At 63.0% G+C, this 101870-nt stretch carries 92 protein-coding genes, 4 tRNA genes and 1 pseudogene (1 of these 97 cut by a window edge); 41 read left to right on the top strand and 56 right to left on the bottom strand.

All coding sequences use genetic code 11. The features are described from left to right. Nucleotides 1–317: 317 nt before the first annotated feature. Together CKW13_RS15575 and CKW13_RS15570 are read right to left on the bottom strand one after the other, a co-directional pair. Entirely contained in the window at nt 318–1811 is a 1494-nt protein-coding gene (locus CKW13_RS15575) for a CoA-acylating methylmalonate-semialdehyde dehydrogenase (RefSeq protein ID WP_095109513.1), read from the bottom strand. A 40-nt stretch (nt 1812–1851) separates the two neighbouring features. Next, nucleotides 1852–3201, bottom strand: coding sequence for an aspartate aminotransferase family protein (locus CKW13_RS15570; protein WP_095109512.1), 1350 nt, complete (start codon nt 3199–3201; stop codon nt 1852–1854). A 122-nt stretch (nt 3202–3323) separates the two neighbouring features. Here CKW13_RS15570 and CKW13_RS15565 point away from each other — a divergent pair, with 122 nt between their 5' ends. The 3 genes from CKW13_RS15565 to CKW13_RS15555 all read left to right on the top strand — a co-directional run bounded on the left by CKW13_RS15565 (nt 3324) and on the right by CKW13_RS15555 (nt 5586). Further along, a complete protein-coding gene (locus CKW13_RS15565; protein WP_095109511.1) occupies nt 3324–4244 on the top strand; it encodes a LysR family transcriptional regulator in 921 nt (306 codons plus the stop codon). Nucleotides 4245–4331: 87 nt separating this feature from the next. Further along, complete coding sequence (locus CKW13_RS15560; RefSeq protein WP_095109510.1) at nt 4332–4994, top strand: TetR/AcrR family transcriptional regulator; 663 nt, start codon at nt 4332–4334, stop codon at nt 4992–4994. Between the two features lie 10 nt (nt 4995–5004). Continuing rightward, a complete protein-coding gene (locus CKW13_RS15555) occupies nt 5005–5586 on the top strand; it encodes a YigZ family protein (RefSeq protein ID WP_095109509.1) in 582 nt (193 codons plus the stop codon). Between the two features lie 373 nt (nt 5587–5959). On the opposite strand, the gene CKW13_RS15550 is transcribed toward CKW13_RS15555, so the two are convergent. Then, nucleotides 5960–6418 carry a hypothetical protein gene (locus CKW13_RS15550; RefSeq protein ID WP_095109508.1) on the bottom strand — a complete coding sequence of 153 codons (459 nt, stop codon included), beginning with the start codon at nt 6416–6418 and terminating at the stop codon, nt 5960–5962. Nucleotides 6419–6499: 81 nt separating this feature from the next. On the opposite strand from CKW13_RS15550, the gene CKW13_RS15545 reads away from it, so the two are divergent. From CKW13_RS15545 to CKW13_RS15535, 3 genes are all read left to right on the top strand, one after another. After that, nucleotides 6500–6850 (top strand): MerR family transcriptional regulator, encoded by a 351-nt coding sequence (locus CKW13_RS15545; protein WP_095109507.1) that lies wholly within the window; start codon nt 6500–6502, stop codon nt 6848–6850. 16 nt (nt 6851–6866) lie between these two features. Then, nucleotides 6867–7553 carry an SDR family oxidoreductase gene (locus tag CKW13_RS15540; RefSeq protein WP_095109506.1) on the top strand — a complete coding sequence of 229 codons (687 nt, stop codon included), beginning with the start codon at nt 6867–6869 and terminating at the stop codon, nt 7551–7553. Between the two features lie 142 nt (nt 7554–7695). Then, on the top strand, nt 7696–9051 hold the full coding sequence (locus CKW13_RS15535) for an 8-oxoguanine deaminase (protein ID WP_095109505.1): 1356 nt from the start codon (nt 7696–7698) through the stop codon (nt 9049–9051). 130 nt (nt 9052–9181) lie between these two features. On the opposite strand, the gene CKW13_RS15530 is transcribed toward CKW13_RS15535, so the two are convergent. Beyond that, on the bottom strand, nt 9182–10270 hold the full coding sequence (locus CKW13_RS15530; protein WP_095109504.1) for a calcium:proton antiporter: 1089 nt from the start codon (nt 10268–10270) through the stop codon (nt 9182–9184). Nucleotides 10271–10541: 271 nt separating this feature from the next. Between CKW13_RS15530 and CKW13_RS15525 the strand changes: the two genes are divergently transcribed. Further along, nucleotides 10542–11495 carry an adenosine deaminase gene (locus tag CKW13_RS15525; RefSeq protein WP_095109503.1) on the top strand — a complete coding sequence of 318 codons (954 nt, stop codon included), beginning with the start codon at nt 10542–10544 and terminating at the stop codon, nt 11493–11495. Between the two features lie 76 nt (nt 11496–11571). Here the strand turns inward: CKW13_RS15525 and CKW13_RS15520 are convergent, their stop codons facing one another. From CKW13_RS15520 to CKW13_RS15510, 3 genes are all read right to left on the bottom strand, one after another. Continuing rightward, the gene (locus tag CKW13_RS15520; RefSeq protein WP_095109502.1) at nt 11572–12948 is read right to left on the bottom strand and encodes an MFS transporter; all 1377 of its coding nucleotides are present in this window, start codon (nt 12946–12948) and stop codon (nt 11572–11574) included. Between the two features lie 136 nt (nt 12949–13084). After that, nucleotides 13085–13819, bottom strand: coding sequence for a helix-turn-helix transcriptional regulator (locus CKW13_RS15515; RefSeq protein ID WP_095109501.1), 735 nt, complete (start codon nt 13817–13819; stop codon nt 13085–13087). Nucleotides 13820–14135: 316 nt separating this feature from the next. Next, nucleotides 14136–15065 (bottom strand): LysR family transcriptional regulator, encoded by a 930-nt coding sequence (locus CKW13_RS15510; RefSeq protein WP_095109500.1) that lies wholly within the window; start codon nt 15063–15065, stop codon nt 14136–14138. A gap of 126 nt (nt 15066–15191) precedes the next feature. On the opposite strand from CKW13_RS15510, the gene CKW13_RS15505 reads away from it, so the two are divergent. Next, nucleotides 15192–16205, top strand: a complete 1014-nt coding sequence (locus CKW13_RS15505) for a zinc-binding alcohol dehydrogenase family protein (RefSeq protein WP_095109499.1) — start codon at nt 15192–15194, stop codon at nt 16203–16205. A gap of 146 nt (nt 16206–16351) precedes the next feature. Then, nucleotides 16352–16528: a hypothetical protein gene (locus CKW13_RS24455; protein WP_176465112.1), complete on the top strand. Its 177-nt coding sequence runs from the start codon at nt 16352–16354 to the stop codon at nt 16526–16528. Nucleotides 16529–16538: 10 nt separating this feature from the next. Here CKW13_RS24455 and CKW13_RS15500 read toward each other — a convergent pair whose 3' ends face one another. Together CKW13_RS15500 and CKW13_RS15495 are read right to left on the bottom strand one after the other, a co-directional pair. Then, a complete protein-coding gene (locus tag CKW13_RS15500; RefSeq protein ID WP_095109498.1) occupies nt 16539–17735 on the bottom strand; it encodes a multidrug effflux MFS transporter in 1197 nt (398 codons plus the stop codon). Nucleotides 17736–17829: 94 nt separating this feature from the next. Continuing rightward, nucleotides 17830–18030: a heavy-metal-associated domain-containing protein gene (locus CKW13_RS15495; RefSeq protein WP_095109497.1), complete on the bottom strand. Its 201-nt coding sequence runs from the start codon at nt 18028–18030 to the stop codon at nt 17830–17832. A 147-nt stretch (nt 18031–18177) separates the two neighbouring features. Between CKW13_RS15495 and CKW13_RS15490 the strand changes: the two genes are divergently transcribed. The 3 genes from CKW13_RS15490 (at nt 18178) to cueR (ending at nt 21566) form a co-directional block, all read left to right on the top strand. Continuing rightward, nucleotides 18178–18561 (top strand): hypothetical protein, encoded by a 384-nt coding sequence (locus CKW13_RS15490; protein WP_095109496.1) that lies wholly within the window; start codon nt 18178–18180, stop codon nt 18559–18561. A gap of 210 nt (nt 18562–18771) precedes the next feature. Then, entirely contained in the window at nt 18772–21168 is a 2397-nt protein-coding gene (locus CKW13_RS15485; protein WP_095109495.1) for a heavy metal translocating P-type ATPase, read from the top strand. Next, a complete protein-coding gene (gene cueR / locus CKW13_RS15480) occupies nt 21165–21566 on the top strand; it encodes a Cu(I)-responsive transcriptional regulator (protein ID WP_095109494.1) in 402 nt (133 codons plus the stop codon). The genes CKW13_RS15485 and cueR overlap by 4 nt, the downstream gene beginning before the upstream one ends. 124 nt (nt 21567–21690) lie before the next feature. Here cueR and CKW13_RS15475 read toward each other — a convergent pair whose 3' ends face one another. The 5 genes from CKW13_RS15475 to CKW13_RS15455 all read right to left on the bottom strand — a co-directional run bounded on the left by CKW13_RS15475 (nt 21691) and on the right by CKW13_RS15455 (nt 26910). Next, nucleotides 21691–24144, bottom strand: a complete 2454-nt coding sequence (locus CKW13_RS15475; RefSeq protein WP_095109493.1) for a TonB-dependent siderophore receptor — start codon at nt 24142–24144, stop codon at nt 21691–21693. Nucleotides 24145–24238: 94 nt separating this feature from the next. After that, entirely contained in the window at nt 24239–25201 is a 963-nt protein-coding gene (locus tag CKW13_RS15470) for a FecR domain-containing protein (RefSeq protein ID WP_095109492.1), read from the bottom strand. Then, on the bottom strand, nt 25198–25701 hold the full coding sequence (locus CKW13_RS15465; RefSeq protein WP_371856235.1) for a sigma-70 family RNA polymerase sigma factor: 504 nt from the start codon (nt 25699–25701) through the stop codon (nt 25198–25200). Before CKW13_RS15465 ends, CKW13_RS15470 begins: the two co-directional genes overlap by 4 nt. Before the next feature lie 240 nt (nt 25702–25941). Beyond that, on the bottom strand, nt 25942–26289 hold the full coding sequence (locus CKW13_RS15460) for a BON domain-containing protein (protein ID WP_095109490.1): 348 nt from the start codon (nt 26287–26289) through the stop codon (nt 25942–25944). Nucleotides 26290–26493: 204 nt separating this feature from the next. Then, nucleotides 26494–26910, bottom strand: a complete 417-nt coding sequence (locus CKW13_RS15455) for a pilin (protein WP_095109489.1) — start codon at nt 26908–26910, stop codon at nt 26494–26496. A 229-nt stretch (nt 26911–27139) separates the two neighbouring features. Here CKW13_RS15455 and CKW13_RS15450 point away from each other — a divergent pair, with 229 nt between their 5' ends. Genes CKW13_RS15450 through yacG form a run of 4 tightly spaced genes read left to right on the top strand, consistent with a single transcriptional unit; the run spans nt 27140 to nt 30043 of the window. Continuing rightward, nucleotides 27140–28348, top strand: coding sequence for a type II secretion system F family protein (locus CKW13_RS15450; protein WP_095109488.1), 1209 nt, complete (start codon nt 27140–27142; stop codon nt 28346–28348). 2 nt (nt 28349–28350) lie between these two features. Next, a complete protein-coding gene (locus tag CKW13_RS15445) occupies nt 28351–29220 on the top strand; it encodes an A24 family peptidase (RefSeq protein ID WP_095109487.1) in 870 nt (289 codons plus the stop codon). Beyond that, nucleotides 29220–29843 carry a dephospho-CoA kinase gene (gene coaE / locus CKW13_RS15440; protein ID WP_095109486.1) on the top strand — a complete coding sequence of 208 codons (624 nt, stop codon included), beginning with the start codon at nt 29220–29222 and terminating at the stop codon, nt 29841–29843. Before CKW13_RS15445 ends, coaE begins: the two co-directional genes overlap by 1 nt. Further along, nucleotides 29840–30043: a DNA gyrase inhibitor YacG gene (yacG, locus tag CKW13_RS15435; RefSeq protein WP_095109485.1), complete on the top strand. Its 204-nt coding sequence runs from the start codon at nt 29840–29842 to the stop codon at nt 30041–30043. The genes coaE and yacG overlap by 4 nt, the downstream gene beginning before the upstream one ends. 58 nt (nt 30044–30101) lie before the next feature. On the opposite strand, the gene CKW13_RS15430 is transcribed toward yacG, so the two are convergent. The 4 genes from CKW13_RS15430 to CKW13_RS15415 form a co-directional block, all read right to left on the bottom strand. Further along, a complete protein-coding gene (locus CKW13_RS15430; RefSeq protein ID WP_095109484.1) occupies nt 30102–30317 on the bottom strand; it encodes a hypothetical protein in 216 nt (71 codons plus the stop codon). A gap of 64 nt (nt 30318–30381) precedes the next feature. Beyond that, nucleotides 30382–31080 (bottom strand): energy-coupling factor ABC transporter permease, encoded by a 699-nt coding sequence (locus CKW13_RS15425; protein WP_095109483.1) that lies wholly within the window; start codon nt 31078–31080, stop codon nt 30382–30384. Continuing rightward, nucleotides 31077–31544: an FAD/FMN-containing dehydrogenase gene (locus CKW13_RS15420; RefSeq protein WP_095109482.1), complete on the bottom strand. Its 468-nt coding sequence runs from the start codon at nt 31542–31544 to the stop codon at nt 31077–31079. The genes CKW13_RS15425 and CKW13_RS15420 overlap by 4 nt, the downstream gene beginning before the upstream one ends. 60 nt (nt 31545–31604) lie before the next feature. After that, complete coding sequence (locus CKW13_RS15415) at nt 31605–32537, bottom strand: LysR family transcriptional regulator (RefSeq protein ID WP_095109481.1); 933 nt, start codon at nt 32535–32537, stop codon at nt 31605–31607. A 121-nt stretch (nt 32538–32658) separates the two neighbouring features. On the opposite strand from CKW13_RS15415, the gene CKW13_RS15410 reads away from it, so the two are divergent. After that, a complete protein-coding gene (locus tag CKW13_RS15410) occupies nt 32659–32868 on the top strand; it encodes a DUF2790 domain-containing protein (RefSeq protein ID WP_095109480.1) in 210 nt (69 codons plus the stop codon). Between the two features lie 61 nt (nt 32869–32929). Here CKW13_RS15410 and CKW13_RS15405 read toward each other — a convergent pair whose 3' ends face one another. From CKW13_RS15405 to CKW13_RS15395, 3 genes are all read right to left on the bottom strand, one after another. Then, nucleotides 32930–34198 (bottom strand): OprD family porin, encoded by a 1269-nt coding sequence (locus tag CKW13_RS15405; protein WP_095109479.1) that lies wholly within the window; start codon nt 34196–34198, stop codon nt 32930–32932. Nucleotides 34199–34297: 99 nt separating this feature from the next. Further along, entirely contained in the window at nt 34298–35509 is a 1212-nt protein-coding gene (locus CKW13_RS15400; RefSeq protein ID WP_095109478.1) for a benzoate/H(+) symporter BenE family transporter, read from the bottom strand. Between the two features lie 103 nt (nt 35510–35612). Next, nucleotides 35613–36953 carry an aromatic acid/H+ symport family MFS transporter gene (locus CKW13_RS15395; protein ID WP_095109477.1) on the bottom strand — a complete coding sequence of 447 codons (1341 nt, stop codon included), beginning with the start codon at nt 36951–36953 and terminating at the stop codon, nt 35613–35615. A 215-nt stretch (nt 36954–37168) separates the two neighbouring features. Here CKW13_RS15395 and CKW13_RS15390 point away from each other — a divergent pair, with 215 nt between their 5' ends. The 4 genes from CKW13_RS15390 to CKW13_RS15375 are packed head-to-tail and all read left to right on the top strand — an operon-like array spanning nt 37169 to nt 39903. Further along, the gene (locus tag CKW13_RS15390; protein ID WP_095109476.1) at nt 37169–37795 is read left to right on the top strand and encodes a DUF1780 domain-containing protein; all 627 of its coding nucleotides are present in this window, start codon (nt 37169–37171) and stop codon (nt 37793–37795) included. After that, complete coding sequence (locus CKW13_RS15385) at nt 37795–38322, top strand: MOSC domain-containing protein (RefSeq protein WP_095109475.1); 528 nt, start codon at nt 37795–37797, stop codon at nt 38320–38322. Before CKW13_RS15390 ends, CKW13_RS15385 begins: the two co-directional genes overlap by 1 nt. Before the next feature lie 48 nt (nt 38323–38370). Beyond that, the gene (locus tag CKW13_RS15380) at nt 38371–38544 is read left to right on the top strand and encodes a DUF3094 family protein (RefSeq protein WP_095109474.1); all 174 of its coding nucleotides are present in this window, start codon (nt 38371–38373) and stop codon (nt 38542–38544) included. A 60-nt stretch (nt 38545–38604) separates the two neighbouring features. After that, nucleotides 38605–39903 (top strand): NAD(P)/FAD-dependent oxidoreductase, encoded by a 1299-nt coding sequence (locus CKW13_RS15375; RefSeq protein WP_095109473.1) that lies wholly within the window; start codon nt 38605–38607, stop codon nt 39901–39903. A gap of 180 nt (nt 39904–40083) precedes the next feature. Here the strand turns inward: CKW13_RS15375 and CKW13_RS15370 are convergent. From CKW13_RS15370 to rluD, 7 genes are all read right to left on the bottom strand, one after another. Continuing rightward, a tRNA-Pro gene (locus tag CKW13_RS15370) sits at nt 40084–40160 on the bottom strand. Nucleotides 40161–40254: 94 nt separating this feature from the next. Next, nucleotides 40255–40330, bottom strand: a tRNA-Lys gene (locus CKW13_RS15365). 5 nt (nt 40331–40335) lie between these two features. Continuing rightward, nucleotides 40336–40412, bottom strand: a tRNA-Pro gene (locus CKW13_RS15360). 9 nt (nt 40413–40421) lie between these two features. Then, nucleotides 40422–40497 (bottom strand) — tRNA-Asn (locus tag CKW13_RS15355). 297 nt (nt 40498–40794) lie between these two features. After that, nucleotides 40795–43359 carry an ATP-dependent chaperone ClpB gene (clpB, locus tag CKW13_RS15350; protein ID WP_095109472.1) on the bottom strand — a complete coding sequence of 855 codons (2565 nt, stop codon included), beginning with the start codon at nt 43357–43359 and terminating at the stop codon, nt 40795–40797. 131 nt (nt 43360–43490) lie between these two features. Next, on the bottom strand, nt 43491–44216 hold the full coding sequence (gene pgeF / locus CKW13_RS15345) for a peptidoglycan editing factor PgeF (protein WP_095109471.1): 726 nt from the start codon (nt 44214–44216) through the stop codon (nt 43491–43493). Further along, the gene (rluD, locus tag CKW13_RS15340; protein WP_095109470.1) at nt 44213–45175 is read right to left on the bottom strand and encodes a 23S rRNA pseudouridine(1911/1915/1917) synthase RluD; all 963 of its coding nucleotides are present in this window, start codon (nt 45173–45175) and stop codon (nt 44213–44215) included. The genes pgeF and rluD overlap by 4 nt, the downstream gene beginning before the upstream one ends. Nucleotides 45176–45326: 151 nt before the next feature. Here rluD and CKW13_RS15335 point away from each other — a divergent pair, with 151 nt between their 5' ends. From CKW13_RS15335 to CKW13_RS15325, 3 genes and pseudogenes are all read left to right on the top strand, one after another. Continuing rightward, nucleotides 45327–46349 (top strand): outer membrane protein assembly factor BamD, encoded by a 1023-nt coding sequence (locus tag CKW13_RS15335; protein ID WP_095109469.1) that lies wholly within the window; start codon nt 45327–45329, stop codon nt 46347–46349. 123 nt (nt 46350–46472) lie between these two features. Further along, entirely contained in the window at nt 46473–46700 is a 228-nt protein-coding gene (locus CKW13_RS15330) for a PP0621 family protein (RefSeq protein WP_095109468.1), read from the top strand. A gap of 157 nt (nt 46701–46857) precedes the next feature. Further along, a pseudogene (locus tag CKW13_RS15325) lies at nt 46858–47796 on the top strand (sigma-54 interaction domain-containing protein); the annotation flags it as partial. Here the strand turns inward: CKW13_RS15325 and thiO are convergent. Genes thiO through pilV form a run of 6 tightly spaced genes read right to left on the bottom strand, consistent with a single transcriptional unit; the run spans nt 47793 to nt 51315 of the window. Then, entirely contained in the window at nt 47793–48893 is a 1101-nt protein-coding gene (gene thiO / locus CKW13_RS15320) for a glycine oxidase ThiO (RefSeq protein WP_095109466.1), read from the bottom strand. The pseudogene CKW13_RS15325 and the gene thiO overlap by 4 nt on opposite strands. A 55-nt stretch (nt 48894–48948) precedes the next feature. Then, entirely contained in the window at nt 48949–49350 is a 402-nt protein-coding gene (locus CKW13_RS15315) for a type IV pilin protein (protein ID WP_095109465.1), read from the bottom strand. Between the two features lie 15 nt (nt 49351–49365). After that, nucleotides 49366–49701, bottom strand: a complete 336-nt coding sequence (locus CKW13_RS15310; RefSeq protein WP_095109464.1) for a hypothetical protein — start codon at nt 49699–49701, stop codon at nt 49366–49368. Beyond that, nucleotides 49688–50149: a PilX N-terminal domain-containing pilus assembly protein gene (locus CKW13_RS15305; protein WP_095109463.1), complete on the bottom strand. Its 462-nt coding sequence runs from the start codon at nt 50147–50149 to the stop codon at nt 49688–49690. Before CKW13_RS15305 ends, CKW13_RS15310 begins: the two co-directional genes overlap by 14 nt. A gap of 9 nt (nt 50150–50158) precedes the next feature. Continuing rightward, the gene (locus tag CKW13_RS15300; RefSeq protein ID WP_095109462.1) at nt 50159–50821 is read right to left on the bottom strand and encodes a pilus assembly protein PilW; all 663 of its coding nucleotides are present in this window, start codon (nt 50819–50821) and stop codon (nt 50159–50161) included. 47 nt (nt 50822–50868) lie between these two features. After that, nucleotides 50869–51315, bottom strand: a complete 447-nt coding sequence (pilV, locus tag CKW13_RS15295) for a type IV pilus modification protein PilV (protein WP_095109461.1) — start codon at nt 51313–51315, stop codon at nt 50869–50871. A gap of 224 nt (nt 51316–51539) precedes the next feature. On the opposite strand from pilV, the gene CKW13_RS15290 reads away from it, so the two are divergent. Beyond that, nucleotides 51540–52073, top strand: a complete 534-nt coding sequence (locus tag CKW13_RS15290) for a GspH/FimT family protein (protein WP_095109460.1) — start codon at nt 51540–51542, stop codon at nt 52071–52073. Here CKW13_RS15290 and ispH read toward each other — a convergent pair. The 6 genes from ispH to murJ all read right to left on the bottom strand — a co-directional run bounded on the left by ispH (nt 52050) and on the right by murJ (nt 59529). Next, nucleotides 52050–52997, bottom strand: coding sequence for a 4-hydroxy-3-methylbut-2-enyl diphosphate reductase (gene ispH / locus CKW13_RS15285; RefSeq protein ID WP_095109459.1), 948 nt, complete (start codon nt 52995–52997; stop codon nt 52050–52052). The genes CKW13_RS15290 and ispH overlap by 24 nt on opposite strands. 148 nt (nt 52998–53145) lie before the next feature. Beyond that, a complete protein-coding gene (fkpB, locus tag CKW13_RS15280; RefSeq protein ID WP_095109458.1) occupies nt 53146–53589 on the bottom strand; it encodes an FKBP-type peptidyl-prolyl cis-trans isomerase in 444 nt (147 codons plus the stop codon). Further along, entirely contained in the window at nt 53582–54094 is a 513-nt protein-coding gene (gene lspA / locus CKW13_RS15275) for a signal peptidase II (RefSeq protein WP_095109457.1), read from the bottom strand. Before lspA ends, fkpB begins: the two co-directional genes overlap by 8 nt. After that, entirely contained in the window at nt 54087–56918 is a 2832-nt protein-coding gene (ileS, locus tag CKW13_RS15270; RefSeq protein WP_095109456.1) for an isoleucine--tRNA ligase, read from the bottom strand. The genes lspA and ileS overlap by 8 nt, the downstream gene beginning before the upstream one ends. Nucleotides 56919–56932: 14 nt before the next feature. Beyond that, nucleotides 56933–57871, bottom strand: a complete 939-nt coding sequence (gene ribF, locus CKW13_RS15265; RefSeq protein WP_176465111.1) for a bifunctional riboflavin kinase/FAD synthetase — start codon at nt 57869–57871, stop codon at nt 56933–56935. Nucleotides 57872–57990: 119 nt separating this feature from the next. After that, a complete protein-coding gene (gene murJ, locus CKW13_RS15260; protein WP_095109454.1) occupies nt 57991–59529 on the bottom strand; it encodes a murein biosynthesis integral membrane protein MurJ in 1539 nt (512 codons plus the stop codon). 252 nt (nt 59530–59781) lie between these two features. Between murJ and rpsT the strand changes: the two genes are divergently transcribed. Beyond that, a complete protein-coding gene (rpsT, locus tag CKW13_RS15250; protein ID WP_095109453.1) occupies nt 59782–60060 on the top strand; it encodes a 30S ribosomal protein S20 in 279 nt (92 codons plus the stop codon). A gap of 116 nt (nt 60061–60176) precedes the next feature. Here rpsT and CKW13_RS15245 read toward each other — a convergent pair whose 3' ends face one another. The 5 genes from CKW13_RS15245 to rplU form a co-directional block, all read right to left on the bottom strand. Beyond that, nucleotides 60177–60644: a CreA family protein gene (locus tag CKW13_RS15245; protein WP_095109452.1), complete on the bottom strand. Its 468-nt coding sequence runs from the start codon at nt 60642–60644 to the stop codon at nt 60177–60179. A gap of 11 nt (nt 60645–60655) precedes the next feature. Next, complete coding sequence (gene proB / locus CKW13_RS15240; protein ID WP_095109451.1) at nt 60656–61774, bottom strand: glutamate 5-kinase; 1119 nt, start codon at nt 61772–61774, stop codon at nt 60656–60658. A 121-nt stretch (nt 61775–61895) separates the two neighbouring features. Next, nucleotides 61896–63119: an Obg family GTPase CgtA gene (gene cgtA / locus CKW13_RS15235; RefSeq protein ID WP_095109450.1), complete on the bottom strand. Its 1224-nt coding sequence runs from the start codon at nt 63117–63119 to the stop codon at nt 61896–61898. A gap of 195 nt (nt 63120–63314) precedes the next feature. Then, on the bottom strand, nt 63315–63590 hold the full coding sequence (rpmA, locus tag CKW13_RS15230) for a 50S ribosomal protein L27 (RefSeq protein ID WP_095109449.1): 276 nt from the start codon (nt 63588–63590) through the stop codon (nt 63315–63317). A 35-nt stretch (nt 63591–63625) separates the two neighbouring features. Then, nucleotides 63626–63940, bottom strand: a complete 315-nt coding sequence (gene rplU, locus CKW13_RS15225) for a 50S ribosomal protein L21 (RefSeq protein WP_003176051.1) — start codon at nt 63938–63940, stop codon at nt 63626–63628. A 241-nt stretch (nt 63941–64181) separates the two neighbouring features. On the opposite strand from rplU, the gene CKW13_RS15220 reads away from it, so the two are divergent. From CKW13_RS15220 to CKW13_RS15210, 3 genes are all read left to right on the top strand, one after another. Beyond that, nucleotides 64182–65150 (top strand): polyprenyl synthetase family protein, encoded by a 969-nt coding sequence (locus CKW13_RS15220; RefSeq protein ID WP_095109448.1) that lies wholly within the window; start codon nt 64182–64184, stop codon nt 65148–65150. A gap of 116 nt (nt 65151–65266) precedes the next feature. Then, nucleotides 65267–65608, top strand: a complete 342-nt coding sequence (locus CKW13_RS15215; RefSeq protein WP_095109447.1) for a zinc ribbon domain-containing protein YjdM — start codon at nt 65267–65269, stop codon at nt 65606–65608. 180 nt (nt 65609–65788) lie between these two features. Next, on the top strand, nt 65789–66046 hold the full coding sequence (locus CKW13_RS15210) for a hypothetical protein (protein ID WP_095109446.1): 258 nt from the start codon (nt 65789–65791) through the stop codon (nt 66044–66046). A gap of 129 nt (nt 66047–66175) precedes the next feature. Here CKW13_RS15210 and CKW13_RS15205 read toward each other — a convergent pair whose 3' ends face one another. From CKW13_RS15205 to CKW13_RS15190, 4 genes are all read right to left on the bottom strand, one after another. Next, on the bottom strand, nt 66176–66793 hold the full coding sequence (locus CKW13_RS15205; RefSeq protein ID WP_095109445.1) for an FKBP-type peptidyl-prolyl cis-trans isomerase: 618 nt from the start codon (nt 66791–66793) through the stop codon (nt 66176–66178). A gap of 147 nt (nt 66794–66940) precedes the next feature. Then, nucleotides 66941–67429 (bottom strand): TIGR00645 family protein, encoded by a 489-nt coding sequence (locus CKW13_RS15200; RefSeq protein WP_095109444.1) that lies wholly within the window; start codon nt 67427–67429, stop codon nt 66941–66943. Between the two features lie 75 nt (nt 67430–67504). Further along, the gene (locus CKW13_RS15195) at nt 67505–67825 is read right to left on the bottom strand and encodes a hypothetical protein (protein ID WP_095109443.1); all 321 of its coding nucleotides are present in this window, start codon (nt 67823–67825) and stop codon (nt 67505–67507) included. Nucleotides 67826–68026: 201 nt separating this feature from the next. Beyond that, on the bottom strand, nt 68027–70465 hold the full coding sequence (locus tag CKW13_RS15190; RefSeq protein WP_095109442.1) for a Lon protease family protein: 2439 nt from the start codon (nt 70463–70465) through the stop codon (nt 68027–68029). A gap of 439 nt (nt 70466–70904) precedes the next feature. Between CKW13_RS15190 and CKW13_RS15185 the strand changes: the two genes are divergently transcribed. The 3 genes from CKW13_RS15185 to CKW13_RS15175 all read left to right on the top strand — a co-directional run bounded on the left by CKW13_RS15185 (nt 70905) and on the right by CKW13_RS15175 (nt 73961). Then, nucleotides 70905–71393, top strand: coding sequence for a DUF3015 domain-containing protein (locus tag CKW13_RS15185; protein WP_095109441.1), 489 nt, complete (start codon nt 70905–70907; stop codon nt 71391–71393). A gap of 122 nt (nt 71394–71515) precedes the next feature. Then, nucleotides 71516–73369, top strand: coding sequence for a DUF4105 domain-containing protein (locus CKW13_RS15180; protein WP_095109440.1), 1854 nt, complete (start codon nt 71516–71518; stop codon nt 73367–73369). A 94-nt stretch (nt 73370–73463) separates the two neighbouring features. Then, the gene (locus CKW13_RS15175; RefSeq protein ID WP_095109439.1) at nt 73464–73961 is read left to right on the top strand and encodes a GreA/GreB family elongation factor; all 498 of its coding nucleotides are present in this window, start codon (nt 73464–73466) and stop codon (nt 73959–73961) included. Here the strand turns inward: CKW13_RS15175 and gdhA are convergent. Next, a complete protein-coding gene (gene gdhA, locus CKW13_RS15170; protein WP_095109438.1) occupies nt 73958–75295 on the bottom strand; it encodes an NADP-specific glutamate dehydrogenase in 1338 nt (445 codons plus the stop codon). The genes CKW13_RS15175 and gdhA overlap by 4 nt on opposite strands. Before the next feature lie 302 nt (nt 75296–75597). After that, nucleotides 75598–77262 carry an energy-dependent translational throttle protein EttA gene (gene ettA / locus CKW13_RS15165; protein ID WP_095109437.1) on the bottom strand — a complete coding sequence of 555 codons (1665 nt, stop codon included), beginning with the start codon at nt 77260–77262 and terminating at the stop codon, nt 75598–75600. A gap of 376 nt (nt 77263–77638) precedes the next feature. Here ettA and CKW13_RS15160 point away from each other — a divergent pair, with 376 nt between their 5' ends. The 3 genes from CKW13_RS15160 (at nt 77639) to CKW13_RS15150 (ending at nt 83574) form a co-directional block, all read left to right on the top strand. Continuing rightward, a complete protein-coding gene (locus CKW13_RS15160; RefSeq protein ID WP_218192056.1) occupies nt 77639–81397 on the top strand; it encodes an EAL domain-containing protein in 3759 nt (1252 codons plus the stop codon). Nucleotides 81398–81580: 183 nt separating this feature from the next. Beyond that, a complete protein-coding gene (gene glyA, locus CKW13_RS15155; RefSeq protein WP_095109435.1) occupies nt 81581–82834 on the top strand; it encodes a serine hydroxymethyltransferase in 1254 nt (417 codons plus the stop codon). Between the two features lie 182 nt (nt 82835–83016). Continuing rightward, nucleotides 83017–83574 (top strand): hypothetical protein, encoded by a 558-nt coding sequence (locus tag CKW13_RS15150; protein ID WP_095109434.1) that lies wholly within the window; start codon nt 83017–83019, stop codon nt 83572–83574. A gap of 38 nt (nt 83575–83612) precedes the next feature. Here CKW13_RS15150 and yjiA read toward each other — a convergent pair whose 3' ends face one another. The 3 genes from yjiA to CKW13_RS15135 form a co-directional block, all read right to left on the bottom strand. Then, nucleotides 83613–84575: a GTPase gene (yjiA, locus tag CKW13_RS15145; protein WP_095109433.1), complete on the bottom strand. Its 963-nt coding sequence runs from the start codon at nt 84573–84575 to the stop codon at nt 83613–83615. 153 nt (nt 84576–84728) lie between these two features. Further along, the gene (locus tag CKW13_RS15140; protein ID WP_003182142.1) at nt 84729–84926 is read right to left on the bottom strand and encodes a YbdD/YjiX family protein; all 198 of its coding nucleotides are present in this window, start codon (nt 84924–84926) and stop codon (nt 84729–84731) included. A gap of 14 nt (nt 84927–84940) precedes the next feature. Then, entirely contained in the window at nt 84941–87007 is a 2067-nt protein-coding gene (locus tag CKW13_RS15135; protein ID WP_095109432.1) for a carbon starvation CstA family protein, read from the bottom strand. 161 nt (nt 87008–87168) lie between these two features. Here CKW13_RS15135 and CKW13_RS15130 point away from each other — a divergent pair, with 161 nt between their 5' ends. The 6 genes from CKW13_RS15130 to CKW13_RS15105 all read left to right on the top strand — a co-directional run bounded on the left by CKW13_RS15130 (nt 87169) and on the right by CKW13_RS15105 (nt 92725). Then, nucleotides 87169–87540 (top strand): PilZ domain-containing protein, encoded by a 372-nt coding sequence (locus tag CKW13_RS15130; protein WP_095109431.1) that lies wholly within the window; start codon nt 87169–87171, stop codon nt 87538–87540. A 97-nt stretch (nt 87541–87637) separates the two neighbouring features. Next, complete coding sequence (locus CKW13_RS15125; RefSeq protein ID WP_095109430.1) at nt 87638–88039, top strand: DUF2946 domain-containing protein; 402 nt, start codon at nt 87638–87640, stop codon at nt 88037–88039. A 48-nt stretch (nt 88040–88087) separates the two neighbouring features. Further along, a complete protein-coding gene (locus CKW13_RS15120) occupies nt 88088–88567 on the top strand; it encodes a copper chaperone PCu(A)C (RefSeq protein WP_095109429.1) in 480 nt (159 codons plus the stop codon). Nucleotides 88568–88585: 18 nt separating this feature from the next. Then, the gene (locus tag CKW13_RS15115; RefSeq protein WP_095109428.1) at nt 88586–89032 is read left to right on the top strand and encodes a DUF2946 domain-containing protein; all 447 of its coding nucleotides are present in this window, start codon (nt 88586–88588) and stop codon (nt 89030–89032) included. 93 nt (nt 89033–89125) lie between these two features. Beyond that, nucleotides 89126–91237 (top strand): TonB-dependent copper receptor, encoded by a 2112-nt coding sequence (locus CKW13_RS15110; protein ID WP_095109427.1) that lies wholly within the window; start codon nt 89126–89128, stop codon nt 91235–91237. 123 nt (nt 91238–91360) lie between these two features. Beyond that, nucleotides 91361–92725, top strand: a complete 1365-nt coding sequence (locus CKW13_RS15105) for a PepSY domain-containing protein (protein WP_095109519.1) — start codon at nt 91361–91363, stop codon at nt 92723–92725. A 41-nt stretch (nt 92726–92766) separates the two neighbouring features. On the opposite strand, the gene CKW13_RS15100 is transcribed toward CKW13_RS15105, so the two are convergent. Together CKW13_RS15100 and CKW13_RS15095 are read right to left on the bottom strand one after the other, a co-directional pair. Beyond that, the gene (locus CKW13_RS15100; protein ID WP_095109426.1) at nt 92767–97386 is read right to left on the bottom strand and encodes a DUF4329 domain-containing protein; all 4620 of its coding nucleotides are present in this window, start codon (nt 97384–97386) and stop codon (nt 92767–92769) included. A gap of 139 nt (nt 97387–97525) precedes the next feature. Next, nucleotides 97526–101870, bottom strand: the 3' portion of a protein-coding gene (locus tag CKW13_RS15095) for a DUF4329 domain-containing protein (protein ID WP_095109425.1). 1571 nt of this gene lie beyond the right edge of the window; only the last 4345 of its 5916 coding nucleotides appear in the window; the start codon falls outside the window, past its right edge — the gene reads right to left on this strand; it ends in the stop codon at nt 97526–97528.

Genomic DNA, 101870 nt, shown 5'->3' with positions numbered 1-101870 from the left:
CTTTCAAAGTTTCGCTGGGAAATCTTTAACAACTTCAACCACTTGCGCTGACGATCACTCGTTAGCGGGAGGCGAATTCTACAGCGTTACTCGCTGCTGTCAACACCTCTTTTTCAACTCCTTTCGGGCTTCGATGACCTGAAGCTCCGCGCTGTCGAAACCTGCATAACTCTTTGTTTACCAAGGAGTTTTCCGTTTTGACTGCGCCGGAAGTGGGGCGAATTATAGACAGATATAAATCGCCGTCAACCGTTAATTTCATAAACCTGTCATATCGGTCAAAAAGGCCCTTCCAGAGTCGGCAGGGACCTTTTGCGTCACAGGCTGGGGAAGGCGAATTGCGAGGCCTCGTGGCTAGCGCGTTGTGGCCAGCGTTGGGTGATAGCCTTGCGTCGCGTGTAGAAGCGCACGCCGTCCGGCCCATAGGCGTGCAGGTCGCCGAACAGCGAGCGCTTCCAGCCACCAAAGCTGTGGTAAGCCACGGGCACCGGCAAGGGTACGTTGACGCCCACCATGCCGACTTCGATCTCGTCGCAGAACAACCGCGCCGCTTCCCCGTCCCGGGTAAAGATGCAAGTGCCGTTGCCATACTCATGGTCGTTTATCAGTTGCATGGCGGCTTCAAGGCTGTTGACGCGCACCACACACAGCACGGGGCCAAAGATCTCTTCTTTATAGATGCGCATCTGCGGCGTCACGCGGTCGAACAGGCAGCCGCCGAGGAAGAAGCCTTCTTCATGCCCGGCCACACTGAGGCCACGGCCGTCCACCACCAATTGCGCGCCCGCCGCAACGCCGTCTTCTATATAGCCGCTGACCCGGTCACGGGCCTGGCCGGAGACCAGCGGCCCCATGTCCAGGCCGCAGGAGGTCCCCGCGCCTATCTTCAGGGCTTTGATTTGCGGCACCAACTTGGCCACCAAGGCGTCCGCTACCTGATCGCCGACGCACACCGCCACCGAAATCGCCATGCAGCGTTCGCCGCACGAGCCATAAGCCGCGCCCATCAGGGCGCTGACCGCGTTGTCCAGGTCAGCGTCCGGCATCAACACCGCGTGGTTCTTCGCCCCGCCCAGGGCTTGCACCCGTTTGCCGCGCCGGGTGGCTTCGCTATAGATGTACTCGGCAATCGGCGTCGAACCCACAAAGCTCAGGGCCTTGACCTCTGGCGCTTCGATCAGCGCATCCACCGCACCCTTGTCGCCGTGCACGACATTGAGCACGCCATTGGGCAACCCCGCCTCGTGCAGCAGTTGGGCGATCAACAGGGTGGAACTGGGGTCACGCTCCGAGGGTTTGAGGATGAAGCAGTTGCCGCAGACGATCGCCAGCGGGTACATCCACAACGGCACCATGGCGGGGAAGTTGAACGGGGTGATCCCCGCCACCACGCCCAGAGGCTGGAAGTCGGACCACGCATCGATGTTCGGGCCGACATTGCGGCTGTACTCGCCCTTGAGAATCTCCGGCGCCGAGCACGCGTATTCGACGTTCTCAATGCCGCGCTTAAGCTCGCCAGCCGCGTCCTCCAGGGTCTTGCCATGTTCTTCGCTAATCAATTGGGCAATGCGCCCCTCGTTCTGCTCCAGCAATTGCTTGAAGCGGAACATTACTTGAGCCCGTTTGGCCGCTGGTGTGTTGCGCCAGGCCGGGAACGCAGCCTTGGCCGAGTCGATGGCCGCTTGAATGGTGTCGCGGCCGGCCAGCGGTACTTGATGGATCACCTGGCCGGTGGACGGGTTGTACACGTCTGCGCTGCCGCCGTTGCCGGCCACCAGTTCGCCATTAATTAGATGTGCAATACGGCTCATGCCGGGCTCCTGAGCAAAGGTTCTTATAAAGAGGGTCGGATCAGTCGATCTTGTTCAGTACTTCGCCCACGGCATCGAACAGGCGATCCAGGTCTTGGGGTTTGCTGTTGAACGTCGGCCCGAATTGCAAGGTATCGCCGCCGAAGCGCACGTAAAACCCGGCCTTCCACAACGCCATGCCTGCCTCGAACGGCCGCACGATGGCGTCGCCGTCGCGCCCGGCAATCTGGATCGCGCCGGCCAGGCCATAGTTGCGGATATCGATGACGTTCTTCGCGCCTTTCAAGCCGTGCAGGGCATTTTCAAAATGCGGCGCGACGTCGGCCACGCTTTGCACCAGGTTTTCCTTTTGCAGCAGGTCCAGCGCCGCCAACCCCGCCGCGCAGGCCACGGGGTGGGCCGAATAGGTGTAGCCGTGGGGGAATTCCACTGCGTACTCCGGCGTCGGCTGGTTCATGTAGGTCTGGTAGATCTCGCTGCTGGCAATCACTGCACCCATGGGGATGGCGCCGTTGGTGACTTGTTTGGCGATGCACATCAGGTCCGGCGTCACGCCAAAGCTGTCGGCGCCGAACATCGCGCCGGTACGGCCAAACCCGGTGATGACTTCGTCGAACACCAGCAGGATGTTGTGTTGGTCGCAGATCTCGCGCAGGCGTTGCAGGTAGCCCTGGGGCGGCACCAACACGCCGGCGGAACCGGCCATCGGCTCGACGAACACTGCCGCGATGTTGGACGCATCGTGCAGCTCAATGAGTTTGAGCAGTTCATCCGCCAGGGCAATACCGCCCTGCTGCGGCATGCCGCGCGAATAGGCGTTGCTCGCCAGCAGGGTGTGGGGCAAGTGATCGACGTCCATCATGGCCTGGCCGAACAGTTTTCGGTTGCCATTGACCCCGCCCAGGCTGGTGCCGGCGATGTTGACGCCGTGATAGCCCCGGGCGCGGCCGATCATTTTGGTCTTGGTGGCTTGCCCCTTGAGGCGCCAGTAGCCGCGCACCATTTTCACTGCGGTGTCCGCGCACTCGGAACCGGAGTCAGTGAAGAACACGTGGTTGAGGTTGCCGGGGGTCAGTTCGGTGATTTTCTCCGCCAGTTGGAATGACAGCGGATGGCCATATTGGAAACCCGGTGAGTAGTCCAGAGTGCCCAGTTGCTTGGCTACCGCTTCTTGGATTTCCTTCCGGGTGTGCCCCGCGCCGCAGGTCCACAGGCCCGACAGCGAGTCATACACCCGGCGGCCCTTGTCATCGATCAGATAGCTGCCCTCAGCCGCCACGATCAAACGCGGGTCGCGCTGGAAATTGCGGTTGGCGGTGTAGGGCATCCAATGGGCGTCGAGCTTGAGTTGGCTGGCCAGGGATGTGGTCGCGTTTTCGGGCATGTTCATGAGCAGAACCTCAACAGGCGAAAGGCAATGTCGGACAAAAGCGTGATTGCGACTAAGTTGCCACGGCGATAAAGTCGGTGAAATCCAACTTTTCTAACCTTCAGTCAGGCCATGACTAAACTATGAGCACCCGCCGCCCCGATCCACTGGCCCAAGTCAGCGACTTCGACATCCGCCTGCTGCGCATCTTTCGCAGCGTGGTCGAGTGCGGCGGTTTCTCTGCCGCCGAGTCCGTGCTCGGGATTGGCCGCTCGGCCATCAGCCAACAGATGAGCGACCTCGAACAACGCCTCGGCCTGCGCCTATGCCAACGCGGCCGCGCAGGGTTTTCCCTGACAGAGGAAGGCCGTGAGGTGTACCAGTCGGCCCTGCAGCTATTAAGTGCCCTGGAAAGTTTTCGTACCGAGGTCAACGGCCTACACCTACACCTGCGCGGCGAGTTGACCATCGGCCTGACCGACAACCTGGTAACCGTCCCCCACATGCGCATCACCCACGCCCTGGCCCAGCTCAAGGAGCGCGGGCCGAACGTGCAGATCCAGATCCGCATGATCGCCCCCAGCGAGGTGGAACAAGGGGTGCTCGACGGTCGCCTGCATGTCGGCGTGGTGCCCCAGGCCAGCGCGCTCTCGGGGTTGGACTACCAACCCTTGTACAGCGAGCGCTCGCTGCTGTACTGCGCGGTGGGCCACCCACTGTTCTATGTCGATGACCAGCAACTCGAAGACCTGCGCCTCAACAGCCAGGATGCCATCGCCCCGACCTTCCGCCTGCCCGCCGAGATCCAGGCCCATTACCAGGCCCTCAACTGCACCGCCAGCGCCTCGGACCGCGAAGGCATGGCATTTTTGATCCTCACCGGGCGCTACATCGGCTACCTTCCCGACCACTACGCCCAGCTCTGGGTCCAGCAGGGGCGGCTGCGGGCACTCAAACCCGCGTCGCGCTTCTATGACCTGAGCCTGGCCTCGGTCACGCGCAAGGGCCGGCGCCCCCACCTGGTGCTGGAAAGCTTCCTCAAAGCCTTGGCCGCAACGAGCTAAGGCTTTTATGACCGTAAGACTTGTCTGATATGCGCCGGTAAGTTATCTGTGCACAGGTTGCACCCACGGACCTGTTCGGAATTGCCCATGACCCTTGAAGTCCCCGCCCACACCGCCGCGCCCAGCGGCAAACCGGCCAGCCGCATTCGCCAGAAGAATGAAGAGGCGATTCTCAAGGCCGCCGAAGATGAATTCGCCCGCCACGGGTTCAAAGGCACCAGCATGAACACCATCGCGCAAAAGGCCGGGCTGCCCAAGGCGAACCTGCACTACTACTTCACCCACAAATTGGGGCTGTATGTGGCGGTGCTGAGCCACATCATCGAGTTGTGGGACAGCACCTTCAACACCCTCACCGCCGAGGACGACCCGGCCCAGGCGCTGACGCGCTACATCCGCGCCAAAATGGAGTTCTCGCGGCGCCAGCCCCAAGCCTCGCGGGTTTTCGCCATGGAGATCATCAGCGGCGGTGAGTGCCTGAGCGAATATTTCACCCAGGACTACCGCACCTGGTTCACCGGCCGCGCCGCGGTGTTCCAGGCCTGGATCGATGCCGGCAAGATGGACCCGATCGACCCGGTGCACCTGATCTTTCTGCTGTGGGGCAGCACCCAGCACTATGCCGATTTCGCCACGCAGATCTGCCGCGTTACGGGCCGCGCCAAGCTTACCCGCCAGGACATGGACGCCGCCGGCGATAACCTGATCCGCATCATCCTCAAGGGCTGCGGCCTCACGCCCAGCCTATAGAGCCTTGTCCATGCCCTTCACCCTGGCCGGCCTTTGCGAGTACCGCGAAGAGATCCGCAAAAGCCGCTTTATCGCCCTCGCCGCCCCCGTCACCAGCGCCGCCGAGGCCCAGGCCTTTATTGAGCAGCACAGCGACCTGAACGCCTCCCACAACTGCTGGGCGTGGAAAGTCGCCGAGCAGTACCGCAGCAGCGACGACGGCGAGCCCGGTGGCACCGCCGGGCGCCCCATCCTTGCCGCCATTGAGGCGCAGGCCTGCGACCAGGTCGCGGTGCTGGTGATCCGCTGGTACGGCGGCATTCAACTGGGCACCGGCGGCCTCGCCCGGGCCTACGGCGGCAGCGCCAACAAATGCCTGCAAGGCGCCGAACGCATCGCGTTGGTCAGCCGAGTCCCCCTGGCATGCGCCTGTGGCTTCAACGAACTGGCGGTGGTCCGGTTACGGGTCACCGAGCTCGGTGGCCTGGTGCTGGACGAGACTTTCACCGGCAACGGTGTCGAGCTGCAACTGGGCGTGGCCGAGGAACACATCGGCCTGTTGCAGCGCCAACTGGCCGACCTCAGCCGCGGGCGTATCGTGCTCCATCGCTGAGTACGGCCACAGGCCCGCGAGCAGTTGTCCACAGCCGCAACTTGCTCACATCTACTGTGCACCCGGCTGTGGATAACCTGAGCACATTTCCCTGGACGCCTTCTGCAACGGGGCTTTGCGGGGTTTGTACGTTTTTTGTCCATTTACTCCAGATCGAGGTAAATCCCGGCCAAAAACAATCGCTTAGCTCGCTTTTTTCATTGCCTGCGGGCCGCCTGCAACGGCTTCAGTTTGCGCACAATTACTGTGGAGCAAGCTGTGGATAACCCGTGTAACGCTCGCTCAACCGCAGAAACGGCAGCGTTCGCAGGCGATTGATCGTTTTTTGAACAGCGCTCCAGATCTCAAAACAGCGCTTGTTATGCACAAGCGCCTACACCGCGGTGGGAGCGCTGCGCACTCCAGCGCGGGCGAGCCCGCTTGCTACAACGGCCGCGGGTTGGCGCATGGGCCAGAGTTGAGCCACGGCCCAGGCCAGTTCGCAGAACAGGATCAGGCCAATCAGCACGCTGGCACCCTGGCTCAAGGCGTAAACCTGCCAAGTGGCGAAGAGCAATCGCCCCGCCGCATCGTAACGGCCGAACGCCAGTTGCGGATCACGAATGCGCAACACCGACCACACGCACACAATCGAGCCCATCAAGTTAGCCATCAGCATGTGCGCCGGCTCGAAAGGTGGCAGCTCGCCAGGCAGGTCGTAAGCCCGGGCCAGGGCCTGCAAGCTGCCGTGCAGCAGGGTGAAGGTCCAGGGTGTGACGAACATCAGGGTCATCAGCAAGTCGTACCAGCCGCTGGCGCGCACCAGCCGGCGATATTGCGGGGCAGTCCACATCGGTGTTGCTCCATCGATTCAAGGAACACCGAGGCTAAGGCCTGGAGTATGCTCCAAGGTCAAGCCCCTTTGAGACGTCCCATGCGAATCGGCGAATTGGCCCAGGCCTGCGCGGTCAGCCGCGACACCTTGCGCTTCTACGAACAACGCGGCCTGATCGCCGCCCAGCGCAGCGCCAACGGTTACCGCCACTACCCGGCGCAAATGGTGCAACTGGTGCTCTACATCAAGACCGCCCAGCGTCTAGGCTTTAGCCTCGGCGAGATCGGCGCCAGCGTGGCCGGGTTGTGGCAGGCCAGCGATCCCGACAGCGCCGTCACACAACTGCTGCAAGACAAGCTCACCCTGATCGAAACCCGCATGGCCGAGCTCGGCGCGCTGCGTGAAGAGTTGCAGCAACGGCTCAGCCAAAGCTGTCCACTTAAACCCTGATTTAAGGAAGCCACTTATGAACACTGCAAAAACCGCCCTTATCATCGGCGCCTCGCGTGGCCTGGGCCTGGGCCTGGTCAAGCAACTGCTGGGCGACGGCTGGCAGGTCACCGCCACCGTGCGCGACCCGCAAAAAGCCCAGGCGCTGCAAGCCTTGGGCAATGTGCGCATCGAAACCCTGGACATGGACGACCAACACGCCGTCATCGCCCTCAGCCAACGCCTCAAGGAGCAGACCTTCGACCTGCTGTTCGTCAACGCCGGCGTCAAGGGCCCGGACGACCAGCGCCCGGGCCAGGCGAGCCTGGCGCAAGTCGGCCAGTTGTTCTTCACCAACGCGGTGGCGCCGATCAACCTGGCGCAGCGCTTCGTCGGGCAGATCCGCGAAGGCAGCGGCGTGCTGGCGTTCATGAGTTCGGTGCTGGGCAGCGTGACCATTGCCGACGCGCCGGAGATGGCGCTGTACAAGGCCAGCAAAGCGGCGCTGAACTCGATGACCAACAGTTTCGTCGCGCAACTGGACGGGCAGGCGCTGACGGTGCTGTCGATGCACCCTGGCTGGGTGAAAACCGACATGGGCGGCGAAGACGCGCACATCGACGTCGAGACCAGCACCCGCGGCCTCGTCCAGCAGGTCAACGCCTACGCGGGCAAGGGCGGGCATCACTTCATCGACTACCGTGGCGAGACAATTGCCTGGTAACACCCGCGCCAAACCGCCGTTGCCCCCGGCCCGCCGCCGGGGGTAGACTGCGCCCTTCGCCCCCCAAGGCGACCCTGGATCAGCAGACAGGGCATCACTGAGCTGGCAACCCTGAACCCCACTTTCAGAGGAGCCGGCCACCATGCCTGCCATCCGTACCTGGTTAAAAAACCCCCTCGCGATCTACACCGCTAACGCCCTCGATGCCAGCGGCGGCCTCGTCCTGCAGGACGGCGTCATTGTCGAAGTCCTCGGCGCCGGGCAGCAGCCATCGGCACCTTGCGCGCAAGTGTTCGACGCCCGCGAGCATGTGATCCTGCCGGGGCTGATTAACACCCATCACCACTTCTACCAAACCCTCACCCGCGCCTGGGCGCCCGTGGTCAACCAACCGCTGTTCCCCTGGCTCAAGACCCTCTACCCGGTGTGGGCACGCCTAACCCCGGAAAAACTCGCCCTGGCCAGCAAAGTGGCCCTGGCCGAACTGCTGCTCTCAGGCTGCACCACCGCCGCCGACCACCATTACCTGTTCCCCGAAGGCCTGGAAAACGCCATTGATGTGCAGGTGCAAAGCGTGCGCGAACTGGGCATGCGCGCCATGCTCACCCGCGGTTCGATGAGCCTGGGCGAAGCCGATGGTGGCCTGCCGCCACAGCAAACCGTGCAACAGGGCGAAGTGATCCTGGCCGATAGCCAGCGCCTGATCGCCCAGTACCACGAACGCGGTGCCGGGGCGCAGATCCAGATCGCCCTGGCACCCTGCTCGCCGTTTTCGGTGACACCGCAAATCATGGCCGCCAGCGCCGAATTGGCCAACAGCTTGGACGTGCGCCTGCACACCCACCTGGCCGAAACCCTTGATGAAGAGGACTTCTGCCTGCAACGCTTCGGCCTGCGCACCGTCGACTACCTGGACAGCGTCGGCTGGCTCGGCCCGCGCACCTGGCTGGCCCACGGCATTCACTTCAACCCCGATGAAATCGCGCGCCTGGGCGCGGCGGGCACTGGCGTCTGCCATTGCCCCAGCTCCAACATGCGCCTGGCCTCGGGGATCTGCCCGACCCTGGAACTGCAAGCCGCCGGCGCACCCATCGGCCTGGGCGTGGACGGCTCGGCGTCCAACGATGCCTCCAACATGATCCTGGAAACCCGCCAGGCCCTGTACCTGCAACGCCTGCGCTACGGCGCCGAGAAAATCACCCCCGAGTTGGTACTCGGCTGGGCCACCCGTGGCTCGGCGAAACTGCTGGGGCGCAGCGACATCGGTGAATTGGCGGTGGGCAAACAGGCAGACCTGGCGCTGTTCAAACTCGACGAACTGCGCTTCTCCGGCAGCCACGACCCGATCTCGGCACTGCTGCTGTGCGGCGCCGACCGTGCCGACCGGGTGATGGTCGCCGGCCAGTGGCGAGTGATCGACGGCCAGATCGAAGGCCTGGACCTCAAGGGCCTGATCGCCGACCACAGCCAGGCAGCGCGGCGGTTGATTGCGGGCTGACTCCGTAGTGGGGTGAAAAAACAACTGTGGGAACGGGCCCGCCCGCGATGAGGCGGATCCAGGCGATACATTTCTTGCAACTGATAGACCGCCATAGCGGGTAAGCCCGCACCCACACAGCCAACTCCCGCTAAACCCCCAACAACGACAACATGATGAAGGTGGCAAACAGCACGAAGTGGGTCATCCCTTCGATGGCGTTGGTTTCGCCGTCGTTGAGGTTGATCGCGCTGACGACCAGAGTGATGAGCACCATCACCGTTTGCACCGGGGTCATGGCCATTTGAAACGGCTGGCCGGTGTACAGGGCCATGGCCTCCATCACCGGCACCGTGAGGATCACCGTCGACAGCGACGCCCCCAACGCGATGTTGACCACTGACTGCATGCGGTTGGCCAGGGCCGCGCGCAGTGCGGTGAGGATTTCCGGCGCGGCGCTGATGGCTGCCACCAGGATCGCCGTCATCACCGGCGGCGCGCCGCTGCCTTCCAGGCCCAGGTCGAGGGTCTGGGACATCACCTCGGCCAACGCGCCAATCAACACCACCCCCGCCACCAGAATCGCCACGCTCGTGCCCAGGGCCATGGCCGGCGCCTCTTCGGCCTGGGCCTTGGGCCGGCGTTTCTCTGGGTAGCTGTAGCTGAAAAAGTAGCTGTGGGGCCCCACCTGCATACGCAGGAACAACGTATAAAGCACCACCATCGCGCCGATGGTGAAGGCCGAATAGAGCTTCCAGTCCGCCTTGGGAATGAACTCCGGCACCACCATCGACACCCCCATCGCCGTGAGGATCATCACGCTGTAAGTGCGTGCCGAGTCGTCGTTATACGACTGCTCGCCGTGCTTGATACCGCCCATCAACGCGGCGAGGCCGAGGATGCCGTTGATGTCGAGCATCACCGCCGAATAGATGGTGTCGCGCACCAGGGTGGGCGAGGCCTCGTTGCTCATCATGATCGCCAGGATCACCACCTCCACCAGCACCGCCGACAGGGTCAAGATCATGGTGCCGTAGGGGTCGCCGACCTTCTCCGCCAGCAACTCGGCATGGTGGGCCACGCGCATCGAGGCGCAGACGATAAAACCGATCAGCACCAGGCCACCGACCAGCGCCACCCTCTGCCCGCTGTGCAGCAGCCAGTGTTCCAACGCATAGGCGACGGCGGCGGCAAGCAGCGCCAACAGCAGAAAACTTTCTTGCTTGAGCAATGTGAGCATGGCGGGCCTTTTTGGCGGGGCGCGGGAGCCCATGTGACTGCGGCACGCCGCTAACGTTTCGTTACACCTTAGCGCACCAGCAACCGCCGGCCCTCTTGTGCTTTGCCCTTTTCTGGCTTGCCGGCGTAGGAACAGGCTGCACCTTGCCCCAGGCAAAAAACTTCCCTTCTGCAAAGAAGGAAACGGCGCGATTCACCACTCAGTCAGGTTTTGCCGAAAAATCCGACTCGCCCTGTAGAATGCCGCCATTGCACCTGATGAGAACCACACAATGTACGACTGGCTCAACGCCCTGCCCAAGGCCGAACTGCACCTGCACCTGGAGGGTTCGCTGGAGCCCGAGCTGCTGTTCGCCCTGGCCGAACGCAACAAGATCGCCTTGCCGTGGAACGACGTCGATACCTTGCGCAAGGCCTACGCCTTCAACAACCTGCAAGAGTTTCTCGACCTCTACTACCAGGGCGCGGACGTGCTGCGCACCTCCCAGGATTTCTACGACCTGACCTGGGCCTACCTGCTGCGCTGCAAGGCGCAGAACGTGGTGCACACCGAACCGTTCTTCGACCCACAGACCCACACCGACCGCGGTATCCCTTTTGAAGTGGTGCTCAACGGCATCGCCAGCGCCCTCAAAGATGGCGAGCAACAATTGGGCATCACCAGTGGCTTGATCCTCAGCTTCCTGCGCCACCTGAGCGAGGCCGAAGCCGAAAAAACCCTCGACCAGGCGCTGCCGTTTCGCGAAGCCTTTGTCGCTGTGGGGTTGGACAGTTCAGAGATGGGCCACCCGCCCAGCAAGTTCCAACGGGTGTTCGACCGCGCCCGCGGCGAAGGCTTCCTGACCGTCGCCCACGCTGGCGAAGAAGGCCCGCCGGAGTACATCTGGCAAGCCATCGACCTGCTGAAAGTCCAGCGTATCGACCATGGCGTGCGGGCCATCGAAGACGAGCGGCTGATGCAGCGCATCATCGACGAACAGATCCCGCTGACCGTGTGCCCTTTGTCCAACACCAAACTGTGCGTATTCGACCACATGTCTCAGCACAACATCCTGGACATGCTCGAACGCGGGGTGAAGGTGACGGTGAACTCCGATGACCCGGCCTACTTCGGCGGCTACGTCACCGAGAACTTCCACGCCCTGCACACCCACCTGGGCATGACCCAGGACCAGGCCCGACGCCTGGCGCAAAACAGCCTCGATGCACGGCTGGTCAAACCCTGACACGCAGCCCTGACTTACACAGGTTCAAACACCACTGTAGGAGCGCTGCGCACTCCAGCGCGGGCAAGCCCGCGTGCTACAACGAGGCCTCGCTGAGTTCTTCGAGGGTCTTGCCACGGGTTTCCATGCCGAACCGCCAGACCACCAGCGCCGCGATCACGAAACACGCGGTACCCAGGGCAAACACCCCGCCCTGGCCGGTGATGGGGAATACCAGCCCCGTCACCAAGGGCCCAAGCAACGAACCGACGCGGCCAATGGCCGAGGCGAACCCGGAACCCGTGGCCCGCGCCGAGGTGGGGTACAACTCCGGTGTATAGGTGTAGAGCACCGCCCACATGCCGAACAGGAAAAACTGCATCAACAACCCCGAGCCGACCAACAAGCTGATATTGCCGCCAAATACCGCGCTCTGCCCGTAGACAAACGCCATCACCCCGCCACCGAGCAGGGCGACGACGCACACCGGTTTGCGCCCCCAGCGCTCCACCAGCCACGCGGCCATCAAGAAGCCCGGAATTCCGCCCAGGGAAATCACCACGGTGTAATACACCGACTGCGTGACCGCGAACCCCGACTGTTGCAGCAACGCGCTCAGCCAGGAAGTCAGGCCATAGAAGCCCAGCAGGGCGAAGAACCACACGCTCCAGATCATCATCGTGCGTTGCCGGTAAAGCGGCGACCAGAGCTCGGCGAACGCGGAAAAGAACGTCACCGGGCGCAGCGGCTGACGTGGCAGGCGTACCGGCTGTGGCAATTGCTGGCAGTTGAGCGAGGCGCGTACCCGTTCCTCGATGCCGCACAGAACCCTGTCGGCTTCCTCGTGATGTCCGGCCTGCTCCAGCCAGCGCGGCGACTCGGGGATAAAAAAGCGAATCGCCAGGACGAATACCGCTGGCACCGCCAGCACCAGAAAAATGTCGCGCCAGCCAATCACCGGCAACAGGAAGTACGACAGCACCCCCGCCGCGACGAAACCGATAGGCCAGAAGCCGTCCATCAAGGCGATGTAGCGCCCGCGCCGCTGGGCCGGGATCAACTCCGAGAGCATCGACTGGGCAATCGGGAACTCCATGCCCATGCCAATCCCCAGGAGGATGCGAAACAGCGTCAGGGTCTCCACCGTTTGCGCGGTGGAGCACAGGTAACTGGCCACGCCCCACAACACGATGCTCCACTGGAACACCGGTTTGCGCCCGAAACGGTCGGCCAACATGCCCGACAGCGAAGCGCCCAGGACCATGCCGAAAAAGCTCGCACTGACCAGCAACCCCGCTTGCGCGGTGCTCAAGCCGAACTCGGCTTTGATCGAGCCGAGCAGGAACGTCATCATCGCCAGGTCCATGGAGTCGAAAAAAAACGCCAGGGCGATGATGATGAAAATCAGCCGGTGGTAGCCACTGATGGGCAACCGCTCCAGGCGTTCAGCGGCGCTGTATCCGTCAATTCCCATGCACCCGTCTCCCATACCGAAAATGGTCGGACCGAGTGTGCGTGATCGTTGGGTGCGGCAACGGCTGGATGCGACTTGCCTACACTCATGAGCGACGCATGAAAAACCAGGTTACACAGAGATCATCGCGGGTGAATCAGGTGGCCATTTCCAGGCTCTGCGCCCGGGCGAGCCGGTTGATTTCCCGCTCCCCCAAGGGTGACAGCTGTAAAGCCCGTGACTCGTTCGGCACCGTCACCCAACCCGACTGGATGAACAGTTGCAGCAACCCGGCGCCCAGCGCCCCACCCAGGTGCGGGCGGCGCTCGCTCCAGTCCGGGCAGGAGCAAGCAACTTGCCCTGGACGCTGGGCCAGGGCCTGGATGAAAATTCCGCGCGTCGCCAACTGGGTCGCGCCTTTGCTGGTCACGACGATACGCTGGGGCAGTTGCTCGATCCAACCGGCGTCCAGCAGGCGCTGGTACAGGTCGGCCGCCAGTTCGCCGCCCAGGTGATCCTGGCAGATGCGTGCCTTGAGCAAGGAAGAGGCCGGCCCCTGGTTTTTCGCAGCGCCAATGCTGCGTTTGAAGATCGCCGGCAAGGTGCGCGGCGCGCTGACGGCCGAGGCGCTGGCCAGGGCTTCGACAGCGACACCGATTTCGGGAGCGGCAAGGCGGAAAAAGCGCTTGCGGCCACGCTCCTCCACCCGCAGCAGGCCACCGGCGGACAACCGCGCCAAGTGGGCACTGGCCGAGGAAGGGGACAGGCCGGCCAGCAACGCCAATTCTTCGGATTGGCGGGCGGTTCCGTCCATCAAGGCCCACATCATTGCACTACGCTTGGGGTCCGCCAGTAAGGTGGCAATTTGGCTGATGCAAGGTGCGTATTCCATTTATTCACTCCCTGTTGAATCGTTCGTCTACTACGCGCAGACATATTGACCAGTAATACAGCACTGGCCAAGACGTGAAAACCGCCATAAACCGGCCGTATTCACAAACTAAGGCGATCAACTTCTTCGAAATAACCGAATAGGCTCAACTTCGAACGTTAGCTATTCAACCGAATTAAACACGGACTCTGCGGTTCGAAGTTAAAGGCGGATAAATAGGCGGGCGCCAGTATAAACGTGAAACACGGCGGTTCCCGCTCGGTGAAAACCAAGGCATGCGATAGTTACTGACAGAATTTTCTTTATTTACACGTCGCTATTCATCACTTTCAAGTAAGCCTTGCAACTGTGCGGACAACTTCTCACACCGCAGCCTGAGCATTTCACGCAGCAAGTTCACTGGCTTACTTAACTGTGCGCGATGTGCGCACAACAAATTCAGCGGTGCACGCTCGCCCTGCAACTCGGGCAGCAGGACGCGCAAACGCCCGGCCTGCACGTCCGCGGCCACATCCAGCCAGGATTTGTACGCCACACCGGCACCGGCCACCGCCCACCGGCGCACCACGTCGGCATCATCACTGAAGCGGTCGCCGCTGACTGTCAGACTCACCTCCCGTTTGCCATCGTGAAAATGCCAATGGTCGTGAACCCTGCTACCGAGCATGAACAACAGGCAATTGTGCTGCGCTAACTGTTCCAACTGACGAAGCTCGCCATGCCGCGCCAGGTAAGCGGGCGCGGCGCACAGCACGCGGCGGTTGTCGGCGGCGATGGGCAGGGCCACCAGGCTTGAGTCTTCCGGCGCGCCATAGCGCAAAGCCACATCCACCGGTTGGCGGAACAGGTCGGCAATGCGGTCGCCCAGCAGCAGGCGCACGGTGAGTAGTGGGTGTTCACGCTGGAACTCATCGAGCCAGGGCACCAGCAGGTTGCGGCCAAAATCCGACGGGGCGGACAACTGCAACACGCCGCTGACCTGATCCTGCCCACGCGCCAACAGGCGCCGTCCCTCCTCCAGGCTGCCCAGCGCCGCCCGGGCGTACGCCAAAAAGCCTTCGCCCTCGGCGGTCAGGCGCAGGCTGCGGGTGGAGCGGGCCAGTAGCCGCGCGCCCAGTTGCTGCTCGATGCGCTTGAGGGCGGCACTGGCCACCGCCGGCGACAGGTCCATGGCCCGCGCCGCCGCCGACAGGCTGCCAAGGTCGGCGGCACGTACAAACAACTGCAAATCATCAAATCGCAACATCGGCTCGCCCGCGCATTATCAATAAAACATTGAAAGAGACTGCTGTTGTAGCGGGTTTTATCTTCAATAGAAATAGCCAATCATTCGCCCCAGCCCTGCACTCACTCCCCCTTCTCTGGAGCCACCATGAAAGCCATCGCCTATTACCACTCGTTGCCCATCACTGACCCCAACGCCCTGCAAGACATCGAACTGCCCGCCCCCGTGGCCGGCCCGCGGGACCTGTTGGTGGAGGTCAAGGCCGTTTCCGTCAACCCGGTGGACACCAAGGTGCGCCAGAACGTCCAACCCGAGGGCGGCGCCGCCAAAGTGCTGGGCTGGGACGTCGCCGGGGTGGTCAGCGCCGTGGGCAGCGAAGTGACCCTGTTCAAGGCTGGCGACCGGGTGTATTACGCCGGCTCCATCGCCCGCGCCGGCGGCAACAGTGAATTGCACGTGGTGGACGAGCGCATCGTCGGCCACATGCCTAAAAGCCTGGGTTTTGCCGAAGCCGCCGCCCTGCCCCTGACCGCCATCACCGCGTGGGAGCTGTTGTTCGAGCGCCTGCAAATTGCCGAGGGGCCCGCCGACCTGGGACAAAGCCTGCTGATCGTCGGCGCCGCCGGGGGCGTGGGTTCGATCCTGACCCAATTGGCCAGCCAACTGACCGGGCTAAAAGTCATCGGCACCGCCTCCCGCGTACAAACCCGCGAGTGGGTCACGGCCCTGGGCGCCGACCTGGTGATCGACCACAGCCTGCCGCTGAGCCAAGCCCTCAAAGACGCAGGCCAGGCCCAGGTGACCCACGTCGCCAGCCTGACCCAAACCGACCAGCACCTGGACCAATTGGTCGAGGCCCTCGCGCCCCAGGGCAAACTGGCGCTGATCGACGACCCCAAGGCGCTGGACGTGACCAAGCTCAAGCGCAAAAGCCTGTCGCTGCATTGGGAGTTCATGTACACCCGCTCGCTGTTCGAGACCGCCGACATGCTCGAACAACACAAACTGCTCAACCGGGTGGCCCAACTGATCGACGCCGGCACCCTGAAAACCACGGTGGGCGAGCACTTCGGCACCATCAACGCGGGCAACCTGCGCCGCGCCCATGAGTTGCTGGAAAGCGGCACCGCCCGGGGCAAGATCGTGCTCGAAGGTTTCTAAAGCGCGAGGGTGGGAAACGTCCGCCGCTACCCTCGGAGGCGGACGACACCGTCAGTCAGAGACTTGACGTCGGTCATCTTCACGCCCGTATTCGGGTCTACACTCGAGGCCTTTGCAACGTTGTCTTTTAGTTGAGGAGGTCAGCCATGAAGATCCTGATAAAAGAACTGGCAAAAACCCGCACCCCGCAATGGCAAGTGCGCATCGACCAGCATGCGGTGACGTTTCGCAGCGAAGCCGAAGCCCGCGCCTTTGTCGCTACCCTGCAAGCGCGCCTGAGCGCCCCCCACCGCATCCCCGACCTTCAACAGCGCGCCGGCTAAGCGCAAACCGCTAGAGTGCTGCCTGGGCCAACGCCCGGGCGTTCTGCGCGCGGCGGGTCAGCAACGCGACACCGACCGCCAGCGCCCCGCACAGGCTGATGACCATGGCCATCGGCATGGCACTGCCGTCGTGCAACACACCCACCAGGTACGCCGCGCCGGCCGCCACACAAAACTGCAGGCAACCGAGCATCGCCGAAGCGCTGCCCGCCCGTGCGCCCTGCCCGGCCATGGCGCAGGCCGAGGCATTGGGAATGATGCAGCCCAGGCTGGCGATACAAATGAACAGCGGCACCAGCAACGGCCACAACGCCTGGGTATGCAGGCTGGCGATACCCATTAGGGTCAGGCCGGAGGCCAGGTACACCCACACCGCCCGCGTGAGCAAAAACGCCGGCCCGCGCTGGGACAACAGCCGCGCATTGACCTGCGCCACCAGGATGAACCCCGCCGCATTGCTGCCGAACAGCCAGCCGTAATGCTCGGCGGGCACGCCGTAGAGCTTGATGAAGACGAACGGCGAACCGGCGATGTAGGCAAACATCCCGGCAATCGAGATACCGCCCGTCAGGGCGTGGCCGAGGAACACCCGGTCCGACAACAACCGCCCGTACTGGCGCAACGCCCCGGACAACGGCTGACGCGGCATGCCCGCGGGCAGGCTTTCCGGCAGGCCCACGGCCACCGCCACGGCGCACAGGGCACTGAACAGGGTCAACACGAGGAAAATCGACTGCCAGCCATGCAGGTTCACCAGCAGCCCGCCAAGCATCGGCGCGAGGATCGGCGCCAACCCCATCACCAGCATCAACTGCGAGAAGACCTTGGCCGAGGCCACGGCGTCGCATTTATCGCTGACCACCGCCCGGGCAATCACCATCCCCGCGCAACCGCCCAGGGCCTGGACGAAACGCGCGGCAATCAGCCATTCCAGGCTCGGCGCAAAGGCGCACGCCAGGGAGGCCAGAGTAAACAGGCTCACACCCACCAGCAGCGGCACCCGCCGCCCAAAGCGGTCGGCCACCGGCCCGTAGGCCAACTGGCCGATGGACAGGCCCAGAAAGTACACGGCCAACGTCAGTTGGATGTGTTTTTCGTCGGTGCCCAGCGCCAGGGCCATGGCCGGGAACGCGGGCAGATAGAAATCGATGGCCAAAGGGCCGAAAGCGCTCAGGGCGCCGAGGATCAGAATGGTGCGCAGATTCATCAGACATCCAGGTTGAGCAGAGTCGGCAGCCCGACAGTCTAGCCGCGCCTGGATGTCTTGAACATTCCGATAGGTCGCTAACTAATAAATAGCCTCAGGAAGCGAGTTTGGCCGGGTAGCCTTCGGCACTGATGAGGCTGATGACTTCATCGGCGGACAAGCGGCTCTCTACACCCACCTCCTTGGCCGCCAAATTGACATTGACGCTGGCCGCCGGGTCTTTAGCCTGGATCGCCTGGGTCACCGACTTGACGCAGTGACCGCACGACATACCTTGAACGTTGAATACTTGCATGACGCTTCTCCATTGCTTGAGGGTTGCCGGCAGTCTTGACCTTGCCACCATGGCAAGGTCAAGTTCTGCGATTCACTGCCGGGCTGGCAATCGTCGCGCCGCAGGGGCAAGCTGCCATCTGAATGACACCACGCAGGAGATTTCCCCATGGGCTGGCCCGCCGTAAGCCTACTCAGCATCCTTAGCCTGGTGGCCGCCGTCCCGGCCGCCACCGCCGCGCCACCGGACTACGGCGTGCTGATAATTTCCCGCGAGCGTCTGGAAGTGGCCACCTCGTGCGAGATCGGCATCTACCTCCAAGACCAACTCGCCGCCCGGCTCTTCCAGGAACAGAGCACCTCGTTCAACCTGCCGCCGGGCAACGTCTCCCTGCGCCTGAAACTGCTCCCTGGCCAAGCCCCGGGCTGCAATGCCGGGCTGCTCGCGCCGGGTTCGCAAGACATCCGCCTCAAGGCCGGCGACGTGGTGAAGTACCGCATCGCCATGAGCGAAAGCGGCATGTACCTCAAACCGGCAGAACTGGGTTACTGAGTTTCATCGGGGGGGGAGTGGGCTGGCCCGCGGTGGCGGTGTGTCAGGCCACACGGCTGTTGAATGGGCCGGCCTCATCGCGGGCAGGCTCGCTCCCACCTTTTTATCTGCCACTTATAGATGCCAGATCCCTCCCACATTTATTGCCCCTTGACCTTCCCCGCATGGCAAGGTTGATCCTGTAGGCCATTTCTACAGGGAGTAGCACCCATGTCCGAATCTATTACCTTCGATCTGCCGATTGCCGGCATGACCTGCGCCAGTTGCGCGGGGCGTGTCGAGCGGGCGTTGAGCAAGGTGCCCGGCGCCAGTGCCGTGAGTGTCAACTTGGCCACCGAACAAGCCCGCGTCCAAGCGCCGGGCGACAGCCTGCCGGCCCTGCTCGAAGCCGTGCAGCAGGCCGGCTACAGCGTGCCCAGCCAAAGCGTGGAACTGAACATCGGCGGCATGACCTGCGCCTCCTGCGCCGGCCGTGTCGAGCGGGCGCTGGGCAAGGTCGCGGGGGTGAGCAGCGTCAGCGTCAACCTGGCCAACGAGCGTGCCCATGTGCAATTGCTCGGCCACGTCGAGCCTGGCGTGCTGATCGACGCCGTGACCCGCGCCGGTTACACCGCCAGCCTCTGGCAGGCCGACCAACCACCCGCCAACGACCAGGAACAACGCCTGCGCCGCGAGCGCTGGGCGGTGATTATCGCCGTGCTCCTGGCGCTGCCGCTGGTGCTGCCAATGGTGGTGCAACCCTTCGGTCTGCACTGGATGCTCCCGGCGTGGGCGCAATTCGCCCTGGCCACCCCGGTGCAATTCATCCTCGGCGCGCGTTTTTACGTCGCCGCGTTCAAAGCCGTGCGCGCCGGTGCCGGCAACATGGACCTGCTGGTGGCCCTGGGCACCAGCGCCGGGTATGGCCTGAGTATTTACGAATGGGCCGTGGCCCCCGCCGGGCACATGCCGCACCTGTACTTTGAAGCCTCCGCCGTGGTGATCGCCCTGATCCTGGTGGGCAAATACCTGGAAAGCCGCGCCAAACGCCAGACCGCCAGCGCCATCCGCGCCCTCGAAGCCTTGCGCCCGGAGCGGGCGATCCAGGTGATCGACGGCCGCGAGCAGGACGTGGCCATCAGCGCCCTGCGCCTGGATGACCTGGTGCTGGTCAAGCCCGGCGAGCGCTTCCCCGTGGACGGTGAAGTGGTCGAAGGCCAAAGCCACGCCGACGAAGCCCTTATCAGCGGCGAAAGCCTGCCCGTGCCCAAGCAACCGGGCGACAAAGTCACCGGCGGCGCCATCAATGGCGAAGGCCGCTTGCTGGTGCGCACCCAGGCCCTGGGCGCCGAAACCGTGCTGGCACGGATCATTCGCCTGGTCGAAGACGCCCAGGCCGGCAAGGCACCCATCCAGAAACTGGTGGATAAAGTCAGCCAGGTGTTCGTCCCCGTGGTGCTGCTGATCGCCCTCGCCACCCTGATTGGCTGGTGGTGGTACGGCGCGCCGCTGGAAGTGGCAGTGATTAACGCCGTCGCCGTGTTGGTGATCGCCTGCCCGTGTGCCCTGGGCCTGGCCACGCCCACCGCGATCATGGCCGGTACCGGCGTGGCCGCGCACCACGGCATCCTGATTAAAGACGCCGAAGCCCTGGAGCGGGCCCACGAAGTCAGCGCCGTGGTCTTCGACAAAACCGGCACCCTGACCTCCGGCAAACCGCAGATCGCCCACCTGCAAGCCCTGGACGGTGATGAAAACACCCTGCTGCAACTGGCCGGCGCCCTGCAACGCGGCAGCGAACACCCCTTGGCCAAAGCCGTGCTCGACGCCTGTGACGAACGTCAATTGCCGGTGGCCGATGTCAGCGCCAGCCAATCCCTGACCGGGCGCGGCATCGCCGGCACCCTCGATGGCCGCCAATTGGCCCTGGGCAACCGCCGCATGCTGGTGGAAAGCGGCCTGGACCAAGGCGCGCTCAACGCCCTGGCGCAAGACTGGGAAACCGAAGGCCGCACCCTGTCCTGGCTGATCGAACAGAGCCCGCAACCCCGTGTACTGGGCCTGTTCGCCTTTGGCGACACCCTCAAGCCCGGCGCCCTGCTGGCCGTGCGCGAACTGACCGCACAAGGCATCAGCAGTCATTTGCTTACCGGTGACAACCGTGGCAGCGCCAAAGTGGTGGCCGAGGCCCTGGGCATCCGCGACGTGCACGCCGAAGTGCTGCCCGCCGACAAAGCCGCCACCGTGGCGCACCTGAAAAAAACCGGCGTCGTGGCGATGGTCGGCGACGGTATCAACGACGCCCCGGCGCTGGCGGCGGCCGATATCGGCATCGCCATGGGCGGCGGCACGGACGTGGCCATGCAAGCGGCCGGCATCACCCTGATGCGCGGCGACCCACGCCTGGTACCCGCGGCCCTGGAAATCAGCCGCAAGACCTACGCGAAAATCCGCCAGAACCTGTTCTGGGCCTTCATCTATAACCTGGTGGGCATTCCGCTGGCCGCGTTTGGCCTGCTCAACCCGGTACTGGCCGGCGCGGCGATGGCGCTGTCGAGCGTCAGCGTGGTGAGCAACGCCCTGCTGCTCAAAACCTGGAAACCCAAAGACCTGGAGAAAGCAGAATGAACATCGGCCAAGCAGCCCGCCAAAGCGGTCTGAGCGCCAAAATGATTCGCTACTACGAGTCCATCGGCCTGCTCAAACCCGCACAGCGCAGCGACAGCGGCTATCGCCTGTACAGCAGCGACGACCTGCACTCGTTGGCGTTTATCAAGCGCTCGCGGGATCTGGGGTTTTCCCTGGAAGAAGTCGGCAAGTTGCTGACCCTGTGGCAGGACCGGCAACGGGCCAGCGCCGACGTGAAGGCGCTCGCGCGCCAGCATATTCTGGAGCTGGAGCTGAAAATCCGCGAACTGGGGCAATTGCGCGACACCTTGCAGGACCTGGTGGAGCACTGCCAGGGCGACGACCGCCCCGACTGCCCGATCCTCAAGGAACTGGCCAGCGGCCCCTGCTGCGCCTGACTGGCAGACCAAAATCACCCTGTAGAGGCCGGTCTGTGGGAGCGGGCTTGCCCGCGATAACGGTGCATCAGGCAGCCCGCCAGCGCGGGCAAGCCCCTTGCGGCAGGCTCGCCCAACGCCGCCATCAGAACTGCGGCGTGTACTTGACGCTGAACATCAGGTTGCGTGGGTCGCCGAAGTTGTTGTTGCCGTCCAGTTGGCTGTACCCGGAGATGATGTAGCGCTTGTCGAACAGGTTGTTGGCGTTGACCGCCAGGCCGATTTGCGGGGTGGCCTGGTAGGCCAGGCGCGCATTCCACACCGTGTAGCCGGGGATTTTGTAGGTGCGCTCATCGCCCAGGGTGTGGCTCTGGCTGGTAAAGCCCAGGCCCGCACTGACGCGGCTCAAGTCACCCGGCAACTGGTAGTCGCTCCACACCCGCAGCATATGCTTGGGCGTCCAGGGGCTGAATACCTGGCCTTTCTTGTCGGGATCTTCGAGGAACTTGGTGGTATTGAAGGTATAACCGGCAAACAGTTGCAGGCCGCTGAACACTTCGCCGCTGATTTCCGCTTCCACACCCTGGCTGCGCACTTTCCCGGACGCCGCCGAGCAATACCAACCGTCGCATTCACGCCCGCCGGCCATGTCGGTCACGGCGCGGTTCTTGTGGTCGTAGCGGAACACCGCCAGCGAGGTGTTGACCCGCCCGTCCAGCAACTCGCCCTTGAGGCCCAACTCATAGTTGCTGCCGATGATCGGCTTGAGCACCGCGCCATCGGTGGAGCGCACGCTCTGCGGCTCGAACACGTCGGTGTAGCTGGCGTACACCGCCCACTCGCGGCTCAGGTCATAAACCAGGCCCAGGTACGGCGTGACTTCGCCGGTTTCGGTCATGGCGCTGGCCTGCGCCGCACTGCCGGGGAAGGTGGCGCGGTACACGGTGTCTTTGTAGCTGTAGTCGTACTCGCTCACGCGGGCACCGACCACGGCGGTCAGCGGTTCGGCCAACTTGACCCGCCAACTGCCATACATGCCTTTCTGGCGGATGTCGTATTCGCTGAAGCTGCTGCGCCCGCCGTTCTTGCTCATGATCTCGTCGTAGCTGGGCTCGGGGCGGTTGTGGTCGATGTCGAAAATCGTGCCACGGTCCTCGAACTGGCGTGCCCACATGTCATCGGAGGTGAGCTTGGAGTAGTTGCCGCCCAAGGTGATTTCCTGGGCCAGGGAAAACGCCTCGAACCGGCCGTTGACGAACAGGTCCAGGCCCAACTTGGTGGAGTCGAAATCGGTGATCCAGTCGGCGTACTCCACGCCGCTGCCATCGGGCTCAAGGCCATTGCCGGCGCTCTGGATACGTTGCTGCTTGGACGAATTGGTTTCCTTCATGCCCACCGCCGCGACCTTGAGTTTCCAGTCGTCGTTGAAGCGGTGCTCCAGGTCGGCGTAGACCGTGCTCTGCTCGATATCGGCCTGGTTCCAGCGCGCGCCGGTGTAGGTCGAGCGCGGCACCTTGAGCGGCGAGCCGTTGGCGTAACGGGGCAAGCCGCGAATCATCGGCCGCGAGTCGTCGTCGGTGTAGCTCATGCCCACGCCCAGGGTGGTGTCGGGAGTAAGGTCGAAATCCAGGGCGCCATACAGCGAATGAGTTTTGCTGTGTTCGTAGTCGATGAACGATTGGCTCTGGTCTTCGTCGGCGACAAACCGCCCGCGCACCGTGCCCTCGGCGTTGAGCGGCCCGCCCGCGTCCAGCTGCAGGCCGTAGTGGTCCCAACTGCCGGCCTTGGCGGTCAGCGCCACGGTGGGCGCAGCCTGGCCGCGCTTGCGCACCAGGTTCACCGCGCCACCCGGGCTGCCGGTGCCCTGGAGCAGGCCGGCGGCGCCGCGCAGGATTTCCATGCGGTCGAAGAAAATCAAATCCTGGATGCCCCAGTTGCCCAGGGCGTAGGTGTTGCGCGGGATGGCCACGCCATCGTATTGCCATAGATCGATCTGAAAGCCCCGCGCCGACAGCACCATGCCTTTGCCCACGCCTTGCACACCGACTACGCCAGTGGTCTGGTTGGCCGCATCGCGCAGGTCCACCAGGCCTTGGTCGTCCATTTGTTTGCGGGTCATCACCGTGACCGACTGGGGGATCTCCTTGAGGGTCTGGGTGCCTTTGCCAATGGTCACGGCGCGGGCCGCGTAAGACTGGGTGCCCTCGCTGGTGGCGCTCAAGGCCTGGGCGTTGACGGTGGTGGCGCCCAGCTCCAGGGCGCTACCGCCTTGGGCCTGGGGCTGTACGCTGAAGTTGCCGCTGTCGGTGATGCGCAACTCCAGGCCCGTGCCGGCCAAGGCCTGTTGCAGGGCCTGCACGACAGTCATGTCGCCGCGCAGCGCGGCGGCCCGTTTGTCGGCCACCAGGGCCGAGGGCAGGGAAATCACCTGGCCGCTCTGGCTGGTGATGGCGTTGAGGGTGCGTGCCAGGCTCGCGGCCGGCAGGTCGAAATGCAGCACCTGCTGCGCCGCCTCAGGGGCGGCGATAGCCATCAGCGACGGGTTGGCGGCAGCCAGGGCAATAGCCACAGCGAGGGCACGGGGCCAGGGTGTGTACACGGCGTTCTCCTGAATTTAAGTGGGCGATATCAGGAGATAGGTGGGCCGAGAAATGAAAACCGGACACGAATGAGAAGAGTTCACAAAAATAGTTTCAACGCCGCGGGCCGAGCAAGGTCAGCCACGGGCCGTAGTGCTCGACCGTAATCGGCAGGGTTTCGGCCAACGCGGTCAGCGCGCGGTCCGGCTCGTCGAGGGGGAACACACCCTGCACCCGCAACTGGCGGATCTGGGGGGCCACGCGAATGATGCCGCGCCGGTACGGGCGCAACGCATCGACCACCGCCAGCAGCGGCTCGTCGAGCACACTCAGGCGCCCTTGCAGCCAATCGCCGCGGTGGCTTTCGTCGCTACTCAACGCCTCGATCCGCCCGGCGTGGAGCAACGCAGCCTGGCCTTGCTGCACATCCCGCGAGGTGCCGTCCGCGAGGCTGGCGCGCACCGCGTGTTCCAGCACCACCACGCGGGTGGCCTCGGCCTCTTGGCGCACCAGGAAACGGGTGCCCAGGGCGCGGATTTCGCCTTGGGCGGTGCGCACGCGAAACGGGCGGTTGGGGTCCGGGGCCACTTGCACGATCAACTCGCCGGCGCGCAGGTACAGCAAGCGCTGGCCGGCCTCGAAACGCACATCCACGGCGCTGTTGGCGTTGAGGCTTAACTGGCTGCCATCGGCCAGGCTGAACTGGCGGCGCTCGCCGGTGCCGGTGCGTTTGTCCGCCAGTAACATCTGCCCGGGTGTGCTCTGCGCCCCCAGCCACAGGCCCCCCGCCAGCACGCCGAACCCGGCGAGGCCGCGCAGCACCTGGCGCCGCGACGTGCCCGGTTGCAGCAGCACTTCCCGCGCCTGGCCGGGGGCGCGTGGCTCCAGGCTGCGCAAGGTGTCGTAGGCGCCGCCCAGGCGCAGCTGCAAATGCTCCCAGGCCTGGGCATTGGCCGGGTCGCGGGCCAACCACGCGGCCAAACCGGCCTGCAATTGCGGGTCGGCCTGGCCGCTGCGCAGGCGCACCATCCAATCGATGGCCTGCTCGCCCGCCCGGTCCAGGGCGGCGCGGCTCACGGCGCCACCTCGGCCAGGTACACCTGGCGCAGGGCCTGCTTCATATAACGGCTGACCGTGCGCTCGGACACGCCCAAACGTCGGGCGATCGCCACGTAGCTCAAACCGTCGAGTTGGCTGTAGAGGAAGGCGCTTTTCACAATCGCGGGCAACCCCGCCAGAGCACGGTCAATGGCACTCAAGGCTTCGATCAGCAAGGCCTGTTCTTGCGGCGAGGGCGACAATTGCTCGGGCAACGCGGCGAGGCGCTCCAGGTAGGCGATTTCCAGTTGGCGGCGCCGGTGGCGGTCGAAAATCAGGCGCCGGGCGATGGTCGACAGGTACGCCCGAGGCTGCAGGATCTGCTCCGGGTCGATGCGCGAGGCCAGCACCTGGCAGAAGGTTTCCGCCGCCGTGTCCTCGGCATCGGCGTGGTTGCGCAGGTGCCGTTGCACATGCTGCAAGAGCCAGCGGTGATGGTCACTGAAGAAGAAACCGAGCTTATTGGAAGGGGCGGACACGGGCATAGATCCCACGGCATAAATATGAATAGTTCTCATTCTATAGAGATGGGCAGCGTTACAGCAATTCGCCATCAGCCTGGCGGCCGCCAATCCAATGAAAAAGGCCCCGGCAGAAACTGCCGGGGCCTTCAGTGGCCATATCCCTATGGCCTTGCGCGTGAACCACTCGGGAGCGATGACGTAATACTGGATCGCCGATCGCTCCCCTTCTCCCGGTCCAAGCGAGAAGCTTGCGTGTTACTCGGATTTCAGGCCGTCAGCCGATACCGCTTTAACGCCTTTGATTTTCTTGGTGATGGCTACTGCGATGTCCTTCTGAGCGTCGGTTACCGCCACTTCGGAAGACAGGGAAACCACGCCTTTGTTGGTTTCGACTTTGATATCGGTGCCTGGAATGCCTTTTTCGGTCAGCAGGTCAGCCTTGACCTTGGTGGTGATCCAAGTGTCGGTAGTGGTTTCTTTCGCCTTGGTCACTTCACCGGCCGCCAGGGTCATTGGTGCCTGGGAGGTTTGGGCGAAAGCCACGTTGGCCATGGTCAGGGTCAGTGCGGTAGCAGTTGCGGCAGCGATAGCGAACTTCTTCATACGAGTAACTCCTGTTTTTCTAGAAGGTCTGCGCCGTAGAGCTGTGTGGCGTCAGGGTTAACAGGGTTATTGCAGGGGCTGTGCCAACTTTTGCACAGCAAATAATCCCTTATTAATCAACACGTTATAAAAAACACAAAAAACCACGGTCATGCAATTTGCATGACCGCGAGGTTTCTTGCGTGCAAGTTGCGGCTTCTGCCATCAGGTACTGCTGGCGCCGCAACCTTTGGGCGCGTAATCGGCTGGCACACTGGTGGCGCAGCTCCAGCCTTCGGCCTGGGTACGGCTCAGGGTGACGGTTTCGCCCAGAGCCGGCGCCGGGGCATTGGCCAGGGTACAGGTGATGGCCCCCGCCCCGGTGGCTGCGGAGCCGGAAGCGTCCAGGGTGCAGTTGGCGGTGCTGGGGCGGCCGCCAATCAGCGCCAGCGTGGGGTCGGTGCCTTGGTTTATCAGGTCTTCAAAGGGCACTTTCAGTGCCGCGACCTCGGCCAGGGCAGCGGTAACCGTGGCCCTGGCCTGGTATTTGGAATACAGCGGCAAGGCCACGGTGGTCAGAATGCCGATGATCGCGACCACGATCAGCAGTTCGAGCAGGGAGAATCCTTTCTGGCGAGGCATGGGCCAACTCCTGGTTTTGCGTAAGGTCATGTGACCGGGAAGCCCACGGTGCATAGCTTGTGCCAAGGCTACAGCCCCACCGCTACGGGGCGTTCGGCCCGGGCTGGCGTTTTGCCCCCTGGCAAATCCGCGCCCAACCTGCCCTTTTCCGTCACCGCCCTGCCATGTGCCGGGCCCATGCTGGCGGCTAGGCTTAGGCACTTCGTCAGGGCGACCCAAGGACTCAAGGATGAGCACGAAAACCTCCGTATTCACCTGGGAAGGCATCGACCGCCAGGGCCTGCGTAAAACCGGCGAACTCAGCGCCGCCGACCTGCCGCTGGTCAAGGCCCGCTTGCGCCAGCAGGGCATTACGGCGCACCGGGTGCGCAAAAAAACCGCGCCGCTGTTCGCCCCGCGCCACCGGATCAACGCCATGGACATGGCCCGCTTCACCCGCCAACTGGCCACCCTGGCCAAGGCCGGCGTGCCGCTATTGCAGGCGCTGGAGCTGATGGCCCAAGGCGGTGCCGAGGCGCAGTTGGGCCCACTGGCGCGCCAGCTCAAACAGGACATCGCCGCCGGCAGCAGCCTGGCCACGGCGCTGCGCAACCAGCCGCGGTACTTCGACACGCTCTACTGCAACCTGATCGACGCCGGGGAGCAGGCCGGCGCCCTCGATACCCTGCTCGACCGCGTCGCCACCTATCAGGAAAAAAGCGAGCGGCTCAAGACCAGGGTGAAAAAAGCCCTGACCTATCCGCTGGCAGTGGTGGTGGTCGCGGTGATCGTCAGCACGATTCTGCTTATCAAGGTGGTGCCGCAATTCCAGAGCCTGTTCAGCGGTTTTGGCGCGCAGCTGCCGGCATTCACCTTGCTGGTGATTGCTTTGGCCGAGTTTCTCCAGGCCTGGTGGGCAGTGTTGTTCACCGTAGCCGTGGCGGCCGCTGCCGCACTGCGCCAGGGCCTGCGGCGCTCGGCGTGGTGCCGCGATGCCCTGGACCGCTGCCTGCTACGCCTGCCGCTGGTGGGCACTTTGCTCTATAAGTCCGCCCTGGCACGTTACGCCCGCACGCTGGCCACCACCTTCGCCGCCGGGGTGCCGCTGGTGCAGGCGCTGAACTCGGTGGCCGGGGCCATGGGCAGCCGCCGCTTCAGCGACACCGTGCGCGAGGTGAGCGCAGCGGTGGCCAGCGGCACCCAATTGCATGTCGCCATGGGCCACTGCGGGTTATTCACGCCGATGGCGATCCAGATGACGGCCATTGGCGAAGAATCCGGCACCCTGGAGCTGATGCTGGAAAAAATCGCGACCTTCTACGAGGATGAAGTCGATCACTGGGTCGATAACCTGACCAGCCTGCTGGAACCGTTCATCATGGCGGTTCTGGGGGTGATCGTCGGCGGCCTGGTGGTTGCCATGTACCTTCCCGTTTTCCAACTCGGCACAGCGATCTGAACATGCCCTTGAGTGATTTCCTCGCCGCCCACCCCGTAGCGTTCGCCACCCTGGCCCTGGTGCTGGGGCTGGTGGTCGGCAGTTTCCTGAATGTGCTGGCCTGGCGCCTGCCCACGATGCTCGAACGCGACTGGCGCGCCCAGGCCCTTGAAGCACTGGCACTGCCCGCCGAACCACCCGGCCCCACCTTCAACCTGCTGCTGCCCCACTCCCATTGCCCCCATTGCGCCCGACCGGTGCGGCCGTGGCACAACATTCCGCTGCTCGGCTACCTGCTGCTGCGCGGCCGCTGCGCCGACTGCCAACACCCCATCAGCCCCCGCTACCCGCTGGTGGAACTGGCCTGCGGCGTGCTCTCGGCTTTTGTCGCCTGGCACCTGGGCCCGGGCTGGGCCTGCGCCGCGTTGCTGGTGCTGTCCTGGGGCTTGCTGGCCTTGAGCCTGATCGACGCCGAGCACCAATTGCTGCCGGACGTGCTGGTGCTGCCGCTGCTGTGGCTGGGGTTGATCGTCAACAGCTTCGGCCTGTTCGTGCCCCTGGGCGACGCGCTGTGGGGTGCGGTGGCCGGTTACCTGAGCCTGTGGTCGGTGTATTGGCTGTTCAAATTACTGACCGGCAAGGACGGCATCGGCCAGGGTGATTTCAAACTGCTGGCCCTGCTCGGCGCCTGGGGCGGCTGGCAGGTGCTGCCTTTAACGATCCTGCTGTCGTCCCTGGTGGGCGCCGTGCTGGGGCTGATCTGGCTGCGCCTGCGGCGTGCGCAAAGCACCACGCCCATTCCGTTTGGCCCGTATCTGGCGATTGCCGGCTGGATTGCCTTGCTCTGGGGTGGTCAAATGGCCGACTTCTATTGGCAGTTTGTCGGTTACTGATGAATACCTCTGTAAACACACCCTGGGTCCTGGGCCTGACCGGCGGCATCGGCAGCGGCAAAAGCGCGGCGGCCCAGCGGTTTATCGAATTGGGCGTGCACGTGGTGGACGCCGATCACGCTTCGCGCTGGGTGGTGGAACCGGGGCGCCCGGCCCTGGCGCAGATCGCCGAGCATTTCGGCCCCGGCGTGCTCCAAGCCGACGGCCAACTCGACCGCGGCGCGTTGCGTGCGCTGATTTTTCAGGAGCCCCAGGAGCGGCGTTGGCTGGAGGCATTGCTACACCCGCTGATCGCCCGGGAAATCGCCGACAACCTGGCCAGCGCCACATCGCCCTACGCCATTTTGGTGTCGCCGCTGTTGATCGAGGCCGGGCAGCGGGCGATAACCCAGCGGGTGCTGGTGGTGGATGCGCCGCAGCCCCTGCAAATTGCGCGTACCCTGCTGCGCGACCAAACCAGCGAAGAACAGGTGCAGGCGATTCTCAAGGCCCAGGCCAGCCGCGAAGAACGCCTGCGTCATGCCGATGACGTGCTGGTCAACGACCGCGACCTCGCCTGGCTGCACAGTGAAGTCGAGCGGTTGCATCACTTTTACCTAACCTTGCGTGGAGGCCAGTCATGAGCCAACCCTTGACCGTCGAATGCCCAACCTGCGGCGCGCCCGTGGAATGGAACGCCAGCAATGCCAACCGGCCCTTTTGTTCAGACCGCTGCAAACTGATCGACCTCGGCGCCTGGGCGGCCGAAGAACACAAGATCCCGGTCGCCCCGGACGCCGAAGACGACCTGTTCAGCGACGACCTGCCGCCGCGCGCGCACTAAGGCTGCGGCCCCTGTGGGAGCGGGCCCGCCGGCTCCCACCGGCTCAGGGGTGCCAGCCCTAAGGCCGCATAAAACCGTAATCCTGGCCGTCGTCCAGGTTTTCGGCCAAGAACTGCAGTTCATCGGCCAAGTCTTCCAGGCTGCGCACGCCCTTGCTCTGTTGCACCACCGCACTGAGTAAGGCGCGTAGGCTCAGGCCCGGGTCAAAACCCACCTCTTGTGCGCAATCGAGACTTTGCCGCAGTTCCTGCCGTGCCCATTCATAAACGCTCATGACGCTGCTCCTGAGAAATTTCCCAGAGCATGCGACGCGGCCCCCGGGCCGTCCTTGACGTGGATCAACCTCGCGGGCGCCGTTGGTCGTCGTCGTTCCAGGGCGCCGAGAGGTAGCGTGTGCGGTTGAAGGTTTCCAGCCATTCGGGGCAAAACACCACCAGGGCGCTGACCAACATGCCGTTGATAAAGGCCTCCGGGAAAATAATCAGCCACAGGTAGCCGACAAAATCCTCCAGCCACTCAGGCATGGCGAACACGCCGTCAACCCACAACAGCCCCAGCGTGGCCAGCAGGCACAACAAGGCGGCCAGCGCCGCCGCGAAGAAACCTGAACAAAAAATGTACACGAAGGGGTTGCGCGGCTGCGCCCGTTCCACCAGCAAAGCGCAGCATTCGGTGACCAGCACCGGCAACAGGATCAACAGGCTGCCGTTGACCCCCAGTGCCACCCAGTCCTGGCGCCCCAGCAGGGCCAGGCCGATTTGCGCCACCAGGCCGCCGACTATGGCCAACGGCCAGTCCAGCAGCAGGGTGACCACAGTCATGCCGATAAAGTGGTAGGACACGCCGGTGTCGAAGTCGCGGCGCATCAGCCACAGCAAGAACAGTGCGAACACCGTGCCGAACAGCAGGTGCTGGCGGCGGGTGTCGCTGAACAACTCGACCCACGGCGAACGCAGCAGGGCCCAGGCCAGTACCGGCAGGTAAATCAGCCAACCGACCAGCAGGCTGGTGCCCGACAGCAGTTCGGCGCCGATCATGGCAGCGGCTTCTCCAGCGCCTCGCGCAGGCTGGCGGCGTTATCGAATTCGCGCACCTGCTGCACCTGGCCGTGGTCCAGTTGCAGCCACAGCACTTTGTCCGCCGCGCCCGGGTATGCCGCCACTACCTGGCCATCACGGTCGAGCATGACCCGATACGGGTAATCGCGCATGGCGGGGATGGCGAACATCCGCGCGATCAACTTGGGCATCGGTTCGATATTGGCGACGAACACCGCGTCGCGGGCTTCGAGGTAGCCCTTGGGCTGGTCCAGCAGCACGGCTTTGACCAGTTTGGCGCCGTCCATGGTGCGCGCCACCAGCAGGGTGCGGGTCTGGTCGTTGAGGCTGTAGCTCTGGTCGAACTGGTCGAGCAGGGTCCAGGGCGCCAGTTTCTCGCCCACTTCCAACGCCTGCGCCCACAGGGGCATGAGGCTCAAGATCACCACCGGGAAAAATTTCACTGCCGACTCCTTGCCTGGATAAACGAGCCGCCAGTCTACACCCGCCCCGCAGCGCGAGCGTCAAGCCCAGTGTCGCGGGTCGTTCATCACCGCTTCGTGCGCGGCGAAGACTTGGGGCAGCTCAGCCTGGAGAAAGTCCACCCAGGTGCGCACCTTGGCGTCGAGAAAGCGCCGCGACGGGTACAGCGCGTAGACGTTGCGCTCGCGCAGGCGATAGGCGGGCAGCAAACGCAGCAAGCGGCCTTCACTGAGCGGGCGGGTGGCGGCGTAGAACGGCACCAGGCTCACGCCCATGCCCGCCTCCGAGGCGTTGACCATGGATTCAGCGACGTTGCTTTGGAAGGTCGGCCCCGGCAGGACGCCCTGCTCGCCCTCCGCATCGTGAAACTGCCATTGGTCGCTGTACATCGGGTCGAGCAAGCGCAAGCAGCGGTGCTCGTTCAGCGCCGCCGGGCTGGCCGGCACACCGTGGCGCTGCAGATACGCGGGCGAGGCGAACGGCGCGCTGTAGATCTGCCCGATGACCTGGGCGACGAACTGGGAATCGGCCAGTTCCTGGGCGATGGAAATCACCACGTCGTGGCCTTCTTCCAACGGGTCGGGGTTGCGCTGGGACAGGCTCAGTTCGAACACCACGTCCGGGTACAGCTCGCAGTAGCGGGCGATCAGCGGGGTTATCAGCATGCCGAGGCCGTGCAGGGTATGCACGCGCAAGCGCCCGCTGGGCTTGAGGTGGGCGCCACGGGCTTCGGCGGTGGCCACTTGCATTTCTTCGAGGATCTGCCGCCCGCGCAGCAAAAAGCGCTCGCCGGCGTCAGTCAGGCCCAGGCGCCGGGTGGTGCGTTGCAGCAGGCGCGCCTGCACGTGCTGCTCCAGGTCCGCCACCAGGCGCGAGACCTGCGCGGTCGAAAGATCCAGGGCCTGTGCCGCAGCCGTAAAGCTGCCGCTATCGACCACCTGCACGAACACCCGCAGGCTATTGAGTACATCCATAAAGCCTCCGGGGCCTGTGACTGTTGCGTTTGATGTAAGGCTGCATCAGGCGAACGCGGCTTTTTCCTACAGCCGCGAGGGCTAAACTGTACACATCAGCTCACATATACAAGAGGCCACCATGAAAACCCTGCTCAGTCTGTTCCTCGCCCTTGTCGCCACCGGCGCCCTGGCCGGCGAACCCACCCTGGACGTCGCCAAAGTCGTGTCTATCAGCGATATCCCCAACGTCTGCGACGTGGTACCGGCCACCATGGTCTATATCGACCACCAAGGGCAAACCCATAGCGTCACTTATATGGTGATGGGCGATTGCGGCGGCCCGGCCTAAGCCCGCCGCAACCGATTGGCGCCGCGCCAGGCCAACGCCAGGTTGGCCGCCCCGGCGCCGGTCACAGCAGGGTCCAGGTGTAGCTGAGGGTCAGGCGGTTTTCGTCGATATCGCTGCGGTAGTTGGAACGCGCCATCACGTTGCGCACGCGCATGCCCAGGCCTTTGAGGGTGCCGCTCTGGATCACGTAGCCCAGGTCCAGGTCGCGCTCGCGGTCCTTGCCCTCGAACCCCTTGCCGGTGTCGACGTTGTTACCGGAAATGTAACGCACGGTGCTGGTCAGGCCGGGCACGCCCAGGGCGGCGAAATCGTAGTCGTGGCGCACCTGCCAGGAGCGTTCGTCGGTGTAGGCAAATTCATAGGTGGGCACTTCGTTGCCCAGGGGGGTGACGTTGGCGAACACCCGCGGGAACGCGCTGTCGCCGAACATCCCCTGGTAGCCGACGTAAAAGGTGTGGCCGCCGCGCTTGGCCGACAGCAGGGAGAAAAACGCCTGGTTGTCGATGTTGCCCAGTAGTTTTTTGCCGTCTTCGCGCGAATCGTAAAAGCCTAGGTTGGCCCCCAGGGTCCAGTCGCCCATCGGTTCGCTGTGCTTGAGGCCCAAAAAGCGCTGGTGGTAGATGTCTTCCAACTGGCCGAACCAAGCGCTGGCCGAGGTGCGTTTGTCGTTGAACACATAGTCGGCCCCGGCAAAGTTGAAGCCGTCGCTGCTGACCTGGCGTTGCGGCACGTGGCCGAGCATGGCTTGCATCTTGTCGTCGCCCGCCTCGTTGCGCAGGCTGGTGGATTTCAAATGGCCACCCTGCAAGGTCAAGCCGTTGATTTCGCCGGACGTGACGCTGGCCCCCTGATAACTCGGGGGAAGCAGGCGGATATCACTGAAGGCCAGCACCGGCAGGTTGGGCTGCAATTCGCCGATGCGCAGTTCTGTCTTGGAGAAGCGCACTTTCAACGCCCCGGCGAGGCGGCTGTAGTCATCCGCCGCGCGGCCGTCGTCCTGCACCGGCAACAACCCGGTGTTGACCCGATCGGGGCTGCTGTCGAGCTTAAGCCCCAGCAAGCCGATCACGTCCAGGCCAAAACCGACGGTGCCCTGGGTGTAGCCCGATTTAACGTTGAGGATAAAACCCTGGGCCCACTCCTCGGCCTTGGACTGCTGATTGGCGCCGACGATGTCGGAAAAGTCGCGGCTGAAGTAGTAGTTACGCGCCTGCAAGGTCGCCGTGGTGTCCTCGATAAAGCCGCTGTCGGCGGCCAGCACGGAGGTGGAGCAGCCCAGGCCGATAGCCAGGGACAGGACGCAAGGGGTGCTCTGGAAGGTCTGTTTCATCGTTTGGCTCTTATTGTTATTGATCGACAGGTGGCACACGAACGCGGCAGCGCCCGGGCGGCCGAGGGCATGGGAACGGGGTGGAAAATCAGGCGTGAATCAGGGGCGGCGCGCCACCTCGCCGGGGGCGGCCACGACCGGCGCGGGCCGCCGGGCGTTGAGCAGGACATGGGCGGCAATGCCGAAGATCAGGCCCCAGAATGCGGCGGACAAACCGAACAGCGACATACCCGAGGCCGTGGTGAGGAAGGTCACCAGCGCCGCTTCGCGGTCGTTGGGCACCGCCATGGCGCCGGCCAGGGCGCCGCCGATGGCGGCGAACAACGCCAGCCCCGCCAGCGCTGCGATCAGCTCCTTGGGAAAGGCCGAAAACAGCGAAACCAAGGTGGCGCCAAAAATCCCCAGCACCAGGTAGAACAGCCCGCCCACCACCCCGGCAACGTAGCGCTTGCTTGGGTCTTCGTGGGCCTCACGGCCAGTGCAGATGGCCGCGGTGATGGCGGCCAGGTTCAACCCGTGGCAACCAAACGGCGCCAGCAACGCGGTGCCCAGGGCACTGCTGGCGATGATCGGGCTGGCCGGGGTGTTGTAGCCGCTGGCGCGCAGCACCGCCATGCCGGGCACAAACTGCCCGGTCAGCGCCACCATCACCAGGGGCAAGGCGATATTAAGGGTCGCGCTGAGGCTAAATTGCGGGGTGACCCACACCGGCGTCGCCAGGCCAATGACCAGGGCTTCACGGTGCAAATCGCCGGCGGCAAACGTGATAGCGCAACCCACCAACAACACCATCAGCACCGCATAGCGCGGCAGCAGGCGCTTGCACACCAGGTAGGTGACGAACATCGCCAGCACCAGCAACGGCTTGCCCTGCAAGGACACGAACAGGCCGGTGCCGAACCTGAACAGAATCCCCGCCAGCATCGCCGCCGCAATGGCGCTGGGCAGTTTGCTGATGATCCGGTCGAAGGCCCCGCAAATGCCCACTGCGAAAATAATCAGGCTACTGACCAGGTAGGCGCCCACGGCCTCTTCCATGGAAATCCCCGGCAGCAACGCCACCAGCAGCGCCGAACCCGGCGCCGACCAGGCAATAATCACCGGCACCCGGTAGCGCAGGCTCAGGCCGATGCCCAACACGGCGCTGCCGATGGAAATCGCCCAAACCCAGGACGACAGCAGCTCCCGGGGCATCTGCGCGCTTTCGGCAGCCTGGAAAATAATCACCAAGGGCCCGGCATAGGAAATCACCGTGGCGATAAACCCGGCCACTGCCGCAGACAGGGAAAAGTCATGGAAAAACGCTTTCATGGCACCTCACCGCAAGACTCATCTGGCAACCCGTGGCACAGGGCCCGGGTGCTCTTGTTCTATCGAACGTGGGCGACACGGCACTGCGCCGTGTCGCACCGGCTCAGGCGCGGGTGGGCGTCAGGGCCGCAGTGGCGCGGGTGGAACGTTGGCTGCTGATGGCAAACAGGGTCATCGCCACCGCCGCAATCGCGCCCGGTACGGCAAAGGCCATGAAATTCAGTTGCAGCGGCAGGCTGATGCCCAACAACGCCCCGCCCAGTAGTGGCCCGACGATAGCGCCGTTGCGGCCAATCCCGGAAGCCCAGCCAAGCCCCGTGGAACGAATGGCCATGGAGTAGAACTGCGCGGCGCAGGCGTACAGCAGAATCTGCGAACCGATGGTGGTGGCCCCGGCAATGGCGATCAGCAGGTACAGCACCGGCGTCGGGCTCTTGAAGCCCAGCAAGGTGATGGAGATGGCGGCCACGGCGAAGAACACCGCCAGCACCCGCGGCAGGTTGAGCTTGTCGCCCAGCACGCCACCGCCCACCGCGCCGAAGATCGCGCCGAAGTTGAGCACCAACAGGAACGACAGGCTCGAACCCAGGCTGTAGCCGGCGTTGGCCATCAGTTTCGGCAGCCAGGAACTCAAGGCGTAAACCATCAGCAGGCAGCAGAAAAACGCCACCCACAGCATCAGCGTGCGCACGGCGCGGCCTTCGCGGAACAACTGCAACACCGGGGTGCCGGTGCCTTTGACTTCGCTCATGTGCAGTTGGTCGCTGCTTTGCGCGACGTAGCCCGGGTCGACCCGCTCCAGCACCTTGCGCGCTTCTTCGTTGCGGCCCTGGCGCAGCATGAAACCCACCGATTCCGGCAGGAAATACATAATCAGCGGCAGCATCAGCAGCGGCAGCACCGCCACGTAGAACACCGACTGCCAGCCGAAACTGGGGATCAGCACAATGCCCAGGCCCGCCGACAACATGCCGCCCACTGAATAGCCACTGAACATGATGGCCACCAGGGTGCTGCGGATTTTCTTCGGCGCGTACTCGTTCATCAGCGCCACCACATTGGGCATCACCCCGCCAATGCCGAGCCCGGCAATGAAGCGGCAGATGCCGAATTCCGTGGGGTTGCGGGCAAAACCGTTGAGCACGGTGAAGCCGCTAAAAAGGATGACGCAAATGGTGATGGCTTTCTTACGCCCGATCTTGTCGGACAACGGCCCAAAAAACAGCGCCCCGAACATCATGCCAAACAACGCATAACTGCCCAGCGCCCCAGCCTCCAGGGGGGTGAGGCCCCACTCTTTCATCAGTACCGGCAGGACCACGCCGTAAATCACCAGGTCGTAGCCGTCGAAAATGATAATCAAGGCACACCAGAACAGCACCATCCAGTGGAAGCGGTTGAACCGAGCTTTGTCGATAACCTCATGAACGTCGATTTTGCGCATGGCATCTGTCTCTTGTTGTTGTTTTTGTAAACGATGGGCGAGAACGCCCTCGTTTTTATAGGCAGGCCATCGCAGGGTAGGCAGGCCCTGCGCCCTGCAATATCCGCTTTGTGCAGATCGCTATCCGTTTTGTGCAGGGGTGTTTCGCCTGTTTGCGGCCGGCGCCAGGAAAATGGGGGGTCTTCAAAAGCCCATTTGGGCGCTAAGCTGGGGCGATGGATGACTCAGATTACCTACGCCTGCTGACCATCGCGGCCGAGCAGGCCAACGCCTTTTTGTCCAACGCCCGCAAATGGGAGCGTGAACGCTGGGTGTGCCAGCGGCTTTTGCAGGGGTTGAACATCCCCTATCGCCTCGAAGAATTCAGCCCCGCGGGCGAACCGCCGGACGTGCTGTTTCGCGATGCCAATTTCGAGGTGTTTTTCGTCCTAGACGAGGGCCGGCGCCTCAACGATGAATGGCGCGACGAGTTGCAGCGCCGGCGCACGGCGTTCTCCCTGAGCCAATTGGTGCGCCGAGAAGCCAAGCCCCGACGCATCCCGGCCAACGACTTCCTGCTGCGGCTGGCGCCGACCCTGCGCAAAAAAGCCCACAACTATAAAGAGCGCGGCATGGACCTGGGCGAACTGGACATCATCGCCTTCGCCAGCCTCAAGCGCGAAGTGCTGGACCTCAACAGCCACTTCCCGCCGCCCACCGAATACCTGCGCCAGGGCTGGCGTTCGCTATCGCTGGTGGGCCCCACGTTCGCCCGCGTGCTGTTCGCCCACCCCGACGCGCCGGACTTTTTGCGCAACAACCTGGGGCGCAGCATCGTGTTCGATGTCGGGATCAGCCTGTGATGAGCCCCTTGCAAGAGCTGATTGCCCACGTACCGCAGCAGGGCCGGGTGCGTTGGATTGGCGTGCGCCCCGAATCACGCGGGGCCATGGTCGAACTGGAGGCCGTCGAAGCCCGCCGCGAAGCGGGGCTGACGGGCGATCATGCCCGGCCAGGCCCGCGCAACGCACGGCAGGTGACGTTGATCCAGTGGGAGCATCTGGCCGTTATCAGCGCCTTGCTCGGCCGGGCACCGCAGCAGCCCGTCCAGGCCCAGGACCTGCGGCGCAACCTGGTCATCAGCGGTATCAACCTGTTCAGCCTCAAGGGCCGGCGCTTTCGCATCGGCCAGGCGATTTTCGAGACTACGGGCTGGTGCCAGCCCTGCGCACGCCTGGAGCAACGCCTGGGCCTGGGCACCTTTCAAGCAGTACGCGGCCATGGCGGAATCACTGCCCGGGTGATCCACAGCGGCATCATCCGCGTCGATGACCCACTGTGCGTCGAGCCGCTGTCCGAGACGGGCTATGCTCCCTTCAACCCCGGATAAACCGTTGTACCGCCCTTTCATTCAGCAACGTCTACCGACGAGGCCTTTATGACCAGCCGCCTGAACCCCGACGACCAAAAGCATGTCGAACAGTACCTGCAACTGTCCCAGAACCGCGTGGAGCGCCGCCCTTTTCGGCCGTGGCTGCTGCTGGCGGTGGTGCTGGTGACGGTGATCGCGCTCGGGTTGCTGAGCCGCCTCTTGAGTTACCTGACGCTATGAGCTGCCTGGCGCTCGCTCGGGTAACCGCACCGATTTTTTTTAGCCTTGCGAGATATCCCCATGACTCATCGAATTGTCATTGTCGGCGGCGGCGCCGGCGGCCTGGAGTTGGCGACCCGCCTGGGTAAGACCCTGGGCAAACGTCGCACCGCCAGCGTGACACTGGTAGACGCCAACCTCACCCACATCTGGAAGCCGCTGCTGCATGAAGTGGCCGCCGGTTCGCTGAACTCCAGCGAAGACGAGCTCAACTATGTTGCCCAGGCGAAATGGAACCACTTCGAGTTCCAGCTTGGGCGCATGAGCGGGCTCGACCGCGAGCGGAAGAAAATCCAGTTGGCCGCCACTTACGACGAACAAGGCCTGGAGCTGGTGCCGGCCCGCGAACTGGGCTACGACTCCCTGGTGATCGCCGTCGGCAGCACCACCAACGACTTCGGCACCCAGGGCGCGGCGCAGCATTGCCTGTTCCTCGACACCCGCAAACAGGCCGAGAAATTCCACCAGCAACTGCTCAACCACTACCTGCGCGCCCACGCCGGGCAAACCGATGTGGTGCAGCAGATCAGCGTGGCCATCGTCGGCGCCGGCGCCACGGGGGTGGAACTGGCCGCCGAGCTGCATAACGCCGCCCATGAACTGGCGGCCTATGGCCTGGACCGGATTCTCCCGGAAAACATGCACATCACCCTGATCGAGGCCGGCCCACGGGTGCTGCCCGCCCTGCCGGAGCGGATCGGCGGACCGGTGCATAAAACCCTGGAGAAGCTGGGAGTCAACGTGATGACCAACGCCGCCGTCAGCGAAGTGACCGCCGACAGCCTGATAACGGCCGATGGCCAGGTGATTAACGCCAGCCTGAAAGTCTGGGCCGCCGGAATTCGCGCGCCAGGCTTCCTCAAGGACATCGATGGCCTGGAAACCAACCGCATCAACCAGTTGCAGGTGCTGCCCACCCTGCAAACCACCCGCGACGAAAACATCTTCGCCTTCGGCGACTGCGCGGCCTGCCCGCAACCGGGCACCGACCGCAACGTACCGCCCCGGGCCCAGGCCGCCCACCAACAGGCGTCCTTGCTGACCAAATCGCTGAAACTGCGGATCGAAGGCAAGCCACTGCCCAGCTACAAGTACACCGACTATGGCTCGCTGATTTCGCTGTCGCGGTTTTCCGCCGTGGGCAACCTGATGGGCAACCTGACCGGCAGCGTAATGCTCGAAGGCTGGTTGGCGCGCATGTTCTATATCTCGCTGTATCGCATGCACCAAATGGCGCTGTACGGCCCTTTCCGCACGGCAATGCTGATGCTGGGCAGCCGCATTGGCCGCGGCACCGAACCGCGCCTGAAGCTGCACTGATCCACACACTTTGTGGGGCTTGGTCCAGCCGACGATGGCGGTGTACCTCTCACACGTGCATGAGCTAGCAGATCACCATCGCGGGCAGGCCCGCTCCCACAGGGAGCGGGCCTGATCGGCACTCAACTTTTGCGCAGACAAAAAAAATCCCCGTATCTGACGATACGGGGATTTTCAATATGGTCGGGGTAAGGGGATTCGAACTCCTGACATCCTGCTCCCAAAGCAGGCGCGCTACCGGACTGCGCTATACCCCGGAAAAAAAAGGCGACCTTTTCAAGTCGCCTTCTTCGATCATGGCTTTTGGCCGCTGATCTTAAGATTCGATCCCAGCAACGCTGGTTTCAAAAATGGTGGGTCGTGTGGGATTCGAACCTACGACCAATTGGTTAAAAGCCAACTGCTCTACCAACTGAGCTAACGACCCAAAAATGGTCGGGGTAAGGGGATTCGAACTCCTGACATCCTGCTCCCAAAGCAGGCGCGCTACCGGACTGCGCTATACCCCGGTTTGAAATTGGCTCCGTGACCAGGACTCGAACCTGGGACCCAATGATTAACAGTCATTTGCTCTACCGACTGAGCTATCACGGAACTACATATTTCAATTACATCTACTGCTTACTTCAGCCTCTTCTACCCGTTCACATCGCTGCGTTCGTGTGTCTGAGGCGCGCTATTCTACAATCTTAAAAACCCCTGTCAACCCTTTAAATTGCTTTTAAGACAATGATTTGCGACTTCTTTCAGTTTTCTTCTTGGGGAGAAGAAAGCCTTGGGCTGACATACTGCGGGGCGCACTTTACAAGCCTTTTCCTTTGAGTTCAACGCCCTACCGAAAAAAAAGGCCCCGCGATGCAGGGCCTCTACTTGGCGCGTCAGGACTGCACCTTAATGGAAAACAATCTCGTCGTTTTCCACCGTGGCCGTCACGCTCGCTCCCGGCAGGAAACTGCCAGAAAGGATCAACTGCGCCAGCGGGTTTTCGATCCAGCGCTGGATCGCTCGTTTGAGCGGCCGTGCGCCGTACACCGGGTCGTAACCCACCGCGATCAGCTTATCCAACGCTTCGCCGCTCAGTTCCAGTTGCAGCTCGCGCTCAGCCAGGCGACTGCGCAGGCGGCCCAACTGGATTTGCGTGATGCCAGCAATCTGATCCCGGGCCAGAGGCTCGAAGATCACCACTTCGTCGATCCGGTTGATGAACTCCGGACGGAAGTGCGTCGATACCGCATCCATCACCGCCGCACGCTGCGCCTCGCGATCACCCACCAGTTCCTGGATCTGCGCCGAGCCCAGGTTGGAGGTCATGACGATCACCGTGTTGCGGAAATCCACCGTACGCCCGTGGCTGTCCGTCAACCGGCCATCCTCCAGCACCTGCAGCAAGACGTTGAACACGTCCGGGTGGGCCTTCTCGACCTCATCGAGGAGGATCACCGAGTAAGGCTTGCGCCGCACGGCCTCGGTCAGGTAGCCGCCCTCCTCGTAGCCTACATAGCCTGGTGGCGCACCTATCAAACGAGCCACGGAGTGTTTCTCCATGAACTCGGACATATCGATCCGCACCATCGCCTCTTCGGTATCAAAGAGGAATTCGGCCAACGCCTTGCACAACTCGGTCTTACCCACACCGGTTGGGCCGAGGAACATGAACGAGCCGCTGGGGCGGTTAGGGTCCGACAACCCGGCACGGGAACGCCGCACCGCGTTGGCCACCGCCACCACCGCCTCGTTCTGGCCGATCACGCGCTGGTGCAGCAGGCTTTCCATCTTCAACAGCTTGTCGCGCTCGCCTTCGAGCATTTTCGACACGGGAATGCCGGTCCACTTGGACACCACTTCGGCGATCTCTTCCTCGGTCACTTTGCTGCGCAGCAACTGGTTTTCGCTGTGGCCGTGCTGATCGACCATTTGCAGGCTGCGCTCCAGGTCCGGGATAACCCCGTACTGCAACTCCGCCATGCGGTTCAGGTCGCCTTTACGGCGTGCCGCTTCCAGTTCCTGGCGCGACTGCTCGATTTTCTGCTGGATCTGCGCAGAGCCTTGCACTTCGGCTTTCTCCGCGTTCCAGATCTCTTCCAGATCCGAGTATTCGCGCTCCAGGCGTTCGATTTCTTCCTGGAGTTTCTCCAGGCGTTTTTTCGCCGCCTCGTCGTCTTCTTTCTTCAAGGCCTGGGATTCGACCTTGAGCTGAATCAGGCGCCGCTCCAAGCGATCCAGCACTTCGGGCTTGGAGTCGATTTCCATACGGATACGGCTGGCCGCCTCATCGATCAGGTCGATGGCCTTGTCCGGCAACTGCCGGTCAGTGATGTAGCGATGGCTCAACTTGGCCGCCGCGATGATCGCGCCGTCGGTGATCGCCACTTTATGGTGAACCTCGTACCGCTCCTTGAGGCCACGCAGGATCGCGATGGTGTCTTCCTCGCTCGGTTCTTCCACCAGCACTTTCTGGAAGCGTCGCTCGAGCGCCGCGTCCTTCTCTATATATTGGCGGTACTCGTTGAGCGTGGTGGCGCCCACGCAGTGCAGTTCACCGCGCGCCAGGGCAGGCTTGAGCATGTTGCCCGCATCCATCGAGCCTTCGCCCTTACCGGCGCCGACCATGGTGTGCAGTTCATCGATGAACAGAATGATCTGCCCTTCCTGCTTGGACAGTTCGTTAAGCAAGCCTTTGAGGCGCTCCTCGAACTCGCCGCGGTACTTGGCACCGGCGATCAGCGCGCCCATATCCAGGGACAGCAGGCGCTTGCCTTTGAGGCCGTCCGGCACTTCGCCGTTGATGATGCGCTGGGCCAGGCCCTCGGCAATCGCGGTTTTACCCACGCCAGGCTCGCCGATCAGCACCGGGTTGTTCTTGGTGCGCCGTTGCAGCACCTGGATGGTGCGGCGGATTTCGTCGTCGCGACCAATCACCGGGTCGAGCTTGCCGTCTTCGGCGCGCTTGGTCAGGTCAACGGTGTACTTGTCCAGAGCCTGGCGCGATTCCTCGACGTTGGCATCGTTAACCGCTTCGCCGCCGCGCAGGTTGTTGATCGCGTTCTCCAGGGCTTTCTTGCTCACACCTTGGCCGAGCAGCAACTTACCCAGTTTGCTGTTTTCGTCCATCGCGGCGAGCAGCACCAGTTCACTGGAGATGAACTGGTCGCCCTTCTGCTGGGCCAGGCGATCGGCCTGGTTAAGCAGGCGCGCCAGGTCCTGGGACATGTTGACGTCCCCGGTGGGGTTCTGGATTTTCGGCAGTTGGTCGAGCTCTTTGCTCAGCTCTTTGCGCAAACTGTTGACGTCAAAGCCCACTTGCATCAGCAGAGGCTTGATCGAGCCGCCCTGCTGTTCAAGCAGCGCTTGCATCAAGTGCGCCGGCTCGATGGCCGGATGATCGAGGCCGACCGCCAGGGATTGGGAGTCGGACAACGCTAACTGTAATTTGCTGGTTAAACGGTCTATACGCATGAGTCACCTTCCTTTTGAGCAGGCCGGAGCTATGAACACATCCTGAATGAAGAAACCTGCCAGATACCGCTATAGATGCGGTCGATTCTGGGAGATTCAAGCGCTGTAAGGTTGACGCAGGTCAGCAGAGTCTAGTGCGCGAGCCAAATAAGGGAGGCAAATCGACCAGTGCGGGGGCTGCGGCGATAGGAAAAGAAGCGTGGGTCGCTGACCGTGCAGAAGCCGCCACCATACACCGCCGTGACACCACGGGCCGCCAGGCGCAGGCGCGCCAGCAGGTAGATGTCGGCCATAAACTTGCCCGCATTGGCACTGGGTACGAAGGCCTGCTGCGCTTCTGGCATCTGCCGCACGAAGGCCTCGCGCACTTCCGGGCCGACTTCAAAGGCCGTAGGCCCGATGGCGGGCCCCAGCCATACCAGCACCTGATCCGGCGCCACGGCGAGGCTGTCCAGAGTGGCTTCGAGCACGCCCGCCGCCAAGCCGCGCCAACCGGCGTGGGCCGCGGCCACGCGGGTGCCGGCGCGGTCACAGAACAGCACGGGCAAGCAATCGGCGGTCATCGAGGTACAGGCAATGCCTGGGGTAGCGGTCCAGCTGGCGTCTGCCCGGGCGACCTGCGAAGGGTCGGCATGCACCACGTCTATGCCGTGGACTTGCTGCAACCAGGCAGGCGCGATGGAGAAATGGTCGGTGAGGCGCCGGCGGTTTTCGGCAACGGCCGCGGGGCTGTCATCAACGTGATCGCCGAGGTTGAGGCTGTCGAACGGCGCCAGGCTGACGCCGCCCGCGCGGGTGGTGACGCAGGCCTGTACCCCGGCCGGTGCAGGCCAGTCGGGGATCAGCCAGTCATTCATCCGATGAACGCCTCGCGGTCTTGCTTGAGCAGCGACAGCAACCAGACGAAGTCGTCCGGCAGCGGCGACTCCCAGCTCATGCGCTGACCGGTGGTCGGATGGTCCAGCTCCAGGAAACGCGCATGCAGCGCCTGACGCGGGAAGCTTTTAAGGGACTCGACCATGGTCACGCTGGCCGCCGGCGGGATGCGGAAGCGGCCGCCGTAGGCCGGATCGCCCACCAATGGGAAGTTGATGTGGGCCATGTGCACGCGGATCTGGTGGGTCCGGCCGGTTTCCAGCTTGACCCGCACGTGGGTGTGAGAGCGGAAACGCTCCAGCACGCGGTAGTGGCTGACGGCTTGCTTGCCCCCCTCCATTACCGCCATGCGCTGGCGCTGCTGGCCGTGGCGACCGATGGGCGCGTTGATCTTGCCGCCCGCCGTCACGACACCTATCACGATGCACTCGTAGATCCGGCTGACGCTGCGGCTCTGCAGCTGCGTCACCAACTGGGTCTGCGCCTGGATAGTCTTGGCCACCACCATCAGGCCGGTGGTGTCCTTGTCCAGGCGATGCACGATGCCGGCACGCGGCACGTTGATGATGTCCGGCACGTGGTGCAGCAGGGCATTGAGCAAGGTGCCATCGGCATGCCCGGCCGCCGGGTGAACCACCAGGCCTGCGGGTTTGTTGATGACCAGGATGTCATCGTCTTCGTAGACGATATCGAGCTCGATGTCCTGAGCGATCCATTCTCCCTGGGCTTCCTGCTCGGCAGTCAGCTCAAGAATCGCACCGCCATGAACTGTGTCTCGCGGGCGGATAACCGCTCCATCCACAGTCAGGCGGCCGTCTTTGATCCAGGCGGAAAGGCGCGAGCGCGAGTGCTCAGCGAATAATTGTGCGGCGACTTGATCGAGGCGTTGGCCGCCCAATTCGGACGGCACCTCTGCGCGAAGTTCAATTTTATCGGACATGCTCGGACTGGGCGTCGGCACAGCCTTTGGTTTCGGCTGCGCGCTTGTGGTTAAATACGGCGTCTTTTGCCCCGAGGCTTTTCAACGGGGCGCTCATCATAACAGGACGGCCCCGCCCAAGACAGCGGCCGTCATAGGGACGCAAGCCGCCATGCAAGTGAAACACCTGCTGCTGATCGCCATCCTCGCATTGACCGCTGCTTGCTCATCGAAGGAAGTCGTCGACGAAAACCTGAGCGAAGTCGAGCTGTACCAGCAGGCGCAGGCCGACCTGGACAACAACAGCTATACCAGCGCCACCGCCAAGCTCAAGGCCCTGGAATCGCGCTACCCGTTCGGTCGCTACGCCGATCAGGCTCAACTCGAGCTCATCTACGCCAACTACAAGAATGCCGAGCCCGAGGCTGCCAAGTCGGCCGCCGAGCGCTTCATTCGCCTGCACCCCCAGCACCCGAACGTGGACTACGCCTACTACCTCAAGGGCCTGACCTCTTTCGACCAGGACGTGGGCCTGCTGGCGCGCTTCCTGCCGCTGGACATGACCAAGCGTGACCCCGGTGCCGCGCGCGACTCCTACAACGAGTTCGCCCAGCTCACCAGCCGCTACCCCAACAGCCGCTACGCGCCGGACGCCAAGCAGCGCATGATCTACCTGCGCAACCTGCTGGCGGCCTACGAAATCCACGTTGCCGACTACTACCTGACCCGTCAGGCCTACGTCGCCGCAGCCAACCGTGGTCGCTACGTGGTGGAAAACTTCCAGGAAACCCCTTCGGTCGGCGACGGCCTGGCGGTAATGGTCGAGTCCTACCAGCGCCTGCACTTGGACGAATTGGCCAACACCAGCCTGGAAACCCTCAAGCTCAACTACCCGGACCACCGCACCCTGGTGGACGGTCAGTTCGTGCCAAGCGTTGCCGAAGCGGACAACCGTTCGTGGCTGAGCAAGGCCACCCTGGGCCTGATCGAATCCCGTCCACCGCTGCCGCCGGGCGAAACCCGCGCCAACCAGGACGTGATGCGCCAGTACCAAGACGCCAAGGACGCGATCCCGGCCGAGCTCAAGCCTAAGGATGCCAATGGCGACGTGATGGAAGAAGAACAGCACGAAGCCGAAGGCAACAACAGCGACCGCTCGTGGTTCAGCTATATGACCTTTGGCGTGTTCGACTGACGCCAGGGCAATATCAAGAAGGAGGCTTTCGAGCCTCCTTTTTTGTGCCCGCGCTTTATTGCGCTGGGCGCTGCCCAGCACCTTGGCTAAACTGCCGGCTCTTTCGTCAAAAAGCTGACTGCCATGCTTCGTTTACTGTTCTGGATCGCCCTGATTGCCGCTGCGGTATGGTTCTGGCGCAAATTCAAGCGCTCGACATCCGCCACCACCCCGCCACCCGAGCAAAGCGCCGCGCCCATGGTGCGTTGCGCCCATTGCGGCGTACACCTGCCCAGGGACCGCGCCCTGAGCCTGGAACAGCAATGGTATTGCAGCCAGCCCCACCTGGAACAAGGCCCGCGCCCGTCCTAAGGCGCCACATAACTTGCGACAACCAGGGCCGGTAAAGTCGGCCCTGCATGCCTAGACTGCAAAGCACGCCAAGGAGGCGGCTGCTGTTTGCCCATGGACGGACATCGCGTTGAACCCACATTCCCGACACCCGCGCCTCGCCGCCGAAGACGCCCCGCGTCTGCTCGGTGACTCTCCGGCCATCAAACGCCTGCGCCAACACATCGACAAACTCGCCAATAGCCATGCGCCGATCTACATCAGCGGCGAATCCGGCAGCGGCAAGGAGGTGGTGGCCCGGGCCCTGCACCAACGCAGCCACCGGGCCGGGCACGGCTTTGTGCCGATCAACTGCGGCGCCATTCCCGCCGAGCTGATGGAAAGCGAGTTCTTCGGCCACCGCAAAGGCAGTTTCAGCGGCGCGGGCGATGACAAACCGGGGCTGTTCCAGGCCGCACACGGCGGCACACTGTTTCTCGACGAAGTGGCGGACTTACCGCTGGCAATGCAGGTCAAGCTCCTGCGGGCCCTGCAGGAAAAAGCCGTGCGCCCGGTGGGTGGGCAGCGCGAGGAACCGGTTGACGTGCGCATCCTCTGCGCCACCCACAAGGACTTGCGGGCCGAAGTCCACGCCCAGCGCTTTCGCCAGGACCTGTTCTATCGCTTGAATGTGATTGAACTGCGGGTCGCCCCATTGCGCGAACGGCGCGAGGATATCGAACTGCTGGCCAACCACATCCTCGGGCGAATTCCCCGCCGCCCAGGTTCCGCCCGCCCACGCTTGCATGCGCAAGCCATTGAAGTGCTGAAAAACTATCCGTTCCCCGGCAACGTACGGGAACTGGAGAACCTGCTGGAACGCGCCTATGCGCTGTGCGACGGCCCTTTGATCGAGGCCAGCGACCTCTATCTGCCAGCGTCGCCGGGCCCGGTTGAACTGCAGGGGATCAGCCTGGCGCACGTCAACAACCTGGAAGAACACCTGGAACACATCGAACGCAGCCTGCTCCTTCAGGCCCTGGAGGAAACGCGCTGGAACCGTACCGCGGCGGCCCGACGCCTGAGCCTGTCCTTTCGCTCGATGCGCTATCGCCTGAAAAAACTCGGCCTGGACTAAATCCGCCCGGCCGGGGCGTAAGGCGCCGGGTCGATCAGCGGCTCGCGGCCCAGTAGCAAATCCGCGAACAACTGGCAGGAGGCCGGCGCTAGTACCAGGCCATTGCGGTAATGCCCGCAATTGAGCCACAAGCCTTCGATACCCGGCACCTGGCCGATGTAGGGAATGCCTTCGGGCGAACCGGGGCGCAATCCCGCCCAATGGCCGACCACCTCGGCGTGCGCCAGCGCTGGAATCAGCTCCACCGCCGAGGCTTTCAGGCTTTCCAGGGCCGATAGGGTGGGCGTTTTGTCGAAACCTTCGTGCTCCAGGGTGCTGCCCACCAGAATATGGCCGTCGCGGCGGGGAATTGCGTAACGCCCCTTGGCCAGGACCATGCTCGGAAGAAAGTCTGCCTCACACTTGTAGAGGATCATCTGGCCCTTGACCGGTTCGACCGGCAATTCCAGCCCCACGGTCTTGAGCAATTCGCCGCTCCAGGCCCCGGCCGTCAGCACCACTTGATAGGCCCGCACCTCGCCGATGGAGGTTTGCACCCCTACGATCCGCTGGCCTTCCAGGACAAAACCGCTGACCTCGCAGTGCTCCATGATGGCCACATTCGGCAGGGCTTCCAGCGCCGTGCGAAGGGCTTTAATCAGCCGCGGATTACGCACGTTGGCGACGTTTTCCATGTAAATGGCCCGGGCGAACCCCTCCCCCAGCACCGGCACGGCCTCTTGCACAGCCGACAGGTTCACGGCGCGCAGCGGTCGATTTTCCCGCTCGGCCCAGGCCAAGGCCTCGGCTTCGTCTTCCAGGTCCAGCCAATACAGGCCGGTGGTATGCACTTGGGGATCGACCCCGGTGGTGGCAAACAGTTGCTCGGCCAACCGCGGATAGAAATCCTGCGACCAATGCGCCAGCGCCGTGACCGCCGGGCTGTAGCGCCACGGGTACAGGGGCGAGACGATGCCGCCGCCCGCCCAGGACGCCTCCTGGCCGAGACCGCTGCGGTCCAGCAACAGCACGCTGCGCCCCGCGCTCGCCAGGTTAAACGCGGTCAACAGCCCGATAACGCCGCCGCCAACAATCAGCACTTGTTCTTGATTGGCCATTTTCAGTTCCCACAATGAAAAAACAGCGAGCGCCCAGGGCGCCCGGCCAGCGGGCTCAACGCCCCCAGCAGTCTTTTTCGCTCACACCTTCGGCGGTATTGATGTTGCCGCGCTGGCCTGTATGGCTGAGGGTGAAATCGCCGCACTTGTCATCGACCATCAACGCCTCGTGCTTGCGCACCGCCGTCAGCAGAAAGGTCTGCTCGGCCAGTGTCGCGCTGAGGTTGTAGTAGTCGTTGCCCGGGCTCAGGTCGGTGGCACCGCTGTATTGATTGGTTTTGGAGTGCAGGCGCTCAAGGTTCTGCGCCTGTTCAGTCAACAACGCCGCGATTTCGGTGCGGTGGGTTTTCTTCACGTACTCGGTCGCGATGGGAAGACCGATGGTAATCACGATGCCGATGATCGCGACCACGATCATGAGTTCGATCAGGGTCAAACCTTGGTTGGATCTGCGCATGCCTCAAGCTCTCACTTACTGGATTTGTCGCCACATGATCCGGCGGCCGGTGCTGCTCGGTTCCGCGCTAAGCACGGTGCTGGCGGCGGGGTAGCGGGCCTGGCCATCGGGGATGAGTTCATCGCCCCAGCCGCCCGGTGCCCGCGGGTTGCGCATCTTAACGCCGAACGCCGGGGTGGCGGGCGTTTTAGCGCTGTATTTGCGCGCCTGCGAGCGTTCCTCAGCCACTGCCAGCGGCGCCAAGCTTGCCACCGGCACGGGCTCACCGGCATAACCCAGATCAGTGAATGCAAGGGCCGAGGCGGCGAAAAAAGCCGCCAGCCGCCCGGCGTACCGCTCAATACAGGGCATAGACACTCTCCACCACACTGCGCGACTGGCCGGCAATGCCCACTGCCGTGACGCGGAACAGGTTCGCTTGCGTCTCGGCGGGCACGTTGACGGCCCCCAGCACCGGGCCCAGGTTCTGTAACCCGTAAAGGCCTTGGGCCGCTGCCACCCACATCACCCCGGAGGCAGCATTGAACCCGGGCTCGGTGACCAACGCCGATTCCGCCGGGGGTAGGCACTGCGTGGCCACGCAAAGGGGCACGCCTGCGCCTTCGACCCGCACCGCACTTTCACCCGTGCGCAGTGCCGATTCGGCGATCTGAAAGGACAGGTTGCGGGCCATCAGGTTGCCCGTCATTTTTTCCTGCAGGGTGGCGTTTTGCAGCGATGACAGGCCGATCAGCGTCAACAGCAGTAAAAACACCAGGCTGGCCAGCAACGCCATACCGCGCTGCGCGGGGTTCCTCATGGCAACCCCCTACGGCAGCCGGTTGCGCAGTGCGGCCAGCCCATTGAATGCCTGGCTGCGCACCCGACCGGTCGGGTCCTTGAGAACCAGGCCCAAACGCACGCTACGAATGAGGGAGGGGTCGCCCGGCGTGTCGGTGTAGTAGGCCGCCGCCAGATCGGCCGGAGCGTTGGCCACGCCGAAACTCACGTCAAAACCTTCGACATTGCTCACCAGTACGGCTTGGTTAGGGCCGGTTCCGGTGCCGGTATACAACTGGCCATCCTGAACGGTGTAAGTCAGCCGTCGGATGGGCAAGGCCCACTGGCCGGGCGGGGGCCGGCGGCTACCGGTGTAGGCCCGGGCGGCGGTCATGCAATCGGTCAGCACGGTCCAGGTCGGCAACCCGCCACCCTGCCCCACATCCGCCGCGATCAGCGTCAGGCGCCGCGCGGCGGCGTCCCATTCGATGGGCCGGCGGATATGCCAGGAAAAGTCCCCCGCCGCACTCAGGTCTTCGATGCTGGCCAGGCAACCCGAAAGGCCCACCATGCGGATTTCCTGGAGCATTTTGCTCAGCACGTAACGGGCGTCTTCCTGCAGCGCAGCCGATGCGCTTTGGCTGAGGTAAGTGCTTTTGGCCGCGATAAACAGCTGCACCACTCCCAGCACTACCACCAGGCTCAACGCCATGGCCAGCAAAAGCTCAATGAGGCCAAAGCCCCCATAAACGCGGCGCCTCACGGAGCCTCCGCGACGCGGCTGGTCAGCACGAAACTGCGTAGCGGCGCGGTGCCCGGATGGCTGGCCCGGGCGTCATCCCACTTGAGGTTGATGGTGACGTGGGGCCCGTTCATGGCGATGCTGCCGGTCGCGGTGGGGCCGCCGAAGTCGAGGATATTGCGCCTGAAGTCGTCCAAGTCCTGTTGAGCAATGCCGCTCATGGCGCCGACGCCAGACGGGGCGCTGTAGTCGGCCAAGGGATTGGCACGAATGCGGTCGAGCATGTCGTAGGCGACAAAACTGGCCTGGCTGCTGATGCGCGAACTGTCGGTGTACTTCAGCGCATTGAGCTGGATCGCCGCCGCCCCCAGCAGCCCTACGCCGAGAATCACCAGCGACACCAATACTTCGATCAGGGTCATCCCCTGCTGCGCCTTGAGTGGAACACCCGTTGTTTGAGTCATGCGTCGATCGTCCTTGAGGGGGCGCCAATTGCCACCATCGTCGGCTCCCTTCCTGGAACCAGCGAGATCAATAGCGGGCCAGGCACAAGGGTAGCGGCAAGATTTGCGGCACGCCCGGCAGCGGAACACGCGGCAACATAATCCCCGCGCCTCGGTCCCGGAGAGGCGCAAGACAGGGTCTATAACTAGTCCTACCGCAAGCCCCCGCCCAAGGAGGAAGAAGCATGAGTCAGAAAGGATTCAGCCTGATTGAGCTGTTGACCGGCATGGCCATCGCGGCCATTGCCGTGAACGTGGCCGTACCGCCAGTCACGGGGCTGATTGAGTCCGTTAGCCGAGAAAACACCGCCCGGCAACTGGCCGGCGCCATGGGCCACGCCCGCACCCAGGCCATCCTGCGCAACCAGACCGTGGTTATCCACGGTGTGGAGGGTGACTGGAGCCACGGCTGGAACGTGATTCTGGATATCAGCGGCGCAGGCCACGAGGACAAAAACAACCCGGTGCTGTCCGAGCGGTATCAGGATGGGCGGGTGTCGATTGTGGGTAATCGCCCGGTGCGCCAGTACGTACGCTTCAGTAGCCTGGGCGAGCCGCTACTACCGGGCGGGGCGTTCCAGGCCGGGACGCTGCACATCTGCGCCAGGGAGGGAGGCGTGAGCCACCATCAAGTGGTGCTCTCACGCAGCGGCCGGGTCAGCCTGCGCAGCGACAAGGCCGAACAGGCGTTGTGTTCACAGCAGGGAACGAACGCGTAGCTCTTTGGGCATGGAGAAGGTGACATTTTCTTCGCGGCCGGCCAGTTCATCAGCACCGGTGGCGCCCCAAGCGTGCAGTTGCTGGATCACGCCCCGCACCAGCACTTCCGGCGCCGACGCACCCGCAGTGATGCCAATGCGCTCGACGCCCTCGAACCAGCTCTGTTGCAGGTCTTCGGCGCCGTCGATCAGATAGGCCGGGGTCGCCATGCGCTCGGCCAGCTCACGCAGGCGGTTGGAGTTGGAACTGTTGGGGCTACCAACCACCAACACCACATCGCATTCGTCCGCCAGTTGCTTGACCGCGTCCTGGCGGTTTTGCGTGGCGTAGCAGATGTCGTCCTTACGCGGCCCGCCGATGGCCGGGAAACGGCTGCGCAGGGCATCGATGACACGGCTGGTGTCGTCCATCGACAGGGTGGTCTGGGTCACGAAGGAGATTTTCTCCGGGTTGCGCACCTGCAACGCGGCGACATCTTTTTCATCTTCCACCAGATAAATCGAGCCGCCGTTGCTGGCGTCGTACTGGCCCATGGTGCCTTCGACTTCCGGGTGGCCGGCGTGGCCGATCAGGATGCATTCGCGGCCGTCGCGGCTATAGCGCGCCACTTCGATATGGACCTTGGTCACCAACGGGCAAGTGGCGTCGAACACCTTCAGGCCACGGCCCGCCGCCTCGGTACGCACGGCTTGGGAAACGCCGTGGGCGCTGAAGATCACGATGACGTCGTCGGGCACCTGGTCCAGTTCCTCGACGAAAATCGCCCCGCGCGCGCGCAGGTCTTCGACCACGAACTTGTTGTGGACCACTTCGTGGCGCACGTAAATCGGCGGCCCGAAGACTTCCAGGGCGCGATTGACGATTTCGATCGCCCGGTCCACACCGGCGCAGAAGCCACGGGGGTTGGCGAGTTTGATTTGCATGCTGTGCCTCGTGTCTTGCGCGCAAGAAATAGCGAAAACCGTAGAAAACCATCTGTGGGAGCCAGCTTGCTCGCGATAGCGCCGTGTCAGTCAACATCGATGCTGAATGTCAGGCACTCATCACGGGCAAGCCCGCTCCCACACTTATTTACAGCGCTTTGACGCCGATGATCTCGACATCAAAGGTCAGGGTCTTGCCTGCCAGCGGGTGGTTGAAGTCGATGGTCACTTGGGTGTCGTCGAACGCCTTCACCACACCGGGCAATTCGGTGTTGGCCGCATCGTTGAAGATCACCAGCAGGCCGGGCGACAGGTCCATGTCCTGGAACTGCGAACGCGCAATAACCTGCACGTTCTGTGGGTTGGGCTGGCCGAAGGCGTTCTCCGGCTCGATTTTCAGGTTGCGCTTGTCGCCCGCCTTGAAGCCGAACAAAGCTGCCTCAAAGCCTGGCAGCAGGTTGCCATCCCCAACCTTGAAAGTCGCTGGGGCCTTGTCGAACGTGCTGTCGACGGTGTCGCCATTGTCCAGGCGCAGGGCAAAGTGCAGGGTGACTTCCGTGTTCTGGCCGATGCGTTGCGAGGCTTCAGTCATGAACGGTTTCTCCGGTTTTCTTACTTTTGAACATGTCCAGGGCCAGCATTACTGCGCCCACGCAGATGGCGCTGTCGGCAAAGTTGAACGCCGGGAAGTACCAGCGGTTCTGCCAATGCACCAGGATGAAATCGATCACATGGCCCAGGGCGATGCGGTCGTATAGGTTGCCCAGCGCGCCGCCCAACACCAGGGCCAAGGCAATCGCCAGCCAGGTGTCGTTGCGGCCCAGCCGCTTGAGCCAGACCACCAGCACCACGCTGACCACGATGGCGATCAGCGCAAACAGCCAGCGCTGCCAGCCAGAGCTGTCGGCGAGGAAGCTGAAAGCGGCGCCGGTGTTGTAGGCCAGGGTCCAGCTGAAGTAGTCGGGAATGACCACGATCTGCTGGTACATGGTCAGCGAACCTTCGAAGTAATGCTTGCTGGCCTGGTCGATGACCAAGACCAGCAGGCTCAACCACAGCCAGCCCGAGCGCCCGAAACGGCTAGTGGCCTCAGGCATAGTGACGTACCTCGCCGGCACCGCTGATGTTATCGACGCAACGACCGCAGATTTCCGGGTGCTCTGGGTTCACGCCAACGTCTTCGCGGCAGTGCCAGCAACGGGCGCACTTGGCGAAAGCAGACTTGACCACTTTGAGCTTGAGGCCGCTGACTTCGGTCTCTACCGCGTCAGCCGGGGCCTGCACGAACGGTGCGAGGGTGGCGGTGGAGGTGATGAGAACAAAGCGCAGTTCGTTGCTCAGCTTGGCCAGGTCGGCGCTCAGCGCCTCTTCGGCGAACAGCGTGACTTCGGCTTGCAGGTTGCCACCGACGGCCTTGGCCGCGCGTTGGTTTTCCAGCTCTTTGTTGACAGCCGCCTTGACCGCCATGATCCGCTCCCAGTAGGCGCGGTCCAGCTCGACGCCTTCGGGCAACTCAGTCAGGCCTTCGTACCAGGTGTTGAGCATCACCGATTCGTTGCGCTCGCCCGGCAGGTATTCCCACAACTCATCGGCGGTGAACGCCAGGATCGGCGCGATCCAGCGCACCAGCGCCTCGCTGATGTGGAAGAGTGCAGTCTGGCAGGAACGCCGGGCCTGGCTGTTGGCGCCGGTGGTGTACTGGCGGTCCTTGATGATGTCCAGGTAGAAACCGCCCAGCTCTTGCACGCAGAAGTTGTGCACCTTGGAGTAGACGTTCCAGAAGCGATACTCGCCGTAGTGCTCTTGCAACTCGCGTTGCAGCAGCAGGGCGCGGTCCACGGCCCAGCGGTCCAGGGCCAGCATGTCTTGCGCAGGCATCAGGTCGGTGGCCGGGTTGAAACCGGTCAGGTTCGAGAGCATGAAGCGCGCGGTGTTGCGGATACGCCGGTAGGCGTCCGCGCTGCGTTGCAGGATCTGGTCGGAAACCGCGATCTCGCCCGAATAATCGGTGGACGCGACCCACAGGCGCATGATGTCGGCGCCCAGGGTGTCGTTGACCTTTTGCGGTGCGATCACGTTGCCCAGGGACTTGGACATTTTGCGACCCGCTTCGTCAACGGTGAAACCGTGGGTCAGCAGTTCGCGGTACGGTGCGTGGTTGTCGATGGCGCAACCGGTCAGCAGCGAGGAATGGAACCAGCCGCGGTGCTGGTCGGAACCTTCCAGGTACAGGTCGGCGCGCGGGCCGCTGTCGTGGCCCATCAGGTGCGAGCCACGCAGCACGTGCCAGTGGGTGGTGCCGGAGTCGAACCACACGTCCAGGGTGTCGCTGATCTTGTCGTAGAGCGGTGCGTCTTCGCCGATCAGTTCGGCGGCGTCGAGCTTGAACCAGGCTTCGATGCCTTCGACTTCGACACGCTTGGCGACTTCTTCCATCAGTTCAACGGTGCGTGGGTGCAACTCGCCGCTTTCCTTGTTCAGGAAGAACGGGATCGGCACGCCCCAGTTGCGCTGGCGGGAGATGCACCAGTCCGGGCGGTTGGCGATCATCGAGTGCAGGCGCGCCTGGCCCCAGGCCGGGACGAACTGGGTGTCTTCGATGGCCTTGATGGCCCGTTGGCGCAGGGTATCGCCGGTGGCTGGCTGTTTGTCCATGCCGATGAACCACTGCGCGGTGGCGCGGTAGATCAGCGGGGTCTTGTGGCGCCAGCAGTGCATATAGCTGTGTTCGATGACGGCGGTGTGCAGCAACGCACCGACTTCGCTCAGTTTATCGACGATGGCCGGGTTGGCCTTCCAGATGAACTGGCCGCCGAAGAACTCCAGGGACGGCACGTACACGCCGTTGCTCTGCACGGGGTTGATGATGTCGTCGTTGACCATGCCGTAGGCTTTGCAGGTCACGAAGTCGTCCACGCCATAGGCTGGCGCAGAGTGCACCACGCCAGTGCCGGCGCCCAGTTCGACGTACTCGGCCAGGTACACCGGCGAGAGGCGATCGTAGAACGGGTGGCGGAAATTAATCAGCTCCAGCGCGCTGCCGGTCGCCGTGGCGATAACCGAGCCTTGCAGCTCGTAGCGGGCCAGGCAGGCTTCTACCAACTCTTCGGCCAACACCAACAGCCTGTCGCCGACATCCACCAGGGCGTAGGTGAACTCCGGGTGGACGTTCAGGGCCTGGTTGGCGGGGATGGTCCACGGGGTGGTGGTCCAGATCACGATGGACGCAGGCTTGCCCAGGCTGGGCAGGCCAAAGGCTGCGGCCAGTTTGGCTTCGTCGGCGATCGGGAAGGCGACGTCGATAGTGGAGGATTTCTTGTTCTCGTACTCAACTTCCGCTTCGGCCAGGGCCGAGCCGCAGTCAAAGCACCAGTTCACAGGCTTGAGGCCCTTGAACACGAAACCACCCTTGACGATTTCAGCCAAGGCACGGATTTCGCCAGCCTCGTTCTTGAAGTTCATGGTCTTGTAGGGGTTGGCCCAATCGCCCAACACGCCGAGGCGGATGAACTCGGACTTTTGCCCTTCGATCTGCTCGGTGGCGTAGGCACGGCACAGTTCGCGGGTCTTGTCCGCGCCCAGGTTCTTGCCGTGGGTCACTTCGACCTTATGCTCGATCGGCAGGCCATGGCAGTCCCAGCCCGGAACATAAGGCGCATCAAAACCGGCCAAGGTCTTGGAGCGGATAATCATGTCCTTGAGAATCTTGTTCAGCGCATGACCGATGTGGATCGTGCCGTTGGCGTAGGGAGGACCGTCGTGAAGAACGAACTTCGGACGATCCTTGCCAATCTCGCGCAACTTCCCGTACAGGCCAATGCTGTCCCAGCGCTGCAGAATCTGTGGTTCGCGCTGTGGCAGGCCGGCCTTCATTGGGAAGGCGGTGTCCGGAAGGTTTAGCGTGGCTTTATAGTCGGTCATTTATGGCTCTTCAGTTAGCGATTGGCGCTAGGTGCGGCTAGGGCACGGGCGGCGGCGACATCCGCATTGATCGCCGTTTTCAGCGCCTCCAGAGAGGCGAAACGCTGCTCTTCACGCAGCTTTTGGTGGAAAACCACCGTCAAACGCCGGTCATACAGATCGCCGGCAAAATCTAAAAGATGAACTTCCAAGTGGGCCTTGCCATCGCCGGCCACCGTTGGCCGCACGCCGATATTGGCAACGCCGGGCCACGGCTGGCCATCGATATCGACGCTCACCAGGTAAACCCCGGTCAGCGGCACGCGGCGGCGCTTGAGTTGCACGTTGGCGGTGGGCGTACCCAGTTGGCGCGCCAGTTTTTGCCCATGCAGCACCCGCCCGGCGATGCGGAACGGGCGACCGAGCAAACGCTCGGCCAGGGGGAAATCCGCCGCGGCCAGGGCGTTACGGACCTGGGTGCTGCTCACGCGCAAACCATCGAGTTCGACGGTCTGTGCGGCTTCAACGGTAAAGCCCCGGGCACCACCGGCCTGCTGCAGGAAGTCGAAATCCCCCACCCGGTCGCAACCGAAGCGGAAGTCGTCGCCGACCTCCAGGTGCTGTACGCCCAGGCCATCGACCAGGATGGTATCGACAAACTCGGTGGCACTGAGTTTGCTCAAGCGCTGGTTGAAGGCCAGGCACAGCACCCGGTCGACGCCTTCTTCGGCCAGCAATTGCAGTTTGTCGCGCAAACGCGCCAGGCGTGCCGGGGCGGTGTCCGGCGCAAAGAACTCCCGCGGTTGTGGCTCGAATATCACCACGCAGCTGGGTACGCCCAACTCAAGCGCACGTTCACGCAGCCGACCCAGGATCGCCTGGTGACCACGGTGAACACCGTCAAAGTTGCCAATAGTGGCGACGCAGCCCCGATGCTGGGGGCGCAAGTTGTGGAGGCCTCGAACCAGCTGCATAACGCGCTTCTTGCTCATAAAGTGGTCGATTATAACCACACCCGGCGGCTGACGACAGGCAAGCTCGCCGCCAAATGCCTCGAACTGATGCCTGACGCGCACTTAAGCGCAAAAACCCGTCAGTTCAGGGCCTTGCGATTGAAATCACGCAGGCGAAAGCCCATCGCTGCGAGCATGCCGAAATAGGTCACCACCCCCGCCAGCACCAACGCACCGAGGCGCAGGAACCGCTCCAGCATGTGACCCTCACTCCAGGCCGGCATAAAGTGCAACGCCACCAACAGCACCGCCGACATCATCGCCACCGCCACCAGCAACTTCAGGCCAAAGCGCCCCCAACCTGGCTGAGGCTGATACATCTGCTGCTTGCGCAACTGATAGAACAGCAGCCCCGCATTGAGGCAGGCGCCGGCACTGATGGCCAGCGCCAGGCCCGCATGGGCCAGCGGCCCGATCAGCAGCAGGTTGAACAGTTGCGTGACCACGAGGGTGAAGATGGCGATTTTCACCGGCGTGCGGATGTTTTGCTGGGCGTAGAAGCCCGGCGCCAGCACCTTGATGACGATAATCCCAAGCAACCCGACCGAATAGGCGACCAACGCCTGCTGAGTCATGGCGGCGTCATGGGCGCCGAATTCACCGTACTGGAACAGCGAAACCGTCAGAGGCTCAGCCAGGATGCCCAAGGCCAGAGCGCAGGGCAGCACCAGTACGAAGCATAGGCGCAGACCCCAATCGAGAATGCGCGAATACTCGTGGCGGTCCTTGCTCGCGTAAGTCTTGGCCAACGTGGGCAACAGGATCGTGCCCAACGCCACCCCGAGGACGCCGGAGGGCAACTCCATCAAACGGTCGGCGTAGTACATCCAGGACACCGAGCCCGCCACCAGGAACGAAGCGAAAATCGTGTTGATAATCAAGGAAATCTGGCTCACCGACACACCTAGGATCGCCGGCAGCATCTGCTTCATCACCCGCCATACGCCGGAGTCGCGCAGGTTCAGGCGCGGCAACACCAGCATGCCGATTTTTTTCAGGTGCGGCAGTTGATAGAGCAACTGCGCCAGGCCACCGGCCAGCACCGCCCACCCCAGCGCCATGATGGGCGGGTCGAAGTAAGGGGTCAGGAACAACGTGAACAGGATCATGCTGACATTGAGCAGCGTCGGCACGAAGGCCGGTACGGAGAACCGGTTCCAGGTGTTGAGGATCGCGCCTGCCAGGGACGACAGGGAGATCAGCAATATATAAGGAAAGGTCACTCGCAGCAGGTCGGCGGTCAGGGTGAATTTTGCCGGTTCATCGGTAAAACCCGGTGCCGTCGCCCAGATCACCCAGGGCGCCGCTACCATGCCCAACACCGTGACCAGCGCCAGTACGAGCGTCAGCAGGCCCGAGACGTAGGCAATGAAAGTGCGGGTCGCTTCGTCGCCCTGCTGGCTTTTGTATTCCGCCAGGATCGGCACGAACGCTTGGGAAAACGCCCCTTCGGCAAAGATGCGGCGTAACAGATTGGGCAACTTGAACGCGATAAAGAACGCATCCGTGGCCATACCGGCACCGAATATGCGCGCAATAAGGGTGTCACGGACAAACCCCAGGACCCGGGAAATCATCGTGATAGAGCTGACGGCGGCCAAGGATTTAAGCAGATTCATGGAAAGAGTTTTCGCCTGTCGATAAACAGCAGGCGAACAACGCGCCCACTTATGCGATACTCCGCGCCGCAGCAGCACAGAGCCAAAGCTCGCGAGTTTACAGGTCAGGCGCCGGAAAGAAATATCCGGGTGCCCCACACCTACCACTTAGCGGAACGCATCAACCGCCCTTGACAAGACTTCAACTCATCGGCATGATTCGCGGCCTATTTTGTTTGCTATTCCCTAAAAAGTCTTTCGAGGAGCTCGACGGTGGCCAACTCACCTTCCGCCAAAAAACGTGCAAAACAGGCTGAGAAGCGTCGCAGCCACAACGCCAGCCTGCGTTCCATGGTTCGCACCTACATCAAGAATGTAGTCAAAGCCATCGACGCAAAAGACGCTGAAAAAGCACAAGCCGCTTACGTTCTGGCCGTGCCAGTCATCGACCGCATGGCTGACAAAGGCATCATTCACAAAAACAAAGCTGCTCGCCATAAAGGCCGCTTGAATGGCCACATCAAGGCATTGAACCTTGCTGTAGCAGCCTAAGCGACACGCTTGTTAAAAAACCGACCCCAGGGTCGGTTTTTTATTGCCTAGGATTTATACCGGCATAAAAAATGGGAGCCGGCAACGCCACTCCCATCCCCATAAATCACACCCATTTACTGCGCGCTATTGGCCCATGGCAGGATCGGGATGGCCGTCACCGCATTCTGCGGGCTGCCTTCGATCAAGCGGTCGCTGTACACCAGGTACACCAGGGTATTGCGCTTCTTGTCGAGGAAACGCACCACCTGCATGGTCTTGAACACCAGCGACGTGCGCTCCTTGAACACTTCATCACCCTCCTTGAGCTCGCCCTTGAAGCTGATCGGCCCGACCTGGCGACAAGCAATCGACGCCTCAGCACGATCCTCGGCCAACCCCAGACCACCCTTTACACCGCCCGTCTTGGCGCGGGACAGGTAGCAGGTCACACCTTCGACCTTCGGATCATCGAACGCCTCGACCACAATCCGGTCGTTCGGCCCGACAAACTTGAACACCGTCGACACCCGACCAATCTCTTCGGCCGATGCCAGCAACGGCATCGCCAGCAACAGCCCCAACCACCCTTTAGCCATGCGCATACAGGTTTCCCTTAAACCAGAATCAGGTTATCGCGGTGAACCAGTTCCGGCTCCGCCATGTAACCCAAGAGACCGACAATCGCCTCAGACGACTGCCCGATGATTTTTTGCGCCTCAAGGGCGCTGTAATTGGCCAGCCCGCGCGCGATCTCACGACCATCCGGCGCGACGCACACCACCATTTCACCGCGACGGAAGCTACCCTGCACCAGTTTCACACCCACCGGCAGCAGGCTCTTGTTGCCCCGAGACAAGGCAGAAACCGCCCCTTCATCCAGCACCAAGGTACCGCGCGTCTGCAGATGCCCGGCCAGCCATTGCTTGCGCGCCGCCAGCATGCCGCGCTCCGGCGACAGCAACGTGCCGATGCGCTCGCCAGCCTTGAGCCGGTCCAGTACCCGCTCCAAGCGCCCACCAACGATGATGGTATGAGCGCCGGAGCGCGCCGCCAGGCGCGCCGCACGCAGCTTGGTCTGCATACCGCCGCGCCCCAGGGCGCCACCCGTGCCGCCCGCCACCGCATCCAGCGCCGGGTCGTCCGCGCGCGCCTCGTAAATCATCTGGGCATCGGGGTTGTTGCGCGGATCGGCATCGAACATCCCGTCGCGATCCGTGAGAATCACCAGCAGATCCGCCTCCACCAAGTTAGCCACCAGCGCCGCCAGGGTATCGTTGTCGCCAAAGCGGATTTCATCGGTGACCACCGTGTCGTTCTCGTTGATGACCGGAATCACCTTGAGCTCGACCAGGGCACGCAACGTGCTGCGGGCATTGAGGTAACGCTTGCGATCAGACAGGTCATCATGGGTCAACAGGATTTGCGCAGTATGGCGACCATGCTCGGCAAAGCTCGACTCCCAGGCCTGCACCAAGCCCATCTGACCGATAGCAGCAGCAGCCTGGAGCTCGTGCATCGCGCTGGGTCGCGCCGTCCAGCCCAAGCGGCTCATGCCGGCAGCCACGGCCCCGGAGGACACCAGCACCAACTCCACACCCGCCTCATGCAGGGCCACCATCTGCTCGACCCAGACACCCATGGCCGCACGATCCAGCCCCTTGCCATCCGCCGTCAGCAACGCACTGCCGATCTTCACGACCCAACGCTGCGCACCTGTCACCTTGCTCCGCATCATCTTCAACCTTAGCTTGCGAGCGGCGCGACCCAGCACCACCCGCGCGATTATTAGTAGGAGTTTTTACAGATACTAAAACGCCGCTCAGTGAGCGGCGCTTGTAGTTTACTGCAACGAATCAGTCGCGGACGTAAATGATTTCCGGACCATCTTCGTCATCCACATCTTCCTCGTCCCAGTCGTCATCACCAATATCGTGAACCGACTTGACGCCGCTGCGGCGCAGTGCGCGCTGGTCATCCAGGGCTTGCAATTGGGCACGCGCCTCGTCTTCGATACGCTGATCGAGGTCCGCCAACTCTGCCTTGTAGACCGGGTCGTTAGCCAAGCGATCGGCACGATCTTCCAGGTAACGCATGATGTCGCGGGTCAGACGCTCAGTGCCTTCTTTGGCAATGGCCGAGATCACGTAGACCGGGCCAGTCCACTCCAGACGATCAACGATCTCCTTGACCCGCTCTTCGTGCTCTTCCTCAAGGATCTGGTCGCACTTGTTCAGCACCAACCAGCGATCGCGCTCGGCCAGGGACGGGCTGAACTTGGTCAGCTCACTGACAATCACCTCAGCTGCGTCTGGCGCACTGCTTTCATCCAGCGGCGCCATGTCGACGAGGTGCAGCAACAGACGAGTGCGAGACAAGTGCTTGAGGAAGCGAATCCCCAGGCCCGCACCGTCGGAAGCCCCTTCGATCAGGCCCGGGATGTCCGCAACTACAAAGCTCTTCCAGCGATCGACACTGACCACACCCAGGTTCGGCACCAGGGTGGTGAACGGATAATCCGCCACCTTCGGCTTGGCGGCCGAAACCGAACGGATAAAGGTACTTTTGCCCGCATTCGGCAAACCCAACAGGCCCACGTCAGCCAGAACCTTCATTTCCAGCTTGAGGTCACGCTGCTCGCCCGGCTTGCCAGGGGTTGTCTGACGCGGCGCGCGGTTGGTGCTGGATTTGAAACGGGTATTGCCCAGACCGTGCCAACCACCGTGAGCCACCAGCAGACGCTGGCCGGCCTTGGTCAGGTCGCCAATCACTTCCTGGGTGGCGGAGTCGATCACCGTGGTGCCCACCGGTACGCGCAGCACCAATTCCTCACCTTTTTTGCCGGTGCAATCGGTACTGCCGCCGTTGGAACCGCGCTCGGCATCAAAATGCCGGGTGTAGCGGTAGTCCACCAGGGTATTGAGGTTTTCGTCGGCGACCATGAACACCGAACCGCCGTCACCGCCGTCACCGCCGTTGGGGCCACCGTTTTCGATGAACTTTTCCCGACGGAAACTCATGCAACCGTTACCGCCGTCGCCGGCCTTTACTCGAATCGAAACTTCATCAACAAACTTCATAACAAAACGCCTCTCGCCGCATGGACGAGCCAAAAATCACCAAGACATAAGACTCTTGCAAAAATGAGCGCAGCGACCTCAATCAACGACCGCACAATCCAGCGCTGGCAGCCCATACAAACAGTTTTGCAAGAGACTCACCCCACAAACGAAAAAGCCCCGTCGCAAGACAGGGCTTTTCCAGCAACTACGTAATTATGCCGCGACGACTTCAGTCTTCGGGACAACGCTTACGTAACGACGACCGAAGGCGCCTTTAACCTGGAACTTGATCACGCCTTCGATTTTAGCGAAGAGGGTGTGATCTTTACCCATGCCAACACCGTAACCGGCGTGGAATTGGGTGCCGCGCTGACGCACGATGATGTTGCCTGGAACGATGACCTGGCCGCCATACATCTTCACGCCAAGGCGTTTGGCTTCTGAGTCGCGACCGTTACGGGTACTACCACCAGCTTTTTTGTGTGCCATGAGTTCAATTCTCCTAGTGAGGAATTAGGCTGAAATTAAGCCTGAATACCGGTGATTTTGATCTCGGTGTACCACTGGCGGTGGCCCATACGCTTCATGTGGTGCTTACGACGACGGAACTTGATGATGCGGACTTTATCGTGACGACCTTGGGAGATCACTTCAGCCACAACGGTAGCACCAGCAACAACTGGGGCACCGATATTTACGTCGTCGCCATTGGCAACCAACAGAACGCGATCAAAAGTGACGGATTCGCCGGTAGCGATTTCCAGCTTTTCGATCTTCAGGTATTCACCTGGAGCGACTTTATACTGCTTGCCGCCTGTAACGATTACTGCGTAAGACATGGTATTTCTCCGATAATCCTGCTCACCCAGCTCTTTATAAGAAGAGGTATTGGCTGGCATGGCTGCATGAGGCTGGAACGGCCCAGATGCAATTGCGTAAGGCAGGTGCTGCCCAGGAAGTTCAGGGTGCGCGATTGTACGCAAGGCACCCGCACCTTGCAAGGGGGCGTCCAACGCGCCTTGACACCCAGGGGCACGGGTCCTAGCATGCCGCGCAACCCTTCTGGAGCACCTGTCGCTGATGCAACCCCAAGCTTTCTACCGCGCGGTGGCGGACGATTTTAGCGCCGTCGACGGTATCATCAAGAAACAGCTGACTTCCCGAGTACCGCTGGTATCGAAAATCGGCGACTACATTACCTCGGCCGGGGGCAAGCGCCTGCGTCCTCTATTGGTGCTGCTGTGCGGCAAGGCGCTGGGCCGCGAGGGCGACGACATGCGCCTGCTCGCCGCAACCATCGAGTTCCTGCACACCGCCACCCTGCTGCATGACGATGTGGTCGATATGTCCGGCATGCGCCGTGGCCGCTCCACCGCCAACGCCATGTGGGGCAACGCCCCGAGCGTGCTGGTGGGCGACTTCCTGTACTCGCGCTCGTTCGAGATGATGGTCGAGCTGGGCTCCATGCCAGTGATGAAGATCCTCTCCCAGGCCACGCGCATCATCGCCGAAGGCGAGGTGCTGCAACTGTCCAAAGTGCGCGACGCCAGCACCAGCGAAGAAACCTACATGGAAGTCATTCGTGGCAAGACCGCCATGCTCTTCGAGGCTTCTACCCACAGTGCCGCCGTCCTGGCCGGCGCCACCGCCGAACAGGCAGAGGCGTTGCGCACCTTTGGCGATCACCTGGGCGTGGCGTTCCAACTGGTTGACGACCTGCTCGACTACCGTGGCGACGCCGACACCCTGGGCAAAAACGTCGGCGATGACCTGGCCGAAGGCAAGCCGACCCTGCCGCTGATCTACACCATGCGCGAAGGCACCGCCGAGCAAGCCGCGCTGGTGCGCCAGGCAATCCAAAAGGGCGGCATCGAAGACCTGGAAAGCATCCGCACCGCCGTGGAAGCGTCCGGCTCGCTGGAATACACAGCGCAACTGGCACGCGATTACGTGGCTCGCGCCATCCAGTGCCTGGAAGCCATCCCGGCCAGCGAGTACCGCGACGCCCTGATCGAATTGAGCGAGTTCGCGGTCGCCCGTACTCACTGACCGCCACACCCGGTGGGAGCACGCCTGCTCCCACTTGCTTTTGCGTTGCACCCCTGCCCCAGCTAAAACCCTATACAATGTGCGCTTTTTAGCGATCCTGAATCCAAGGAGCCTTAGTGAGCACGTTGCCACCCTGCCCAAAATGCAATTGCGAATACACCTATGAAGACGGCGCACAGCTGATCTGCCCGGAGTGCGCCCACGAGTGGTCCGCCTCTGACGAGGCCGAGACAGCCAGCGACGAAACCGTGAAGAAGGATTCGGTCGGTAATGTCCTGCAAGACGGCGACACCATCACCGTCATCAAAGACCTCAAGGTCAAGGGCACTTCCCTGGTGGTCAAGGTCGGCACCAAGGTCAAGAACATCCGCCTGTGTGACGGCGACCACGACATTGACTGCAAGATCGAGGGCATCGGCCCGATGAAGCTCAAGTCCGAGTTCGTCAGAAAGGTCTGAACCATGCTGGCTGCCATCCCGTGCAATGCGGGACGGCACCGCGGCCAGCAATAGCAAAAAGCCATAGCTCTGTCAGCCCATGCAATGCCCACACAAAAAAATGCAGAAATCGCCAATAGGCGCTTGCTATTACTTGAATAAGAATTATTCTCATCGAACCCTTCAACGGAGATGAGAACCATGACTTATTTGATCGACGCCTGGCTGGACCGCCCACACCCCTACCTCAGGATCCTTCACAGGGAAACCGGGGAAGTCTGTGCCGTATTGGAAGAAGAAGCGCTCAATGAGCTGCAAGACCAGGGCGACCTGGATCTCCATGGCCTGAACTCCAGCGAGCCGGTGGTGCTTAAGGAGTTGGTGCGCAACCTGTTTCTGTTCTGCTATGCCCGAGCCTTGCGCCCGGTGACGGAGCTCAACGGTAAGTTCCACCCATGAACCACCCCGCAGAACCTATAGAAGCAAACGGTGCGGCGACCCGACTTGCCCGCGGCTGTTTCACCGCGGCGCAAACCTGAAATCGAGTTGCCTGCATCGCAATGCAGGCCCACACCGCTTCAACCAACCTTACAGAACGTCGAGCAGTTCGACGTCGAACACCAAAACGCTGTGCGGCGGGATGCTACCCACGCCCTGAGCGCCGTAGGCCAGTTCGCTCGGCACGTACAAGCGCCATTTGCTGCCGGCATTCATCAGTTGCAGGGCTTCGGTCCAGCCAGCGATCACGCCACCCACCGGGAATTCCGCTGGCTGCCCACGATCGTAGGAGCTGTCGAATACCGTGCCGTCGATCAGCGTGCCGTGGTAGTGCGTGCGCACGGTGTCTTCACGCGATGGCTTGGCGCCTTCACCCGCGGTCAGCACTTCGAATTGCAGGCCGGAGGCCAGAGTAGTGATGCCTTCGCGCTTGGCGTTGTCGGCCAGGAATGCCAGGCCAGCGCCGGCAGCGGCTTCAGCCTTGGCAGCGGCTTCGGCTTGCATGACTTCGCGGATAACCTTGAAGCTGGCGGACATTTCTTCCTGGCCAACACGGCTTTCCTTGCCGGCGAAGGCGTCGGTCAGGCCTGCCAGGATCGCGTCCAGGCTAACGCCGGGCGGCGGGTTGTCGCGCAGTTGGTCGCCCAACTGACGGCCAATGCCGTAGCTGACGCGGGTTTCGTCGGTGGACAGATTGACTTCGGACATAACACGGCTCCGCTGTGGGGCACCCTGGAAGCCGCTTGGTATAAGGCCGGCTCCCGGAAAACCCTTGATAAAAAGGGCGAGCAGACTAGCACACTGCCGCGATCGAGATCAGTAGGCGCAAAGTGCGCGCCTACTGGCGCCGGGGAATCAGTGTTTGGTCAGCTTGTCCAGGTAACCCATGGCGAATGCCGAGACCACGAACGTCATGTGGATGATGACGTACCACATCAAGTGCTCGGGATCGACGTTCTTGGCATCCATGAAGATGCGCAGCAGGTGGATCGACGAGATCGCGACGATCGAGGCGGCCACTTTCATCTTCAGGGAAGACGAATCCATGGTACCCAGCCAGTTGAGCTTCTCTTTGTGGTCATCGATGTCGAGTTGGGAGACGAAATTCTCGTAGCCGGAAATCATCACCATCACCAACAGGCCGCCCACCAGCGCCATGTCGATCAGCGACAACAACACCAGGATCAACTCGGACTCCGCCATCGCGAAAATGTTGGGGAAAACGTGCAGCACTTCCTGGAAGAACTTCAGCGCTAACGCCAGCAAGCCCAGGGACAGGCCAAAGTAGATCGGCGCCAGCAGCCAACGCGAGGCGTACATAGCATTTTCGATAAAACGTTCCATTGAATCTCACACAAGGGCAGAAAATGGCGGCGAGTATAGCAGCCGCTCAAACACCCATAAACCGCGGTGCCGCGCCTAGAACGCCGTGGGGTGGCAGCGCCCGCCATTGATCTCGCGCAGTTGCGCCTGCAAGTGCAGGCACCAGATCTGCGGGTCGTCGGCCAACTCATAGCCGTGGGACGTCAGGCTTTCAACGATGGTTTTCAGAATGGACTCGGCGACGAACGGCCCATGGAACGGGCCCTGCGCCTTGATCGCCGTGGGCTGCTCGCCGGCCATACCGGCGGCGAATAGCAACGTCCACATGCCGGTTTCCCCGGCGAGCGGGCGAATGCTGCATTCGATGCGGGTGACCAGGCCCAGGCACTGGCGGGTGAGGCAGAGGTTGCGCGGCATGGCGGCGACCCTCGGTAGATCCGGTGTTCAGCCCCCACGAGGGGGCCGGCTCGATCCAGTGATGACTGTCGATTCCCTGTCCTGAGCATAGAAGAAAAGCCAAGTCAGCAAGTTGGCGGGCCTAACCAGGCGCCGAATGGTCATTGTCGACTTTTTGACGCATCGAAATGGCAAGCGGGGCCGACCCGCTTGCCACAGGCCTCAGGCGGGCTTGGCTTCGACCAACGCCTGCTGCGCCAACTCCTTCTCGGCGTCCTTGAGGTCGTCTTCGCTAATCATTTCCGCGATCACCCGCAAGCGCTCCACCACCCGCGCATTGACGCTGCCTTCGGGGAACTGCCCCTCCTCATCCGGCTCGCCGGCCGGCTCACCGACCAACAGGCTCAGGGCTTCGTCCGCCTGACGCACGGCATACACGTGGAACTGTCCGGCCCGCACCGCCGCCAGGACTTTCTCGTCGAGCATCAAGGTGGCGACGTTAGCCTGGGGAATGATCGCCCCCTGCTCCCCCGTCAGCCCACGGGCCTCGCAGAGGCGGAAGAAGCCTTCGATCTTCTCGTTGACCCCGCCCACCGCTTGCACTTCACCGAACTGGTTGATCGAGCCGGTAATGGCAAAACACTGCTTGAGCGGCGTTTTGGACAATGCCGAAATCAGCGTGCACGCCTCGCCCAGGGAGGCGCTGTCGCCATCGACGTAGCCGTAGGACTGCTCCAGGGCAATGCTTGCGGAAATCGCCAAGGGGAATTCCTGGGCATAGCGGCTGCCCAGGTAACCGGTGAGGATCATCACGCCCTTGGAGTGAATCGGTTGCCCGAGGTTGACCTCGCGCTCGATGTCCACGATACCGCTGCCGCCCGGGTACACCGTGGCCGAGATCCGCGCCGGCACACCGAAGGCCGAATCGCCCACTTCCAGCACCGTCAGGCCGTTGCACTTGCCGACTGCGGCGCCGTCGGTGTCGATCAGGATGATCCCCGCCAGCATGTCGTCGAGAATCCGTGCCGACACCCGGCCAGTGCGGGTGGCCTTGGCCTTGAGGGCGCGTTCGATATGCCCGGCATCGGTCATTTCATCGCCGGCCAGGTGGCGAATGAAATCCGCCTCGCTGACCAACTGGAATAGATCGCCGATACGCGCCGACAAGCGCCCCTGATGCTCGGCCAGGCGTGCGCTGTAGGTGGCCAGGCGCGCCACCGCGTCGGCGGTCAGCGGCGCCATGCCTTCTTCGCTGGTGCGGGTTTTGAGTAACTGGGCGAACTGTTCCAGGCTTTCGTCGACCATCGGGATGTCTTCGTCGAAGTCCACCAGCACCCGGAACATCTCCTGGAAGTCCGGATCCAGGTCCTGCAGCGTGTAGTACAACTGGCGCGCGCCGATAATGATGACCTTGACCTGCAACGGAATGTGCTGCGGCGTCAGGGTCACCGTGGCCAGGCGCCCCAGTTCGCCCAACGGCGACTCCATTTTCAGCTTGCGCGATTGCAGGGCGCGTTTGAGCGCGTCCCACACGAACGGTTCGCTGAGCATTTTTTCCGCTTCCAAGATCAAGAAGCCGCCATTGGCGCGGTGCAGCGCACCGGGGCGCAACTGCCGATAGGTGGTGTAGAGCGCGCCCTGGTCGGTGCTGTACTCGATGCGGCCGAACAGGTTGTCGTAGGTCGGATGGGGCTCGAACACCACCGGCGCGCCGCCACTGGCGGGGTGGCCGACCACCAGGCTGGGGCAGTACTGCTCTTCGAGCAGTTTGCGCGCCACGGCGTCGGTCTTGCTGTCGTCCACCAGTTGCTCGACCACGGTCTTGAGCAAATACACCTGCATCGCTTGCAGATAGCCGCACACGGCGGCGTTTTCCGCGTACTTCTGCGACAACGGCGCCAACAGCGGCTGCAAGGCCAGGGTGATGGTCTCTTCGTTGAGCTGGCGCATCTGGTTGCTCGACTCACGCTTCCACTGCGGCAGGCTCGCCAGCTCTTCGTTCAGGCGCTCTTCCAGTTCGGAGATATCGACGTGGAAGCGCTCACGCTCAGCCTCCGGCAATTGGGCGAACTCCGCCTCGTCCAGCGCCTTGCCTTCGGCCATCGGGGTGAACGCGATATTGCTGCTGTCGCGGTACAGGGCGACGTCTTTTTCCAGGGCCAGGCGTTCGATCACGTCCAGCGCGCGGTCGTAGCGCTGGTTGAAGGCGCGGTCGATGGCGCTTTTCTTCTGCTGGTAGGACGGGTGCTCGAACACCGCCGGAAAAGTCGCCAGCAGGTTGTCGATTAAGCCATTGATATCGGCGATGAAAGCGCCCGCTTCGCCAGAGGGAAGCTCCAGGGCCCGGGGTTCGCGGGGGTCATCGAAGTTGTTGACGTAGACCCAGTCCGCCGGGGTCTGCAGGCGCTTGCCCTCGGCCTTGAGGTAGCGTTTGACGAAAGAAAAACGGCCGGTGCCCGGCTCGCCCATGACAAATACGTTGTAGCCGGGGCGTGGCATCGCCACACCGAACTGCAAGGCCTCGACGGCACGTTCCTGGCCAAGCACACCGCGAAAGGGCTCCAAATCATTGGTGGTCGAGAAGCTGAACTGTTCAGCGGAAAACGGACGGGTCAGCGCTTCAGGCGCGAGACGCAAGCTGGCAGCAACAGGATCAGGCATCGGACTTCCTTACATCAGGCGGGGCGGATGGCGGCATTCTGGCGCCGGGTATGCCTGGCTGGCAAGGCACGCGGTAACTGTAGCCGTCACCCGGGCGCAATGAAGACACCTGTGGGAGCGGGCTTGCCCGCGATGGCGGCGTATCAGCCTGTATCAGCGTTGGATAGGCCGACGCCATCGCGGGTGAGCGGAGCGCCGCCCCGCTCCACACACGTGCAGCTCATGGCATGCAGTCGGCCCCCTCCAGCCAGGAACACCACCCAAAACCCCGGTCAAGCCCCGATAAACCGGAGCCTCGACGATTGTTTTACAAAAAATCACGGAACCCTGGGATCGTGCCTAAACTCCAAGCTGCGCGGCTGGGCAAATAACCGGCCCGACTGGCGCTGATACGGGCCAGACTCCTGTCCATTGGTATGCACATAAAGAGAACAAAGCTATGAAACGGATTCTTCTCGGTACTCTCTTCGCCGCTGTATCCATCAACGCTATGGCTCAGGCGCCAGGCGGCCCGGATTGCGGTTGGGGCAACATGCTGTTCGAAGGTCAGCGTGGCACCCCGGCTCACTTCCTGGCATCCACCACCAACGGCACTTCCGGCAACGCCACGTTCGGCATGACTTCCGGCACCAACGGCTGCGCCACCAACGCTTCGCTGACCTACGGCGGCAAATCCTGGTTCGCCATGAACGGCATGATGAACGAACTCTCCGAAGACATGGCCAAGGGTCAGGGCGAAGCGCTGACCACCTATGCCGTGGTACTCGGCGTGGCACCTGAAGACCGCGCGCACTTCGCCGCAGTCACCCACGAACACTTCCAACAGATCTTCACCAAGGCAGACGCCACCGCTGAAGACGTGCATACCAACACCCTGGCCATCCTCAAGGGCGACGCTCGCCTGGCTAAATACGCCACTCCGGCATAAGCTCGGCCCACCCGCCCCTTCATGGGGCGGGTTTTGTTTTTTGGACCTGGCCGCTCAAGCCTGCCCCAGGCTTACCGGTCGCCCCACCCCGACTCGGGTCTCTTTTTTATTAAGTTGCCACCATGCTCAAACGCCTTGCCTACCTGGCGCTCTGTGTCTGCGCCCCGTTGTCCGCCGCACCACAGATCGACAACCCGCGTTTGCAGCAACTGGCCAACGACCCCTTCTGGATTTCCCTGGGCCACTACGAAACCGCCAAGCTCGGCGGCTGGCGCAGCTATGTCAGCGACCCCAAGTTCTTCCTCGCCGCCAACGGCGCCGAACGCCCCGATGCCGAGCTGCAAGCCACCCTGCAAGCGCTCTACGCGCCTGCCAGCGCCGGCGAGCAACACGCCCAGTGCGTGTACCCGGCGCGCACCCGTTGGCTCAAGGCGCAACTGAGCCTCACCGACCTGCCCACGGTGGCGTGCGCCGAATTCACCCAGTGGTTCAAGGACGTTTCGCCCCACAGCGCGGTGATGATTTTCCCGGCGGCTTACCTCAATAGCCCGTCGTCGATGTTCGGCCATACCCTGCTGCGCATCGACCAGGCCGATGTGCAAAGCGACCAGACCGCCCTGCTCAGCTACGCGATCAACTTCGGCGCCTACATCGAAGGCTCCGACAACAGCATCCTCTACGCCTGGAAAGGCCTGATGGGCGGCTACCCCGGCCTCTTCGCCCTGGTGCCCTACCAGGAAAAGCTCTCCGAGTACCGCAGCCTGGAGAACCGCGACCTGTGGGAATACCGGCTGAACCTGACGCAAGTCGAGACTGAGCGCATGGTCGAGCACGTCTGGGAACTCAAGCAGATCAAGTTCGACTACTTTTTCTTCGACGAAAACTGCTCCTATCGCCTACTCGAGCTGCTGCAAGTGGCCCGCCCGGGCCTGAAGCTGACCGAGCAATTCCCCCTTACCGCCATCCCCACCGACACGGTGAAAGCGGTCAAGGACGCGGGCCTGGTGGAGAAGATCGACTATCGCCCCTCCCGCGAGCGCGAATTGCTCAGCCGCGCCGAGCCGCTGGACGGTGACGAACAGCAATGGGTGCTCAAGGTCAGCGCCGACCAGCAACAGCTCCAGGCCCCGGCCTTCAAGGCCCTGCCCCGCGCGCGCCAGGCGTTGATTATCGACGCCGCCTATCGCCTGGAGCGCTACCGCGCCAACGGCCAGGAACGCGACCCGCAACGGGCCCAGCGCAGCTTCGAACTGTTGCGCGCGATCAACCAGAACCCTGCGCCGGAGCTGGACATCCCCCGCCCCGGCCTGCCCGAGGACGGCCACGAATCGCGCACCTGGCAGGCCGGCATCGGCACCCGGGGCGACGATGCCTTCGCCGAATACGGCCTGCGCATGGCCTATCACGACCTCAACGACAACGCCGAAGGCTTCCCCCTGGGCGCGCAGATCGAAATCCTGCAAATGAAAGTGCGCCAGTACGAAGGCAATCGCTGGCAGTTGCAGCAACTGGACCTGGCCACCATCCGCTCCCTGACCCCGCGCAACGAGCTGCTGCAACCACTGTCGTGGCAAGTCACCGGGGGCCTGGAACGGGTGCCGGGCAAGCACGACGACGAAACCCTGGTCAGCCACGTCAATGGTGGCGCCGGCGGCACCTGGCAACTGGGTGACGACCTGCTCGGCTTTGCCCTGGGTACCGTGCGCGTGGAGCACAACAACGACTTCGCCGAATTCATCTCCCCAGCCGCCGGGTTCAATACCGGCCTGCTGTGGAAAAACCCCCTGGGCAACCTGAGCCTGGAGGCGCGCGGCGACTACTTCACCAACGGCGAAGTGCGCCGTAGCCTGAGCCTCAACCAGCAATGGGAGTTGTCGCGCAACCTGGGCCTGCGCCTGAGTGCCCAGCGCGAATTCAGCCACCTGGCCTCGGCCGAGAACGAAGTGATGCTGGAATTGAAGTGGTATCACTACTGAAGCGCAAAACAGCGCCCCACAGGTCGCTTTGCAACGCCCGATGAAACCAAAAGGCTGCGACCATGGCCCAACCCTGCATGACAGGAGAAATGCCATGAGTCGCGCATTCGTCAACGAAGACCAGGCCGCTGCCCAGGCCGACACCCCGGTGGAGCGCCAGGTCAGCACCCAGCCCAACCACCTCACCGCCCGCGGGCTGGCGCAATTGCAGGCAAAAGTCGCCGAACTGCAGCAATTGCACAGCGAAGAAAGCGCCCGAGGCGAAATGGCCGACAAACAGCGCCAGGCCGAGATCGAGCGTGACCTGCGCTACTTCAACCAGCGCCTGCGCAGCGCCCAGGTCGTCGCGCCCGCCACCTCCACCGAGCAGGTGCAGATCGGCAGTTGGGTGACCTTTGCCAATGAAGAAGATGCGCAACAGCGCGTACAACTGGTGGGGGAAGATCAGGCCGACGCCGCGCGCGGCCTTATCAACTGGGGCTCGCCCCTGGGCCGGGCCCTGCTGGGCGCCCGGCTCGGCGACGAAGTGCTATGCAAGCGCCCCGCCGGCGATCAGGTGCTGGAGATTATCCGCATCGAGCCCGAGGCTTAGACCACGCCCTGGGCCAGCATCGCGTCGGCGACCTTGACGAAACCGGCGATGTTCGCGCCTTTGACGTAGTTGATGCGGCCGTTTTCTTCGCCGTAATGCACACACGCGTGGTGGATCGACTGCATGATGTTGTGCAACTTGCTGTCCACCTCACCGGCCGTCCACAGCAGGCGCATGGCGTTCTGCGACATCTCCAGGCCACTCACCGCCACGCCGCCAGCGTTCGACGCCTTGCCCGGGGCGAACAAAATGCCCGCCTCGATAAAGATATCCACCGCCGCCAGGGTGGTCGGCATGTTCGCGCCTTCGGCCACGCAGATGCAGCCGTTGCGCAGCAGGGTGCGCGCGGCGTTGTCGTCCAATTCGTTCTGCGTCGCGCAAGGCAGCGCGATATCGCACGCCAGGTCCCACGGGCACTGGCCGGCACGGAACTCCAGGGCAAAACGCGTCGCCAGTTCGCTGATGCGCCCGCGCTTGACGTTTTTCAGCTCCAACACCGCCAGCCATTGCTCCTCGGTCAGGCCCGACTCGCAGTACAGCGTGCCTTCGGAGTCAGACAGGGAAATCACCTTGCCGCCCAGGTCCATGACCTTACGTGCCGCGTACTGGGCCACGTTGCCGGAACCGGAGATCGCCACGCGCTTGCCTTCCACACGCTGGCCGCTGCGCTTGAGCATTTCTTCGGCGAAGTACACGCAGCCAAAACCGGTGGCTTCCGGGCGGATCAGGCTGCCGCCGTAGCTCATGCCCTTGCCAGTCAGGACGCTAGTGAACTGGTTGCTCAGGCGCTTGTACTGGCCGAACAGGAAGCCAATTTCGCGGGCACCGACGCCGATATCGCCGGCCGGCACGTCCACGTCTGCGCCGATGTGGCGGTACAGCTCGCTCATGAACGCCTGGCAGAAACGCATCACCTCGGCGTCGCTCTTGCCCTTGGGGTCGAAGTCCGAACCGCCCTTGCCGCCGCCCATGGGCAGGGACGTCAGGGAGTTCTTGAAGGTTTGCTCGAAGGCGAGGAACTTCAGTACGCCCATGTTCACCGACGGGTGGAACCGTAGGCCGCCCTTGTACGGGCCGATGGCGCTGTTCATCTGGATGCGGAAACCGCGGTTGACCTGCACCTTGCCCTGATCGTCAACCCAGGAAACGCGGAACACCACCGCGCGTTCGGGTTCGCAAATCCGTTCGAGAATGCCCGAGGTCAGGTAATGCGGATTAGCCTCCAGAAATGGCCACAGGCTGCGTAGGACTTCTTCTACAGCCTGGTGGAATTCCGGTTGCTCAGGGTCGCGCTTTTTCAGGCGGGCAAGGAAGTCTTCGACGGATTCGATCATGGGAAGTCTCGGCAAATTTATTGTCGTTAAAGGAGATTTGCCCGGGACTTTATCAATTCATTTCGCACCGCGACAGCGCAAAATGTCGCAGTTATGAAATTAAATGGTGCATTGGATGTAAATCGGCAGGGTTTTCTCGGCTGTTTTGCACCTAAACGGGGATTATCAATTCTAGGGTTGCACCATCAGGTAAACCGCCATCGCGGGCTCGCCCGCGATGAAGCCCCTCTGCCCCCGAGAAAAAAACACGCAAATAAAAACGGAGCCCCCAAGGGCTCCGTTGTTCAAACCACCGGCGCGAATCAGGCCAGTTTCTTGTGCCGTACGCGGTGCGGCTGGGCCGCTGCGTCGCCGAGGCGTTTTTTGCGGTCGGCTTCGTACTCGGTGTAGTTGCCCTCGAAGAACACCGCTTGCGAGTCGTCTTCGTACGCCAGGATGTGGGTCGCCACACGGTCGAGGAACCACCGATCGTGGGAGATCACAATGGCGGCGCCCGGGAAGTCCAGCAGGGCTTCTTCCAGGGAACGCAGGGTTTCAACGTCCAGGTCGTTGGACGGTTCGTCGAGCAGCAGGACGTTGCCGCCCTCTTTCAGGGTCAGGGCCAGGTGCAAGCGGCCGCGCTCACCACCAGAGAGGTCCTTGACGAACTTCTGCTGGTCGCCGCCCTTGAAGTTGAAACGCCCGACGTAAGTACGCGACGGGATTTCGTAGTTGCCGATGCGGATCTGGTCCGAGCCGTCGGAGATCTGCTGGAACACGGTCTTGCTGCCGTCCAGGTCGTCACGGCTTTGGTCCACGCAGGCCAGTTGCACGGTTTCGCCGATTTCGATGCTGCCCGAATCCGGTTGTTCCTTGCCCATCAGCATGCGGAACAGCGTGGATTTACCCGCGCCGTTACCGCCGATAACGCCGACGATCGCGCCCTTTGGCATGGAGAACGACAGGTTGTCGATCAACACGCGGTCGCCATAGCCCTTGGAGACGTTTTTGAATTCGATGACCTTGTCACCCAGGCGCGGACCAGCCGGGATATAGATCTCGTTGGTTTCGCTGCGCTTCTGGAATTCCTGCGACTGCATTTCCTCAAAGCGCGCCAGGCGCGCCTTGGACTTGGACTGGCGGGCCTTGGCGCCTTTGCGCACCCATTCCAGTTCGTCCTTCATGGCCTTTTCATGGGCCGATTGCTGCTTGGATTCCTGGGCCAGACGATCGGACTTGGCTTCCAACCAACCCGAATAGTTGCCCTCGTACGGAATGCCCGCACCGCGGTCCAGTTCCAGGATCCAACCGGCGACGTTGTCGAGGAAGTACCGGTCGTGCGTGATCGCGACCACGGTGCCCGGGAAATCGTGCAGGAAGTGCTCCAGCCAAGCCACCGAGTCAGCGTCCAAGTGGTTGGTCGGTTCGTCGAGCAGCAGCATATCGGGAGCCGACAACAGCAAGCGGCACAGAGCCACACGGCGTTTTTCGCCACCGGACAGGTGCTCGATCTTGGCGTCCCAGGCTGGCAGGCGCAGCGCATCGGCGGCCACTTCCAGTTGACGATCCAGGTTGTGGCCGTCGCCGGCTTGCAGGATGGCTTCGAGCTTGGCCTGTTCGGCGGCCAGTTTGTCGAAGTCGGCATCCGGGTCGGCGTATTCGGCGTAGACCTGATCCAGGCGCGCCTGGGCGTCCTTGATGACGCTGACTGCTTCCTCGACCACTTCACGCACGGTCTTGGTCGGGTCCAGTTGCGGCTCTTGCGGCAGGTAGCCGATGTTCAGTTCAGGCATCGGGCGCGCTTCGCCGTCGAACTCGGTGTCGACGCCAGCCATGATTTTCAACAGGGTGGATTTACCCGAACCGTTGAGGCCCAGCACGCCGATCTTGGCGCCGGGGAAGAAGGACAGCGAAATGTTTTTCAGGATTTCCCGCTTCGGCGGAACAACTTTGCTCAGCCGATGCATGGTGAAGACGTATTGAGCCATGGAGAACCTAGGGTCAGTGACGGGTGAATAAAGCGGGCGAAGCCCGGGCCAGGCTATGCGCGGCGCGGGCCGTTGATCGCGATCAATGCCTGCGTGCGGAAAATGCCTGATTGTCTGGGGCTGGAGCGCCTTCGCGTAACCGGCAAAGCTACCTCAACGGATCATATGAGTCCAGCCAGCAGGGGCTGGCACTTTGCCACAACTCAGGGCATGCTAGCCGCCCTTTGGGCGTCCGGCTTATAGTGCACGTCGCGCCAGTCCAGCCAAATCGCAGGGTCACAGCTTGCCCAATGTCACTTCGCCTTCGTCCGCGCGCGCGCCAAACTCTGCGCCCGGCTTGCCTCTGCGCGGCACCATCAAGGGCGCACTGGCAACCATGGTCTTGTTGCTGTTGGCCCTGCTGTTCTGGCAACTGCTCGACCAGCTCAAGCAAACCCAGCAACACGAACGCCAATACACCATCGACTACAGCGCAGACCAGGCCGACCACATCAACCTGAACATGGCGCTGAACGCGCAGATCGCCCTGAATCTGCTACCGATCGTCGAACAACCCCGCTCATCCGATGAACTGCAGGCGCTGCTGGCCAAACTCCAGCGCTCGCTGCCCGACCTGCGCAGCCTGGCCCTGCTCGACAGCGAAGGCCAAGTGCGCAGCGACAGCGCCGCCGCCAGCGGCGACCACCCATGGCTGGCGCAGATGACCCAACGCAGCCGCGCCCAACGCTACTTCTACGGCAGCGCGGCGGATGGCTCGGTGGCGTACCTGCTGTTGCACCAACCCAGCGGCGACAGCAAAGGCTACTGGGCGCTACGTTTGGCCCCTCGCTTCGTGCAAGGCCTGGGCAAGAGCGGCGAACACCCAGCCTCGGCCCAATGGGCGCTGGAAAACCAACTGACCCAACAGATCATCGGGCAAAGCCCCAACCTGGCGGCGGCGCACAACCAGGTCCTGCCCCCCGAAGCCCTCGAAGACAGCGTGCTGGTGGTACCCCTGGGTAAAAGCGACTGGCAACTGCGCGGGTTGTTTGATGAGCAAGCGGTGGTCGAGCAACTACTGCCGGCGTTTATCGGCAAATGCCTGCTAGGGCTGGCGTTCTCTCTACTACCGCTTGTCGCCCTGCTCAACATGCGCCGCCGCCAGCGCCAGTTGCATGAGGGCCGGCGCCGCTACCAGGACATTTTTGAAGGCACGGGCGTGGCCTTGTGCGTGCTGGACCTGTCCGGGCTCAAGGCTTTCTTTAATAACAGCCACCTGCAAACCGGCGACGAACTGCGCCAATGGCTGCAAGGCCAACCGGGCCAGCGCCAATACCTGCTGCAAGAGCTGCGCATCACCGAGGTCAACCAGGTCGCCCTGCAATTGCTCAACGTCAGTTCCTGCGAAGACGCCTGGAGCCTGTTGATTGCCGGCGACCCGCAGGTGGGCAATGCCATCGGTAATCAATTGCTTGAAGCGGTGCTGGAGCAACAGCAGCAACTGGAGCTGGAAATCAAGCTCAAGGACGCCCAGGGCAACGACCAGCATCTGTGGCTGGTGCTGCGCCTGCCCCGCGAGCGCAGCGACTACCAAGCGGTGATCCTGAGCATCAGCGACATCACCAGCCGCAAGCTGATCGAGTTGTCGCTGGTAGAACGCGAAGGCTTCTGGTCCGACGTGGTGCGCACAGTGCCCGATCACCTCTACGTGCAGGACGTCGTCAGCCAGCGGATGATTTTCAGCAACCATCACCTGGGCCAGACCCTGGGCTACAACAAGACCGAGTTGCAGCAGATGGGCGAGTACTTCTGGGAGATCCTGCTGCACCCCGAAGACGCCGACCTCTACCACCTCGCCCGCCAGGAACAGCGCCGCAGCGGCTACGCGCAATTGCTGCAATGCCAGTTGCGTTTTCGCCACCGCAACAACCAATGGCGGCGCTTCGAGGTCCGCGAGCAGGCCCTGGCCCGCGACCGTCACAACCAGGTCACGCGCATCATTGGCGTGGCCAAGGACATCACCGACCAGATCGAAGCCAGCGAGTCGCTGCGCGACAGCGAGCAGCGCTATCGCATGCTCGCCGAGAGCATCAGCGACGTGATTTTCTCCACCGACAACAAACTCTCGCTCAACTACGTCAGCCCTTCGGTGCAAGCCGTACTGGGCTTTGCCGTGGACTGGATCTTCCAGAATGGCTGGCAATCGACCATCGCCAACCCCCAGCAACTGAGCGGCATCTACAGCCTGATGGATCGCGTCAGCAAAGCCCTGGACAAACCCGAGCAACTGGCCCAACTGCGCGACCAGGTGCAGACCCAGTTGTTCCTGTTCGACTGCCTGCGCGCCGACGGGCGCAAGATCCCCATCGAGTTGCGCCTGGTGCTGGTGTGGGACGAACACGGTGCGTTCGAGGGGGTGTTGGGGGTGGGCCGCGACATCAGCCAGCAGCGCCGCGCGGAAAAAGACCTGCGCATGGCGGCCACGGTGTTCGAGCATTCCACCTCGGCGATCCTTATCACCGACCCGGCCGGCTATATCGTGCAGGCCAACGAGGCCTTCAGCCGCGTCAGCGGTTATGCGGTGGCGCAGGTGCTCGACCAGTTGCCCAACATGCTCACCGTCGACGACCAACAGGAAGCCCACCTGCGCTATGTGCTCAAGCAACTGCACCAGCACAGCAGCTGGGAAGGCGAGGTCTGGCTCAAGCGCCGCAACGGCGAGCACTACCCGGCCTGGGTCGGCATCACCGCGGTGCTGGACGACGAAGGCGACCTGGCCAGCTATGTGTGTTTTTTCAGCGACATCAGCGAGCGCAAGGCCAGCGAGCAGCGCATCCATCGCCTGGCCTACTACGACGCCCTGACCCACCTGCCCAACCGCACGCTGTTCCAGGATCGCCTGCACACCGCGCTGCAATCGGCCGAGCGGCAGAAGTCGTGGGTGGTGCTGATGTTCCTCGACCTGGACCGCTTCAAGCCAATCAACGATTCCCTCGGCCACGCGGCCGGCGACCGTATGCTCAAGGAAATGGCCACGCGCCTGCTCGGCTGCGTTGACGATGACGACACCGTGGCGCGCATGGGCGGCGACGAATTCACCCTGCTCCTGCAACCGCGTGCCAGCCGCGAAATGGCCCTCAACCGCGCCATCCACGTCGCCGAGCAAATCCTCGCCAGCCTGGTCAAACCCTTCGTCCTTGAAGGCCGCGAGTTCTTCGTCACCGCCAGTATCGGCATCGCCCTGAGCCCCCAGGACGGCAACGAGCTGAGCCAGTTGATGAAGAACGCCGACACCGCCATGTACCACGCCAAGGAACGCGGCAAGAACAACTTCCAGTTCTACCAGGCCGACATGAACGCCAGCGCCCTGGAACGCCTGGAGCTGGAAAGCGACCTGCGCCACGCCCTGGACCAGAACGAATTCGTCCTTTATTACCAACCCCAGTTCAGCGGCGACGGCAAACGCCTGACCGGCGCCGAAGCCCTGCTGCGCTGGCGCCATCCACGGCGTGGGCTGGTACCGCCGGGGGACTTCATCCCGGTGCTCGAAGAGCTGGGCCTGGTGGTGGATGTGGGCGACTGGGTCATCGCCGAAGCCTGCCGCCAGCTCAAAGCCTGGCACCTGGCGAAGGTGCGCGTGCCGAAAGTCTCGGTGAACATCTCGGCACGGCAGTTCTCCGACGGCCAACTGGGCACCCGCATCGCCAACATCCTCAGGGACACCGGCCTACCGCCGGCGTGCCTGGAGCTGGAACTGACCGAAAGCATCCTGATGCGCGAAGTCAGCGAAGCCCTGCAAATCCTCGCCAGCCTGAAGAACCTGGGCCTGAGCATCGCGGTGGACGACTTCGGCACGGGCTACTCCTCGCTCAACTACCTGAAGCAGTTCCCCATCGACGTGCTGAAAATCGACCGCACCTTCGTCGATGGCCTGCCCTGCGGCGAACAGGACGCCCAGATCGCCCGCGCCATTATCGCCATGGCCCACAGCCTGAACCTGGCGGTGATCGCCGAAGGCGTGGAGACCCACGAGCAACTGGACTTCCTGCGCGAACACGGCTGCGACGAAGTGCAGGGCTACCTGTTCGGCCGCCCGATGCCGGCCAACCGTTTCGAAGCCCAATTCAGCAACGATGCGCTCTTCCTGTTCGACTGACAGCAAGAGCGCGGCAAGCTTAAAGCGACAAGCGGCAAGCAGTAGCGCGTTGGCTTTAACTTGCCGCTTGTAGCTCCCCACTTGAAGCTCGCTCTCCCACAACCTGATCGCGTTTCATATCCCTTCTAAAAGCGCATGGGTTAGAATGCCCCTCTTTTCTGCCCCCGATCCTTGAGGACCGCCATGTTCAGCCGTGATTTGACTATTGCCAAGTTCGACGCCGATCTTTTTGCCGCCATGGAGCAAGAAGCTCAGCGCCAGGAAGAACACATCGAGCTGATCGCTTCGGAAAACTATGCCAGCCCAGCGGTGATGGAAGCTCAAGGCTCGGCCCTGACCAACAAGTACGCCGAAGGTTATCCGGGCAAGCGCTACTACGGTGGTTGCGAGTACGTCGACGTGGTTGAGCAACTGGCCATCGACCGTGCCAAGGAGCTGTTCGGCGCCGATTACGCCAACGTCCAGCCACACGCCGGTTCCCAAGCCAACAGCGCCGTGTACCTGGCCCTGCTCTCGGCCGGCGACACCATTCTGGGCATGAGCCTGGCCCACGGCGGTCACCTGACCCACGGTGCCAGCGTTTCTTCCTCGGGCAAGCTGTACAACGCCATCCAGTACGGCATCAACGCCGATGGCCTGATCGACTACGACGAAGTCGAGCGCCTGGCCCTGGAACACAAGCCAAAAATGATCGTGGCTGGTTTCTCCGCCTACTCCCAGATCCTCGATTTCCCACGCTTCCGTGAAATCGCCGACAAGGTAGGCGCCTACCTGTTCGTCGACATGGCCCACGTGGCCGGCCTGGTCGCCGCTGGCGTGTACCCGAACCCGGTACCGTTCGCCGACGTGGTCACCACCACCACCCACAAGACCCTGCGCGGCCCACGTGGCGGCCTGATCCTGGCGCGCGCCAACGCCGACATCGAGAAAAAGCTCAACTCCGCGGTGTTCCCTGGTTCCCAGGGCGGCCCACTGGAGCACGTGATCGCCGCCAAGGCCATCTGCTTCAAGGAAGCACTGCAGCCTGAGTTCAAGGCCTACCAACAACAGGTCATCAAGAACGCCCAGGCCATGGCCAGCGTGTTCATCGAGCGCGGTTTCGACGTAGTTTCCGGCGGTACTGAAAACCACCTGTTCCTGCTGTCGCTCATCAAGCAGGACATCTCCGGCAAAGACGCCGATGCCGCACTGGGCAAGGCGTTCATCACCGTGAACAAAAACTCGGTGCCTAACGACCCACGCTCGCCGTTCGTCACCTCGGGCCTGCGCTTCGGCACACCCGCCGTGACCACTCGCGGCTTCAAGGAAACCGAGTGCAAGGAGCTGGCTGGCTGGATCTGCGACATCCTGGCCGACCTGAACAACGAAACCGTGATCGACGCGGTACGTGAGAAGGTCAAAGCCATCTGCGCCAAGCTGCCGGTATACGGCGCTTAATCGCCCCGTTACTACGCGGCACTAAAAAGCCCGGTCTTATGACCGGGCTTTTTTTCGTCTGAACGTTGAGTGGCGAATGTAAGGGGAAACATCCAAAAACAGACTTGTGCAAACACCGTCACCCCTTCGACTAACCTCAAAAGTGCACTTCTCCTAAACACTCTCAAAAGGATTTGAGAACCATGAGTACCAGCCGAAACAAATCATTCCTCGCAACGTTCACCGTCAACGGCTCCTGGCTGCACTTTCCAGGTCAGACCTTCAACGAAAAAGTCACCGTCCTGCACTACGATACGCCTTCCATCGCCACGGAAGTCCGCGATGTCTCCAATGTGCTGACCATGATCGCGGTCAACGTGAACCCGCCCCTGGTGTTCTACTGCCGCAATGAAGACGACTACTACACCTTCTACAACCGCACTCCAGGCCCTTACTACGGCAAGGTCATCAGCAAGAACCAGCATGACAAGTTCGCCGCCCTGCCTGCGGCGGGTAGAGACACCACAACGTTTAACTTTCTGGACTTGGACGGCAACATTATTACGTTGGACGACATTCAGTCCGACCAAGTGGACGTGCGTATCCAAACCCGTGCAGGCGCCCCCTTGGGGCTTAACAACAAGTTCTCGAAAATAAATAGAGTGCATCACTTCATTGGCGAATACGGCACCCAACTGACTTGGCGCATGAAGATACTTGAGCGCAATACCCCGTATATCAGCGACCCGGACGAAGTTTGATCGATATAAAAGCCGCCTGCTGTGGGCAGGCGAGTTTTTCAGAGTTGCTCGAAAGCTTTCTTTATTTTTTCGTGGGGCAAATCGTCGCCGATGAACACAATGACACTTTCGCGCACTGCATCTTCGGCCCACTCGGTATCCCAATCGAAGCCGTAGAGTTTCAATACGCCTTGGAACACCAGGCGCCGCGCCTCACCGCCAATGTTCAGAACGCCTTTGTAACGCAGCAGTTGTTTGCCGTGGTCTTCCAGCAGTTGGTTCATGAATTCGCTGAGCCGGTCGATATCCAGCGGTTTGTCGGTGCGCAGCACCAGGCTGCAGATCCGGTCGGTGGCCGCGGCCTTAGCCACTGGCCGCAGGTTCAGGCCACCGCCCAGGTCAGCGTTGAGGTTGAACCCGCGCACGTCCAGCAACTCGGCCAGGTCGATCCGGCCATGCTCGACCACCCGGATCGGCGCCCGGCGGTTGATCCGGGTCAGGCGCTCGCTCAGGGCGGTGAAGGCCTGCTCGTCCACCAGGTCGCGCTTGCTTACCAACAACCGGTCGGCAAAGCCGACCTGCGCCTGGGCGATGGTCTGGGTCAGGTGGAATTCGGCATGCGCGGCGTCCACCAGGGTGATGATGCCGTCGAGGATGTAGCGCTCGCGCAGTTCTTCATCGATGAAAAACGTCTGGGCCACGGGCGCCGGGTCGGCCAGCCCGGTGCATTCGATCACCAGGCGATCGAAGGCGATCTCGCCACTGTCCAGGCGCTCGAGCAGCAGGAACAGGGCTTTGGTCAGGTCGGTGTGGATGGTGCAGCACACGCAACCATTGGACAGGGTCATGACTTGTACCGGCTCATCACCCAACAACTGAGTATCAATGCCGGCGTCACTGAATTCGTTTTCGATCACGGCGATTTTCAAGCCGTGCTCGGCCTTGAGTAGGTGGCGCAACAACGTAGTTTTGCCGGCGCCGAGAAAGCCGCTGAGGACGGTAACGGGGATGGGAGAGGACAAAAGCAGTTCTCCTGAATAACGCAAGGAACAAAACAAATGTGGGAGCGGGCCTGCCCGCAATGGTGGTGCCAGATTCAACATCGCTGTTGGCTGACAGTCCGCCATCGCGGCAGGCACGCTCCCACAAGGGGTTACATCGACCCGACTAGCGGGTCAACAGCACTTGGGCCCACCCTTGCCCCCGTAACGGGCTTCCTGGCGTTCGCGAAAGAACGCCTCGTAGTCCATCATCGGTTTGTCCGGGTGTTTGGTCTGCATATGCTCGACGTAGTTGTCGTAGTCGGGCATGCCGACCATCAGGCGCGCGGCCTGACCGAGGTACTTACCGAGGCGACTCAGGTCATTGAACATGGCGCATTCCTCGCTTACGCATCCGGCACGGCCTGGAACGGCGACTCTTTATCCGTGCGCTCCTTGTTGCCCCAGGCAGCAATGCCGACCTTGAGCGCATAGAACAGGATGCTGAAGACCACCGCCAAAAACAGCGCCGTGAGCGTGGCGTTGGTGTAGGCGTTGTAGATCACGTGCTGCATCTGGTCGATGCTCTTGGCCGGGGCCAGGATCTGGCCGTTGGCAAGGGCATCGCTGTACTTCTTGGCCAGCGACAGGAAGCCGATCGCGGGGTTGGCGTCGAACAGCTTGATGAAGCCTGCGGTGGTGGTGCAGATCAGCAGCCACACAGCCGGCAGCATGGTCACCCAGATGTAGCGTTGGCGTTTCATCTTAATCAGCACAACCGTGGCCAGCATCAGCGCGATACCCGCCAGCATCTGGTTGGAGATGCCGAACAGCGGCCACAGGGTGTTGATCCCGCCCAGAGGGTCGATCACGCCTTGGTACAGCAGGTAGCCCCACATCGCCACACAACCGGCGGTGGCGATCAGGTTGGCGGTCCAGGATTCGGTGCGTTTGAGCGCTGGCACAAAGGAGCCGAGCAAGTCCTGGAGCATGAAACGCCCGGCACGGGTGCCTGCGTCCACGGCGGTCAGGATGAACAGAGCCTCGAACAGAATCGCAAAGTGGTACCAGAATGCCATGGTGTTTTCACCCGGCAGGACACTGTGCAGGATCTGCGCGATACCGACCGCCAGGGTTGGCGCGCCACCGGCACGGGCCAGGATGGTGGTTTCACCGATGTCATTGGCCACCGCTTGCAGCGCTTCGGGGGTAATGGCAAAGCCCCAACTGCTGACGGTTTGCGCCACGCTGACCACGTCCGAGCCGACAATCGCGGCCGGGCTGTTCATGGCGAAGTACACGCCCGGCTCGATCACCGACGCGGCAACCATGGCCATGATGGCCACGAAGGACTCCATCAACATGCCGCCATAGCCGATGTAGCGCGAGTGCGCTTCGTTGGCCAACAGCTTGGGCGTGGTGCCCGAAGAGATCAACGCGTGGAAGCCCGACACCGCGCCACAGGCGATGGTGATGAACAGGAACGGGAACAGCCCGCCCTTCCATACCGGCCCGGTGCCGTCGATGAACTGGGTCAATGCCGGCATTTTCAGGTCGGGCATGGTCACCAGGATGCCGATGGCCAGGGCGATGATGGTGCCGATCTTGAGGAAGGTGGAGAGGTAGTCACGCGGGGCCAGGATCAGCCACACCGGCAATACTGCGGCGACGAAACCGTAGCCGATCAGCATCCAGGTGATCTGGATGCCAGTGAAGGTGAAGGCCTTGGCCCACACCGGATCAGCGGCGATCTGCCCGCCCAGCCAGATAGAACCCAGCAGCAACAGCACGCCGATGATCGAGATTTCGCCGATGCGGCCCGGGCGGATGTAGCGCATGTAGATGCCCATGAACATCGCGATCGGGATGGTCGCCATCACCGTGAAGATGCCCCATGGGCTCTCGGCCAGGGCCTTGACCACGATCAGCGCCAGCACCGCGAGGATGATAATCATGATGAGGAAGCAGCCAAACAGGGCAATGGTGCCCGGGATGCGGCCCATTTCCTCACGCACCATATCCCCCAGGGAACGGCCGTTACGGCGGGTGGAGAGGAACAGGATCATGAAATCCTGCACTGCACCGGCCAGCACCACGCCGGCGATCAGCCACAGCGTGCCGGGCAGGTAGCCCATTTGCGCGGCCAGTACCGGGCCCACCAGCGGCCCCGCGCCAGCGATGGCAGCGAAGTGGTGCCCGAAAAGAATGTGTTTGTTGGTCGGCACATAGTCCAGACCGTCATTGTTGAGCACTGCGGGGGTAGCCCGCCGGGGGTCCAGTTGCATCACGTTGTTGGCGATGAACAGGCTGTAGTAACGATAGGCGACCAAGTAGATGGCCACTGCCGCGACCACGATCCACAAGGCGTTGATCGCCTCGCCTCGGCGCAAGGCCACGACGCCAAGGGCGCACGCTCCGACGATTGCCAGCAGCAGCCAGGGTATGTGGCGTAGCAGGCTATTATTGTTTTTCATTTTTTTATTCCAGCCAGGGTGGACAGAAAGACAGCCCTCGGAGTTTAGCGCGGCCGGCCTTAAAGGCCAGCCCCCTGCTTTGGTCTTGAGCCTTCATTTGTGGGAAAAAACCACAAATAAGCGGCTGGTCTATAGTCTTCCCACATCCAGAGGGTTGGGCCATGAGCGAAAATGCCGCAGATCGCCGCCGCTTCAAGCGTATCGCCTTTAATGCCAGGACCGAACTGCGCCAGCAGGCTCGCACCTGGAGCGTGCAATTGCTCGACCTATCCCTCAAAGGCCTGTTGATCCAGCGCCCGCAACCCTGGCAGGGCGACCCTGGCGAAGCCTTCGACGTCGATATCCACCTCGCCCCCGACACCCCCGTGCACATGCGCGTGCGCCTGGCCCACGACGACCACGGGCAATTGGGTTTTGTGTGCGAGCACATCGACCTTGCGTCCATCAGCCACCTGCGCCGCCTCGTCGAGCTGAACCTGGGCGACCCGCAGGAGTTGGAGCGCGAGCTGGGTGCGTTGATCGATATCCCCTGAGCGCGCTGCGACACCACACCGCAGGCGGGCTTTTTACTTATCCGGGCCGATCAGGCTAAATAGCGTGCTTGAACGTCCACCTCACTGGATCCCACCCATGCCCCGACAACGGCTAGCACTTGCCTGGATCGCCTGCCTAGCAGTGCTGTTCAACCTGCTCGCCATGCCGATTTCCGGGGCCATGGCGCAAAGCGCCAGCGGCGCGGCCAGCGAGCAAGTGATGTGGGGCAGCTTCTGCTCCTCCAGTGGCACCAAAATGGTGGCGATGTCGTTGGGCAGCCTGGAGCAAAAGGCCCCACAGAACGACGACCACTCCAACATGCAGCACTGCTGGTGCTGCTCCGGATCGCCGCCGCTGGTGGCTCTGCCCGGGCATGTGCCGCAATTGCACGTCACCCGTTTGGAGCCCGCCCAGGGCCCGGCGCCCACCCTGCTTTCCAGCCCCACGCCGCGCCAGCAATGGCCCAGCCTCAATCCGCGCGCCTCTCCGCTGGCCTGATTCAACCTCGCAACCATCCTGCGTCCTGAATCGTCCCGGAGTACCGACATGTTGAAGAAAACCCTGTTGATGGCCGCCCTGTTGCTGCCTGCCTGCTTTGCCCATGCCCACGAGTACACCAGCGGCGAACTGCACATCGCCCACCCGTGGTCCCAGGAGCTGCCGCCCAACGCCCCCACCGTGGCGGCCTATTTCGTCATCCACAACAACGGCAAGAACGCCGACCGCCTCCTAAGCGTGACCTCGCCCATTTCCGCCAAGGCTGAACTGCACGAACACGTGAAGCAGGGCGACCTGATGAAAATGCAGCAGGTACCCAACGTGGTGATCCCCGCCGGCGGCGAGGTGACCTTCGCCCCCATGGCCTACCACGTGATGCTGTTGGAATTGAAGGACCGCAGCCTGCTGGCCGACGGCAAGCGTTTCCCGCTGACCCTGCGCTTCGAGAAGGCCGGCGAAGTCACGGTCGATGTCGCCGTGCAGAAGCAGGCGCCCGCCGGCAGCGGCGAACACGTCCACGCCCAGTAAGCCAACGCCGATAGCCGCATGAACACCGTGCGCACGCCTCGTGCCGGGCGATCCCCTGCGCGCCACGACTCCCTGAGGGTCCGGCGCGGCAGTTGGATCAGCCTGTTCGCCATGCTGATGATTTTCATCGGGCCGCTGATTTCCCAAGCGATGCCGATGAATCACGCCATGCCCATGCCCGCGCATCAGGGCATGGATATGGCCGCGCAAGACCCGGCCTGCCACGACGCCACCGCCGCGCACCACGCCCCCGCCAAATCCCCCGCCCAGCCGCAGATGTTGTGGGAGAAGTGCGGCTACTGTGGCCTGCTCTACAACTGCCCCGCGCTACCCGGCAGCATCGCCTTCAACCTTTTCGACAGCCCTCCCCCCCTGGCTGTTACCACCCCCGCACCGCGCCTGGGCCATGCCCGGCAGGCCGTGTTTCCCGGCGCCCGCAGCCGCGCCCCACCCATCGTCGCGTAAACCCAAACCCCACTTATCACCCGGCCGACTGTAGAAAAGACAGCCGCAGGCTGCTGGCCGTGTGTTGTTTACGACTGACTCGATGGAACCTCTATGTCCAGGTTTTCTGCTGACACACGCAACCGCTTCGCCCTCAATCACCCGCGCCTGCGCTTGACCCAGGCCATTGCGCTGTTCTGCGGCACCCTGCTGGCGCCCTGGGCCCTGGCCGGCGAGCACGATGAGCACCTGCACCCGGCCACCGAACTGAGCCCCACGGTGATTACCGCCATCGCCCAAAGCTCGCCCCTGACCGTGGTCACCAACCCCAAAGACCCGCGCCAACCGGTGCCGGCCAGCGATGGCGGCGACTACCTCAAGACCATCCCCGGCTTTGCCCTGGTGCGCAACGGCGGCACCAACGGCGACCCGGTGCTGCGCGGCATGTTCGGCTCGCGCCTGAACATCCTCACCAACGGCAGCATGATGCTCGGTGCCTGCCCAGGGCGCATGGACGCGCCGACCTCGTACATTTCCCCGGAAACCTACGACCAATTGACCGTGATTAAAGGCCCGCAAACCGTGCTCTGGGGCCCCGGCGCCTCGGCCGGCACCGTGCTGTTCGACCGCCAGCCCGAAAGCTTCGGCGAACTGGGCACGCGGGTGAACGCCAGCATCCTGGCCGGCTCCAACGGGCGCTTCGACAAAGTGGTCGATGCCGCTGCCGGCGGGCCTTTGGGCTACGTGCGGGTGGTCGGCAACCAAGCCCACTCCGACGACTACAAGGACGGCAACAACGACACCGTCGAATCGCGCTACGACAAATGGAACGGCGACGTCGCCCTGGGCTGGACCCCCGACGCCGACACCCTGTTGGAACTCACCGCCGGGCGCGGTGACGGCGAGGCACGCTACGCCGGGCGCGGCATGGACGGCTCGCAGTTCCTGCGCGAAAGCCTGGGCCTGCGTTTCGAGAAGTCCAACCTCGGTGAGGTGCTGGACAAGGTCGAGGCCCAGGTCTACTACAACTACGCTGACCACGTGATGGACAACTACAGCCTGCGCACCCCGTCCGGCACCGGCATGATGGCCGGGCCCATGGCCTCCAACGTCGACCGCCGCACCCTCGGCGCGCGCATCAAAGCCACCTGGCGCTGGGCCGATGTGCAGTTGATCGGCGGCCTCGACGCCCAGACCAACGAACACCGCAAGCGCGCCGCCAGCGGCATCGACACCTACAAGAACCTGCCCCGCGACAAAGACGCCGACTTCCACAACTACGGCGTGTTCGGCGAACTGACCTGGTACGCCGCCGACCGTGACCGCCTCATCAGCGGCGCACGCCTGGACCGCGCCAGCGCCAAGGATTTCCGCCAGAGCACCGGTTCCGGGATGATGGCCCGACCCAACCCCACCGCCGACGAAACCCGCGCCGACACGCTGCCCAGCGGCTTCGTGCGCTTTGAGCACGACCTGGAGGACAGCCCCACTACCCTCTACGCAGGCCTCGGCCACGCCCAGCGCTTCCCCGACTACTGGGAGCTGTTCTCGCCCAACAAAGGCCCGGCCGGTTCGGTGAACGCGTTCGATGCGGTCAAGCCGGAAAAAACCACCCAGCTCGACTTCGGCCTGCAATACAAAAGCGCCGACCTCGAAGCCTGGGCCTCGGGCTACATCGGCCAGGTGCGCGACTACATCCTGTTCGACTACACCCGCGGCATGATGGGCATGACCTCGCGGGCCGAGAACATCGACGCGCGGATCATGGGCGGTGAACTGGGCGCGGCCTACAAGCTGACGCCCAACTGGAAAGCCGACGCCACCCTGGCCTACGCCTGGGGCAAAAACAGCAGTGACGGCTCGGCCCTGCCACAGATGCCGCCGCTCGATGCCCGCTTCGGCCTGACCTACAGCCAAGACACCTGGAGCGCCGGGGCCTTGTGGCGCGTGGTCGCGGCGCAAAACCGCATCGACCAGAACAAAGGCAACGTGGTGGGCAAGGATTACGATAAAAGCTCAGGCTTTGGCGTGTTCTCCCTCAACGGCGCCTACCGCATCAACAAGCAGTTCAAGGTCAGCACCGGGGTGGACAACCTCTTCGGCCAGGCCTACGCCGAGCACCTGAACCTGGCAGGCAACGCCGGGTTCGGTTACCCGGCCAACGACCCACAGGCCCTCAACGAACCGGGCCGTACCTTCTGGACCAAGGTGGATATGAGTTTCTAGGCAAAAGCATCGCGGGCAAGCCCGCTCCCACAGGGGCAATGCACCCCAACGGTGGGAGCGGGCTCGCCCGCGACAGCCCCACCACCGATTAAAAAAAGATCTATGCCCGTGCGGAGCACCCTGATGAGTCAACCCAAGATTTCCTTCTACAACCTGGCCTGGCGCTGGCATTTCTACGCCGGGCTGTTTGTCGCCCCGTTCATGGTGATGCTGGCCCTGACCGGGATCATCTACCTGTTCAAGCCCCAGCTCGACCCGCTGCTGTACGCCGACCTGCTCAAGGTCCAGCCCGGGCAGCACCTGGCCAGCGCCGACGAACAACTGCGCGCCGTGCGCAGCGCCTACCCCCAGGGCCACGTCAGCCAGTACCTGCCGCCCATTAACGCCGAGCGCAGCGGGCAGTTCGTGGTGCACAACGCTGGCCGCGAATTGAACGTGTTCGTCGACCCCTATCGCGCCCAAGTGCTGGGCGAGCAGGACGCCAAGTACAACCTGCAAGCCGTGGCACGGGCGATCCATGGCGAGCTGATGATCGGCACCCTGGGCGATCGCCTGGTGGAACTGGCCGCCGGTTGGGGCATCGTGCTCGTGGTGTCGGGCCTGTACCTGTGGTGGCCGCGCGGCCAGTCGTCGGCGGGGGTGTTGTGGCCACGCCTGAACAGCCGTGGCCGCCTACTATGGCGCGACCTGCACGCAGTCACCGGGTTCTGGGGCGCGTCCCTGCTGCTGGTGATGCTGCTCAGCGGCATGACCTGGACCGGGTTCTGGGGCAAGCAGTACGCCGAGCTGTGGAACCGCTTCCCGGTGGCGATGTGGACCGACGTGCCCACCTCCGACCAACAGGCCCGCGAGCTCAACACCGCCACCCGCCAAACCGTGCCCTGGGCCATGGAAAACACGCCGATGCCGATGTCCGGCGACCACGCCGAACACAGGGCCCACGGCGCCGGCGAAACCGCCCCGGCCGCCCCCACCGTGAGCCTGCAACAGGTGCAGGACATCGCCACCGCGCGCCGCGTGGAGCCGGGCTACAGCATCACCTTCCCCACCACCGCCAGCGGCGTGTTCACCCTTGCCGTGTTCGCCGATGACCCGCGCAACGACGCCACCTTGCATGTGGACCAATACACCGGCCGGGTCCTGGCCGATGTGCGCTGGCACGACTACGGCCCCGTCGCCCGCGCCACGGAGCTGGGGGTGATGCTGCATGAAGGCAAGATGTTCGGTGCGCTCAACCAGATCATCGTGCTGCTGATTTGCCTGATGATCCTGCTCAGCGCGGTGAGCGGCGTGGTGATCTGGTGGAAGCGCCGCCCCCAAGGGCGCCTGGGTGTGCCGCCACTGCGCCACGACTTGCCGAAATGGAAAAGCGCCATGGCCATCATGCTGGCCCTGGCGCTGATCTTCCCGCTGGTGGGCGCCTCGCTGATCGCCCTCTGGGTGCTGGACCGCCTCCTGCTCTCACGCTGGAACCGCGCCCAGTCCTGACGCCGCCGTCGTAGCAAGCGGGCAGCCCCGCTTGCTACAGGTTAGAGTTCATCGCGGTCGCGGATGGGCTCGTCCCAGGGCTGGGACAGTTTTAGCTTGAGGTCCTGGGATATCAGCCCGCGCCGACTCCAGAACGACCCGGCCCGGAGCACCCGCAGTTGCTGGCGGCCAGCCAGCAGCGACAGCACCTCTGAAATACGCGGGACTTTGGCCGGGTTGCTGCCTGGCGTCCACTGCCGATGTTCCATCAGCACCTGATCCTCGGCACGGGTGTAGTCGGGGGTGAACTTGATAAGCGCCCCATCAAGGGTGGACAAGTAATACATATCGAGCTGACCACCCTCCTCCCGATCACGGCCGTGGGTGTACAAGTCAACGTTGCGCCAAGACGCAAAGTTGCGGCGCAGCCCCTCTTCGCCCGGCGCTGGCGGGTACTCCTCGGCGGAGCGGAACAACTGATACGCCGCCACCATCTGGGTGCCCTGCGGGTAAATACGTTCCAGCCCGGACTGCTTGCGCAGGAAGAACCCGAGTATCGAGGAAGCACTGGCGCGAAACTCCACTTCCACCATCGGCGCGGTATAGGAGTAAAACTCCTCGCCCACGCGGTAGCGCCGCAGGCGGATGGCACTCAGGTACTGGCCCTGGGGGCTGCCCTTGAAGATGCGCGAGCAATACAGCACCGCATCATCCGCGTCATTGAACACCGGCCCCATGACAAAGTCGGTCCTGGGCAGTGCCTTGACACTGCGCCGCTCGCCCGGCAGCCAATCGGCCGTCACCAGGCCATAGCCGTCCCAGGCGGCGCTGGGCAGCAGGATCTGCAACTGGCCCTTAATCCCCAGCAGGTGGACCAGCTCCAACAGCTGCAGGCGGCTCTGCTGCAACCGCTCTTCCAGCGCACCGATTCCGGCCAATACCGTGGAGTCACCGTCGAAACGGTACTTGAGCAAGGCACCGTCGGCAAAGGACAGGTACAGCGGCAGGTATGGGCCAGCGGCCGCAGGCGCGCAAATGCGCAGGCCCTGGACGACCCTGACGGGCCGCACAAAGCTGTTGTGCAGCGGGTCATCGACGCCCGTGATGCTCTGGTCCGGCGCGGCGAAATAGAACCCCGCCAGTTCGCAGCCATGCGGCACCGCGCCCTGGGGGAACACCTGATGCAAGTGGGTGAAGTTCTGTCGCGCCAGGGGCAGCGTCACCATGTACTGGTCGCTGGCGGTGACCCGCAGGAGATAGCCGCCCTGCAACCACTCGCGTTCGCCCAGAGACTCCAGGGCATAGCGCACCGCATCATCGGCCTGCATGAACAGCGGGCTGAACACCGGCTCCTGGCTGGCCTGAACGATATCCAGCGGCAGGGGGATGCTCGCCCGAGGCACGAAGTTTTTGTCAACGATGCGCGGCGGGCCCCACACCGGGCTGGCTCGCAACACCTGGAGCTGGGCAGCGCCAGCCAATTCGCGGACCCAGTCGGCCGGTTTGAGCATGCCGCTGTCCAACTGCTGCGCGACCCGATTGCCCCAGGGGCCGTGCCCTGCCCCGGCGGTGGGTGATAGCCGCGCTTTGAGCAAGGCCTCCTCGGCCCGCCCGTCGAGCGTGAGGTTCAAGAGGCTGCCATCGGGGCAAAACAGGTACTCGCTACGCCGGTCACGGGCGTCCTGGTGAAACAGGCTCGCCACACGCTGCGCCGAGAACAGGTTGATGTACAGCTCACGCTCCACCTCGGGCAGGTTCACCGCTGGCACGGGCCGCAGCCGGGAGCAGTAGCGCGCGGCAATCTTGAAGTTTTCCGGGAAGGTCTCGCCCCCCTCTTTGATGGGAAACACCCAGGTCTCGTCAAAGAGCTCGCAATTGCTGGCCAGCGGTTCGGTGGCAAAGAACAGGCCGTCGCTCTGGCGCTGCAGGATGTAGCCGCCATAGATCCGCGAGCGTTCCCGCCCGATCATGCGCCCGGCATGCCGTGCCGCGTCGTCGACGTGCTTGAAACCCGGGCCGAGCCAGCGCCGCAGGTAGTCGGCATAGGGTGTCCAGTGCACGGTGACGTCGCCCTCGCGATCCCAGCACTGGCCCTTGACCAGCACCTTGAGGGCCAGCTTGCTCGCCACCTCGCGCACAAAACCGGCAGCGGTCAGCTCGCCGCTTTTGAGCTTCACCGTGACTTCGGCCAGGCTGATGACCTGCGTCGAGGCGGCCAAGTTCTGGTCAAAGCGCAACAATGCACCGTCCTGGGTCGCGACAAATACCGGCAAACCGCTGGGGGACTGCCCCGCCGCCCTACGCCGAGCTTCGTACAGTACATCCAGCAACACCGAAGGCCGCAGGAAAAAGTTCTGCAACCAGGTTTCAGGGTCCCTCAGCCCGGAGGCGGTACCGGGCTGGAAGTAGCACAACCCGTGGAGCTGATACTCACCCGGAAAACGGTAGTCCCCGCTGCGGTGGGTACCTGGGCCTTGCACATCGAACAGGCTTTGCAGCGAAAACATATGGTTGCGCCCGGTCACCGTGACCCACTCGGTGGCCACGTACCGCCCCTCTTGGCGGCGGTGCTTCAGAACAAAGGCAAAATACCGGCCGGCGCTCGGGCGCCAACCTTCAAGACGCACGAGGGCTTCGCTGGCGGCGGCCTCGGCACTCTCGCACACCCGCCCCAGGATAGCCGGGCGCAACAGCTCTCGGCCCGGGACCGGGCGACCTGCGCGCCAATCCTCCTCCACCCGGCCGCGTTCACCCCACACGGGGTTGCCGCGGATCACCCATAACTCGCCGACGCGCACCAATTGGCGCACCAACTCCTGGGGCTTGAAGCCGCGCACCGGGAGCTGAGCGTTGCCACCGTTGGCCTTGAGCAAACGGCGGTGCAACGCGTTAAGGGTGCTGGCGTCGGGGCTGCGCGTGAAGCGAATCAGGCTGTCGTGGGCCCCACTCAAGTACGCCGTTGCCTGGCCGCCGATGATCGACAGCACCTGGGCCTCGGAAAACAGCTGCGGGTCGAGCACGGCATCCTCCTGCGACCATTGCCAGCGCGCTATCCGGTCCGGGTTGGCCGCTGCGGGGAGGGGGTGCACGCCCACGCGGGCATAAATGCCATAGCCCTGGGGAGGCACCAGCGGCCCTTTGCCCCCCACCGGGAAGAACAGGGGCGAGGCGAACGGGTCGCTGTCACTGGCCAACAATTGGGTGGCGAAATACTGGTTGTCGCCATTGCGCAGGATGTAGCCGCCATAAAAGCGGTCGCGGTACCTGCCCACCGATTCATGGGCATGCATCGCCGCATCGTCGGCCGATAGGAAGGGGCCTTGCAACACAGGCGCCAGGGTACCGGCCAGTATCGCTTGGCCGTCCGTCATCATTCCTTCCTCGCGCCACAACGCACCGCGTTGCTCCACCTGCAACTGGCCCACGCCCATCAAGCGGCGCACATAGTCGCGGGGCGTCAACTGGCCAGCCTGCATCGCAGCCTGGGCACCGTTGTCGGTGAAATGACCCTTTGCGTCCCGGTCAAACAAAGGCTGCGCGGCACCGGCCGGCGGCAGTTTGAAGCTCAGCAGCGAACCGTCCGAAGGCGCCACGTACAGCGTCAGCGCCTCGTCCGGCACTTGCAGTGCCTGGGTGGCGACCCTTTGAGTCATGGCCGCGGTCAGTTGGGCCGGGGCGAAAAAGCTGATGTACAACCATGCTTCGATGGGTGGGAAGTCCCGCGGTTCGGGCCGCGAGCGGTAGTAGATGCCGTGCAGGCGAAACTGCGACGCCAATCGAAGGCCGCCGTCGGCCCTGGCCGGAAACAGGTTGGCAGGGGCAAATGTCTCACTGCCCGCGGCAATGGGCTGGGTGGCGATGTACTGGTCACTTTTGAGGTACTTGAGCACATAACCCCATTGCAGGCCTTCGCCCGCATTCGCCAGCGCCGCCGTCACCGCGTCGCCGGGGCGCGGGCAGGTGTGGGTGAACAGAGGCAAATCGCTGGTAACCGGCGCCTCGGGCGTTTCAAATACCCGCCAATCCGCCGTCGCCTGGCCCACCCAACCGCCCCATACAGGGCAAGGAATAAGGAATTTCAAGGTGCCCAGGGAGGCCATTTTTTCAATCACTTTATCGGGCGGCTCGTAGATGCCCGCAGGGTCGTTGGGCGGGCGACCGGCGTCTATCCATTGCGCCAACTGATGCTCGGCCTGCGAGCCGCTGGGGGCGTAGCTGATGAGCGAATCGTCGGGGCCGGACAGATACGCATGGGGGAACTGCAACCTGTTCTGGACAATGAACACAAAGTCATAACCCGAGAAGAAGTTGATATGCGGCTTGATGTACTGGTTGGGTAACCCGGGGTTGGTCTGTTGCACCAGTTCATGGGACGCGGGATGGGAATGGTAAAAGGCCACCAAGGCATAGCCCGGTGGCGCCAGCAAGCGGTGCTGCGCGTCCACGTTAAGCACCGTTCTCAAACTGAAGGTGAGTTCTTTGCCGACAATCGGGGTGGTGGCGTAAAAGCGGTTGTCCGCACTGAGGATGACGCCGCCATATTCCTTTTCGCGCTTGGTGCCAATCTGGCGGTGCGCCCAGTAGGCGGCGTCTTCCTCTCGAATGAATGGCGGGCTCAAGGGCGGCAACGTGACAGGAGCCGCCACGGCGGCGCGTTTTTCTCGCGGTAGATGGTCTTGCATACATGACCTCGGGTCCAAGGGTGGAGGGCCGATGTGCCTGAACCGACTCAGGCCATCGGGAGCGTCCCGCCATTCTCAAAGACCCCAGGCGTGGCCCAGGGATACTTATCTATTTTTCCCCGGGGCCACGCCGAGCCACTCAACGAGGCCTTTGCACCTGGTTACGCCAAGCGGTGGTCAGCTTGCCCGGGCGCAGCCAGAAGGCATCGGCATCCAGCACCCACAACGGGCTGACGGCGACCAGCCGGGTGAGCATGCCCGCCGGCCGGGGCCCCCAGGGCTCCAAGAACAGGGCCTTTTCCTTGGCAGTGAAGCCGGGCATGAGCTTGAGCAGCCCACCACCACGGCAAGAGAAATACACACTGGCACCGGCGACCGCGCTCTTTTCCAGCACCTGAGCACTAAAGGGAATGTCGGCCAGCGGCAGGTTGTTCATCAATCGGCGGTCCAGCGCGTCCACGTCCTGTTCGAGGCTATTCATGGTTTTGTAGAAATGATGCACGGCGGCCAACAGGTAGCCCTCGGGAAACACCGGCAGCGGCAACGGGTCGGCACCCGGGACGTTAACCGGCGCGATTGCCCCACCGGCCCCGGAGTAGAACAGCTCGGTGTAGCGTGCATCCCCCTCGCGCACCTCCAACGGGTCCACTGCCACATAGACGATCGATTGCCCCTGCCGACGCTCCAGGGCCGCGCCGGTGTATTCCTCGCCCTGGAACGGCCCGACCAGGCGCTGGGCATAGCGGGCGGCGTCGTCGAGGTGGGAGAACACCGGGCTGAGGGCGAAGCGATGGTCACTGGCAAACCACTCACCCGAGCCGATGTAGGGGTTCCAGTGCTGGGACACCACCGTGGTGTGAAACCAGAAATCACTGCCGCCCAGTACCTGCAACTTGCCGGCTGCGGCCACCTTGCGCACATAGTCGAGGGGGGTAAAGCCTCCCAGCGTCAGCAGTTGCTGGTACTGCAAGGCACCCTGGGGGCCGTTCCACAGCACCTGGGGCGCCACCGGCTCGTACTTCAACAGGGCGTTGTCGGCGCAGGATAAATACAAAGGCAAATGGCTGGGCTGGGCGGGGCTCTCGGCCTCGCCGTTACCGTTGCCGTTGCCGTAAACCTTACTGGCCACCAGGCCGAGGTTGAGGGCCTGAGGGGAGAAGAAGTGTTCGGCCACTTCCTGCGCCGTGTCCTTCTGCACTTTGCCAGTGCACAGGTAAACACCCTTGACGCCATAGCCCTGGGGCAGCCGTCCTTCGATGAACACCCGTTCCAAGCTCAAGGCCGCGGCGTTGCCCGCCGCCAGCGGCAGGGACGCCAGGTACTGCTCGGCCTTGGCCGACTTAAGGACGAAGCCAAAGCTCAAGCCCGCCCGTGGCGCCACGCGATGGGCGTGGCGCACCGCGTCTTCCATTTGCGTGAACACCGGGCTCAAGGGTGAGTCGAGTGTCGCCGGGCCGTCGCTCGCGGGTGCAAAGGGCGCCCAGTCGGCCGGGATGCGCGGCACGCCCCATAGCGGGCTGCCTGCCAGTACCCGCAGGTGGCCCGCCCGCCCCAGGCGCCGCACAAACTCGCTGGGGGCAAGGGTGCCGGCACGCATCTGCGCTTCGGCCTGGTTGTTCTTGAGGTGCAGGGTAGGTTCGCCAGCCGCCGAGAGCAGATACAACAGGGCCGTTTCCCGGGTGTTGTCACTGGTGAAGAACGCCAGCAGGGCACCGTCGGCGCAAAAGCGATATTCGGTGCGCGGGATCGGCGCCAGGGGCAAGTCTTCGCGGGTCAACGCGCCGTGCAGGAACTCGGTAGGGAACATCCCCTGGTAAACCGCGCACTCGTGGTGTGACAGAGGGAAATCCGGCTCCAGCACCGCCGCCGAGTGATAGCGCGCGACGATCTGGCTCCCCCCCAGAAACTGCCCGCTGGCCACCAGTTTGTTCAGCCGTACCCAACCGGGGTCGAAATTTTCCACCGCCATCACCAACGGCTCGGTGGCCACGAACAAACCATCGTTGCGCCGCAGGATCAACCCGCCATACACCTTGTCGGTACGCTGGGCCCAACGGGCGTGTGCATAGCGCGCCGCATCGTCCTGCCAGACAAATGCCGGCCCCAGGTGGCGGCGTTGCAGGCTCAGGTACGGTTGCCAATCCACCCCTACCCGGCCCTCTTCGTCCCAGTAGTCGCTGGTGGTCAGCACCGTCAGTTGGCCGGCCGCAGCGAACTGGGCGATGTAGCCCTCGAACGACAGCGCGCCACCGTCCAAGCGAGCCTGGAGCCCCTTCGGGCCAGCGTCGCCGCTTTCCTCATTGAATAGCGCCAGGCGCGCCTGGGGCTGGTACATCAGCAGGGCGCCATCCAGGGGCGCCACATACAAGCGCAACCCTGAAATATCGCGGTTACGCTGCATACCGTTGGCGCTGAACAACCCGGCGAACATATCCGCCGCCGACGCAAAATGGCGGCCCATTAGCGTCTGCAACACCCCGCTGGCATTAGGCAGCCAGTGCGTTGCGCAATACAGGCCATGGATCAGGAAGTCATCGCGCAGTTGCCGCGAACTACTGTCGCAGGCCCGATAGAGCGCGTCAGCCTGCGCGGCGGGGAACATGGCCGTGGCCACGTACTCTTCTTTGTCGACGGCCCTGAGGATTACCCCCAACCCCGTCGCCGCGCCACCATAACGGGTGCGCTGGCGCGCACAAGCATGTTCGAGGGCCGCCTGGGCGCTGGCGAACACCGGGCCCATGGCCGGCGGCTCGGCCACGGTGGCCAGGTCAATGCCCAAAAAGGGTATCCAGTCCGACTGCACCTTACCCGGTGCGCCCCACAGGCGGTTGCCCTGCACCACGGTCAACTCCCCACTGGTGGCCAACAGCGAGACCACGTCACTGGGCACCATCCGGCCGGCCACCAGGTCCTGGTACAGCAGGCTATCGCCCGGGGTCGGTTTGACCCGGGCGAACAACGCCCGTTGCGGGGCGGTGCCAAACCCCTGGTAAGCCAGCAGCACCTGCGGGTCGCCAGACAGGTACACCCGTGGCACCAGCTCTCGAATCAACGTCGCCTGGTAGATATCGCCGTCATTGAACATTTGCGCGGCCACCTGGTTCTGCTCGGGCGCCCAAAAAGCCCCCGAGATATCACCTGGCCAGCGCGAGGCGTACAAGGCGTGCAGGTGCGCGCCCTCGTTGAGCACGATGGGCACGCCCTGCTCGTCGAGAGGGTAAATGGCATCCAGGCTAAAGCGCGGCTTGGTGCTGGGGGTTGGCTCGGTGGCGGCATAGCGCTCGGCGCCAAGGTTGAGAATCGCGCCGGCAAACCCCTCGTCGCGGCGGGCGCCGATTTGCTGGTGGGCGTAGCGCGCGGCGTCGTCGGCGGTGATAAACACCGGCCCCAGCACCGGCCTTCGATACCGGGCAAAAGGCTGCCAGTCGAGGGTCACCCGGCCCTCCACATCCCACAGGGTGCTGCTGCGCATTACCTGCAAATGCCCCGCCGCCGCCACGCGCCGGACGAACTCGGTAGGGCTCAGGGTGCCAGCCTGCAACGCGTCGGCATCCCCGCCGTCACTGACCACGCCTTCGGGCGAAAGCGCATGCATCTGGTCTTCCAGGGGCGTCGCGCCAAACACATAGCGCAACTGCGCGCCGTCGCGGGTACTGATGTAGTGGGCGAAGGTTTCGGGCAGGCCGGCCCTGGCCTGGGCGATGGCCTGGGCAAATTCCAGGGGCGAGACAAACTGGCGGTACAGCCACTTCTCCCGGGTGCAGGCCTCATCGTCAGGCAGCAGTAAATGACAGACCGCCTCCAACCCAAACCCACGGGGTAATTCCGGCTGGCCGCGATCATCGGTGGCAAAGGCCCGGGCGGGGCTGAACAGGGGCAGCGTCGCGGGCGTGGCAGCGATCACCAACGGATCACTGACCACATACGCCTCGGCCTGCGCCTGCTTGAGCACAAACGCCACCTGCCTGGCGCCGGGATTTTCGAGCATCTGGTCATGGGCATAGCGGGCGGCGGTTTCTCGATCCTGGAACAGCCAGCTCAGTATCGGCTCGCGGGCGGCAGCGGAGACAAAAGGTGCATAAGCCGCCCATGTGGTAGGCAGCCTGCCCACCGAATCCTTCCACGCCACACTGGACAGCACCACCGTCAGCGCGCCCAACCCCGCCATTTTCGCGACGAACGACTCGACCGACAGATCGATCGCCCCCAAGGCCAGATGGGCCGTGGCATCACCGGCCAAGGTGCGGGCCAACCAGCGGCCGAACACCTGCTCCGGCTCGCTGCCCGTGCGCAGGTATTTGACCAGCGAGCCATCCGGGGCCGAATGATAGACCCCAGTGATACCGGCCCTGGCCTCGATCACCGCTTGGGCATCGCCGAACCTGAGCATGCTCATGTTCAGGTGGATGCGCTCATTCGACCAGGTGGGGTATTTGGCCTGGATCTCTTTGTAATGGTCGCGCGAGCCGTAGAAGTAAGCGGCA

The sequence above is a fragment of the Pseudomonas sp. Irchel 3E20 genome, from assembly GCF_900187645.1.
Taxonomy (GTDB): domain Bacteria; phylum Pseudomonadota; class Gammaproteobacteria; order Pseudomonadales; family Pseudomonadaceae; genus Aquipseudomonas.
This window is presented reverse-complemented; position numbering and strand designations above follow the sequence as displayed.

Coding starts and splice junctions, on each gene's coding strand:
- CKW13_RS15575 (WP_095109513.1), bottom strand. CDS start 1,811: ATGAGCCGTATTGCACATCTAATTAATGGCGAACTGGTGGCCGGCAAC.
- CKW13_RS15570 (WP_095109512.1), bottom strand. CDS start 3,201: ATGAACATGCCCGAAAACGCGACCACATCCCTGGCCAGCCAACTCAAG.
- CKW13_RS15565 (WP_095109511.1), top strand. CDS start 3,324: ATGAGCACCCGCCGCCCCGATCCACTGGCCCAAGTCAGCGACTTCGAC.
- CKW13_RS15560 (WP_095109510.1), top strand. CDS start 4,332: ATGACCCTTGAAGTCCCCGCCCACACCGCCGCGCCCAGCGGCAAACCG.
- CKW13_RS15555 (WP_095109509.1), top strand. CDS start 5,005: ATGCCCTTCACCCTGGCCGGCCTTTGCGAGTACCGCGAAGAGATCCGC.
- CKW13_RS15550 (WP_095109508.1), bottom strand. CDS start 6,418: ATGTGGACTGCCCCGCAATATCGCCGGCTGGTGCGCGCCAGCGGCTGG.
- CKW13_RS15545 (WP_095109507.1), top strand. CDS start 6,500: ATGCGAATCGGCGAATTGGCCCAGGCCTGCGCGGTCAGCCGCGACACC.
- CKW13_RS15540 (WP_095109506.1), top strand. CDS start 6,867: ATGAACACTGCAAAAACCGCCCTTATCATCGGCGCCTCGCGTGGCCTG.
- CKW13_RS15535 (WP_095109505.1), top strand. CDS start 7,696: ATGCCTGCCATCCGTACCTGGTTAAAAAACCCCCTCGCGATCTACACC.
- CKW13_RS15530 (WP_095109504.1), bottom strand. CDS start 10,270: ATGCTCACATTGCTCAAGCAAGAAAGTTTTCTGCTGTTGGCGCTGCTT.
- CKW13_RS15525 (WP_095109503.1), top strand. CDS start 10,542: ATGTACGACTGGCTCAACGCCCTGCCCAAGGCCGAACTGCACCTGCAC.
- CKW13_RS15520 (WP_095109502.1), bottom strand. CDS start 12,948: ATGGGAATTGACGGATACAGCGCCGCTGAACGCCTGGAGCGGTTGCCC.
- CKW13_RS15515 (WP_095109501.1), bottom strand. CDS start 13,819: ATGGAATACGCACCTTGCATCAGCCAAATTGCCACCTTACTGGCGGAC.
- CKW13_RS15510 (WP_095109500.1), bottom strand. CDS start 15,065: ATGTTGCGATTTGATGATTTGCAGTTGTTTGTACGTGCCGCCGACCTT.
- CKW13_RS15505 (WP_095109499.1), top strand. CDS start 15,192: ATGAAAGCCATCGCCTATTACCACTCGTTGCCCATCACTGACCCCAAC.
- CKW13_RS24455 (WP_176465112.1), top strand. CDS start 16,352: ATGAAGATCCTGATAAAAGAACTGGCAAAAACCCGCACCCCGCAATGG.
- CKW13_RS15500 (WP_095109498.1), bottom strand. CDS start 17,735: ATGAATCTGCGCACCATTCTGATCCTCGGCGCCCTGAGCGCTTTCGGC.
- CKW13_RS15495 (WP_095109497.1), bottom strand. CDS start 18,030: ATGCAAGTATTCAACGTTCAAGGTATGTCGTGCGGTCACTGCGTCAAG.
- CKW13_RS15490 (WP_095109496.1), top strand. CDS start 18,178: ATGGGCTGGCCCGCCGTAAGCCTACTCAGCATCCTTAGCCTGGTGGCC.
- CKW13_RS15485 (WP_095109495.1), top strand. CDS start 18,772: ATGTCCGAATCTATTACCTTCGATCTGCCGATTGCCGGCATGACCTGC.
- cueR (WP_095109494.1), top strand. CDS start 21,165: ATGAACATCGGCCAAGCAGCCCGCCAAAGCGGTCTGAGCGCCAAAATG.
- CKW13_RS15460 (WP_095109490.1), bottom strand. CDS start 26,289: ATGAAGAAGTTCGCTATCGCTGCCGCAACTGCTACCGCACTGACCCTG.
- CKW13_RS15455 (WP_095109489.1), bottom strand. CDS start 26,910: ATGCCTCGCCAGAAAGGATTCTCCCTGCTCGAACTGCTGATCGTGGTC.
- CKW13_RS15450 (WP_095109488.1), top strand. CDS start 27,140: ATGAGCACGAAAACCTCCGTATTCACCTGGGAAGGCATCGACCGCCAG.
- CKW13_RS15445 (WP_095109487.1), top strand. CDS start 28,351: ATGCCCTTGAGTGATTTCCTCGCCGCCCACCCCGTAGCGTTCGCCACC.
- coaE (WP_095109486.1), top strand. CDS start 29,220: ATGAATACCTCTGTAAACACACCCTGGGTCCTGGGCCTGACCGGCGGC.
- yacG (WP_095109485.1), top strand. CDS start 29,840: ATGAGCCAACCCTTGACCGTCGAATGCCCAACCTGCGGCGCGCCCGTG.
- CKW13_RS15430 (WP_095109484.1), bottom strand. CDS start 30,317: ATGAGCGTTTATGAATGGGCACGGCAGGAACTGCGGCAAAGTCTCGAT.
- CKW13_RS15425 (WP_095109483.1), bottom strand. CDS start 31,080: ATGATCGGCGCCGAACTGCTGTCGGGCACCAGCCTGCTGGTCGGTTGG.
- CKW13_RS15415 (WP_095109481.1), bottom strand. CDS start 32,537: ATGGATGTACTCAATAGCCTGCGGGTGTTCGTGCAGGTGGTCGATAGC.
- CKW13_RS15410 (WP_095109480.1), top strand. CDS start 32,659: ATGAAAACCCTGCTCAGTCTGTTCCTCGCCCTTGTCGCCACCGGCGCC.
- CKW13_RS15405 (WP_095109479.1), bottom strand. CDS start 34,198: ATGAAACAGACCTTCCAGAGCACCCCTTGCGTCCTGTCCCTGGCTATC.
- CKW13_RS15400 (WP_095109478.1), bottom strand. CDS start 35,509: ATGAAAGCGTTTTTCCATGACTTTTCCCTGTCTGCGGCAGTGGCCGGG.
- CKW13_RS15395 (WP_095109477.1), bottom strand. CDS start 36,953: ATGCGCAAAATCGACGTTCATGAGGTTATCGACAAAGCTCGGTTCAAC.
- CKW13_RS15390 (WP_095109476.1), top strand. CDS start 37,169: ATGGATGACTCAGATTACCTACGCCTGCTGACCATCGCGGCCGAGCAG.
- CKW13_RS15385 (WP_095109475.1), top strand. CDS start 37,795: ATGAGCCCCTTGCAAGAGCTGATTGCCCACGTACCGCAGCAGGGCCGG.
- CKW13_RS15380 (WP_095109474.1), top strand. CDS start 38,371: ATGACCAGCCGCCTGAACCCCGACGACCAAAAGCATGTCGAACAGTAC.
- CKW13_RS15375 (WP_095109473.1), top strand. CDS start 38,605: ATGACTCATCGAATTGTCATTGTCGGCGGCGGCGCCGGCGGCCTGGAG.
- clpB (WP_095109472.1), bottom strand. CDS start 43,359: ATGCGTATAGACCGTTTAACCAGCAAATTACAGTTAGCGTTGTCCGAC.
- pgeF (WP_095109471.1), bottom strand. CDS start 44,216: ATGAATGACTGGCTGATCCCCGACTGGCCTGCACCGGCCGGGGTACAG.
- rluD (WP_095109470.1), bottom strand. CDS start 45,175: ATGTCCGATAAAATTGAACTTCGCGCAGAGGTGCCGTCCGAATTGGGC.
- CKW13_RS15335 (WP_095109469.1), top strand. CDS start 45,327: ATGCAAGTGAAACACCTGCTGCTGATCGCCATCCTCGCATTGACCGCT.
- CKW13_RS15330 (WP_095109468.1), top strand. CDS start 46,473: ATGCTTCGTTTACTGTTCTGGATCGCCCTGATTGCCGCTGCGGTATGG.
- thiO (WP_095109466.1), bottom strand. CDS start 48,893: ATGGCCAATCAAGAACAAGTGCTGATTGTTGGCGGCGGCGTTATCGGG.
- CKW13_RS15315 (WP_095109465.1), bottom strand. CDS start 49,350: ATGCGCAGATCCAACCAAGGTTTGACCCTGATCGAACTCATGATCGTG.
- CKW13_RS15310 (WP_095109464.1), bottom strand. CDS start 49,701: ATGCCCTGTATTGAGCGGTACGCCGGGCGGCTGGCGGCTTTTTTCGCC.
- CKW13_RS15305 (WP_095109463.1), bottom strand. CDS start 50,149: ATGAGGAACCCCGCGCAGCGCGGTATGGCGTTGCTGGCCAGCCTGGTG.
- CKW13_RS15300 (WP_095109462.1), bottom strand. CDS start 50,821: ATGGCGTTGAGCCTGGTGGTAGTGCTGGGAGTGGTGCAGCTGTTTATC.
- pilV (WP_095109461.1), bottom strand. CDS start 51,315: ATGACTCAAACAACGGGTGTTCCACTCAAGGCGCAGCAGGGGATGACC.
- CKW13_RS15290 (WP_095109460.1), top strand. CDS start 51,540: ATGAGTCAGAAAGGATTCAGCCTGATTGAGCTGTTGACCGGCATGGCC.
- ispH (WP_095109459.1), bottom strand. CDS start 52,997: ATGCAAATCAAACTCGCCAACCCCCGTGGCTTCTGCGCCGGTGTGGAC.
- fkpB (WP_095109458.1), bottom strand. CDS start 53,589: ATGACTGAAGCCTCGCAACGCATCGGCCAGAACACGGAAGTCACCCTG.
- lspA (WP_095109457.1), bottom strand. CDS start 54,094: ATGCCTGAGGCCACTAGCCGTTTCGGGCGCTCGGGCTGGCTGTGGTTG.
- ileS (WP_095109456.1), bottom strand. CDS start 56,918: ATGACCGACTATAAAGCCACGCTAAACCTTCCGGACACCGCCTTCCCA.
- ribF (WP_176465111.1), bottom strand. CDS start 57,871: ATGCAGCTGGTTCGAGGCCTCCACAACTTGCGCCCCCAGCATCGGGGC.
- murJ (WP_095109454.1), bottom strand. CDS start 59,529: ATGAATCTGCTTAAATCCTTGGCCGCCGTCAGCTCTATCACGATGATT.
- CKW13_RS15245 (WP_095109452.1), bottom strand. CDS start 60,644: ATGCGCATGGCTAAAGGGTGGTTGGGGCTGTTGCTGGCGATGCCGTTG.
- proB (WP_095109451.1), bottom strand. CDS start 61,774: ATGCGGAGCAAGGTGACAGGTGCGCAGCGTTGGGTCGTGAAGATCGGC.
- cgtA (WP_095109450.1), bottom strand. CDS start 63,119: ATGAAGTTTGTTGATGAAGTTTCGATTCGAGTAAAGGCCGGCGACGGC.
- rpmA (WP_095109449.1), bottom strand. CDS start 63,590: ATGGCACACAAAAAAGCTGGTGGTAGTACCCGTAACGGTCGCGACTCA.
- rplU (WP_003176051.1), bottom strand. CDS start 63,940: ATGTCTTACGCAGTAATCGTTACAGGCGGCAAGCAGTATAAAGTCGCT.
- CKW13_RS15220 (WP_095109448.1), top strand. CDS start 64,182: ATGCAACCCCAAGCTTTCTACCGCGCGGTGGCGGACGATTTTAGCGCC.
- CKW13_RS15210 (WP_095109446.1), top strand. CDS start 65,789: ATGACTTATTTGATCGACGCCTGGCTGGACCGCCCACACCCCTACCTC.
- CKW13_RS15205 (WP_095109445.1), bottom strand. CDS start 66,793: ATGTCCGAAGTCAATCTGTCCACCGACGAAACCCGCGTCAGCTACGGC.
- CKW13_RS15200 (WP_095109444.1), bottom strand. CDS start 67,429: ATGGAACGTTTTATCGAAAATGCTATGTACGCCTCGCGTTGGCTGCTG.
- CKW13_RS15195 (WP_095109443.1), bottom strand. CDS start 67,825: ATGCCGCGCAACCTCTGCCTCACCCGCCAGTGCCTGGGCCTGGTCACC.
- CKW13_RS15190 (WP_095109442.1), bottom strand. CDS start 70,465: ATGCCTGATCCTGTTGCTGCCAGCTTGCGTCTCGCGCCTGAAGCGCTG.
- CKW13_RS15185 (WP_095109441.1), top strand. CDS start 70,905: ATGAAACGGATTCTTCTCGGTACTCTCTTCGCCGCTGTATCCATCAAC.
- CKW13_RS15180 (WP_095109440.1), top strand. CDS start 71,516: ATGCTCAAACGCCTTGCCTACCTGGCGCTCTGTGTCTGCGCCCCGTTG.
- CKW13_RS15175 (WP_095109439.1), top strand. CDS start 73,464: ATGAGTCGCGCATTCGTCAACGAAGACCAGGCCGCTGCCCAGGCCGAC.
- gdhA (WP_095109438.1), bottom strand. CDS start 75,295: ATGATCGAATCCGTCGAAGACTTCCTTGCCCGCCTGAAAAAGCGCGAC.
- ettA (WP_095109437.1), bottom strand. CDS start 77,262: ATGGCTCAATACGTCTTCACCATGCATCGGCTGAGCAAAGTTGTTCCG.
- CKW13_RS15160 (WP_218192056.1), top strand. CDS start 77,639: ATGGTCTTGTTGCTGTTGGCCCTGCTGTTCTGGCAACTGCTCGACCAG.
- glyA (WP_095109435.1), top strand. CDS start 81,581: ATGTTCAGCCGTGATTTGACTATTGCCAAGTTCGACGCCGATCTTTTT.
- CKW13_RS15150 (WP_095109434.1), top strand. CDS start 83,017: ATGAGTACCAGCCGAAACAAATCATTCCTCGCAACGTTCACCGTCAAC.
- CKW13_RS15140 (WP_003182142.1), bottom strand. CDS start 84,926: ATGTTCAATGACCTGAGTCGCCTCGGTAAGTACCTCGGTCAGGCCGCG.
- CKW13_RS15135 (WP_095109432.1), bottom strand. CDS start 87,007: ATGAAAAACAATAATAGCCTGCTACGCCACATACCCTGGCTGCTGCTG.
- CKW13_RS15130 (WP_095109431.1), top strand. CDS start 87,169: ATGAGCGAAAATGCCGCAGATCGCCGCCGCTTCAAGCGTATCGCCTTT.
- CKW13_RS15125 (WP_095109430.1), top strand. CDS start 87,638: ATGCCCCGACAACGGCTAGCACTTGCCTGGATCGCCTGCCTAGCAGTG.
- CKW13_RS15120 (WP_095109429.1), top strand. CDS start 88,088: ATGTTGAAGAAAACCCTGTTGATGGCCGCCCTGTTGCTGCCTGCCTGC.
- CKW13_RS15115 (WP_095109428.1), top strand. CDS start 88,586: ATGAACACCGTGCGCACGCCTCGTGCCGGGCGATCCCCTGCGCGCCAC.
- CKW13_RS15110 (WP_095109427.1), top strand. CDS start 89,126: ATGTCCAGGTTTTCTGCTGACACACGCAACCGCTTCGCCCTCAATCAC.
- CKW13_RS15105 (WP_095109519.1), top strand. CDS start 91,361: ATGAGTCAACCCAAGATTTCCTTCTACAACCTGGCCTGGCGCTGGCAT.
- CKW13_RS15100 (WP_095109426.1), bottom strand. CDS start 97,386: ATGCAAGACCATCTACCGCGAGAAAAACGCGCCGCCGTGGCGGCTCCT.